Annotated in this window: 100 protein-coding genes and 1 other annotated feature (1 of these 101 cut by a window edge); of the genes, 43 read left to right on the top strand and 57 right to left on the bottom strand. The window is 46.1% G+C overall.

Going from position 1 to position 115343, the window contains the following annotated elements; all coding sequences use genetic code 11:
* Positions 1 to 579, top strand: the 3' end of a protein-coding gene (locus FLM48_RS05670) for a TonB-dependent receptor (RefSeq protein WP_028773164.1). The gene continues 2406 nt to the left of window position 1, outside the view; only the last 579 of its 2985 coding nucleotides appear in the window; its start codon lies beyond the left edge, outside the window; its stop codon occupies positions 577 to 579.
* A gap of 294 nt (positions 580 to 873) precedes the next feature.
* Complete coding sequence (locus FLM48_RS05665; RefSeq protein ID WP_028773163.1) at positions 874 to 1752, top strand: NAD(P)-dependent oxidoreductase; 879 nt, start codon at positions 874 to 876, stop codon at positions 1750 to 1752.
* Positions 1753 to 1923: 171 nt separating this feature from the next.
* On the opposite strand, the gene yaaA is transcribed toward FLM48_RS05665, so the two are convergent.
* Complete coding sequence (yaaA, locus tag FLM48_RS05660; protein WP_179023988.1) at positions 1924 to 2697, bottom strand: peroxide stress protein YaaA; 774 nt, start codon at positions 2695 to 2697, stop codon at positions 1924 to 1926.
* A 123-nt stretch (positions 2698 to 2820) separates the two neighbouring features.
* Positions 2821 to 4299, bottom strand: coding sequence for a sodium:alanine symporter family protein (locus FLM48_RS05655; protein WP_179023987.1), 1479 nt, complete (start codon positions 4297 to 4299; stop codon positions 2821 to 2823).
* Positions 4300 to 4734: 435 nt separating this feature from the next.
* Between FLM48_RS05655 and FLM48_RS05650 the strand changes: the two genes are divergently transcribed.
* From FLM48_RS05650 to FLM48_RS05630, 5 genes are all read left to right on the top strand, one after another.
* Positions 4735 to 7101 (top strand): phosphoketolase family protein, encoded by a 2367-nt coding sequence (locus tag FLM48_RS05650; protein WP_179023986.1) that lies wholly within the window; start codon positions 4735 to 4737, stop codon positions 7099 to 7101.
* Between the two features lie 234 nt (positions 7102 to 7335).
* Complete coding sequence (locus FLM48_RS05645) at positions 7336 to 8430, top strand: OmpA family protein (RefSeq protein ID WP_179023985.1); 1095 nt, start codon at positions 7336 to 7338, stop codon at positions 8428 to 8430.
* Between the two features lie 274 nt (positions 8431 to 8704).
* On the top strand, positions 8705 to 9661 hold the full coding sequence (gene tal / locus FLM48_RS05640; RefSeq protein ID WP_179023984.1) for a transaldolase: 957 nt from the start codon (positions 8705 to 8707) through the stop codon (positions 9659 to 9661).
* 12 nt (positions 9662 to 9673) lie between these two features.
* Positions 9674 to 11311: a glucose-6-phosphate isomerase gene (gene pgi, locus FLM48_RS05635; RefSeq protein ID WP_179023983.1), complete on the top strand. Its 1638-nt coding sequence runs from the start codon at positions 9674 to 9676 to the stop codon at positions 11309 to 11311.
* A gap of 226 nt (positions 11312 to 11537) precedes the next feature.
* Positions 11538 to 11726 (top strand): DUF3545 family protein, encoded by a 189-nt coding sequence (locus tag FLM48_RS05630; RefSeq protein ID WP_028773158.1) that lies wholly within the window; start codon positions 11538 to 11540, stop codon positions 11724 to 11726.
* A gap of 53 nt (positions 11727 to 11779) precedes the next feature.
* Here FLM48_RS05630 and FLM48_RS05625 read toward each other — a convergent pair whose 3' ends face one another.
* The gene (locus tag FLM48_RS05625; protein ID WP_028773157.1) at positions 11780 to 12322 is read right to left on the bottom strand and encodes a hemerythrin domain-containing protein; all 543 of its coding nucleotides are present in this window, start codon (positions 12320 to 12322) and stop codon (positions 11780 to 11782) included.
* 309 nt (positions 12323 to 12631) lie between these two features.
* Here FLM48_RS05625 and nfo point away from each other — a divergent pair, with 309 nt between their 5' ends.
* The gene (nfo, locus tag FLM48_RS05620) at positions 12632 to 13486 is read left to right on the top strand and encodes a deoxyribonuclease IV (protein ID WP_179023982.1); all 855 of its coding nucleotides are present in this window, start codon (positions 12632 to 12634) and stop codon (positions 13484 to 13486) included.
* Positions 13487 to 13496: 10 nt separating this feature from the next.
* Here nfo and FLM48_RS05615 read toward each other — a convergent pair whose 3' ends face one another.
* The 4 genes from FLM48_RS05615 to thrA form a co-directional block, all read right to left on the bottom strand.
* Positions 13497 to 13793 carry a hypothetical protein gene (locus tag FLM48_RS05615; RefSeq protein ID WP_372847450.1) on the bottom strand — a complete coding sequence of 99 codons (297 nt, stop codon included), beginning with the start codon at positions 13791 to 13793 and terminating at the stop codon, positions 13497 to 13499.
* A 267-nt stretch (positions 13794 to 14060) separates the two neighbouring features.
* Entirely contained in the window at positions 14061 to 15341 is a 1281-nt protein-coding gene (thrC, locus tag FLM48_RS05610; protein WP_179023981.1) for a threonine synthase, read from the bottom strand.
* Between the two features lie 32 nt (positions 15342 to 15373).
* A complete protein-coding gene (gene thrB / locus FLM48_RS05605) occupies positions 15374 to 16306 on the bottom strand; it encodes a homoserine kinase (RefSeq protein ID WP_179023980.1) in 933 nt (310 codons plus the stop codon).
* Positions 16303 to 18771 (bottom strand): bifunctional aspartate kinase/homoserine dehydrogenase I, encoded by a 2469-nt coding sequence (thrA, locus tag FLM48_RS05600; protein ID WP_179023979.1) that lies wholly within the window; start codon positions 18769 to 18771, stop codon positions 16303 to 16305. The genes thrB and thrA overlap by 4 nt, the downstream gene beginning before the upstream one ends.
* Before the next feature lie 717 nt (positions 18772 to 19488).
* Here thrA and slyD point away from each other — a divergent pair.
* Together slyD and FLM48_RS05590 are read left to right on the top strand one after the other, a co-directional pair.
* Positions 19489 to 20106 (top strand): peptidylprolyl isomerase, encoded by a 618-nt coding sequence (slyD, locus tag FLM48_RS05595; protein WP_028773150.1) that lies wholly within the window; start codon positions 19489 to 19491, stop codon positions 20104 to 20106.
* Positions 20107 to 20263: 157 nt separating this feature from the next.
* On the top strand, positions 20264 to 20644 hold the full coding sequence (locus FLM48_RS05590) for a hypothetical protein (protein ID WP_028773149.1): 381 nt from the start codon (positions 20264 to 20266) through the stop codon (positions 20642 to 20644).
* A gap of 15 nt (positions 20645 to 20659) precedes the next feature.
* Here FLM48_RS05590 and trpR read toward each other — a convergent pair whose 3' ends face one another.
* Positions 20660 to 20935: a trp operon repressor gene (gene trpR, locus FLM48_RS05585; protein ID WP_028773148.1), complete on the bottom strand. Its 276-nt coding sequence runs from the start codon at positions 20933 to 20935 to the stop codon at positions 20660 to 20662.
* Positions 20936 to 21267: 332 nt separating this feature from the next.
* Between trpR and FLM48_RS05580 the strand changes: the two genes are divergently transcribed.
* Positions 21268 to 21729: a cytochrome c gene (locus FLM48_RS05580; RefSeq protein WP_157577523.1), complete on the top strand. Its 462-nt coding sequence runs from the start codon at positions 21268 to 21270 to the stop codon at positions 21727 to 21729.
* A gap of 44 nt (positions 21730 to 21773) precedes the next feature.
* Here the strand turns inward: FLM48_RS05580 and FLM48_RS05575 are convergent, their stop codons facing one another.
* Complete coding sequence (locus FLM48_RS05575; protein WP_256871061.1) at positions 21774 to 22466, bottom strand: cytochrome b/b6 domain-containing protein; 693 nt, start codon at positions 22464 to 22466, stop codon at positions 21774 to 21776.
* Positions 22467 to 22808: 342 nt separating this feature from the next.
* Here FLM48_RS05575 and hpf point away from each other — a divergent pair, with 342 nt between their 5' ends.
* Together hpf and FLM48_RS05565 are read left to right on the top strand one after the other, a co-directional pair.
* Positions 22809 to 23162, top strand: a complete 354-nt coding sequence (hpf, locus tag FLM48_RS05570; protein ID WP_028773145.1) for a ribosome hibernation-promoting factor, HPF/YfiA family — start codon at positions 22809 to 22811, stop codon at positions 23160 to 23162.
* A gap of 1098 nt (positions 23163 to 24260) precedes the next feature.
* Positions 24261 to 24377: a sequence feature (Phe leader region), on the top strand.
* A gap of 39 nt (positions 24378 to 24416) precedes the next feature.
* Positions 24417 to 26399 carry a chorismate mutase gene (locus tag FLM48_RS05565; protein ID WP_179023978.1) on the top strand — a complete coding sequence of 661 codons (1983 nt, stop codon included), beginning with the start codon at positions 24417 to 24419 and terminating at the stop codon, positions 26397 to 26399.
* A gap of 327 nt (positions 26400 to 26726) precedes the next feature.
* Here FLM48_RS05565 and FLM48_RS05560 read toward each other — a convergent pair whose 3' ends face one another.
* The 10 genes from FLM48_RS05560 to FLM48_RS05515 all read right to left on the bottom strand — a co-directional run bounded on the left by FLM48_RS05560 (position 26727) and on the right by FLM48_RS05515 (position 36168).
* Positions 26727 to 27062 (bottom strand): hypothetical protein, encoded by a 336-nt coding sequence (locus FLM48_RS05560; RefSeq protein WP_028773143.1) that lies wholly within the window; start codon positions 27060 to 27062, stop codon positions 26727 to 26729.
* Between the two features lie 74 nt (positions 27063 to 27136).
* The gene (locus FLM48_RS05555; RefSeq protein ID WP_179023977.1) at positions 27137 to 28186 is read right to left on the bottom strand and encodes a hybrid-cluster NAD(P)-dependent oxidoreductase; all 1050 of its coding nucleotides are present in this window, start codon (positions 28184 to 28186) and stop codon (positions 27137 to 27139) included.
* Between the two features lie 59 nt (positions 28187 to 28245).
* Positions 28246 to 29910 carry a hydroxylamine reductase gene (gene hcp / locus FLM48_RS05550; RefSeq protein ID WP_028773141.1) on the bottom strand — a complete coding sequence of 555 codons (1665 nt, stop codon included), beginning with the start codon at positions 29908 to 29910 and terminating at the stop codon, positions 28246 to 28248.
* A 241-nt stretch (positions 29911 to 30151) separates the two neighbouring features.
* The gene (tyrA, locus tag FLM48_RS05545) at positions 30152 to 31291 is read right to left on the bottom strand and encodes a bifunctional chorismate mutase/prephenate dehydrogenase (protein ID WP_179023976.1); all 1140 of its coding nucleotides are present in this window, start codon (positions 31289 to 31291) and stop codon (positions 30152 to 30154) included.
* Positions 31292 to 31305: 14 nt separating this feature from the next.
* Complete coding sequence (locus FLM48_RS05540) at positions 31306 to 32397, bottom strand: 3-deoxy-7-phosphoheptulonate synthase (protein ID WP_179023975.1); 1092 nt, start codon at positions 32395 to 32397, stop codon at positions 31306 to 31308.
* 279 nt (positions 32398 to 32676) lie between these two features.
* Positions 32677 to 33027 (bottom strand): 50S ribosomal protein L19, encoded by a 351-nt coding sequence (gene rplS, locus FLM48_RS05535; protein WP_028773138.1) that lies wholly within the window; start codon positions 33025 to 33027, stop codon positions 32677 to 32679.
* A gap of 29 nt (positions 33028 to 33056) precedes the next feature.
* Positions 33057 to 33809: a tRNA (guanosine(37)-N1)-methyltransferase TrmD gene (trmD, locus tag FLM48_RS05530; RefSeq protein ID WP_028773137.1), complete on the bottom strand. Its 753-nt coding sequence runs from the start codon at positions 33807 to 33809 to the stop codon at positions 33057 to 33059.
* 15 nt (positions 33810 to 33824) lie between these two features.
* The gene (gene rimM / locus FLM48_RS05525; protein WP_028773136.1) at positions 33825 to 34355 is read right to left on the bottom strand and encodes a ribosome maturation factor RimM; all 531 of its coding nucleotides are present in this window, start codon (positions 34353 to 34355) and stop codon (positions 33825 to 33827) included.
* Between the two features lie 20 nt (positions 34356 to 34375).
* Complete coding sequence (gene rpsP, locus FLM48_RS05520; RefSeq protein WP_028773135.1) at positions 34376 to 34624, bottom strand: 30S ribosomal protein S16; 249 nt, start codon at positions 34622 to 34624, stop codon at positions 34376 to 34378.
* Between the two features lie 383 nt (positions 34625 to 35007).
* Entirely contained in the window at positions 35008 to 36168 is a 1161-nt protein-coding gene (locus FLM48_RS05515) for a patatin-like phospholipase family protein (protein WP_179023974.1), read from the bottom strand.
* Between the two features lie 520 nt (positions 36169 to 36688).
* Between FLM48_RS05515 and FLM48_RS05510 the strand changes: the two genes are divergently transcribed.
* The 4 genes from FLM48_RS05510 to FLM48_RS05495 all read left to right on the top strand — a co-directional run bounded on the left by FLM48_RS05510 (position 36689) and on the right by FLM48_RS05495 (position 42784).
* Positions 36689 to 38350 (top strand): hypothetical protein, encoded by a 1662-nt coding sequence (locus tag FLM48_RS05510; protein ID WP_179023973.1) that lies wholly within the window; start codon positions 36689 to 36691, stop codon positions 38348 to 38350.
* Positions 38351 to 38540: 190 nt separating this feature from the next.
* Positions 38541 to 40643, top strand: coding sequence for a carboxylesterase family protein (locus tag FLM48_RS05505; RefSeq protein WP_179023972.1), 2103 nt, complete (start codon positions 38541 to 38543; stop codon positions 40641 to 40643).
* 75 nt (positions 40644 to 40718) lie between these two features.
* Positions 40719 to 42173, top strand: a complete 1455-nt coding sequence (locus FLM48_RS05500; RefSeq protein ID WP_179023971.1) for a phospholipase D family protein — start codon at positions 40719 to 40721, stop codon at positions 42171 to 42173.
* Between the two features lie 179 nt (positions 42174 to 42352).
* Complete coding sequence (locus FLM48_RS05495) at positions 42353 to 42784, top strand: hypothetical protein (RefSeq protein WP_179023970.1); 432 nt, start codon at positions 42353 to 42355, stop codon at positions 42782 to 42784.
* Positions 42785 to 42903: 119 nt separating this feature from the next.
* Here FLM48_RS05495 and FLM48_RS05490 read toward each other — a convergent pair whose 3' ends face one another.
* The 4 genes from FLM48_RS05490 to ffh form a co-directional block, all read right to left on the bottom strand.
* Positions 42904 to 44328: an efflux transporter outer membrane subunit gene (locus FLM48_RS05490; RefSeq protein WP_372847471.1), complete on the bottom strand. Its 1425-nt coding sequence runs from the start codon at positions 44326 to 44328 to the stop codon at positions 42904 to 42906.
* A 94-nt stretch (positions 44329 to 44422) separates the two neighbouring features.
* Positions 44423 to 47569: an efflux RND transporter permease subunit gene (locus FLM48_RS05485; RefSeq protein ID WP_179023968.1), complete on the bottom strand. Its 3147-nt coding sequence runs from the start codon at positions 47567 to 47569 to the stop codon at positions 44423 to 44425.
* Between the two features lie 2 nt (positions 47570 to 47571).
* Entirely contained in the window at positions 47572 to 48792 is a 1221-nt protein-coding gene (locus tag FLM48_RS05480; RefSeq protein ID WP_179023967.1) for an efflux RND transporter periplasmic adaptor subunit, read from the bottom strand.
* A gap of 288 nt (positions 48793 to 49080) precedes the next feature.
* Positions 49081 to 50454 carry a signal recognition particle protein gene (gene ffh, locus FLM48_RS05475; protein WP_028773127.1) on the bottom strand — a complete coding sequence of 458 codons (1374 nt, stop codon included), beginning with the start codon at positions 50452 to 50454 and terminating at the stop codon, positions 49081 to 49083.
* 306 nt (positions 50455 to 50760) lie between these two features.
* Here ffh and FLM48_RS05470 point away from each other — a divergent pair, with 306 nt between their 5' ends.
* The gene (locus FLM48_RS05470; RefSeq protein ID WP_028773126.1) at positions 50761 to 51549 is read left to right on the top strand and encodes an inner membrane protein YpjD; all 789 of its coding nucleotides are present in this window, start codon (positions 50761 to 50763) and stop codon (positions 51547 to 51549) included.
* A gap of 126 nt (positions 51550 to 51675) precedes the next feature.
* Entirely contained in the window at positions 51676 to 52959 is a 1284-nt protein-coding gene (locus FLM48_RS05465; protein WP_179023966.1) for an HlyC/CorC family transporter, read from the top strand.
* Positions 52960 to 52996: 37 nt separating this feature from the next.
* On the opposite strand, the gene FLM48_RS05460 is transcribed toward FLM48_RS05465, so the two are convergent.
* The 15 genes from FLM48_RS05460 to rpoE all read right to left on the bottom strand — a co-directional run bounded on the left by FLM48_RS05460 (position 52997) and on the right by rpoE (position 65439).
* A complete protein-coding gene (locus FLM48_RS05460; RefSeq protein ID WP_179023965.1) occupies positions 52997 to 53536 on the bottom strand; it encodes a DUF962 domain-containing protein in 540 nt (179 codons plus the stop codon).
* A 197-nt stretch (positions 53537 to 53733) separates the two neighbouring features.
* Positions 53734 to 54150 carry a MarR family winged helix-turn-helix transcriptional regulator gene (locus tag FLM48_RS05455; protein ID WP_028773123.1) on the bottom strand — a complete coding sequence of 139 codons (417 nt, stop codon included), beginning with the start codon at positions 54148 to 54150 and terminating at the stop codon, positions 53734 to 53736.
* A gap of 3 nt (positions 54151 to 54153) precedes the next feature.
* Positions 54154 to 55128: a CDF family Co(II)/Ni(II) efflux transporter DmeF gene (dmeF, locus tag FLM48_RS05450; RefSeq protein ID WP_179023964.1), complete on the bottom strand. Its 975-nt coding sequence runs from the start codon at positions 55126 to 55128 to the stop codon at positions 54154 to 54156.
* Positions 55129 to 55252: 124 nt separating this feature from the next.
* On the bottom strand, positions 55253 to 55867 hold the full coding sequence (locus FLM48_RS05445) for an RraA family protein (RefSeq protein WP_179023963.1): 615 nt from the start codon (positions 55865 to 55867) through the stop codon (positions 55253 to 55255).
* A 114-nt stretch (positions 55868 to 55981) separates the two neighbouring features.
* Entirely contained in the window at positions 55982 to 56377 is a 396-nt protein-coding gene (gene acpS / locus FLM48_RS05440) for a holo-ACP synthase (protein WP_179023962.1), read from the bottom strand.
* Between the two features lie 41 nt (positions 56378 to 56418).
* Complete coding sequence (gene pdxJ / locus FLM48_RS05435) at positions 56419 to 57156, bottom strand: pyridoxine 5'-phosphate synthase (protein ID WP_179023961.1); 738 nt, start codon at positions 57154 to 57156, stop codon at positions 56419 to 56421.
* A 143-nt stretch (positions 57157 to 57299) separates the two neighbouring features.
* Positions 57300 to 57989: a DNA repair protein RecO gene (gene recO, locus FLM48_RS05430; protein WP_179023960.1), complete on the bottom strand. Its 690-nt coding sequence runs from the start codon at positions 57987 to 57989 to the stop codon at positions 57300 to 57302.
* A 126-nt stretch (positions 57990 to 58115) separates the two neighbouring features.
* Complete coding sequence (gene era, locus FLM48_RS05425; protein ID WP_179023959.1) at positions 58116 to 59111, bottom strand: GTPase Era; 996 nt, start codon at positions 59109 to 59111, stop codon at positions 58116 to 58118.
* On the bottom strand, positions 59108 to 59785 hold the full coding sequence (gene rnc, locus FLM48_RS05420; protein WP_028773116.1) for a ribonuclease III: 678 nt from the start codon (positions 59783 to 59785) through the stop codon (positions 59108 to 59110). Before rnc ends, era begins: the two co-directional genes overlap by 4 nt.
* Position 59786: 1 nt before the next feature.
* Entirely contained in the window at positions 59787 to 60704 is a 918-nt protein-coding gene (gene lepB, locus FLM48_RS05415; RefSeq protein WP_028773115.1) for a signal peptidase I, read from the bottom strand.
* Between the two features lie 128 nt (positions 60705 to 60832).
* Positions 60833 to 62623, bottom strand: a complete 1791-nt coding sequence (lepA, locus tag FLM48_RS05410) for a translation elongation factor 4 (RefSeq protein WP_028773114.1) — start codon at positions 62621 to 62623, stop codon at positions 60833 to 60835.
* Between the two features lie 104 nt (positions 62624 to 62727).
* Complete coding sequence (locus FLM48_RS05405) at positions 62728 to 63183, bottom strand: SoxR reducing system RseC family protein (RefSeq protein WP_028773113.1); 456 nt, start codon at positions 63181 to 63183, stop codon at positions 62728 to 62730.
* A gap of 11 nt (positions 63184 to 63194) precedes the next feature.
* On the bottom strand, positions 63195 to 64127 hold the full coding sequence (locus tag FLM48_RS05400; protein ID WP_028773112.1) for a MucB/RseB C-terminal domain-containing protein: 933 nt from the start codon (positions 64125 to 64127) through the stop codon (positions 63195 to 63197).
* A gap of 97 nt (positions 64128 to 64224) precedes the next feature.
* A complete protein-coding gene (locus tag FLM48_RS05395; protein WP_179023958.1) occupies positions 64225 to 64821 on the bottom strand; it encodes a sigma-E factor negative regulatory protein in 597 nt (198 codons plus the stop codon).
* Between the two features lie 39 nt (positions 64822 to 64860).
* Positions 64861 to 65439 carry an RNA polymerase sigma factor RpoE gene (rpoE, locus tag FLM48_RS05390; RefSeq protein WP_179023957.1) on the bottom strand — a complete coding sequence of 193 codons (579 nt, stop codon included), beginning with the start codon at positions 65437 to 65439 and terminating at the stop codon, positions 64861 to 64863.
* Positions 65440 to 65852: 413 nt separating this feature from the next.
* Here rpoE and nadB point away from each other — a divergent pair, with 413 nt between their 5' ends.
* On the top strand, positions 65853 to 67460 hold the full coding sequence (gene nadB, locus FLM48_RS05385) for an L-aspartate oxidase (RefSeq protein ID WP_179023956.1): 1608 nt from the start codon (positions 65853 to 65855) through the stop codon (positions 67458 to 67460).
* 48 nt (positions 67461 to 67508) lie between these two features.
* Here nadB and FLM48_RS05380 read toward each other — a convergent pair whose 3' ends face one another.
* The 10 genes from FLM48_RS05380 to rppH form a co-directional block, all read right to left on the bottom strand.
* Positions 67509 to 67865 carry a hypothetical protein gene (locus tag FLM48_RS05380; RefSeq protein WP_179023955.1) on the bottom strand — a complete coding sequence of 119 codons (357 nt, stop codon included), beginning with the start codon at positions 67863 to 67865 and terminating at the stop codon, positions 67509 to 67511.
* Positions 67866 to 67902: 37 nt separating this feature from the next.
* Positions 67903 to 68142 (bottom strand): succinate dehydrogenase assembly factor 2, encoded by a 240-nt coding sequence (locus tag FLM48_RS05375; RefSeq protein ID WP_028773107.1) that lies wholly within the window; start codon positions 68140 to 68142, stop codon positions 67903 to 67905.
* A gap of 65 nt (positions 68143 to 68207) precedes the next feature.
* Entirely contained in the window at positions 68208 to 69116 is a 909-nt protein-coding gene (gene nhaR / locus FLM48_RS05370) for a transcriptional activator NhaR (protein ID WP_028773106.1), read from the bottom strand.
* An 11-nt stretch (positions 69117 to 69127) separates the two neighbouring features.
* Positions 69128 to 69511, bottom strand: a complete 384-nt coding sequence (locus tag FLM48_RS05365; RefSeq protein ID WP_037470949.1) for a hypothetical protein — start codon at positions 69509 to 69511, stop codon at positions 69128 to 69130.
* Complete coding sequence (gene nhaA, locus FLM48_RS05360; RefSeq protein ID WP_179023954.1) at positions 69508 to 70683, bottom strand: Na+/H+ antiporter NhaA; 1176 nt, start codon at positions 70681 to 70683, stop codon at positions 69508 to 69510. Before nhaA (FLM48_RS05360) ends, FLM48_RS05365 begins: the two co-directional genes overlap by 4 nt.
* A 563-nt stretch (positions 70684 to 71246) precedes the next feature.
* Positions 71247 to 72428 carry a Na+/H+ antiporter NhaA gene (gene nhaA / locus FLM48_RS05355; RefSeq protein WP_179023953.1) on the bottom strand — a complete coding sequence of 394 codons (1182 nt, stop codon included), beginning with the start codon at positions 72426 to 72428 and terminating at the stop codon, positions 71247 to 71249.
* 314 nt (positions 72429 to 72742) lie between these two features.
* Positions 72743 to 73594 (bottom strand): thymidylate synthase, encoded by an 852-nt coding sequence (locus FLM48_RS05350; protein ID WP_028773102.1) that lies wholly within the window; start codon positions 73592 to 73594, stop codon positions 72743 to 72745.
* 90 nt (positions 73595 to 73684) lie between these two features.
* A complete protein-coding gene (locus FLM48_RS05345; RefSeq protein ID WP_179023952.1) occupies positions 73685 to 74488 on the bottom strand; it encodes a sulfite exporter TauE/SafE family protein in 804 nt (267 codons plus the stop codon).
* Positions 74489 to 74560: 72 nt separating this feature from the next.
* A complete protein-coding gene (gene ptsP / locus FLM48_RS05340; protein ID WP_179023951.1) occupies positions 74561 to 76798 on the bottom strand; it encodes a phosphoenolpyruvate--protein phosphotransferase in 2238 nt (745 codons plus the stop codon).
* Between the two features lie 28 nt (positions 76799 to 76826).
* Entirely contained in the window at positions 76827 to 77348 is a 522-nt protein-coding gene (gene rppH, locus FLM48_RS05335) for an RNA pyrophosphohydrolase (RefSeq protein WP_028773099.1), read from the bottom strand.
* A 690-nt stretch (positions 77349 to 78038) separates the two neighbouring features.
* Between rppH and mutH the strand changes: the two genes are divergently transcribed.
* Together mutH and FLM48_RS05325 are read left to right on the top strand one after the other, a co-directional pair.
* Positions 78039 to 78716, top strand: a complete 678-nt coding sequence (gene mutH / locus FLM48_RS05330; protein ID WP_179023950.1) for a DNA mismatch repair endonuclease MutH — start codon at positions 78039 to 78041, stop codon at positions 78714 to 78716.
* A 119-nt stretch (positions 78717 to 78835) separates the two neighbouring features.
* On the top strand, positions 78836 to 79909 hold the full coding sequence (locus FLM48_RS05325; protein ID WP_179023949.1) for an adenylate/guanylate cyclase domain-containing protein: 1074 nt from the start codon (positions 78836 to 78838) through the stop codon (positions 79907 to 79909).
* Positions 79910 to 79992: 83 nt separating this feature from the next.
* Here FLM48_RS05325 and oxyR read toward each other — a convergent pair whose 3' ends face one another.
* From oxyR to FLM48_RS05310, 3 genes are all read right to left on the bottom strand, one after another.
* Positions 79993 to 80898: a hydrogen peroxide-inducible genes transcriptional activator OxyR gene (oxyR, locus tag FLM48_RS05320; RefSeq protein WP_028773096.1), complete on the bottom strand. Its 906-nt coding sequence runs from the start codon at positions 80896 to 80898 to the stop codon at positions 79993 to 79995.
* Between the two features lie 222 nt (positions 80899 to 81120).
* Positions 81121 to 81486, bottom strand: coding sequence for an Hpt domain-containing protein (locus FLM48_RS05315; protein WP_028773095.1), 366 nt, complete (start codon positions 81484 to 81486; stop codon positions 81121 to 81123).
* A gap of 146 nt (positions 81487 to 81632) precedes the next feature.
* Positions 81633 to 82583 (bottom strand): TIGR01212 family radical SAM protein, encoded by a 951-nt coding sequence (locus tag FLM48_RS05310; RefSeq protein WP_179023948.1) that lies wholly within the window; start codon positions 82581 to 82583, stop codon positions 81633 to 81635.
* 498 nt (positions 82584 to 83081) lie between these two features.
* Here FLM48_RS05310 and gltB point away from each other — a divergent pair, with 498 nt between their 5' ends.
* From gltB to FLM48_RS05275, 7 genes are all read left to right on the top strand, one after another.
* Complete coding sequence (gene gltB, locus FLM48_RS05305; RefSeq protein WP_179023947.1) at positions 83082 to 87530, top strand: glutamate synthase large subunit; 4449 nt, start codon at positions 83082 to 83084, stop codon at positions 87528 to 87530.
* Positions 87531 to 87536: 6 nt separating this feature from the next.
* Positions 87537 to 88946, top strand: a complete 1410-nt coding sequence (locus FLM48_RS05300) for an FAD-dependent oxidoreductase (RefSeq protein ID WP_028773092.1) — start codon at positions 87537 to 87539, stop codon at positions 88944 to 88946.
* Between the two features lie 655 nt (positions 88947 to 89601).
* Positions 89602 to 90300 (top strand): 5'-methylthioadenosine/S-adenosylhomocysteine nucleosidase, encoded by a 699-nt coding sequence (gene mtnN / locus FLM48_RS05295; protein ID WP_028774058.1) that lies wholly within the window; start codon positions 89602 to 89604, stop codon positions 90298 to 90300.
* Positions 90301 to 90308: 8 nt separating this feature from the next.
* Positions 90309 to 91289, top strand: a complete 981-nt coding sequence (locus tag FLM48_RS05290) for a cobalamin biosynthesis protein (protein ID WP_179023946.1) — start codon at positions 90309 to 90311, stop codon at positions 91287 to 91289.
* Positions 91290 to 91324: 35 nt separating this feature from the next.
* Positions 91325 to 91753 carry a DUF2721 domain-containing protein gene (locus FLM48_RS05285; RefSeq protein WP_051484647.1) on the top strand — a complete coding sequence of 143 codons (429 nt, stop codon included), beginning with the start codon at positions 91325 to 91327 and terminating at the stop codon, positions 91751 to 91753.
* Positions 91750 to 92376 carry a trimeric intracellular cation channel family protein gene (locus tag FLM48_RS05280; protein WP_028774055.1) on the top strand — a complete coding sequence of 209 codons (627 nt, stop codon included), beginning with the start codon at positions 91750 to 91752 and terminating at the stop codon, positions 92374 to 92376. Before FLM48_RS05285 ends, FLM48_RS05280 begins: the two co-directional genes overlap by 4 nt.
* A gap of 3 nt (positions 92377 to 92379) precedes the next feature.
* Entirely contained in the window at positions 92380 to 92871 is a 492-nt protein-coding gene (locus FLM48_RS05275) for a nuclear transport factor 2 family protein (protein WP_179023945.1), read from the top strand.
* Positions 92872 to 92938: 67 nt separating this feature from the next.
* Here FLM48_RS05275 and tyrS read toward each other — a convergent pair whose 3' ends face one another.
* Entirely contained in the window at positions 92939 to 94135 is a 1197-nt protein-coding gene (gene tyrS / locus FLM48_RS05270; RefSeq protein WP_028774053.1) for a tyrosine--tRNA ligase, read from the bottom strand.
* Positions 94136 to 94261: 126 nt separating this feature from the next.
* Between tyrS and FLM48_RS05265 the strand changes: the two genes are divergently transcribed.
* Positions 94262 to 95698 carry a peptidoglycan DD-metalloendopeptidase family protein gene (locus FLM48_RS05265; RefSeq protein ID WP_179023944.1) on the top strand — a complete coding sequence of 479 codons (1437 nt, stop codon included), beginning with the start codon at positions 94262 to 94264 and terminating at the stop codon, positions 95696 to 95698.
* Positions 95699 to 95710: 12 nt separating this feature from the next.
* On the top strand, positions 95711 to 96820 hold the full coding sequence (locus tag FLM48_RS05260; RefSeq protein WP_179023943.1) for an anhydro-N-acetylmuramic acid kinase: 1110 nt from the start codon (positions 95711 to 95713) through the stop codon (positions 96818 to 96820).
* Between the two features lie 22 nt (positions 96821 to 96842).
* Here FLM48_RS05260 and FLM48_RS05255 read toward each other — a convergent pair whose 3' ends face one another.
* Positions 96843 to 98984: a winged helix-turn-helix domain-containing protein gene (locus tag FLM48_RS05255; RefSeq protein ID WP_179023942.1), complete on the bottom strand. Its 2142-nt coding sequence runs from the start codon at positions 98982 to 98984 to the stop codon at positions 96843 to 96845.
* A gap of 378 nt (positions 98985 to 99362) precedes the next feature.
* Here FLM48_RS05255 and FLM48_RS05250 point away from each other — a divergent pair, with 378 nt between their 5' ends.
* The 4 genes from FLM48_RS05250 to aqpZ all read left to right on the top strand — a co-directional run bounded on the left by FLM48_RS05250 (position 99363) and on the right by aqpZ (position 106952).
* Positions 99363 to 102110, top strand: a complete 2748-nt coding sequence (locus FLM48_RS05250) for a TonB-dependent siderophore receptor (RefSeq protein WP_256871060.1) — start codon at positions 99363 to 99365, stop codon at positions 102108 to 102110.
* 80 nt (positions 102111 to 102190) lie between these two features.
* Positions 102191 to 104620 (top strand): S9 family peptidase, encoded by a 2430-nt coding sequence (locus tag FLM48_RS05245; protein WP_179023940.1) that lies wholly within the window; start codon positions 102191 to 102193, stop codon positions 104618 to 104620.
* A 16-nt stretch (positions 104621 to 104636) separates the two neighbouring features.
* The gene (locus tag FLM48_RS05240) at positions 104637 to 105980 is read left to right on the top strand and encodes an alkaline phosphatase (protein WP_179023939.1); all 1344 of its coding nucleotides are present in this window, start codon (positions 104637 to 104639) and stop codon (positions 105978 to 105980) included.
* A gap of 270 nt (positions 105981 to 106250) precedes the next feature.
* Positions 106251 to 106952, top strand: coding sequence for an aquaporin Z (aqpZ, locus tag FLM48_RS05235; RefSeq protein ID WP_179023938.1), 702 nt, complete (start codon positions 106251 to 106253; stop codon positions 106950 to 106952).
* On the opposite strand, the gene FLM48_RS22720 is transcribed toward aqpZ, so the two are convergent.
* Positions 106949 to 107077 carry a hypothetical protein gene (locus tag FLM48_RS22720; RefSeq protein ID WP_256871059.1) on the bottom strand — a complete coding sequence of 43 codons (129 nt, stop codon included), beginning with the start codon at positions 107075 to 107077 and terminating at the stop codon, positions 106949 to 106951. The two genes, aqpZ and FLM48_RS22720, sit on opposite strands and share 4 nt — an antisense overlap.
* Positions 107078 to 107111: 34 nt before the next feature.
* On the opposite strand from FLM48_RS22720, the gene FLM48_RS05230 reads away from it, so the two are divergent.
* Together FLM48_RS05230 and FLM48_RS05225 are read left to right on the top strand one after the other, a co-directional pair.
* Entirely contained in the window at positions 107112 to 107483 is a 372-nt protein-coding gene (locus FLM48_RS05230; RefSeq protein WP_179023937.1) for a DUF2750 domain-containing protein, read from the top strand.
* Between the two features lie 17 nt (positions 107484 to 107500).
* On the top strand, positions 107501 to 107959 hold the full coding sequence (locus FLM48_RS05225; protein ID WP_372847449.1) for a hypothetical protein: 459 nt from the start codon (positions 107501 to 107503) through the stop codon (positions 107957 to 107959).
* Between the two features lie 78 nt (positions 107960 to 108037).
* Here the strand turns inward: FLM48_RS05225 and erpA are convergent, their stop codons facing one another.
* Positions 108038 to 108388: an iron-sulfur cluster insertion protein ErpA gene (gene erpA, locus FLM48_RS05220; RefSeq protein WP_028774044.1), complete on the bottom strand. Its 351-nt coding sequence runs from the start codon at positions 108386 to 108388 to the stop codon at positions 108038 to 108040.
* Positions 108389 to 108514: 126 nt separating this feature from the next.
* A complete protein-coding gene (locus FLM48_RS05215; protein WP_179023936.1) occupies positions 108515 to 109363 on the bottom strand; it encodes a DUF6776 family protein in 849 nt (282 codons plus the stop codon).
* A 73-nt stretch (positions 109364 to 109436) separates the two neighbouring features.
* On the opposite strand from FLM48_RS05215, the gene FLM48_RS05210 reads away from it, so the two are divergent.
* Positions 109437 to 111146, top strand: coding sequence for a chloride channel protein (locus FLM48_RS05210; RefSeq protein WP_179026277.1), 1710 nt, complete (start codon positions 109437 to 109439; stop codon positions 111144 to 111146).
* A 31-nt stretch (positions 111147 to 111177) separates the two neighbouring features.
* Here the strand turns inward: FLM48_RS05210 and FLM48_RS05205 are convergent, their stop codons facing one another.
* Positions 111178 to 111378 carry a hypothetical protein gene (locus FLM48_RS05205; RefSeq protein WP_179023935.1) on the bottom strand — a complete coding sequence of 67 codons (201 nt, stop codon included), beginning with the start codon at positions 111376 to 111378 and terminating at the stop codon, positions 111178 to 111180.
* Between the two features lie 391 nt (positions 111379 to 111769).
* Between FLM48_RS05205 and FLM48_RS05200 the strand changes: the two genes are divergently transcribed.
* The 5 genes from FLM48_RS05200 (at position 111770) to FLM48_RS05180 (ending at position 115337) form a co-directional block, all read left to right on the top strand.
* Positions 111770 to 112102 (top strand): c-type cytochrome, encoded by a 333-nt coding sequence (locus FLM48_RS05200; protein WP_179023934.1) that lies wholly within the window; start codon positions 111770 to 111772, stop codon positions 112100 to 112102.
* Entirely contained in the window at positions 112099 to 113319 is a 1221-nt protein-coding gene (locus FLM48_RS05195; protein WP_179023933.1) for a molybdopterin-dependent oxidoreductase, read from the top strand. Before FLM48_RS05200 ends, FLM48_RS05195 begins: the two co-directional genes overlap by 4 nt.
* Complete coding sequence (locus FLM48_RS05190) at positions 113319 to 113702, top strand: cytochrome C (protein ID WP_179023932.1); 384 nt, start codon at positions 113319 to 113321, stop codon at positions 113700 to 113702. The genes FLM48_RS05195 and FLM48_RS05190 overlap by 1 nt, the downstream gene beginning before the upstream one ends.
* On the top strand, positions 113699 to 114079 hold the full coding sequence (locus tag FLM48_RS05185) for a cytochrome c (RefSeq protein ID WP_179023931.1): 381 nt from the start codon (positions 113699 to 113701) through the stop codon (positions 114077 to 114079). Before FLM48_RS05190 ends, FLM48_RS05185 begins: the two co-directional genes overlap by 4 nt.
* A 238-nt stretch (positions 114080 to 114317) precedes the next feature.
* Positions 114318 to 115337: an aspartate carbamoyltransferase gene (locus FLM48_RS05180; RefSeq protein ID WP_028774037.1), complete on the top strand. Its 1020-nt coding sequence runs from the start codon at positions 114318 to 114320 to the stop codon at positions 115335 to 115337.
* Positions 115338 to 115343: the final 6 nt, after the last annotated feature.

Genomic DNA, 115343 nt, shown 5'->3' with positions numbered 1-115343 from the left:
GCTGAAAAATCAGCAGGTCGCACAGGTATTGTGGTAGACACCGACGTTAATGGTGGCAGTGGTGAGGTGAAAGGTTTAGAGCTTGCTTATCAACAGCAATTTACCTCTCTACCTGGATTCTGGGCAGGCTTTGGTGTAAACGCTAACTATACCTATGCCGACAGTGAGCAGCCAGATGGTAACCCGCTACTCAATATTTCTAAAAACACGGCCAATGGTCAGCTTTATTGGGAAAATGAGCAATTGCAATTCCGCTTAGCTTATAACTGGCGTGACCGTTACTTATATTCACAAGCAGAGAAGCGAGTCCAAACTGTGGGTGCATTAGGTTACAACGTATTTAACCAAAATGACCCTACAGCGGATAACTTTGATGCCACAGTAGGTAATAATTACCGCGAAGCCAGAGGTCAGTTTGATTTCTCGGCAAGCTGGGATATCAATGAGCATTTCACCCTGGTAGGTAACGTGGTTAACCTAACTGGAGAACCCATTGAATATACTACCGAACTCGGTTCAGTCTGGAAGTACAGTGAAGCAGACCGCCGCTACACATTAGGCGTTCGAGCTAAGTTCTAGCAACCCCACTAACAGAGCCTATCCCACAGATAGGCTCTGTGCTTTTCCTTAACATAACACTTAACCCCCTACTGTTAGTTTACTGTACCCCAAGCTATCGGTAGACAAAAACCAAACCAAAAATATTACCAAAAACCAGTATTGGTAATAATCATTGGTTGACAATAATTAAAAAGCTGTAATAAGATGGTTACCAATAGTTTAATAAGTTGGTCAGCAAGGCAAAACTGATTGCGAGTAACACCAACCTTCAGCTTAGAAAATTTGGTTTTCACATAATATTAGGAGTTAGATATGACAAAGCCTGTCATCGGTTTTATCGGACTTGGTCTCATGGGCGGCAACATGGTAGAGAACCTGCAAAAGCGTGGCTTTGAACTGCAGGTAATGGACCTCAATAAGGACGCGGTTGATGCCTGCATCGCCAGAGGCGCCACCGCTGCAAGCTCAGCAAAAGCATTAGCGGCTTCCAGTGATATCGTCATGCTTTGTCTTACAACTTCAGCAGTGGTAGAAAAGCTAGTTTATGGTGATGATGGTATTCTTGCAGGCATCAAACCAGGTGCTGTTTTGATTGACTTTGGTACCTCAATTCCTGCTTCTACCCGCAAAATTGGTGAGGACTTAGCCGCCAAAGGTGCCGGTATGATTGATGCACCACTAGGTCGCACCCCAGCTCACGCCAAAGACGGTTTGTTAAACATCATGGCTGCGGGTGATTTAGACACCTTTAACAAGGTAAAGCCTGTGCTTGAGCAACAAGGCGAAAACGTGTTCCACTTAGGTCAATTAGGTGCCGGCCATACCACTAAGTTGATCAACAACTTTATGGGTATGACCACCGTTTGCGCAATGTCCCAAGCATTTGCCGTTGCAGATCTTGCCGGTGTTGACCGCCAGCAACTGTTTGACATTATGTCGACAGGCCCCTCTAACTCACCCTTTATGCAATTTTGTAAAAACTATGCGGTAGATGGTGTCAGCGATCTTGGATTCTCTATCGCCAATGCCAATAAAGATTTAGGCTACTTCTTGAAAATGGTCGAGGATTTGGGCACGCAGTCTAAGATAGCAGAAGGGTCATCTGCTAACCTTAACGCGGCTTTTGATGCTGGTATGGGTAACGGAAATGTTCCGGAAATCTTTGATTACTTTCTCAAGCTTAGCAAGTAAATTTAACAGCTAGAATCACTACCGTTTAGTGCTCTCCCCACTAGACGGTAGTTTATCAACTTCAAATACTAGCAAGACACCTCACTAGCCTTTCATCCTTGCAGCGCACTAAACTAGCACACCACCATGACAACGCTGTGCATTATCGAGTGAATACCAATGCCCGACAGCTTATTGCTCTTCACGCAAAAATACTGGAGATAACGCTGTAGAGTCAGCCTCACTGTAATAATAACCCGCCATATCAAATTGCGTTAACTGCTCAATCGAATCCACATTGTTGTCCAACATGTAGCGCACCATCATGCCGCGGGCCTTTTTGGCATAAAAACTGATCACTTTATACTGGCCGGCTTTCTTATCTTTAAAGACTGGTGTGATAATCGTGCCATCAACCAGCTTAGGTTTTACCGCCTTGAAATATTCATTGGACGCTAGGTTAACCACAATATTATCTCCCTGCTCTGCCAAAGCTTGGTTAACACTGTTAGTTATTGTCTCACCCCAGAACTGATAGAGGTTGGTTCCTTTCGGGTTGGCTAGCTTAGTGCCCATCTCTAATCGGTATGCCTGCATTAAATCGAGTGGGCGTAACAAACCATATAGCCCCGATAGTATGCGTAAGTGCTTTTGTGCACGGTGTAGTGCTGCTACTGACAAGGTCTCTGCGTCTAGCCCAGTGTATACATCGCCTTTAAACGCAAACACAGCTTGCTTGGCATTTTCTGGTGTAAAAGCGGCGTCCCATGACTCGAATCGAGCCGCATTTAGCCCGGCAATTTTGTCACTCACTTTCATTAGCGATGCAATATCAGCAGGCGTCAACTGTCGGCAAACTTCAATGAGCTCGCTGCTATACTCAAGCAACGCTGGCACGGTATAGTCTTTCGTTGGTGCCGGGTTTTCATAATCGAGCGTTTTCGCTGGTGAAACTAAAATGAGCATTGTCAGTCCTTCAAAGTCTGCTTAACTGCGACTATCATAATCTGCAAGCTACAAAAAAACCACGCTAAATCAGCGTGGTTTTTTAGATGGTACTAATTCATTTTATCAATGATTAGTCGCTTACTAGGCTTTGGGCGCCTCAGTCACACTTGCGTTGTTTGCTTGCGTGTCTGTCGCGACAGGCTTACCTTTCCAAATACCGCCCTCTAAGCCCTGAATCTCAGGAAACTTAGCCGCATCAAATGTTGGGTTGATACCGGTTTTCATCTGCTTCTCGTAATCTTTAATTACCGCATAAGCAACTTTAGACAGCATCACAATCGCCGCAATATTCACCAATGCCATCAGACCCATAGATACATCGGCAAAGTTCCAAACTAGCTGCAACGATGCAACAGAGCCCGCCATTACCATGCCTAATACAAGTACACGGAAAGTATATAGTGCCTTTTTGCTCTTGGTTAAGAACATCACATTGCTTTCTGCATAGCTGTAGTTAGCAATAATTGAAGAGAAACAAAATAGAATAATAGCAAAAGCAATAAAGTACGCTGCCCAGCTGCCCATTTCATTGGTCAGTGCTAACTGTAGCAATCCAATGCCTTGTTGCTCACCAGGATTATCCAACACACCTGACAACAAAATAATTGCCGCTGACGCACTACAGATCACGATGGTATCAACAAATACACCGATCATCTGTACAAAACCTTGTGACGCAGGGTGATTTGGGTTTGGCGATGCAGACGCCGCAATGTTTGCTGCGCTACCCATACCCGCTTCGTTAGAGAACAATCCACGTGCAATACCGGCCATCATCGCGCCCATTGCGCCACCAGCGGCTTCTTCCCAGCCAAATGCACTCTTAACAATCAGGCTCAGTGCCGCTGGCACTTGGTCGATGTTCATCACCAATACAACCAACGCAATCGCCAAATAGGCAACCGCCATTACCGGTACAATGATTTCTGACGTTTTAGCGACTTTCTGTAAACCACCACAAATGATGTAAGCAGAAAAACCAACAATAACCAGACCAATTAGCGCTTTATCTAGTCCAAATGCATTGTTCAATGCATCTGTCATCGTATTGGCTTGGGCTGCATTGAAAGCAAAGCCAAACGCGATGATGAGTAGGATTGAGAAAACCGTTCCCATCCAACGTTTGCCTAGGCCGCGCTCCATATAATATGCAGGGCCACCTCGGAATTGACCTTCATCATCTTTAACTTTATAGACTTGCGCTAAGGTTGACTCGATAAAGGCGGTTGCCATACCGAGCAGGGCAATTAGCCACATCCAAAATATCGCGCCGGCACCACCCACTGTGATGGCTACCGCCACACCCGCCATGTTACCTGTGCCGACTCGGGCCGCCATTGAAGTACAAAAGACTTGAAATGAAGAGATGCCATTAATCTTTTCACGGCCTTGTATGACCAATTTAGCACCGTGACCAAACATCCTAAATTGAATAAAGCCTAACTTCAGGGTAAATAGCACACCTGCAGCGACCAACACATAAATAAGTACACTGCCCCACAGCATGCCATTGACCAAGTTAATAGCAGACTCTATGAGTGTAACAAATGATTCCAACATAATATTCTCAGTTCCCATAACAAAACCGGCCAAGCAGGTTCATCACCTATGGCCGGATCTGTTTAATTGATTTTCCTTCCCAAATTGCTTTAAAGAATAACGGCTCTTAATCTTTTAAAAGTTGTCCTTATCACTGCTTAAGTTGAGCGCAGCGTGCCGTATTCGATAATCCAAAATAGCATAGCATTAAAATTACCTCGCGTGATCCCGATCACAGATCTTCTTTTGCGTGACACTGCCCATACAGGGATTCACAAATGTAAATCACTGTATTAACACTAGCAACTTAGCATTTACCACCATAAAGTTAACATTTAGCCAATTTTCTTACTTTTAAAAAGTAAGAAGTAGCACACACTTTTGTAATAAAATTACAAATATAGTACCTACCAAGAGCTTTGATTAACTTTTTGCTTACTATAAATGGGGTTATTTATGTCACAACAGCAAGAGATCAGCGCACTGAAGAAATTTGTGAGAGCGAGCAACTTTTTAGCGACGTCACAAATTTACTTAAAACAAAACGTACTACACAAACGTCCACTTCAACATAGCGACATCAAACCTAGGCTACTAGGGCACTGGGGCACATGTCCTGGAATTAACTTTGTCTACGCTAATGTCAATCGCCTTATCAGTAAAACAAAACGTCCTTTCTTGTATTTGGTCGGCCCCGGTCACGGCTTTCCTGCAGTACAAGCGAACTTATTTATGGAAGGTTCGCTAAGTCATTTCTATCCGGAGACGATTCCGTACAACGAAACTGGCATCGAAGATATCTGTAAGAAATTTTCAGCGGCGTATGGTTACCCATCACATGCCAACCCTGAAGCACCAGGGCAAATTCTTGAAGGCGGTGAGCTAGGTTACTCGTTGTCTGTTGCTTGGGGCGCGGTGCTTGATAACCCAGACTTAATTGCCGCTTGCTTAATTGGTGATGGCGAGTCTGAAACTGGACCGCTTGCCGCATCTTGGTATGCAAACCGCCTTGTTTCTCCTAAAAATAATGGTGCGGTATTACCTATTGTGCATATCAATGGCTACAAGATTTCTGGTCCAACCCGTATGGGCCGTATGAGCCATGAAGAACTAGACTTAGAATTCCGCGGCTTGGGCTACCACCCAATTATCGTTGATGATCAGCACGAGCAAGACGTCTATGAACAGATGACCGCCGCAATGGATCTGTCCTATGAGATGATCAATGACATTCAAACTCGTGCCCGCGCCGGTGAGGATATTGTCAAACCACGCTGGCCCGTTATTTTGATGCGCACAGCGAAAGGCTGGACAGGCACAGCTGAATACGACGGCAAAAAACTAGAAGGCAACTGTGACTCTCACCAGGTCATCGTCAATAAATGTGCTACCGATAAGGGTCATCTCAGTGCACTTAATGATTGGCTCGCAAGCTACAAGTTCGATGAGTTATATCAAATCAATGAAGCCGGTGAGCTTGAGTTTGACGCCGATATTCAATCATTACTGCCACCTAAAGAACTGACCTGTGGCCGTCAGCACTTAAGTTATGGCGGCGAAGTCGTTCGCGCTCTAGCTAAGCCTGATCTTGAAAAGCTCGCTTACGGTGCTGAAACACCTCGTGGCCAACGTGGCTTATCTATGTACAAAATGGGCGAGTGGATGCGTGATGCGTTTAAACTAAACCGTGATCAACGCAACCTACGTATCTTCTGTCCAGATGAAACCTACTCAAACCAACTACAAGCGGTATTTGAAGAAACCGATCGTGCTTGGCAGTGGCCTATCGAAAGCTGGGATGAAGATATGTCTCGCGATGGCCGAGTGATTGAGTTGCTATCGGAAAACTTACTGTTTGGTATGCTTCATGGTTATACCGTGACAGGACGTCATGCGATGTTCCCTACCTACGAAGCGTTCTCGCAAGTGGTTTCATCTATGGCTGACCAATATTGTAAGTATGTCTACGCCAGCCAAGGCGTGCACTTCCGCAAACCCGTCCCCGCATGTAATGTGGTGTTATCTTCACTGCTAGAACGACAAGACCATAACGGTTATTCACATCAAAACCCCTCTTTCCTTGGGGCGATGCTAGAGAAACACCCTGAAATTATTTCAGCCTACTTGCCAGCAGACGGTAACAGTACCTTGGTCTATACCGAACGCGCTTATGAGGACAGAGATAAATTAAACATTCTGGTGGCAGGTAAGAAGTCTCTACCACAATGGCTAACTTTAGATGAAGCCCGTAAACAGGCGAAAGATGGCGTCATGGTTTGGGACTTTGCTTCAGACGAAAACCCAGATGTCGTGCTGGCGGGCTGTGGCGACTACGTGACCCAAGAGTGTTTGGCTTCATTGGTGCTGCTGCGTGAGTTACTGCCTAGAGTCAGAGTGCGCTTTGTTAGCGTGACAGAGCTTAACAGTAGTGGCTTAGGTAGCCGTAAGTTCCAATCTAAACCTTGGTTAATGGATGAAGTCTTTACTGAAGACAAGGGCGTCGTATTCAACTATCACGGCTACCCCAATACCATTAAGAAGCTAGTATTTGACTATAAGGGCAGCCATCGATTCCGTATCAAAGGTTATGAAGAAGAAGGCTCAACCACGACACCTTTTGATATGGGTGTCCGTAATGGTACGTCACGCTATCACTTAGTCATTGATATGGCCTACAAGCTATTCCAACAAGGTGTGATTGACGAAACTCAGCATGTGTCAATTACCACTGACATGTTGCAACGCTTGGTCGACCATAGAAACTACATTAAAGCCCATGGGGTCGATCCTAGCAGTATTGAAGACTGGGTTTGGACTCGCTAAGCGATTTTTAGAGTCTCAATACTAAAAGAGGGCGCCTGAGCGTCCTCTTTTTTTTGCATGAAAACCCAACAATTCAGCAATATGTCATCATTTTGTTTGGCAAATTTAACATTTAACGTAGATAATATTAGAGCTAGCGATAAAACCAAAGGATCCCCCATAAAGTGCTGGCATGTTTTTATCTGCCGTAGAGAAAACAGCCTCGGGGAAGACGAATAAATAAAGGACTTGAAAATGATGAACAACACATTGAAAGCAATTTTGCTGACTTCAATGCTCCCACTTGCAGCCAATGCAACTCAAGAACTTAGCCCATGGTATGTCGGTGGTGGTGTTGGTATTAATAATTACGAGCCCAACTGTGACCAAAAAACCATGAAGAGTTGCGGTACCGACGACCCCTATGCATGGGATCTTTTTGGTGGTTACCTGTTTAGTGACAACTTCGGCGTTGAACTAGGCTATCGCGACCTCGGCCGTGCCGAGTGGGTTGACTATGGCAACAAGCTTAACGATGTAGGCGCTAAAGGGATGACGCTTGGTGTGGTCGGTATTTGGCCATTTAGAGAGCGCTGGAGCATTTCTGCTGAAGCCGGTGCCATGAATTACACTATTTCAAACAATCGTCAATGGGGCACTGAGCATTACAGTGACAGTGGCGTTGCACCATATATTGGTGCAGGAGTTGGCTACAACATCACCGATAACCTCAAGTTGCAGGCGAAATATCGCCGCTATGAAAATCTTGATGAAAATGAATACAACACTTTAGAGATGCAAAGCAACTACTGGGGCCTAGAGCTAAGCTATCGCTTTGGTAGTGCTGCTCCGGCAACTGTTGCCGCTGTGGCAGTGATTGATTCTGATAATGACGGCGTAGAAGATAGCATGGACAAGTGCCCTGATACCCCGGCAAATCATAAAGTCGATGCCGCTGGCTGTACCATTTATAAAGAAGTTACTGAACAGCGCGATGTGGGTTCGATTTTATTCGATAACGACTCAGATACCGTTAAGCAGGTTTCCTATGAGCGTATCAAAAAGTTAGCCGATTATATGGCACAGCACCCCCGCTCAACCGTGCTAATTTCTGGTCATGCCTCTGATGTAGGTAAAGCGGACTACAACATGGATCTGTCTGAGCGTCGCGCCAAAGCTGTCGCAACGATTCTCGTTGAGACTTATGGTGTTGAGAGTAAGCGGGTGACCGCCAAAGGTTATGGCATCACTAAACCGGTGATCCAAGGTCGCAGTGCTGAGGCTAACAAAGCAAACCGCCGCATCGAAGCACACGTAACCGGCGTTCGCCAAGAAGCACTGATCAAATAATCTCTATTGATTGACGTGCAACCGCACAAAAACCAAACGCTGCCCTGTGCAGCGTTTTTTTTCACTTTACCATTGGCAAGTGAGCGCTATACTCTGGGTACAAATTTGATGGATTCATGGGTTGTTTTCAGCAATTAAGCGCCCTTTTACTGATATTTTACAACTTTACTGTAATTTTTTTTCAAATATGGTTGGAAATATCGGCAAGATCGCTTCTAATACCCGTTAGTAAACAACACAACTTCAGCTGCTTCTTAAGAAGGATGTAATTTTCATGGCTAATACTCTCGAGCAACTCAAAACCCTCACCACCATCGTCGCCGATACCGGAGACATAGAAGCCATTAAGCGTTATCAGCCACAAGACGCAACCACTAACCCCTCTTTAATATTAAAAGCAGCCCAAATTCCCGAATATGCACATCTAATTGACAATGCAATTGCTTGGGCTAAATCTCAAAGCAATGACATCAACCAGCAAATCGAAGATGCCGGTGACAAGTTAGCGGTCAATATCGGTTTAGAGATCCTAAAAATTGTACCAGGCCGCATCTCGACCGAAGTCGATGCACGTTTATCGTTCGATAAAGCGGGTTCAATTGAAAAAGCCCACAAGCTAATCAACTTGTACCAAGAAGCTGGGATTGATAAATCGCGTATTTTGATCAAACTTGCGTCAACTTGGGAAGGTATTTGTGCAGCCAAAGAGTTAGAACAGCAAGGCATTAACTGTAACCTAACCTTGTTATTCTCTTTTGCTCAAGCACGTGCATGTGCTGAAGCGGGAGTTTACCTGATTTCGCCATTTGTTGGCCGTATTCTTGACTGGTACAAAAAAGATACTGGCAAAGACTACTCTGCTGCTGAAGATCCAGGTGTCGTCTCTGTGACGAGTATCTACAACTACTACAAACAGCATGGCTTCGATACTGTGGTCATGGGAGCAAGTTTCCGTAACACCGGTGAGATTATTGAATTAGCAGGTTGCGATCGTTTAACCATTGGTCCTGCGCTACTAGAAGAAATGGCGAACTCAAACACGCCAGTGGTACAAAAACTGACTGCAACAACAGAAGTGGTCGCCGCTGAGGCCCCACTAACAGAGCAAGCATTCCGTTGGGAATTTAACCAAGATGCTATGGCAGTAGAGAAGTTAGCTGAAGGTATTCGTAACTTTGCTATTGATCAGGGCAAACTAGAAGAGATGCTAAAAGCACAACTTGAAGGCTAGGAGTCGCAGGACATGACACAACTAACTGAAATGGAGATTTGGCAAGAGTTGGCAGAGCAGGCCAAGCAGCTCCCACACATGCGCCAACTGTTCGCCGAAGACCAACAACGCTTCGACAATATGTCGATTAGTGCTTGCGATCTGTTACTTGATTACTCAAAAAACAGGGCTGATAACAACACATTAGCACTGCTATTCAAACTAGCTAAGCAAAGTCAGTTAAGTGACAAAATTAGCGCGATGTTTGCAGGTAAAATAATCAACAACACAGAACAGCGCGCGGTACTACATACTGCGCTGCGTGCCAATGCCGGACAGCAGATTTTTGTTGATGGTGTTGATATCGTGCCTGAAGTACAACAAACTCAGCAAAAAATGGCTGAATTTGTTGCATCAGTCACCAGCGGTGAATGGCGTGGTTACACCGGTAAAGCGATCACCGATATTGTTAGCATCGGGATTGGCGGTTCATTTCTCGGCCCCAAAATTGTCACCCAAGCCCTACGTCCCTATTGGAATCCAAATTTAAACTGCCACTTTGTTGCTAACGTTGATGGCACTTCTATCAGCGAGAAACTCAAACTAGTCGACCCAGAAACAACGTTATTTGTTATGTCGTCTAAATCGTTTGGCACCCAAGAAACCCTCACCAATACGCTAAGTGCTAAAGAGTGGTTTCTGCAAAGTGGTGCTAGCCAAACCGATATCGCCAAACACTTTGTTGCCGTGACATCTAATGTCGCCAAAGCAACTGAGTTCGGCATGGATGCGGCAAACATCTTCCCGATGTGGGATTGGGTTGGTGGCCGTTATTCTTTGTGGTCTGCCATTGGGTTGCCCATCGCCTTACTCGTTGGCATGGATAACTTTGCCGCTTTACTTGATGGCGCTAAAGCCATGGACACCCATTTTGAAACCGCAGAGCTTGAAGATAATATGCCAGTCATTATGGGCTTGCTATCAGTGCTTTATGGTAACTTCTACAATGCACAATCCCACGTTGTGCTCACCTATGATCACTACTTACGTGGCCTACCGGCATATTTTCAGCAGCTAGATATGGAAAGTAACGGTAAGTCAGTCACCTTAGCCGGTGAGCAAGTTGATCATAATACCGGCCCTATCATCTGGGGTGGAGAAGGTACCAATGGCCAGCATGCTTATCATCAGTTATTGCACCAAGGAACAGCACTCGTACCAGCAGATTTTATTATGCCGCTGCAAAGCCACAACCCATTAGGTGAACACCATGTGCAACTGGCATCTAACTGCTTTGGTCAAACCCAGGCATTAATGCAAGGGCGCACCTATGAAGAAGCAATGGCGGAGCTCGCCAATAGTAACTTGAATGCTGAGCAAAAATCTTTAATCGCAAAGCACAAGGTTATGGAAGGCAACAAGCCAAGCAATACCTTGCTTATGGACAAGCTGACACCTGCCACACTAGGTTCGCTCATCGCCCTCTATGAGCACCGGACCTTTGTTCAAGGTGCCATATGGGATATTAACTCTTTCGACCAATGGGGTGTTGAGCTTGGGAAAACCTTGGGCAATGATGTATTAGCCCGTCTCCAAGCTGATAATGGCAGCCATGAACTCGATGCATCAAGCAATGCATTAATCAATATATTCCGTCAGCAAAAGATATAGTGATAAGAGTCATCAATAAAAAAGCCAGTTTATGCTGGCTTTTTTATTAATTACAGCACAGAAACCTTTCATGACGGCACAATGACTGTCGTTATTATTTGTTGAACAATTTCCCCATCATAAATACTTCACCTCAATTTAACATTGCTGAAACATTTTTCTTGCACCATAAATTAAAAGTGTGGTATTTAATTGATGACAAAAAATACAACAATAGGAGGTTGCCATGAATCGCTTAGATTATGGTAGTGCGTTAGAAGACACCGTCGTTGAAAGACCAAGTCGAACCAGAAGCTCCAATAAGAAGCGCAAATGGCGTGAAATTGAGGCTCTGAAAGAAAAGCACCGCTTGCTAAAGGAATTGCAAGATATTGACAGTAGCTTTAATAGTGAACTTGATAATCTATTGATGTAAAAACGAACAAAAAAATAGCGCCCAAGTGGCGCTATTTTTATTTAGCTTAGTTTTTAATCACTGGCTTTAGCAATATACTCGCGTAGCTCTTCAAACACTTGGTTGTCATCGTCACTAAACAGTGGATCAACCATTAGCTTTTCTGCACATTGCGCCTCAATATTATCCCAATCATCTTGCCGCATATTACGCTTCCATACTGGAAATACATGTTTTTCTTCAAAACGAAGGTGTGCACCCTGCAGGGTAAAATAAGCGGCTAAGTCATCACACAACTGCTCTTTTTGTACCGGTACATCCGCTAAGATCAGATTCAAAGTCGACATAATGGTACAAGAAGACTCATTAAGCTTATCGTGTTCAGCTAATAACTCTTCGGTCTGAGTGTCATCGGGAAAGGCCTGTGCATGGTACTTATAAATCACATCTTCTAAAGGGTGATGACTATGTTCAGCGTAGCTTTGCATATACTCCACAATGTCACGGATAAGATTGTAATTTACCATTTCACCAGCAAGTAACCGCTGATGTTTGTCTGCCAATATTTGCAGCAATATCGCGATGTGCTGATGGTCTTTCTTCAATCGAGTGAGCATGAGCGTCTCCATTTGGTACAGCAGCCTATAGAATAATTATAGGATGTTGCTGAATTATTACCCAATACTACATTAAGCGACTGGCGACGATTTCTGACCAAGATCAATAACAAGTCAAATTAAAATAGCGGTTTATCACATTTTTTAAACAAAACTTTAAGGTTAGAACATGCGCACTATCACTAGTGCGCGTGCACACAAAGTCACTCCCAAGTTGATGTAAAAACCGGTTTCAGGCAGAATTTGCGCCTATGTCGCTTAACCCAAGCTGTATCACAACCTCAATATCGATAAACAATAAGGGATCATATGGATTCACCACTTTTGGTTGGTGCCCATGTCAGTGCAGCTGGCGGCGTCGCTAACGCGCCACTGAATGCGAAGAAAATTGGCGCGAGTGCATTTGCACTGTTTACGAAAAACCAACGACGTTGGCAAGCTGCGGCCCTAAGCACCGAGCAAATTGATGCTTTCCAGCTCAACTGTCAGCAAGGGGGCTATACGGCAGATGCAATCCTCCCCCATGATAGTTACCTGATTAACCTAGGCCATCCAGCCAAAGAGCAGCTTAGCCGCTCGCGTGAGGCCTTTATTGATGAAATGCAGCGCTGTGAACAACTTGGGTTAACCTTGCTGAACTTTCACCCTGGCAGTCACCTCAGACAGATTGACGTCGATGAGTGTTTAGGCAAGATTAGTGAATCGATTAATATGGCTTTAGATCAAACCCATCAAGTTTGCGCCGTGATCGAAAACACTGCTGGTCAAGGCTCAAACTTAGGCCATAGTTTTGAACAACTGGCGCAAATTATCGAGAAAGTAGAAGACAAGTCCCGCATCGGTGTCTGTATTGATACCTGCCATATGTTTGCCGCAGGTTATGATTTAACGAGTACTGAGGCGACACAAGCAAGCTTTGCTGAATTCGATCGCATTGTTGGCTATCAATACCTTAAAGGCATGCATCTGAACGACAGTAAAACCCCACTGGGTAGCCGAGTTGACCGGCACCATTCGTTGGGTGCAGGCTATATTGGTAAAGCAGCTTTTGAAGTGATTATGGCGTTACCAGCGGTAAGAGGCATTCCATTAATATTAGAGACAATTGAACCGGAGATATGGCCGCAAGAGATTAATTGGCTGCGCTCACTCGCAAAGGGTTAGTGTGAGCTTCTTATTGTAAGCACTTATAAACAACAGCAATCACCTTAACGCTGTCATCAATCTCATCCGTTTGTAGCCAGACAATATGCGTACCGCCGATCTCTTCACCATAACGGCGGGCGTTATCTTGCGCTTCTTGCAGTGCATGCTCGCCTCTGCCGACACCAGATGACATGGCAAAACTATCGCAGTGGGTGACTTCAAAATCGTAAGCATCGTTAATACGATGATAAAACTGCTGCTCTTCAACACTACTACAGGCCGATAACATCATCATCAACATGCTTACCCAAAACACTCTCAACACAACAATAACCACCCAACAAAAATACTGTTGCGCAAGATAATAAAATTCTGCTTTTATTTAGGTGATCTTGATCACACCAAATGCACCAGCGCAGATACATATAGCAACAGTTAAATCGCAATTTTTATCTAAACAATCAAAAACAACACAATGAAAACAACGCGTGAACAAATAGTGAGTGTAAACAAAGGCGCCACCCTAAAATTAACAACTTAAGCACAGACGAAAAAGGAGCCGTTATGGCCCCTTTTCAATAGCGATAAAATCTTACAGTATATCGAAAAGATGGCGCTTTAATTGCGCGAAATCAGCTTCAAGCTCCGCCGACAAAATCGGCTTATCTTTCACTGCTTCTAGCGCTGGCGGCAGCGGGATATCACGCTGCAACTGCACGTCGACTACATCCTTAAATTTGGCTGGATGTGCCGTACCTAAGAAGATGCCTTTTTCATCACTGTCCATCACAAAAGACAAAGCTTGCGCTGCAATCGCTGCGTGAGGCTCGCTTAAATACCCCAGTTGGTCAAGTTGCTTTAATGCAGCACTAGTATCGTCCTCATTAAGTGCGACACCGCTGATATCGCTAAGTGACCATCCCATTGCCTTCACAATGGCTTCAACACGAGGCCAGTTGCTTGGCTCTGACACATCCATAGCATTTGACATGGTGGCAACAGTTGCATGAGGTAACCAATCACCTTGCTCTAAATAACGCGGCACTGTGTCATTGCTGTTGGTTGCAGCAACAAAACGTTTAACTGGCAGCCCCATTGCCTGAGCAAACAAACCAGCGGTTAAATTGCCGAAGTTACCACTTGGTACAGATATAACCGGATCTTGATCATGTTGTGCCTTAAACTGGGCAACCGCTTCAAAGTAATAGCAAACTTGAGCCAACAAACGACTAATATTGATTGAATTCGCCGAATTCAAGTGCAGTCCATCTCTGACATCGCTATCTTCAAAAGCTTGTTTTACCATGTCTTGGCATGCATCAAAGTCTGAAGCAACCGCGACAGTGTGGATGTTGTCACCCAACGTGGTAAACATCTTCTCCTGCAATAGACTGATCTTACCTTTAGGATACAGTACCACCACTTGCACTTTATCGAGCCCATAAAAGGCATCAGCAACAGCTGCACCAGTATCACCCGATGTAGCAGTAAGAATAGTAATCTTACTGTCAGTCGCCAACTGGTTAAGGCACTGCGCCATAAAGCGAGCGCCGAAATCTTTAAATGCTAAAGTCGGACCGTGAAAAAGCTCTAGGCAGCTGCGCTTGTCATCTGCTTGCACTAGTGGCAAATCAAAGTTAAAGGCATTATCTACTAGGCTATCGACCATATCTTGACCAAGCTCATCAGCTAACCAAGCACCGAGTATTTTCTTACTTCTCTGCGCAAAAGGCAGTGCCAGTAAGCTATCAACGTCATCGAGCGTAGGAATACTGGTTGGGAAAAACAGCCCCCGGTCTTTACCTAAGCCCAGTCTTACCGCTTGTGAAAAACTGACTACTTGTTCAGGGTGTTTGAGGTTATAGAGTTCCATCTTAATGCCTTAAATTCTTATAGTGTTACGACTTAACAGCGGCGCGTGCCCTGCTCATCTAATTTACAAATATGGGAAAAGCCTTGCTCGTTGACTAAGTAGTGCGCATCTAACCATGCTTGAGCCTTTTGGGCAGTCGCTAGGTCATCGGTTACCGAAAATAACGTTGGGCCACTACCGGAAATACCCGTAGTGAGCATACCTAAATCAGCCAATGCGGCACGTGCATCGCTATAACCCGGAATACCTTCTGCACGATAAGGTTCTGCCAACACATCTTTCAGTACACTCAGCGCCAACTGGCTATCTTGCTGATATGAAGCATGCACAAAAGCGCTTAAATAACGGCCAAAGTCAATGGCCACAGCCTTATCATATTGCTCTGGCAGCAAGGCGCGCATTTTCGCAGTAGACAGCGAAATACCAGGATAAGCGACTACCCAATACCATTGTTTAAAATGAGGAATCGCATCACAAATTTTCCCCGGCGCATCTAACATCAGTTGCATGCCACCTAAGTAACAGGGCGCGACATTGTCATAATGCACTGAACCACTGATTTGTCCTTCAAAATCTCCCATCAATTTCAGCAGGGCTTGTTGATCATAAGGCTGCTCAAAGTATTCGTTAAGCGCATAAAGTGCAGCAACAACCGAGCTCGCACTTGAACCTAAGCCACTGCCTACCGGCAAGTTTTTCTGCAGGTGTAAATTCAATCCTTGTTGAGAGTTCAGTTTTTCGGCAAAAAACTGGGCACATTGATAGACAATGTTTTGCTGCGGATCAGAAGGTAATTTATCTGCCCAGCGGCCAGATGCTGTCAAGTTAATCCCTTGCGCTGCTGCCGATACACTGACCTTATCACCCAGTAATTGACCATCTAGCGGCGCTAAAGCTGCGCCAAGCAAATCAAAACCAACACCCACATTCCCCATCGACGCTGGTGCATAGACAGTTACGCTCATGCGCCCATCTCCCTTGTCCAATTTAATGTACGCAATATATCAGCAAATGCCCCAGCAGCTGTCACTTCGGTACCGGCGCCGTAACCCCGGAGTACAAAAGGAATGGGCTGATAATAACGGCTGTAGAATGCCAACGCATTTTCGCCGCCCTTAACGCTGTATAGCGGATCACTACTGTCTACTTCGGCAATTTTTACGCGGCAGCCCTGCTCGTCAATCTGACCAACATAACGAAGCACTTTGCCTTTTTCACGGGCGCTAGACACCCAATCAGCTATTTGACCGTCGAGTTCAGGTAACTTCGCCATGAATTGCTCCACATCGCCACTAGCATCAAACGATGCGGGTAAAACCGATTCAACCACCACATCATCAAGCTCAATATTGATGCCCACTTCGCGAGCGAGAATAAGCACTTTACGAGCAACATCCATACCGCTGAGATCATCACGCGGATCCGGCTCAGTAAAACACTTTTCACGCGCAATTGCGGTCGCCTCTGACAATGTCATCCCTTCATCAAGCATGCCAAAGATATATGACAGCGAACCTGAAAGAATACCGTTGAACTTAATTAATTTATCACCCGCAAACAGCAGTTTCTTCAAGTTGTCGATAACTGGCAGCCCTGCACCAACCGTTGTTTCATAGAGGAACTGACGGCGTTGTTGCAATGCAGTTTGACGTAGAGACTGATAATAAGCCAAGTCTCGTGTGTTAGCTTTTTTGTTCGGTGTGACAACGTGTAAGCCGGCTTTCATCACCTCAACATACTGGTCCGATACATACTCACTGGAAGTACAATCGACTAATACTGGATTGAGTAACTGCTGCTCTTTAGCCCAATCAAGCATTTTGGGCAGGTCGCATGGCGTTTGACAATCAGCAAGTAGTGCAGACCAATTGCTTAAATCAACACCTTGTGCGTCAAGCAACATATGTCGAGAGTTGGCAATACCACACACACGCACCGTAATATGCTGCTGTTTCAACATCTGCTCTTGCTGTTTAATCTGTGCTAATAAGCCAGCGCCAACATTGCCACTGCCCACTAAAAATACATCAAGATAGTGTTGCACATCAAAAAACTGTTGATGACAAGCAGCGATAGCATGTTTAGTTTTACGCAGCTCAATAACCGCAGAGATAGAACGCTCAGAAGATCCTTGTGCAATCGCGACAATATTAACGCTAGCTTGTGCCAATGCTTGGAAGAACTTGCCTGCTACGCCTTTATGGGTGCGCATACCATCACCAATCAAGGAAACAATCGCGAGGTTATGACGCATCTCAATTTGCTCTAACACATCATTCTTTAGCTCTAAGTCAAACTCGACCTCTAGGGCATCTTGTACTTTTGCCGCATCGGCAGTCGCAACACAAAAACTGATACTGTATTCAGAAGAGCTTTGAGTGATCAAACTAACAGAGACCCCGGCGCGAGAAATCGCGCCCAGTGTGCGACTGGCCATACCGACCATGCCTTTCATGCCTGGGCCTGCGATATCAAACATGGTTTGCTCATCAAGATTGGAGATAGCTTTTACATTTAGGCCTGTTTTGTCATCTTGATTGGAAACCAGCGTCCCCACTGCACTGGGGTTAAAGCTGTTACGGATATAGCAAGGGATATGATATTGCGCGATAGGTGCAATGGTTTTTGGATGCAGAACTTTCGCGCCGAAATAGGACAGCTCCATTGCTTCTTGGTAGCTTAACTGTGACAGCAGTTTCGCATCGGCAACAACACGTGGGTCAGTATTGTAAACGCCATCAACGTCCGTCCAAATCTCGCAGCAATCAGCATCAATACAAGCGGCAAGTACCGCGGCTGAATAATCAGAACCATTGCGGCCTAAAATGACTGTACGGCCCTCGGCATCACCGGCGGTAAAACCAGGCATCACCCACACCTGATGTTGATTAATATCAACTTGTGCGAAACGTTGACGACTTTGTTCGATATCTACCGAAGCCTCAAGTACTTCACCTTGACCGACAAACAAAGCTTGCGGCACCCATTTATCACTTGATAGCGACTTAGCGCGCATCAGTTCAACCATTAACGCTGCAGATAGACGTTCGCCACCAACAACCACTTCGGCTCTGACATAATCAGGGCACTCGCCCAATAAAGCGATGCCTTGGAGCTTTGCAGCCCACAAGCTCACCTGCTCTTCAAAAGCTTGAGTCAGTACATCGCTTTGCGCGGCGGTCAATACATGCTGTGCAGCATCAGCAAACAGGCGTTCAAATACCTGTTGAACTTGGCTGAACACAGTCTGAAAGTCTGCTCCTTGGGTCGCGGTATCAACCATCTCCAGCAAGCCGTTAGTTACCGTTGCGGGTGCGGATAGCACCACGGCTATACGCTCTTGCTTGGCGCTGGCGGCCACTATGTCTGCTGCAGAGCTAAAACGCTCCCAGTTGGCCAGCGAGGTACCACCAAATTTCATGACTTTCATACTTTCTCCTTGTACCACACGCCCTAAGAAACGAAAAAGCCCGCTCCTTGTTGAAGGGAGCGGGCTGTTAAATTCAAAATAATTTTGAGTATACCTAGCCCGCCCCCACGTGTGTAATCGTGGTGGTTGTAATAATCGTGGTAATTACAATATTTAAGCTAGACATAAAATAATTCGATGACATCCAATAAAGGTTGTTTATATGCCTACAGAATTGCTTTTTTTGCATACAACTGTCAACCCCCTATTTTAAAAAAGATGACCTTTCAGCCTCTTGATGACAAAAATTCATATAGACCGCCAGTGAGGCCACTCCTAATCATTTGCAATAGTCTATATTGACCTACAAACCACCAACATAACGTTTACGTAAAGTGAGCGTACCAATACTAAACAACTGTTTATTAATGACTAAAAATACCATCAGAGCAATAAAAACAAGAAAACCTTAGATTAGGGCGCAAATTGTCATTGCTGATTTCAAAACCTTCATAATGCACAGTTTTAACTTGATAACACTCAATTAACAACTTAAATAATAAGTCAAAATATATGAAATTATATTCAGAAAACTGTATTCGACATATTGCACCATGCAAGTCGAGGCTAAATTCAAACTGTGAAATAGTGCTATTTTGTTCGCAAATGCTGCGCCAAATCATCGCCAAGCCAGTAAAAGCAGGCTAGAATGCCGCCACATTTAGATTTGGAGTCATTATGAAAATCACTCAACATACTGCTGTTAGCATTCATTATCGTTTAACCAACGCTAAAGGCGAGCTTATTGAAAGCTCGTTTGAAGCAGAGCCTATGCTATATCTCCATGGCGCTGAGAATATGATCCCAGGTCTCGAAGCTGCATTAGAAGGCAAGTCAGCTGGCGATAAGCTCGATGTGAATGTTGATTCAGAGCAAGCGTACGGCCCTTACCACGATGGTCTCAAACAAGAAGTGCCAATCAGCGCTTTTGGTGATATCGAAGATATCGTACCGGGCATGCGTTTTATTGCGGAAACAGAAATGGGACAACGCCCAGTTCAAGTCACAGCAGTTAATGATGATACTGTCACTGTTGATGGTAATCACCCGCTTGCAGGACAATCGTTAGCCTTCAGTGTTGAAGTACTTGAAGTACGCGCTGCTACTGAAGAAGAGATTGCCCATGGCCATATCCATGCACCAGGTAGCAGCTGTGGTAGTCATGAGCACAGCCACGAAGGCGGATGCTGCGGTGGTGAAGGCCACGATCACCAAGGTGGTTGTTGCAGCGACAATAGCGATGAACCCGCTAAAGAAGGTTGCGATGGCAACGGTGGCTGCGGCTGCAAGCACTAACCCTGCTAACCGTTGTTATTAACGGCGGTATAAAAATTAACCAACTGATATAAGATATCAGTCTAAACCGATAGGCCTATTCACTAAGCTTATCGGTTTTTTTCTTTTATACTTAGTAGATCATTGTTGAAGGAATATACAACTAAGGAGCACAAGGATGATCGCTAAATCGATCTATGAAGTACTGCCCTATAGCTATCTCACACTAGGTGGCTCGAGCATGCTAGTGTTAGAAAACAGCTTTGCTGTCGCTGCATCGTTGGTGATATTTATTATGGGCGGGCGCGTTTACAGCCTTAGATCAAAAAACCGCCGCACCGACCCTGTGCGTAAACGCAAAGCTCGCGGACTGCCTGAGTCGATGTACGATTTATTGCCGTTTTTATACCTGTGCACCGCATTTTTGCTGTTTAGGTATTATCCACAAGGGTTGGGGCCGATCCTAGGGATCTGTCTGCTCACCTACTCACTGTATATCTTAATCAGGCGTATTAGCTACCGACAGCACCGCATCCCAGCCGAGAATAATATTATTTAAACAGCCTAAGCAGTATTAAAGAATGAGTGCCTGAATACTTTGCCGTTGCTGCGCACTCATATGTTTTAAATAATTTGAACAACGTGTAATTGTCGCAATACTGACTTGATACTGCGCCGCAATTTGACGTTGACTCAGCTCACCTTGCAGTAATAGCTGAAACACTTTCAAGCGCCCCGCGACTGCACTGCGTTCATCTTCGGTTAGCAACAATTCAAAGAGCTCTTGTAATGAATCTCGTGTTTGTTGCAGCTCAACTTTATCAACCACCTGCTGCCATTCAGCGCGCATAAAACCACTTCCGTACTATTACACCATGACAGTGAGTGTAACAAGGATTGCTAAGCTTGAGTACAAGCAAGCACACAGATTTCGACTCAGAAAGCGTAAATAGGCATTTATTGACGCAATTTGTTACTAACTAATCTCACCCTGATCAATTTACCCATGACAAGTTAAAGCCAGCACTGATGCGGCTTAGCTCCTACCTACAATGATATATCTATGAAACCGATGAAGATTTACCAAGTAAATCGTAAAAAAGCTGTGGAGTCGATGGGATATTTGCGCATAGAATAGCGGAGCAATGTCACATAACCATAAAAATCGTGAGAGTAATCAAGATGAAAAAGCAGATGAAAGTAGCCCTTATCGCGGCAGCTGGCGCATCGGTATTCGCCGCAGCAGTTCAAGCACACAATTTCAAAGAGCCTGAAGACGCTATCGACTATCGTCAATCAGCATTCAGCCTTATTGCTTATAACTTCGGTGATATGGGTGCGATGCTAAAAGGTAAAAAACCTTTTGATGCTGATGTTTTTGCTAGTCGAGCAACTAATGTTGCCGCATTGAGTGTTATTCCAGCTGAAGGCTTTATCGCCGGTTCAGATAAAGGCAATACGGAAGCGCTAGGTAAAGTTTGGTCTGATAAAGCCGACTTTGACGCAAAAATGAAAACTTTCCAAGAGAATGCCGCTAAATTAGCTGTTGTGGCGCAATCTGGCGACAAGAAAGCTATCAAACAAGCTTTTGGTAACACAGGTAAAAGCTGTAAAGGTTGCCACGACGTTTATAAGAAAGATTAATATCGATTTTACGAAAAAGGGCGTTCGCAATGAACGCCCTTTTTTTATATCAACTGCTGCCATACCGGCATAATCAACCAAGCCGTGATCGGCAGTGCCAAGGCGGCAAGTAATATTAGCGCCAGCACGACACTACGAAACGACAGCTCGACTTGATTATCGAGACGCTTATATCCAGTTATCATCGCCAGCACTAACTTTTCACCTTTGAGACGATGCAGTAACACCGCCAATACGTGCACACCACTTAGCACTAATATCAAGTCAAAATTTTTCTTGTGCAGCCAGGTCAGCCAACTGCTTACCTCTGAGGACACATAAGCATAAAGTGGTCCCTCAGTAAAAATATCATCTGTGGCAAATAGTCCCGATATCAACTGAATAGCGACGACACTAATTAACACCACCACCATATAACCACCGAGCGGGTTATGGCCCACAGCCATTGGCGCTTGTTTGCTCTTAACTTGCTGAGCATAGCTAATTACAGCCTTCGGAGAATGGACGAAATGCTTAAATTGCGCGGTTTCACTACCGATGAAACCCCAGACAATTCTAAAAGCTAATAGGATCATCAATCCATAGGCACAAATTTGATGCCACTCCATCTCACCTTCTGAGGCCGTCCAATAGAGCGCGGCTAATAAGGCTAACATGCCCCAATGAAATACACGGGTAGGAAGATCCCAGACTTTGGTTTTAACGGGGGGTTGAGTTGAATCAGAAGTTGCTTGCACACTATTTCTCACATCGAATATTGGCTACGCTACCGATGATATTTCAAGCATTTGTTTGGTGCAATCCAAATCACACTTTAAACACCTGTGGTAGCCGTACAATTACAATGTAAAGTAAATTTTGCCGGACAATTTTGATAGTGAAACCAGAGTTATTCAATCAAATATGAGCCTATTGGCAAACGATATCAAGGGTTTTTACTTAAGGTTTTAGCAAATTTGTCTAAGGGTTCAAATAAATAATCACAGTTTATCAAGCGCAGCTAAACTATGATCTGGATCACAAACTCTACGCGGGAAATTGGTAGTCTGAACTCAAGGAAACAACATAAGGTTCGACATATGATAAAGATTACCAGCAAAGATCTTGAAGTCACCACACCTATTCGTGAACGTATCGAAAGCCGCCTTCGTAAACTAAGCCGCCGAGACGTCCAGCTCATTAATCCACATGTGATTATTGTGCAAGAGAAGCAACAGTTCATGATTGAAGCTTCAGTTGGTATTCCGAATAACAAGCTATTTGCCCAGGCCAGAGACAAAGACCTCTATGCCGCCATTAATTCCATGGGGCAAAAATTAGAGAAGCAATTAAACCGCGTAGTACACAAGCCAGAAGCACAGCGCCATGAAAGACCCGTACTACAGCAAGAAGTAATTGATGACGATTTTGACGATGAGGAGTACGCTGCTTAATCAGTTTGTACCTAGGTTGTGATACTTAGATGACGCACTAGTCCTAAACCGATAGGGTCAACAGGCATTGCTTAATCAGCACCCGCGGCACGAGTATCACAACCCTATTTTGCAAATTGGTCTATACTCAATATAACTAACGTAACAATATGACAGATGGGTTTGAGCGTTCTCAATCCCTGATGACAGTAAGAGTTCAAGAAAAATAACCAAGAGAGGCTAACCAACATTTTTGCGTTTTTTAGGATAACAGCTTGTATCGTTTGGTGATATTAAAGCCCATTATGACGCTTTGTTAGCGCAACAGGGATAACCGCTACCTTGTAGCACATCACCACCTAGCCACTTGGCTTCGATTGCCACTAGGTCGCCTAGTCATAACAGTCGAGCACTAGCATTAGCGAGGTATTTACGATTTATTATCCATGTTACATAGTTAGGTTTACTCGGTAGGTGAACAACAGTGCCCTACATGAACCACAGTGTTTAAGGGATATTCGCTAGTAAACTAGTGCCACCACCTACCCTTATTGGTGAGGCTAATATCTGCAACAGGCAGTGACAGCCGCATTAGCTTGAGGGGGATAGAAACCGATTTGATCTCTAAAGCAAAAATAGCTTAATGCAACATCTCTAAGCGCACCACCTTGGTGCGCTTTTTCTATATTTACCGCTAAAAAATCCGTACTGCTGTCACATTATACCAATCAGTATAAGAATTTGATCTACTCAGCGCGCTTTGGGCAAACTAATTCAAGGCGAATGATTGAAACAATGGTTGTTCCCTTGTGAAATTATTCAACGCAGAAGTAGGCAGCCAAAAACGCGCCAGAATGGCGAGTTTTAGCGATTCTGATGCTGTGTTAACGAGCTTAACCGTAGAATAACTATGCTCTTTACTCGTTGCAAACCACATGGATGTGGTGAATGTCATTAATGCAGGAGCATTTAAGGACCTTACCTCAGAACCGCTAAACTCTCGCTGAGTGACTAAATGTTTATACTGATTGGTATTACATAATGAAACAGGAATAATTCTCTATATGCATAATTTTTCATTGACACTCAGCTGCCATCAATTTACTTTGATTGGATGAAAATGTTAAATCAGTTCTTTTTTACTTTCTTTTTTATTCCCCCCTATTAGGGAGGCGGATTTTCGGTGTAAAAACGAAAGTGAAAATTCCAAGCCTCCCCTACGGGAGGCTTTTTAGTATTTAGCGATCCATAACAAGATTTGTATTAGAGGCCAGTATGAGTAAAGCACAACCCCTAAATCACACCCGGGAACAGATCACCGCGCTTGATAACGAATTGCTGGCGCTGCTCGCCAAACGTCGTGATTTAAGTCTTGATGTCGCTAAAAGCAAAGAAGTAGACGTACGTCCAATCCGCGATACATTGCGAGAAAAAGAGCTACTTGCCCGCTTAGTCAAGCAAGGGCGAGAGCAAGGCCTAGATGCTCACTACGTCTTATCTTTGTACCAAAGCATTATTGAAGACTCGGTTCTCAATCAACAAGCTTACCTCCAAGGTCGAGCCAACCCTGATCTGCAAAAGCAGCAATATTGCATCGCCTACCTCGGTGCACGAGGCTCATATTCCTATTTAGCAGCAAATCGCTATTGCGACCGTCGCCAAATCAATATGCAAGACTTAGGCTGCAGTAGTTTTGATGAAATTGTACATGCTGTTGAATCGGGCCATGCCGACTATGGCTTCCTGCCCATAGAAAACACCTCCTCAGGCTCCATCAATGAGGTTTATGATGTGTTGCAACACACCAGTCTCGCCATTGTTGGTGAAACCACCATTGAAGTAGGCCACTGTTTATTAGCCAAGCCCGGATCACGACTCGCTGATATCACCACGGTTTATGCTCACCCGCAACCAATTAGCCAATGCTCGCGCTTTCTAGCTCAGTATCCCAACTTCAAGCTAGAGTATTGCTCGAGTAGCGCAGAAGCCATGGACAAGGTTATGCAAGCTGATAATGGCAGCGTGGCAGCGATTGGTAGTGCAGAAGGTGGCGCCTTATATCAACTTGAAGCCGTTGCCAAAGATTTAGCCAATCAGAAAATTAATCAAAGCCGCTTTATCGTGGTAGCCCGTAAAGCTATCGCTGTACCAGAACAACTATTGGCTAAAACCACCTTAATCATGGCGACAGGCCAAAAACCTGGAGCACTAGTTGAGGCGCTGTTGGTGCTAAAAGCCCACGATTTAAATATGAGTAAACTGGAGTCTCGTCCTATCCCTGGTACCCCATGGGAAGAGATGTTCTATTTAGATCTTGAGGCTAACTTAGCCAATGATGCTATGCAATCTGCCTTAAAAGAACTTGAGCGTATCACCCGGTTTATCAAGGTACTAGGCTGCTATCCGTGTGAAACCGTAGACCCCACACAATTGAGCAATAGCCAGTTAATGATTGAGCCAAATACAAGTCGCGAACAGCAAGTAAAACCAGCTAGCAGCGTCAGCGCTCAAGCCAGATACAGCAAAGCTTACAAACAAAGTGCAACCCAGATCATCAGTGGCCAACTGCAAATTGGTGAGCAACAATTCGGTGCTATTGCGCAATTATCTTTGCCACAATCTCCAGAGCTGTACAGCCAAAAAGCCAAGCAAATTAAAGAAGCCGGCTTCCAAGGCGTTGTCGTAGAAGGCTTAAGCCGCCAAAGTGATGTCACCCGTAATTTAGCTAGTCTAAAACGCGCCCTTGACCAGTTTGGTCTTGAAGCCATTATTGCCATTGAGCAAGAAAGTGAACTAAAGCTAGCCACTGAATTCGCAGCCCTCATCATGATCACTGGCAAACTTATGGTTAATGAGTCACTGCTCAAACAGGTGGGATCTTTACACATTCCAGTCATTCTGGAGCGCAATACTATGGCCAGCACAGAGGAGTTTCTTAATGCGGCGGACCTAATCCTTTCTCAAGGAAATCAACAATTGGTCTTGTGTGAGTCAGGGGTGCGAACCTTTAACGATGATGCCATGCCCGCGCTCGATCTTTCAGCCTTGGTAAGTATTAAAACACTGAGTCACTTACCCGTTATGGTTAACCCTTGTTACGCCACACCAACAGCACAAGTTGGCGCGGTGGCCGTTGCGGCAAAACAGTTACTTGCTGACGGGGTCATATTGAATCTTGCAGAGGAAGCGGAATCACTCGATAGCAGTTTAGCATTGAGCGCGCAAACCTTAACGGCCTTGTATAGTTATACCAATTAGTATAAGAATTTGATCTACTCAGCGCGCTTTGGGCAAACTAATTCAAGGCGAATGATTGAAACAATGGTTGTTCCCTTGTGAAATTATTCAACGCAGAAGTAGGCAGCCAAAAACGCGCCACAATGGCGAGTTTTAGCGATTCTGATGCTGTGTTAACGAGCTTAACCGTAGAATAACTATGCTCTTCACTCGTTGCCTTACCTCAGAACCGCTAAATTCTCGCTGAGTGACTAAATGTTTATACTGATTGGTATTAGTCACAACCCTTGTCCTCACGGCATAAAACGCAAAAAGGAGCCTAGTGGCTCCTTTTTATATGGTATGGGTTTAAACGCGCTTGCCTTCAACCAATAGCAGCCAACCTTTCAAAACCCGGTGGCAATACCAAAGCATTGCCACCGCGGCCATCGCGATACTCAGCCAGACTAACGGCACAATATAGCTTACAGCCAGCATGGCTAAGGTCGCTACAATAGACCAGCGCTGCCAGCGAATATGGGTATATAAAACCTCATCCATCAGGGCGGGTTTCTGGCCATAGTTGATGACGAGGCTAAGCAAAGGCGGTAAAAAAAATACCGGAAACGCCGCCATAAGCCCATATAGCAAGTGGCCAAGGCTCAAGTCATTTATTACCGCATTACCTGAAGAGGTTGATAGCATTGCAGCGCTCCATCAAAGAATCAGTTTTTACACTCTACTTTAACAATACTGCCAACCTGAGCAATGCGCAAATATTAAAGCTCAACTAATGCATCTGAGCGGATCTTGGTGGAACAAGCCAGCACGTAACCTTGCTCAATCTCATCGCTGGTTAACGCCATTTGGCTCGAAGATTCAACCTCGCCTTTTATGACCTTACATTTACATGCCCCACATACACCTGAGCGGCACGCTGCAATAATTGGCAAACCTAGCTTTTCAATGCCATCTAATAGGCTCTGATCTAGGCTCAATTCAATCTGCTTGTCGCTAATATGTAGCATGAAGGGCTTTGCATCATCACTTGGGCTGCTCGCTGTTGCAGTCGGCGCACCACCAAAGCTCTCTTGGTAAAAGCGGCTCATATCAAAACCTGCTTGTTGCAGCTGCGCTTTAACGGCATCCATATAAGGCGCTGGTCCGCAAACAAATATGGTTCGAGATTGAAAATCAGCCACTTGCTCTGTCAACCACTTAATACTAAAGCGACCCGCGGTGACCGAACTGCCATCTTGCAGCTCACCTTCTTCCAACGTATAAGCCAGATGGAAGTTTTGATTATGCTGTTCAAACTGCTTCAAATCACGGTGAAACACTAAATCTCTTGTCGATTTAGCGCTGTGCAGAAACGCGACATCACTGCCTTTTTGAGTATCCTCTAACCAACGAGACATCGAGTACATGGGGGTGATACCACTGCCAGCGCTCAAAAACAGGTACTTATCCGTTTCGATATCCACAAGGTTAAATACACCGTCTGGTCCAGTGGCCAGCACTCGGTGGCCGACTTGCAGATTATTCGCAAGGTAGTTCGATACGAGTCCATCAGCAATGGACTTGATGGTCACAACAATTGAATATGGTCGCGATGGTGAAGACGAGATAGTGTAGCTTCTGGCGACACGTTCTCCTTGGATATCCAACAACAGCGTAATAAATTGCCCAGGCTTAAATTGAAACTTTACTGGCTGCTCGGCTTGAAAGCGATAACTGACCACATCGTGGGTTTCGTGCCAACGCTCAACACAAACAAGCCTCACCTCACCATGTTGCCACGTGGCGGAATTCAACAACTGGCTATTCATAACCCTGACCCTTTAGAAATTGGAAAAAAACGCCCACCAGAACAGTGGGCGCTGACACACTATGCGACGTTCAAAATGTCATTGAGATCGGCTTCGACTGTGGTGGTCGTTTTCAAGCCAAATTTATCTTCTAGCGCCTTCACTAAGTTAGGCGTTAGGAAAGCCGGAGGTGTGGGTCCAGTACGGATGTTTTTCACCCCAAGCGACAGTAGCGTAAGCAAGATAACAATCGCCTTTTGCTCAAACCACGACAACACTAGGCTCAAAGGTAGCTCATTAATTTCGCACTCAAACACTTCAGATAGCGCAATAGCCAATTGAATCGCACTATAAGCATCATTGCATTGACCAATATCGAGTAAGCGTGGGATACCGTTGATATCACCGAAGGCCAGTTTGTTAAACTTATACTTACCACAGCCTAAGGTCATGATGATCGAGTCTTTAGGCGCAGACTTAGCGATATCAGTGAAGTAGCTACGCTCGTTCTTGTCGCCGTCACAGCCACCCACTAAGAAGAAGTGCTTGATTGAGCCGTTCTTAACGTTTTCCACTACGGCAGGCGCAGCTTCCATAAGCGCATTGCGGGCAAAGCCGATGGTGATCATATGGGGGATCTCATCATAGGCAAAGCCTTCTAATGCTAAGGCTTTATCTACCACAGCAGAGAAGTCTTCACCTTCAACGTGGGTCACTCCCGGCCAGCCCACAATGCTACGAGTAAAGATACGGTCGCCATAGTTACCCACATTAGGATCGATAATGCAGTTAGAGGTCATGACAATAGCGCCAGGGAAGTTAGCAAACTCTTTCTGCTGGTTTTGCCACGCGCTGCCGTAGTTGCCGACCAAATGGGGGTACTTCTTAAACGTTGGATACGCGAGGGCTGGCAGCATTTCACCGTGGGTGAATACGTTAACCCCTTTGCCTTCAGTTTGCTGCAGAATCAGTTCAAGATCTTTCATATCATGGCCAGACACCAAAATCGCTTTGCCTTTCACTGCCACAGTATTCACTTGTGTTGGCTCTGGATGACCAAATGCATCAGTTTCACCGGTATCTAACATCGCCATCACACGATAGTTTAACTGGCCAATGTCCATTGCAGTGGCAAACAGTTTGTCTGCATCCACAGAATCTGAGCCAAGAAACGCCATGATTTTATGGAACTCACCAGCGACTTCAGCATCAGTTTGATCTAACACCCGCGCATGCTCCATGTATGCTGCCGCGCCTTTTAGGCCATATAGGCAAAGTAAGCGTAAGCCAATGATATCTTCATGCACATCTTGATGACCACGGTTAGGCGCCGCATCAACAGCTTGAGTGAGCATTTCAGGTTTCGCTGTCGCTAACACCAAGTTAGCCGCAGCAATCATAGTGTCAGGTGTTTTACCTGCTGCTGTGCAAGCGGCTTCGTACTGGGCTTTTAAGCTATTACGGTACTGGTGAGCTTGTTGAGCGTATTCAACCAAACGTTCGTCATCAAAGTTTACGTTGGTCAATGTTGAGAAAAAGGCTTTTGGTACAAAGGTATCAACATCATGATCAATAATGCCAAATTCGCGGGCTTTTTCAGCATAAGCTGACACCCCTTGAAGTTGATAAATTAGCAGGTCTTGTAGATCTGAAGTATCGGCCAGCTTGCCGCACATACCTTGAGAATAACTACAGCCATCGCCAGCTGGGGTTCGGATTGTCTGCTCACACTGAATACAAAACATTTTACGGCTCCTGTTTTTAATCATGCTTTTCATTTGCATGTTTTAAAAACAGTGTACTGCGCCGATAACCTGACGCTAAGTGTTTTTTGTAATTGATCGACAAAACTATGAGTTAGATCAAATTAGCATTGTCGTAATTACAAGGCCGAATATGATAATTACATATAAATATTAATAACTTAATCTGATTTAACACAAAAAAAGGGAGCCAATGGCTCCCTTAGATGTCGATATCTAAATGCTAATTAGTCTTCATATCATTGACCGATTGCAGCATGGCCCGACTTTCACGTTGGAACTGCGGCGCGAAATCGCCAAACCAATTCGCCACTTCTTGGAACTGGTCGATAAACCCTTGCCTATCACCTTGCTTTAGCATCGACAGCGCTTGGCTGTAATTGTCTAAATAGTCACTGATTGCCACCATACTCTCTGACTGGGCAAAGATAATATCAGCGTACAATTCAGGGCTTTGGGCAAATAGCCGTCCCACCATGGCCAGTTCGAGGCGATAAATCGGCGAGCTAAACTGCAACAAGGCATCAATATCTGCTTCTTCGCGGTACAAATTAAGACCATAAACAAACGATGAAAAGTGGCGCATGGCCTGCACGAGCTGCATGGCTTTATCATGCTTATCCGCTTCAGCTTCTACTAAACGGGCGCCCCAAATCTTTATTTGCTCCAGTAGCCAAGCATATTGCTCGCTGCCGCGACCATGACACACCACCACCACCTGTTTTGCTAAGCTTCCCACATCAGGTCCAAACATGGGGTGAAGCCCCAGCACAGGACCTTGGTGTGCAGTTAACATCGCATCAAGTGGTGCTGACTTAATTGAAGTTAAATCGGCCAAAATACACGCTGGCGGTAAGTTGTTTAACTGATTTAGTATCACCTCACAGGTAATAGAGATTGGCACAGTGACAATCACTAACCCAGCACCATCAAAAATGGCATCTGCTTGTTGCCAGTCGTCTTTATCAAGGCTACGAACCTCATAACCGGACAGTGTCAGCATCTGTGAAAATAGGCCGCCTAATTTACCCTCGCCGCCAACAATAACTACCGGCCCCAGATCAGCTTTCACTTGCTTAAAGCCGACATCTTTCTCATTGAGATAAGATTCGCGCATCAAACGGCGTAAAATATCTTCAATCAGCTGCGGCGATACATCCATACCCGCAGCCTCTTCGCGACGCTTGGCCAACATTGCCGCTTCGCGTTGAGGGGCATAAATTGGTAACCCGGCACCATGTTTTACCGCGCCCACTTGCGCCACCAGATCGAGTCTTTTTCTTAATAGATGCAGTAACTGCTGATCCACGTTATCAATATGGCCACGCAACTTCTCTAATTCAGCTGTGGTTTTCTCATTCATTTACCGGCTTTCCTTCACGCGTTAACTGCTTTGAGCATATCAAATCTGCTGGGTAAAACCGATGCTAATTGTTGCGCGCCTTCACGTAAAAGGGTTTCGGTGTCTTGCCAATTAATGCAGGCGTCAGTAACTGACACACCATATGCAAGTTCGCTCATTGGCTGACTGCTGCTTTGATTACCTGCATTAAGGTGACTTTCCAACATGACCCCAATAATCGATTGATTACCATTGAGGATCTGTTCAAACACATCACGGCAAACTAGGGGCTGACGATTATGATCTTTATTCGAATTACCGTGACTACAATCTACAACCAAACGAGCATTTAGATTGGCACCATGCAGTTGACGCTCACATTCAGCAACACTAGCAGCATCGTAATTAGGCTGTTTACCACCCCGTAAAATCACATGACCGTCAGGGTTGCCGGCGGTTTGCAGTAAAGCCACCTGCCCTTGTTGGTTAATCCCCATGAAGCGATGGCCACTGGCCGCAGATTCAAGAGCATTAATTGCTACACCCAGTTTACCGTCAGTGCCATTTTTAAAGCCCACTGGCATAGAAAGACCAGACGCCATCTCGCGGTGCGTCTGTGACTCGGTGGTACGTGCACCAATGGCTGACCAAGTCACTAACTCTGACAAGTACTGAGGGCTAATTGGATCCAGCGCTTCGGTCGCCACTGGTAAGCCTAATTCCGCCAGCCATATCATTAGCTCTCGGGCTTGGCGTAAGCCCTTTTCAACATCGAACGACTCGTCCATATCCGGATCGTTGATCATGCCTTTCCAGCCAACCGTGGTACGTGGCTTTTCAAAGTACACCCGCATTAGGATGTAGAACTCATCGGCCAGTTCATCATGTAAGGTTTTTAGCTTAAGAGCGTACTCTTTCGCTGACTCAATGTCGTGAATCGAGCATGGACCGGTAACGATCAGCACGCGGTTATCGCGCTTGTGCACAATATCCGCCACCGTTTTACGCGCATTTAGCACGTAATGATAGGCAGAGTCCGATAGGGGCAATTGCTGCTTAAGTTCACTTGGCGTGACTAACACTTTCTCAGAACTAATATGGACGTTGTTGATTGTATCTTGTTGCATAATTGCCACCTAAACCTATTACTGCTTTGCTAATTCATCATTAAATAACTGTCTATTTTGAAATGGTGTAACGCTACACCATTACATCTTGAGGCTAACTATGCCTGTCACTGCAATGCAGATCAAGCGTTAATTGCTTATTCAAACAATATTCATCAAAAAAGCACTCACACTGGCTGGCGACGTTAAGCCAGGTTTATTGGCGACAGAAAACAAAAACCCGCCTTTCGGCGGGTTGTTGTGCGAACACTGCATCTGGTTTTACTAATAAGCGGTTGCTTACTTAGCAAGCTTCTCACGGATACGTGCAGACTTACCTGAACGCTCACGTAGATAGTAAAGCTTAGCACGACGAACACGGCCGCGACGCTTAACTTCGATGCTAGAGATGATTGGGCTGTGAGTCTGGAACGCACGCTCAACACCTTCACCATTAGAGATCTTACGTACTGTGAATGCAGAGTGCAAACCACGGTTACGCTTAGCGATTACAACGCCTTCAAACGCCTGTAGACGCTCTTTACCGCCTTCTACAACACGTACTTTAACTACAACTGTATCACCTGCACCAAACTCTGGTACATCTTGCTTCATTTGCTCATCGTTGAGCATTTTAATGATGTTATTCATGAAATAAACTCCATACTAGTGATAACTGATCAGTCTTTCTCACCGTCTTCGGTGGATTTAACAAACTCCGCTAAAAGCTTTGTTTGTTCGTCAGTCAGAGCTAGATTTTCAAGTAATTCTGGTCGTCTTAACAAAGTTCTTCCGAGACTTTGTTGCAAACGCCAGCGTCTAATATGTTCGTGGTTGCCACTTAACAACACTGCTGGTACATCAACACCATCTAAACTCTCAGGTCGAGTGTAGTGGGGACAATCCAATAATCCATCAGAGAAGGAATCCTGCTCTGCTGATGCTTGCTTACCAAGTACACCTGGCACCAAACGTGATACTGAATCAATCAAAGTCATCGCTGGAAGCTCACCGCCCGAAAGCACGTAATCTCCTATCGACCACTCCTCATCCACTTCAGCTTGAATTATGCGCTCGTCAATACCTTCGTAGCGACCACACACCAATATCAAGTTCTCTGATTGAGCTAACTCCTCAACGCCTTGCTGTGTCAGCTTGCGCCCTTGAGGTGAAAGATAAATCACCTTTGCGTCTTCTCCTGCAGCAGCTTTTGCTGCATGGATAGCGTCGCGTAACGGTTGCACCATCATTAACATTCCTGGACCACCGCCATAAGGTCGGTCATCAACAGTACGATGTTTATCATGGGTGAAATCACGAGGATTCCACGTTTGCAACTCAAGCAGGCCGTTTTTAACAGCCCGACCCGTTACCCCAAAGTCTGTCACGGCACGAAACATCTCTGGAAACAGGGTTACTACCCCTAACCACATCTGTTGTTCCTCGACTTAGAAGTCCGGATCCCAATCCACTAAAATCTGTTTTGCCGTTAGGTCCACCGATTGGATGAACTGCTCGGTAACAAAAGGAATCATTCGTTCCGTTTTGCCAAAGCCATCTTTCGCGTTAGCTTTAACTAAAAGCACGTCGTTCGATCCTGTTTCCACGATCTGTTCAACCTTGCCCATGTTATAGCCTTTGGTATTGACCACTTCACATCCGATAAGATCACGCCAGTAGAATTCATCTTCTGGTAAATCTTTCATCTGTTCAGCAGCAATGGCAATCTCACAGTTAGTGAGCATTTGCGCTTGGTCCCGCGTAGTCACACCCTCAAGTTCAGCAATTAAAGCCTTACCTTGAAAACGCCACTGCAGTACCTTAACCTCGCGCCACTCGCCTTGTTCTTTAATAAGCCAAGGAGAATAGTCAAAAATATCTTCTACAGAATTGGTATAGCTAGTGATTTTCAACCAACCCTTAATGCCGTGGCTAGAACCTAATTTGCCTAACACGACAGGTGCTTGCTGACTACTCATTAATCTATACCTTAACGCTATTAAGCAGCAGCTTTAGCGTCTTTGATCAATTTAGCTACACGCTCAGATGTAGCAGCACCTTGTGCAACCCAGTGCTCAACGCGATCAAGATCTAAACGCAAAGTTTCTTCTTGGCCACGAGCCAATGGGTTGAAGAAACCAACACGTTCGATGAAACGACCGTCACGAGACTTACGGCTATCAGCAACAACGATGTTATAAAATGGACGCTTTTTTGCGCCGCCACGAGCTAAACGAATGGTAACCATGCGTCTTTTATCCTCTAATGATTTGCTTCACATGAAGCAAAAATAAAAACTGGAACCCCGTGTTCGCGAAGAGTCCCAGATAGAAAGCCGGACGATTTTACCTGACTGACCAGCGAATGCAATGTTTTTTGACCACTAAATCGTTCAGCTACAATCAGACAAACTGCTGTTGTAACCCTGATTTAATCTATGCGCGCCACTATATAGACCCGCGCCCCTTACAGCAACAAATTCGCCCTACTCATTGGGGCAGATGTTAATCTGCCGCGATTAAAATCCTCTTGGACAATAAACACAGCTTGCTGGCATATCTGCAAGGTCTAAATAAGTACGGCCTGCAAGTAGCAATTGCCGCGAGCTGCAAACAATAGCCACCAGCAACATTATTGTTGCCACACTTGGCCTGTTGCGGCTTTATGGTAGCCATGGCGATAGATAGCCTGCATATAATTCACATCAAACATTTTCCCACTGAGCTTCTGTGCAGAAAAGTCTTCATCCAGATAAGTATAGTGTAGGTCTATCTGTTCTATTTCACTTAAGTAACGCATTCTAAATAGATCGCCTCTGGCCTGCAGCACGGTCAAACTGGTTAAACTGCGGGTGAGCAACTTAAGCCCTTTGTCTTCTGTCCGTTGATAAAGCGGCGCTAACAGCCCATTACGAACCACATGTAACTGTGGCTCGCGGCTCAAGCCCAAAGCCCGAGAAACCTGCTGGTAGTCAAAGTCGGCTGGATTAAAGAACATCTGTGCCGCCAAGCCTCCGTCGACATGCAGCTCCTCAAGTCGCTGCCCTTGATGTTCAACGGCAATAAACTGCGGTGGGAATACTCCTGGAATTGAGGCACTCGCCGCCAGCACTTGATGCACCAGTTGCACCCGATTGGGCATACTACTACTGGCAATCGCGCCCAAATTCCAGATCATTAGCTCCCCAGAATCGAAATGGGTAGTACCAATAAAGAGTCGCTTACCAGATCGATGACTCATCGCCATTTTATCAATCATAGTTTCAGGATAAGTTTTCGCGATAAACGCAAGCAAACTATCGCCGTCGGAGAAGCTGTCTTTAAATAGGGTATTAAGGAAGTTTTTACTGCCAAGCACCGCTTTATCATTGATCCCCAACATAGCTGATTTAAGCCGCGGTAATTCACTGTCGCCCGCAAACACAAAAGGCGCAAGCAATGCCCCAGCACTAACACCGGTAATAATGGTGTAGTGTGGCAAATCACCGTTATCATGTAAGCCCGTTAGCACGCCTGCCCCATAAGCGCCATTGGCCCCACCGCCCGATAAGGCCAAAATGTTAAGTTGCTCGCCCGTGGCCGTTAATGGAGTAGCGCCTGTATGCTTATTATAAAGAAAAGTTGGCTGCTCACTGGCCCAAAAGCGAATTGGCTCCGACGCCGCTTGTTGGTGCGGTAAAGTGACATCTTTATAATTAGATACGGTTACACGATTCTCTAGTGGATGGTGAGTACTGCAAGCTGCTAACACGAGCGACAAGAGTCCAATACCTACACGCTGTATACGTGTCATAAGTGCCTCGACTTCTATCAGAAATGAAAGAGTTCCAATGAACTATCACCACACTGGCAACATCATTGGCTGAATTTGCAGCTATGATATGCCAGCTGACTAATACAGCAGACTCACCTATGTAGGATCTGACCCACACTTTAACTCATGTCATGATTACCCGATAGCCATTGATGCTCAGCAAACCGTAGCCTCTCCCGTTAGACTGATGTTATTTATACATTCTCAGCGCTAATTGACTCTGCACATCTCAACGTTAGCCAGTTCCCCCCCCCTGCTATACCGATAATATCGGCTGATAACTTAACGTAGGGTCGCATCCTACATAAGAGATTCTAACAAATACGCAACTGCTCATATTATGCCCGCCATAGCAAGTTTGCGCATGCCGATAGTGATAACAGTCAGTAGTCATCAGCACCGTAGCAACCTTAATTTATCTCAGCTGAACAGGGGGTGTTCGCTGCAATATCAAACTCGGCCTATTCATAGGATTGAATCGCCGAAGAGTGAAATTGACATGACAGTTATTAACCCAGTGATAACGACAACGTTGGCAGGTAAGGCATCGACGATTGCTAGCGCCATGATGTTACTTTTTTCTGCCAGCACCGTTGCGGCAGCTTCTGATGACAACGAGCAACAAAAAATAGCCGCCGGCAAATCTATCTTTGCTCAATACGGTATAGATGATGATCTCCCTAAACTCGGCGTCAGCTCGCTGGTACAGGGTGAGCACTTAGTCGAGCATGTCACCCGCACGGTGACCTATCGCGACCAAGTACACCAATCGACGGTCTACTTGGTTAAAAACACCGATCGTAAAGGCAACATCGATTTACGGATCAAATACGATGAGAATGCCCTCGATGAGCAAGAAGATCTCATTGAGCAAATCGAAAATGCCACCCGTACCCAGTATCGCTTGCGTCACTGGGCACAAAGCTACGATCCCACTTCTGTCGAAGCAATCACCGATGCCAATGGTAATGTATCGGTATCGTTCAATTACTCGAAGTATGGATTACCACAAGATATCGCTTACTTTCGTTTTTTGAGCGTTAAGGTCGATATCGTCAATGGTAAGCCGCATAAGATGGTCATCAGTAATCGCCGTCCGTTTAAACTCGATGGCACCAACGTTGAACAATACAATCAACACATTTCCTTCGACACCTTAAGCAATGGCAAGCTGATCATCGATGAGAAATACATCGAAATGACCGGAACCAAGAAAGGCAAACCCATCAAGATAGTTGAAACGGTTGAGCCCGTGGCCTTCTATGATGACACTGCTGAAGTTGAAATCATTGATCATCAGCGTTTAACAGAAGTGTCAGATCCTCGTTTTCGTGAAGAGCAAGTAGAGGTCAACCGTACTTTTCCTTTACTTGGCGACATGGTGAGGCAACAAGGGATCGATCTGCCCTTACCTTTTGGCCTTTCTATGTCATACCGCAACCAAGACATGAGCCTACCGACCAACGATTTTATTATCGGTGGTGTGCGCCTTAATGACTTTTTTGACCCTAATGACACATTCGCCGATGTCACTGCAGAAGCAATGACGTTACGCGGCGACATTAACATTCTGCCATTTTGGAACATGTTCGGTTACATAGGCAAAATTAATGTCGATGCCAATGTTGACGCTTCCTATACCGGTGAAGCTGGGCAAATCATCAAAGATAAACTCAATGATGCCTTACCCGGTGTAGGGGATAAGTTTTGTGAAGGTGTATCAGTGCTCTGTAACAAGGCAAGACTTAATGTGCCGCTACAGCTGGAATACGATTTAGTGGGTGTCGGCACCACACTCTCGGTAGGTTACAAACAATTTTTCGCCTCAGTCACTGCCACCTATTCAATGACGCGTATGGAAGGCAATACGGATTGGGGAGATGGCCTCATTACCGTGCAACCTATGTTGGGTTATCAGTTAGCTGATTACCGCGCACAGATTTTTGTTGGCGCCGAATATCAAGGACTCGATAACCGAATGCAAGGCCATGTGGTAGCCGGAGATATCGAATTTGACTATGACGTTGGCGTCGATCTCAACAACTGGGCTTACCTCGTCGGTTTCAACAAGCAGTTTGGTAAAAACTACAACCTTACCGTGCTGTATAACAAAGGTGAAACTCGCAACGCCTTTACGCTGAACTTCGGTTATCGCTTCTAAACCTAACCGCTTTATTCGCACTAGTACAGATAGACAAGAAGGATTGCATCCTTCACAGGCGATTCTAAGTTTTCGAGACTGGCCACTACTATCACGCCACAACAACGCGAAATGGCTATGTTATGCATAGCCGCTACAACTGGCGTCTCGAAATTTGAACGCGATTTGATCAATAGACTTAGGCAATGATATGACTTATTTACAAACGACTTTAATCGCTGTCGCTATCGCGACATTTTTGACGGGCTGCAACACTGATGTTGAGCCCACTATTCCGCTACCCGAAATCCCAGATCCAAGTGAACCAATCGAAGATAAAGAGATTGTGTTAACCACAACCGATGCCACCATTACTGCGTTGCAGCAGGCAGTCAGCATCACCGACGCAAGTGGTGTAGAAAAACAGGTCGCGGTGGACAGCTTTAAAGGCATCCAATTCGCCAGCCAGTCACGCTTTAATCACAGCAGTTTATTGCCACTAGCAGGCGACATTGATGCAACGCAGTTTCAGGCGGTTTGTCCACAAAATAGACCGACTGCACAACAGCAAGCTGAAGACTGTCTCAACCTTAACATCTGGCGACCCGCCGATGCTGAGCAACATAAAGATCTGCCCGTATATGTGTATATTCACGGTGGTGACTTTGAATATGGTTCCGGCTCTGATGCGCTAATCAATGGCGACACTGTTGTGGCCCAAGGCAGTGATGACGGCAAGCCATTTATTTTTGTCTCAATCAACTACCGCTTAGGAATACTAGGTAGTCACTGGACAGATGGTAAAACATCTCCAAAAGGCGGCAACTTTGGGCTGGGTGACCAAAAGCAATCATTGCAGTGGGTCAACCAATACATTGAACAGTTCGGCGGCGACCCGCTTAATGTCACTATTATGGGGCAAGGTGCTGGCGCGATGTCTGTGGGCATCTTTCAGGATACTCAGCAGCAACAATCGATAGTCGGCACTCACTACCAGCGTGCAATCATGCAAAGCAACCCTTATGGCTTTGAATATACCAGCTATGATGTCGCCAAAGATAAAGCCGCTAACTTAGCTGCCAAATTTGACCAAGATATTAGCCAAGTATCTTGGCAAGATCTTTTACAACAACAAGCCAAAATGAGCAGCCCTCTTACGAGTACAGCCAACTGGGTCGCAGGCTCAGTAGCGACTAACTCAGGCTTAAAAACCGCTGTACAGCTAGCGCTTAAAGCACTCGGGATTGACGTCACATTCCCAAGCGTTGACGCAACGCCATTAGCCACCCTGATGCCTTTTGCTCCGTACATTGAATATAAGAAAAACGCTTTCTCTAGCGACATTGAAGGCTATCACTTTATCCAGCACCCAAGTCAAAATGATTGGACTGTGCCGACAGTCATTGGCGTGAATAAGCATGAAAGCAACAGCTTTGGCATGTTGCCAAGCCTGACTTTTTTAATCCCAACTATTCTCGGTAGCGATCTATTTGATAATCCTCAACAACTGGAATCTAACGACCCTGAACTCATTGCTAGCGAGCTGATGACTTGGTTAGATGATGCTAACAATCAAGCATGGCTGGTCAACCAGATCCAGCAGATGGCAAAGGATCCGCAAACACAAGCACAAGCAATGACCGCCTATAAAGCGGTAACCACTTTATTCTATGGTTTGGGCGATACCGCAAATAGTGGTGCGCTTATGCAGCTTACCGATTTCTACCCCAACCTTGAAGGGGACTTATCGGGTGCCGTCAGTAACATGCAGCAGTTCAAAACCCTGCTCAACGACACCCTGTTTAGCGGGCCAGCTCGACAAATGGCTGCTAGTGCTCCAGTAAACAAAGAAAATGCGGCGACATTCTATCATTTTGACTTTGTGCCAAGCTTCAACATGTGGAGTTACCGAACTGACAGTGAAACTGATTTACCCTATCTAGGCGACTTAATTAAAACCTTAGGTTGTGTTCGCGGTGCCTGTAACGGCTCAGAACTAGCGTTTGTTTTCAATAAAGCCGTTCGCTTCGATGGCAGCGACATTCACCCAACCTCCCAGGAGCGCGCATTAATGGGTAAGATATCTCGCCTGTGGTTTACCGACGCGTTATTCGATGCCTATCAATATGATGCAGAGCTAGATAGCACGCTAGTCATCGACGACGGTGGTGAGGTAAACCTTGTTAATGGTTGGGATGCGGTCAATAACATCGGTGCAGACCCAAGTCTTCGTGAAGGCAGATTAACTGGACTGCAGCAACAGCAACTCCTGCTTTGGTATATCGATGACTCCCAGTCGCAAGCAGAACACTAAATACTTCCAAGGCTAAACATACCAACACGGCCACCAAACGGCCGTGTTGGCAAACGAGCGACAAAGGCACAAATCATGTTAAACCCGCTATACACTATCGTTGCGATACTCGTTGTCGCGCTATCAACCGGCTGTGCGCAGCACTACCCCGAAGTTGAGCCCGATTTTGAACAAAATTGGCAATCGCAAACCTATCAATCTCAAGCCTATTTAATCCCAACGGCTGGAGAGGCATTTGCACGTCGTGTGTCTTTGGTAAGAAGCGCACAACAGCATATTGATATCACCTACTTTTCTTGGGACAAAGATACCTCAGGCCTGCTGTTACTGGAGGAGCTTAGACTCGCAGCTGATCGTGGTGTAAAAGTACGCCTAACCCTCGACGATCTTTTGCTATTCAATGAAAAGTGGCTAGCAGGACTTAATCAGCACCCCAATATTGCCATCAAAGTGTTCAACCCTTTCCACTCACGCAAACTCGGTTGGATCGGCCGCGCCGTTGATTTTGCAAGCCATCAACGCCAGCGAGATAACCGTCTCCATGAAAAGTATTTCAACATCGATGGGCAATGGCTGATCCTCGGCGGTCGTAACATCGGCGATGCCTATTTTGGTTTTAGCCAGCAAGCCAACTTTTTCGATATGGACACCCTATTTAAGGGCGACATTATTCGACCGTTTGCACGCAACTACGACACTCTTTGGCACAGTGAGCACCTGCAAGATATTAGCAGCCTCATCGCCCATGACCACCAGCAACCGCTGGAGGAATTTGAGCAAGCAATCAAAAAACACACGAATAAAGCCGTCATCGCTCATATTGAAGAGCAAGTTGAGCAAGTTGAGCAACTCAGCACAATTGATTTTATCGACGTCAAAGCCACGCCGGTGTTTGACTCATTAGCCAAGCTTAACGATAACAAGCCGTACTTCAGAACCCGTGCTGAGCACACGATTGACCAATACCTTAACAAGGCGAAATCAGCATTAATCTCCACGCCTTATATGGTTCCAAGCCAAGGAGAATTTACCGTTGTTGACAAGCTAGTCGCCAATCAAGCTCAAGTGACGCTGCTGACGAACTCGTCGGCATCAAATGACTCAGGGTTCATTCCTGCCTACTATGAGCAGCATCGCATCACATTGTTAAACAAAGGTGTCGATATCTTCGAGTACAAAGCCAACGCTAGCAACGATGATCACTTCTATCATGCTGATACTTACTATCACAACAAGACCCTCATCTTGGATAGCCAGCTGAGCTACATCGGCTCTTCCAACTTCGATCCACGTTCAGACTTTCTCAACATCGAGTTTGGTGTGTTTGTCGACTCTACGCAATTTGCCCAGCAGGTTGAACATTACTTATTGCGCCAACAAACAGTGTATTGGCATGTCAGCCTGGATGAGCAAGGTAAACCACAGTGGCAATCGGCAGATGAAATCCACCATGACAACCCAGACTATGGCAAGTGGCACGAGATCCCAAATTGGCTATTTCGCAAGATGCACGGTGAATTTGAGCTTTGATCGCCACTGTAACCAGCGGAAATAACCACCGGAAATAACCACCTGGCATTGGCGAGGTGGCTCAAGCAGATTTTGGCCATTAAGCCCAGCAGTGCTTCGCTTAATCAGCCAAAAATCGATTATTCAGACCCAAACGACGGAAATTCAATTAGCAGGACGCATTAACTAAGGTAATTATTATGACCAAAACCACACTCACCATCAGCTTTGTTGCACTGCTCTCCGGTTCAGTGTTAGCCGCAAGCCCAGAGCAGGCGCAAGAGCAAGCACAACTTAACCAACAGATGAGTCAATTACAGACTATCGCCGAAGAAGACGTACTGATTGAGGTCGACTTTGACGCGAGTTTTGAGAGAGTCAGCTATAGCGGCATGATTGTCGATAAGTTTGCAGAAATTTATATTAGCCGCGAACACGCTGTCGAGATGCAATTGCAACAAAAGAGCAAGTTTCATGTGTATGAGCAAGCAGACCTTACTCAGTTAGAAAGTAAAATCGCTGAGCGTATTATCCAAGATAAACCCCGCTACTTCTCAGTGGATTTATATCGCGATTACCACGGTTATGCCGGTGAGTTTACTTACGTCGCCAAAGTTATCGAATACCAATAAATACGGCAATCGCGACATATCACCGACCTAAAATTCACTACCAGCACGTGTCATTAACAACGCGTGCTGGTGCAACTGTGTGACTTCAGCCAACTTTCACTTTAAGGCGGGTATATATATTAAGGGGTTGGTGCAGTATTGGCAGCTTCATCTTCTTCAAAGACCTTGGCTAACTCTTGTTCGGTTAGCACCCCACCACCCAATGAGCGATACAGCTTGATCATTGCCAATAGCTTGTCCCGGCGCACCTCGCTTAACGTTAGCTCAGCATTGAACAAACTCCGCTGGGCATCCATCAGGTCAAGCGAGCTCGACACACCATTACGATACCTAAGCATCGCCAAGTGGGTGTATCCGCGTGACGCTTCCACCAGCTCTTGTTGCGCTTCAATCGCTAATTCTGAGCGACGGAAGCTATTCATGGCATCATTCACTTCAAAATAGGCAGCCAAAACGGTGCTTCGATAAGCCAGTAAAGCCTGCTTAGATGACTCTTGGGCAATATCATATTGCGCCGAAATGCTGCCAGCATTAAAAATTGGGGCGGTGATGCCGCCAAGCAGCGACCAAGTCACTCCCTCGCTATCAAAGATGCTACTTAAGTCATCGGTTTCGGTACCGTAACTGCCGCTAATGGTAAATTTAGGAAAAAAGGCGGTTTTAGCCACCCCCACATTAGCATTGGCGGCAATCATTGCCTGCTCAGCCATTTTCACATCCGGTCGCTGTGACAACATTTGTGACGGTATGCCAACTTTAAATGAACTGGGAAACAGGTCTGCCGAGGTCAGAGATTGCAGATCTTGCTGTTTCTTCAGCGTATAATCATATTCTCCAAGGAGGATTTTTAGCTGATTAGCTTTTTCTTGGCGTTCAAAGTCCAAATCAGGCAAGGTGACTTTTGCACTTTGATATTCCACTTCTGCCTGCTTGACCTGCAAGCCAGAAATCACCCCATTTTGTTTTCGTAGCCTAGCCAGATCGCGTTCTTTTTTACGCAGTTCCACGGTATTCATTGAAATTTGATAACGCTGCTCGATATCCAGCCATTCGTAGTATCGACTCGCCACATCGCTTATCAGGCTTATTACGGCTAAATTGAGCGACTCTTGTGCCGATAGAAAGTTGGCATATTCGGCTTCACTGCGACGGCGGTTTGCCCCCCATATATCTAACTCCCAAGAAACCGTACCGGCAATATCAAATTCATTACCATGGGTCGGATCGGTATTGGTAATCGCGCTATCAATGGAACGCTCAGCATTGGCCTCAACACCCAGCGATGGATACAAGGCTGCATCGGTCACAGTGATTTGAGATCGCGCCGCAATCAGCCTTGAGCGCACCGCCTCTAAGTCGAGGTTTTGTTTTAATGCATGCTCAATCAGCTCGCGCACATTGGGGTCAAGATAAAAAGACTGCCAAGCCACCTGACCACCATTTTCAACCGAGTCTTGGGCCAAATCTTGATGGTACTGCGGTGGTAACTCCACATTCGGACGCTGATAGTCTGGGCCCATGGCGCAACCTGCCAGCCCTATCATAGCGCCAACCAAGCCAATCACATTGATTGCCAGAGTTTTACGCTTTACAGCGCTGGTTAACGCTGTGCTGAATCTCGCACTATAGCGGTGTGAATTATCCATGAGCATTCTCCTTGGCTACAGAATGTTCATTGGCAGCTGACGGCGCGATTTTAGATTTCAACCACCCGGCAGTGGTGACGAAAAACAACGGCACCATCACTATGCCTATGGTGGTGGCGAACACCATGCCACACAAGATAGGAATTGAAATACTCTGTCGACTTACCGCACCGGGTCCCACCGACAATACCAAAGGTAATACCCCTAAAATAAACGCCATTGATGTCATCAAAATCGGTCTAAAGCGCATATTTGCCGCCTCTAACGCGGCATCAATGCGGCTTTTACCTTCTTTATGTAACTGGTTAGCAAATTCAACAATTAAAATGGAGTTCTTCGCCGCCATGCCTATCAAAGCGATAAACGCCACTTGGAAAAACAGGTTACTTTCCATACCACTCACCCAAGTACCCAGCGCCGCCCCCAACATGGCAATTGGCGCAATCAACAGCACCGCGATGGGGATCGTCCAGCTTTCATAGAGTGCAGCAAGAAATAGGAACACAAACAACATCGCTAGGGCAACCGCAATGCTGGTTTGGTTAGCAGACTGCACCTCTTGGTAGGTAATACCTGTCCATTCGTAACTAAATTCATTTGGCAACATAGGTTTGGCTACACGCTCAATTGCTTTAATCACATCACCCGAGGCATAACCGGCAGCAGGCGTGGCGTTAATTGATGCGCTACTAAACAAGTTGTAGTGGGTCACAGCAGCCGGGCCAACCGAGTAGTCATACTTAGCTAACACCCCAATTGGCACCATGGCGCCAGTGGAAGAGCGCACATAGTAATCTTTTATCTGCTCGGGGAATTGGCGATATTGCTCTTCGGCCTGCACTTTAACACGGTAAACACGGCCAAATAGGTTAAAGTCATTTACCGTCGAAGAATCTGTAAAGGTTTTAATGGTGCCATAGATATCGGCCACATTCACACCAATGGCCATCGCTTTGGCTTCATCTACACTCAGGTGCAGCTGTGGAATGGCACTTTGCAGCGATAACCCAGCAGTTGCAATCTCTGGTTGCAGTTTGAGTTTTTCCACCAACTCGTCAGCGGTTTCCATCAGGCCTTTAAAGTTAGTGCCAGAGGTGTCTTGTAATTCCATCTCCACCCCAGAGCCATTACCCAGCCCTGGCACTGCCGATGGTAAATACAGATTAAACTCAGCTTCTAATACATCATGAAGCGCCAAGTTGATCTCTTTCATCACTTTTTGCACGGTTGCATCGCTATCGACTCGCTCAGACCATGGCTTAAGAATAATCTCAAACTGACCATTGGCTTGATTGGAACCTGAACGGCGATTCTCACCTGCAAGCGTAAAGGAGTAGGCCACAGCGGGATGGGCTAGCACTTTCGCTTCGGCTTTCTTTAATACCGCTTGCGAGCGGTTAACGGTCGCGCCATCGGGTAGGGTCATGTCGATAAAGAATCGCCCTTGGTCTTCATCGGGCATAAAGCTAGAGGGCAGATTAGACATGATCAGATAAACACCGCCAACCATCATGGCAAAAACAAGATAGCTGCGGGCTGCTTGTCTTGTGGTTAATGCCACTATCGCGACATACTTACTGGTGCAAATATCGAGTTTGTCATTCATCCACTTGAAGAAGCCAGTACTGGCTTTATCACCGGGCTTAAGCAGCAATGCGCATAACGCTGGAGACAAGGTTAATGCAACCACGGTGGAAATGAGCACCGCAACAGTAATTGCAATAGCGAACTCTCGATACATGATACCGGTAATACCGGCTAAAAATGACACCGGTACAAACACTGCGGCGAGCACTAAACTGGTTGCCACCAACGCGCCAGATAACTCCTTCATCGCCACTCGTGTTGCTTCGACTGAGCTTAAGCCCTGCTCATGCATTAAGCGTTCTACGTTTTCGACCACCACAATGGCATCATCCACCACAATACCAATGGCCAATACTAAGGCCAATAGGCTGACGGTATTGATGGTAAATCCAAAGGCTAACATTGCCGCTAATGTGCCAATCAATGACACAGGTACTGCAATGGCGGGGATAAGCGTAGCCCGCACATTTTGCAAAAATAGATACACCACCAATATCACCAGTATCAGCGCTTCAACTAGCGTTTTAACCACTTCATCGATGGAGTTTTCAATAAAGATGGAGGCATCGAAAAACACTTCCCAATTCATACCTTGGGGGAACTTCTGCGCCAGCTTGGCCATCTCTTTTTTAACGTTTTTGGTCACCTCCAGCGCATTGGCGCCGGGCAGCAGATATACCTGCAAAATAGTGGCGTTGGCACCATTAAGCTGCGACTGTAACGTATAAGCCGATGAGCCCAACTCTACCCGCGCAATGTCACGTAGTCGCACAATAGAGCCATCGGTGTTAGCTCGAACGATAATCTCTTTAAACTGCGGCACGCTACTCATACGACCGGCGGCGGTGATTGGCAGTGTCATACTCAGCGATTCGGTGTTAGGTTGCGAGCCTATCGAACCTGCAGGAGACTCTTTGTTTTGCGCTTTTACCGCGTTAATCACATCACTAGTTGTTAGTCCATAGCCAGCCATAATATCGGGCTTTAACCACACCCGCATAGAATAACTACGCGCGCCGGTGTTACGCACTCGGCCCACACCGGGAATACGCTTCAGTGCGGCTTCAATGTTAATGGTGCCGTAGTTGCTGAGGTAAATCTCATCATAGCGATCGTCGGTTGAGGTTAACGCTAACTTTAGCAGCTCTACTGAAGCCTCTTTAGAAACAGAAACCCCTTCTGTTTGCACATCGATAGGCAAGCTACCAGTCGCTTGTTGGGTTGAGTTTTGCACATCGACCGCCGCCAAATCTGGGTTGGTGCCAACATCAAAAGTGATGGTCACATTCGCACTACCAGAATTGGTGCTTTTTGAACTCATGTAGATCATGTTTGGCAAGCCATTTAGCTCTTGCTCTAATGGCGTTGCTACGGACTCGGCTGCGGTCGTTGATGTGGCGCCAGGGTATGACGCTGACACCTTAACCTGCGGCGGCGTAATGTAAGGGTATTGATCAATCGGTAACTTGAACATGGCAATTAAGCCAAGCAGCACTATCACAATAGAGATAACACAAGCATAAACCGGTCGAGTTACAAAGAACTGTGCCATGGTTACTGCTCCTGCTCTTGTTCTAACGCTTGTTGTTTAAGCGCTTGTTCCTTTTGTATTTTATCTTCTCGTTGTTGATAGGCCTCTTGCGTTAATGGCTCAGCTAACTGACCATGGCGCACTCGGTGCATACCTTCAACAATAACCAGCTCACCGGCTCGCAATCCGCTTTTTACCACCACACCCATTTTGCCTTGGTGCTCTATCACGATAAACCGGCGCTCAACTTTGTTATCTGGCAGAACCACCATGACATAGACCCCGCCTTGCTCAACCTGAGTGGCTTTTTGTGGGATCACCACCGCATCGCTGATCTCATTAAGCTTAATGCGCACATTGGTGTATTGCCCCGGTAGCAGCTCTTTATTCGGGTTAGGCAACTCAGCTCTAACCTGAAAAGTGCCGGTTTCAGGATTGACCGAAGGGTCAGTAAAGCGCACGTCACCCAAATACGGATATTCGCTGTTATCGGGCAAGGTAATGGTCACAAAGCCTTCAACCGCTTTGCCTTCTGTCTCAGCTTCTTTCTTTTCTGAGTAGCTAGTCATGCGGCGACGGGCATTAAGGTAATCTAGCGCTGACATGTTAAACGTCACATAGATTGGGTCGACCTGTTTAACGCGGGTCAGTAGTGATTGGCCGCTACTGCCCACCAGCGCACCAATGTCGACTTCAGAACGGCTCACTAAACCTGAAATGGGCGATTTAATCTCGGTATAGCTAAGCTCAAGTTGCGCCTCATCAAGCTCGGCTTTGCTGGCAGCTAAACTCGATCTGGCCTGAGATAGCACAGACAATGCATTATCAAAATCAAGCTGGCTGGTAGCATCTTGCTCATATAAAGGTTTTAAACGTTCGACATCACGCTTCGCTTTATCTAATGCCGACTGCTGCGAATCCACATTTGCCTCTAAGCGATTAACAACGGCGAGATAAGGACGGTTATCAATGCGATAAAGCACAGCCCCCTCTTGTACGGCACTGCCCTCAATAAAGCTTTTATCTTCAACAAAGCCATTGATCCGCGCCCTAACTTCGACATCCAACGAAGCTTGAGTCACGCCGATGTAGTTACCATATAACGGTACAGTCGCTGAATTAACCTTTTCAACAACCACTAGTTTGGGGGTGATTTTAGGCTCTGGCTTATCGCAACCTAATAGAGAAGTCAGTGCCACAATGCCAAGTGCAAGGTGCTTTACCGGGAAAACCATTCTAACCATGAACATGCCCCAAAATAATTTGTCGTACCTGATGTACGCGGCTAACCGCTGTTGATCCAAGCGTGTTAGTTTGCAAGTGAATGCTGTATTGATGTGTAACAGAAGTGTAAACGCTAACTGACTAAAACAGCAAGAAAAAACCTTAATCATCTGTATTAGAAAATCAGCATAATTACTAGGTTAACGCCAATCGGCCCTGAAATAAACATCGACACTTAAAGCGGCCTCATTGACTAGGCAAAAAAAAGCTCAAGCACTAGGCTTGAGCTTTGATTTCGCAGGCAGTGCTTAACGGCCAGGCATTTTCATGCCAGGTGGTAACATGCCACTCATACCGCGCATCATTTTCTTCATGCCGCCTTTTGATGACATCTTTTTCATCATTTTCTGCATTTGAGTAAATTGCTTCAGCAGGCGGTTAACGTCTTGAATCTGTGTGCCTGAACCGGCAGCAATACGACGTTTGCGTGAGCCTTTAATAATATCTGGGCGTTTACGCTCGGCAGGCGTCATCGAATTGATGATGGCTTCCATTTGCCCGGTCATTTTACCCTCTTGTACTTGGGCTAAGGCTTCAGGCGGCAGTTGTCCTACACCAGGCAGCTTTTCGATCATGTTCATCATGCCGCCCATGTTCTTCATTTGTTGCAACTGCTCACGGAAATCTTCTAGATCGAAGCTGCCGCCTTTTTTAACTTTTGAAGCCAATTGCATGGCTTTGTCTTTATCAACACCACGTTCAACTTCTTCAATCAGTGATAAGACATCGCCCATACCTAAGATACGCGATGCCACGCGATCTGGATGGAATGCCTCTAACGCGTCGGTCTTTTCGCCGACACCTAAGAATTTAATGGGCTTGCCAGTAATATGGCGAATCGATAACGCTGCACCACCACGTGCATCACCATCAACCTTGGTCAGCACGACACCGGTGAGTGGCAATGCTTCATTAAACGCTTTGGCAGTATTCGCAGCATCTTGACCTGTCATGGCATCAACCACAAACAAGGTTTCTACTGGATTAACCGCAGCATGGAGATCTTTAATCTCATCCATCATGCTTTCGTCGACATGCAAACGACCTGCGGTATCGACAATCACAACATCAATGAATTTAAGCTTGGCGTGCGCCATAGCGGCATTGACGATATCAACCGGCTTTTGGCTTACGTCTGATGGGAAAAACTCAACTTCTACTTCGGCCGCTAAGGTTTCTAGCTGCTTGATCGCCGCAGGGCGATAAACATCGGCACTGACAACCAATACAGATTTCTTTGAGCGTTCACGGAGAAACTTAGACAGTTTCGCGACACTGGTGGTTTTACCCGCACCTTGCAAACCCGCCATCATAATCACTGCTGGCGGTTGGGCACTTAGGTCTAAGGCTTCATTAGCCTCGCCCATGGCATTTTCTAATTCGCTTTGAACAATCTTAATGAAAGCTTGGCCAGGACTGAGGCTTTTTGAAACCTCTTGTCCAACAGCGCGCTCTTTGACGCTGTTCACAAAGGCTCGAACAACAGGTAAAGCCACATCCGCTTCAAGCAGCGCCATACGGACTTCACGTAATGTCTCTTTAATATTGTCTTCAGTTAAGCGTCCGCGACCGCTAATGTTCTTTAGGGTGCGTGACAGTCTGTCGGTTAGGTTCTCAAACATTATCGCGTTCTTTACCGTTAGAATTTACATTAATGGGGCAGTATTATAGCGATGCCTAGATATTATGCTACTGCATCGCGGAACAATCCTTGCCTAGTCGGCCTATCATAGCACCTTGGGTGAACAAAGGATGAGCAACTATTTTCCAAAACTTAGCGCTACCGCTCACATTGCACTTATATTTGTCACTTTTGCTACTGCCCAAGAGCACTTTTGTCGTGCTATTCTAGCATGAGATTAAGATGCATACTCAGATCATCTCTTTGAGTATATGCAGAAAACTAACAAACAATAGGTTAATTTTCGATGGTCATTTTTTCCGCCTCAGCCATGTTTTTCTACTGTATTGCATTAATACTGGTAGTCAGCCGCCTGTTTCACGCGGACGGTCCAAATCGACGTGTCGTCGCCGGCTTTGCAGCCATTGCCGTGGTATTGCATGCCGCCGCATTGTCACAAGCCATTGTCACTGAGAATGGACAGAACTTTAGCTTGACCAATGTCATCTCTATGGTGAACTGGATCATCGCCTTTAGCTTCACCATATTGCTGTTTAGGCTAAAAATGATTGTGGTGGTGCCGGTGGTCTATGCCTGCTCGGTGATCTCCGTCGCCCTATTGTGGTTAGTGCCGCCTGAATATATTACCCACTTTGAAATTCACCCGGATGTATTAGTGCATGTGGTGCTGTCATTAATGGCTTACAGTGCCCTAATGATTGCCGCGCTGTACGCCATTCAGCTGGCGATTATTCAGAACAAACTTAAAAGTAAAAAGCTTATCATGAGCCCAGCAATGCCCCCATTGATGACAGTTGAAAAGCAGCTGTATCACTTGGTTATTGTTGGTGTGGTGCTATTGAGTCTTTCATTGGCCACGGGCTTTATCTTCCTCGACGATATGTTTGAAGAAGGCAAAGGTCATAAAGCGATATTATCCATTATGGCGTGGTTCACTTACATTGCCATGTTAGCGCAGCAGTACTGGATTGGTTGCCGAATCCGCAGCGCCGTGCTGTATACATTGACTGGTGCAACCTTGTTGTCTTTGGCCTATTTTGGCGCCCGTATCGTTAAAGAACTTATTCTGCGGTAATCCCTTCTTTTATCTAGGTATGGGCCAATGCTCATACCTAGGTTCACTTGACACACCCTTTAAATGACGGTAATTACTGTTATTCACAAAGATTTTCTTAGCACAACGCCATAGCGGGGCTATTTTTTGGACGCAATATCCACTAGCGTACTATTTATTGTTTTACTTATTCTGATCATCATTTCGGCCTATTTCTCTAGTTCAGAAACAGCGATGATGTCGCTTAATCGATACCGATTGCGCCACTTAGCAAACAGTGGTCATAAAGGGGCAAAACGGGCAACCAAACTGCTTGAGCGCCCCGATCGCCTAATTGGATTGATCCTTATCGGCAACAACCTAGTTAATATCCTAGCCTCTGCAATTGCCACCATTATTGGTATCCGCTTATTTGGCGATGTTGGTGTGGCCATTGCCACAGGCATATTAACCTTGGTGGTATTGGTATTTGCTGAAGTGACCCCAAAAACCGTCGCGGCATTGCACCCTGAGCGCATCGCCTTCCCGTCGAGCTTTTTGTTAAAGGGCCTATTAGTGGTGCTGTCACCCCTAGTAAAGGCGGTGAACTTCATTACCGGAAGCTTCTTACGTCTGCTGGGTATTCGCTCGGTAAAGGCTGATGATGCCCTTAGCCAAGAAGAGCTGCGTACAGTGGTTCATGAAGCCGGCGCACTCATTCCTCAGCGCCACCAAGAGATGCTTTTGTCCATTATGGATCTTGAAAAAGTCACCGTTGATGACATCATGATCCCCCGCAATGAACTGTACGCCATTAACGTTAATGATGACTTTAAAAGCATCAACAAGCAGGTTATCCAAAGCCCCCATACCCGCGTACTGCTCTATCGCGATAATATTGATGATGCGGTGGGGTTTGTGCATTTACGCGATGCGCTTAGGCTGCAATCGAAAGGGCAATTTAGTAAATCATCACTCCTGCGCGCAGTAAAAGAGCTGTACTTTGTACCGGAAGCGACACCGTTGAATGTGCAACTAGCTAACTTTCAACAAAACAAAGAACGCATCGGCTTAGTGGTGGACGAATACGGTGATATTCAAGGCTTAGTCACCTTAGAAGATATCCTTGAAGAGATTGTGGGTGACTTCACTACCTCAATGATCACCACCCCCAGCGAAGATATCAACCAACAGCAAGATGGCAGCTTCTTAATTGAAGCCAGTATCAACATCCGTGACTTAAACAAAGAGATGAACTGGCACTTCCCCATTGATGGCCCGAAAACCATCAACGGTCTCATTTTAGAGTACCTAGAAGAAATTCCTGAGCCCTACACCTCAATGCGATTATCCGGCTACCCATTAGAAGTGATTGATGTGGCAGATAACATGGTGAAAACCGTACGGGTGATACCGCAGCATTATCAAGCGCCAAAGAAAAAAGAAGATTAGTGATTAACCAATAAAGGGGCCAACAGGCCCCTTTTTGCTACGCCGATGCTGCTCTGCGCGCTGCTTCTAACTCGCGGCGCTTAGTGATGGCAAGTGGCGTGATGGCTTTATCTAACTCTTCAGCCCAGCCCAACATAAAATACACTTCCGCCATTAAGAAAAATGGCCCAATGAGAAGCTGGTTTAAGTCATCAATGAAAGCTGGCTTGGCCTTTTCATATTTGTGACCAATCAACTGAAAAATCCATGCAACCACAAAGACGGCTATCGCTATCCATAAGCCATACTGAGTTTGTGCCACCATATCTGAGGTGTATAGCACGGGGATGATAAACGCCACCATGCCCAAAGCGAGTTTAACGTTGAGCAAAAAATAGTACACCAGCACCCCAAGGGTAAACACATCGGCGACATTCACCTTAAACTCATTAACGGCAATAATGTTTATGGGGATCAGGTTTAATAGCACGAATAACGACCAGATAATGCCGGGAATACCGATAAAGTGGGTTTTGATATTCTTGGGGTTAAGGTGCACGCTCTTATACTGTGCTAATTGCTCCACGGCTGATTTCATTGGCTCGAGGCTCCTGGCTAGTCGTTATTATTGCCACGGCTTTTACCTCGGTATCTTCCACGACCTAATGACCGTGTCGCGGTTAAATGAGCTAAAAACGTGATCCTTATCCCATTTAACCTAATGCATTTTGGCAGATGTTTCTAGAGCTAATATTCAAGTCTGCTAAAAGTGCACTGCCTTATCCGATGAATGCGCTAAAACTCTCGATTAATTTTAGTCATGCTGGTGATTAACATCTGCTGCTCCTCGCTGCTCAGGTGACGGGTTAAATCCTCCACTAACGCCAAATGCAGTGCATTGTGGTGCTCATGTAATGCACGCCCCTCGGGGGTTAAATCCACCAAAATTGAGCGCCGGTCTGACTCCTGTGGTAAACGCACAATTAAACCCGCTTTAACCAGTTTATCGACCTGCACGGTTAAGGTACCTGTAGTGATACTCAAACGGTCAGCAAGCTCCTTCATACGCATTGGCCCGTGACTACCTAACACCTCAATCGTATGAACTTGCGCCAATGTATAGCCAGTCTCTTTTACCACCGACTGCTCCCACGACGATAGCTTGTCATAGAATTCAATAAGCAGATGATTGAGTTGTTTAAGCTTTTGCATCGATTAACCTTGATGTACCTCAACTGTAAGGTGGCTGATAGTAGCAAATTTTGCCAACTGCTGTTTATAAAACTCGACACTGTGTGGCTGTTGAGCAACGATCGTCATGGCCGCGCTGTAGTGACTGGCGGTCACTTTCCAAACATGTAGGTCTGCAACGATGCATCCGTGTTGTTCAAGCTCGGTGATCATCGCTTGCCGTATATTGGCAGACATACTTTCATCCAATAGGATCGGACTAGTTTGACGCATTAAACCCAGCGCCCATTTGCTGATAACGATCGCGCCGACAATCCCCATCAATGGGTCAAGCCATGTCCAACCTAAGAACTTACCAATAATCAGTGCGCTGATTGCCAACAAAGACGTCAAGGCATCAGCTAATACATGCATATAAGCTGCGCGCAAGTTATGGTCATGGCTGTGGCTATGTCCATGCTCATGGCTGTGACTATGCCCATCATTGTGACTATGTCCAGGCTCATGGCTGTGGCTATGACTGTGGTCATGGCCATGATCGTGGCCATCGGCGTGTAGTAACCACATACAAACCACATTCACCACCAAGCCAATAATTGCCACAATAATAGCTTCATTGAACTGAATCGCTTGGGGAGAAAACAGTCGATGCACCGACTCAACCACCATCAATAACGCCACAATACCTAAGGCGATTGCGCTGGTATAACCGCCTAATACACTGACCTTGCCACTACCAAAAGAAAACTTGTCACTGTTTGCATGCTTTCTGGCATAGCGATAAGCAAACAATGTAATGCCAAATGCGGCAGCATGGGTTCCCATATGCCAACCGTCCGCCAATAATGCCATTGACCCGTAGACTGTCCCCGCGACTATCTCCACTATCATAGTGACGATGGTGATCATTAGCACGATGAGTGTGCGGCGTTCACCTTGGTGGTTGTGTTGCTCAAACTGGTGATGATGGCTGTGTTTTTCGACTGCATGACTCAGCATGAATAGATACCTTGACAATCAAACTAAATAAAATTTATATTGTTTGATTATCAAAGTAAATAGGTAAAGCCCATGTTATTTGTAAGTTGCCAGATTAGTTAACTAAGTGTGATAGCGATCATATTTAATCGCCCTTAGCGGTTTTTAATGCCGCTTCAATACGTAACTGATGATTCGCTTGCCATTGAGAAAGGGTCATTGCCGCTTCTTTATCGGCTTTTGCCTTCGCAGCTTGGTAAACCTCAATGGCAGTCTCTTTAGGCAGCACTGCAATCCCTTCATTGTCAGCCACGATAATATCGCCGCTGTTGACCTTCACTCCACCGCAACAAATAGGCTGGGCGAGTTCACTGTAACAGTGCTTACTACCCGGTACGGGGAATACCCCTCTAGCAAATACGGGAAACTGCATCTCGGCCACTTCGTTCACATCACGGATCACACCATCAACAATGAAGCCTTTAATACCGCGTTGCTGCGCCACTGCACATACATTGCCTCCCGCAACCGCAAACCTATCATCAACCCCATCAACGACAATAATCGCACCTGCAGGCGCCTGATAGATAGCTGCATGCATCATAAGATGGTCACCTGCACTCAGCTGTACGGTAAAGGCTGGACCGCTAATAGCAGGCATTTTTGCCCATAGCGGATGAATACGATAATCGATGAAATGCTCACGGCCGAGCACATTGGCATAATCAGGTGTCGCAATCGCGCTAAAATCAACATCCATGGTCAGTAACCCTAAAACTGGTCTAATCAGTAATAGCAGTTATACCACGCTAGATTATTTTTCGCAGTTCGACTTAAGTGCGGTTGTCATATCTTGTTTGAGGGTTAGTAAATACTAACTTAAAATCACTGTTGCCGTCGCGTAGCGGGCTTCGTCTGCAATGCTAATGTGCGCTTGGCTCGCACCAAGCGCTTGCATCCGCTGAGCAGCACCATCGGTAAAGTTCACTTTAGGCGCGCCATTACTATCATTACTAATTTCAATATGCTGAAACGACACGCCGCGACCAATGCCTGTACCCAGCGCCTTAGCAGCGGCCTCTTTAGCGCAAAACCGTTTCGCTAGATAACGTGCCGGCTGCGCTGATTGGGTGAAAATGGCCAGTTCAGATTCCGTTAATACCCGCAAAGCTAAGCGGCACTTAGCTAAGCCCGTACCCGCAATAGCTTTGTCGACTACCGTTTCAATACGGTCTATCTCAACGATATCGGTACCTAAACCTACCACCATGAATCTTTCACCTACTAATTAACGCGATACACTTTTAATGGTTATTCGCCGTTGCGGCCTTCAACCATTAATTGCTTCATATCTCTTACTGCCATTTCCAAGCCATCAATGGCCGCTCGGGCGATAATCGCATGGCCAATATTTAACTCATACAGCTCAGAGATTGCAGCGATAGGCTTAACATTATGATAATGCAGTCCATGACCCGCATTAACCACTAGGCCTTTACTGTATGCATAAGTGGCCATTTCGGTGATTCTAGCTAATTCCTGCTGCGCTTCTTCATCGGTCTTGGCATCGGCGTAGCATCCAGTATGCAGTTCAATAACCGGCGCACCTACCGCAACCGTGGCATCAATTTGCGCCTTGTCCGCATCGATAAACAGCGACACTTTAATGCCTTGCGCGGCCAATTTCGCCACTGCCGCCGCCACTTTATCTTGTTGGCCGACAACATCTAGCCCACCTTCTGTGGTCAGTTCCTCACGCTTTTCTGGTACTAAACACGCATAAGCAGGCTTAACTTCACAGGCGATGTTCACCATTTCTTCAGTGACAGCCATCTCGAAGTTCATCCGTGTTTTAATGGTTTGTGCCAGTAGGTAAATATCACGGTCGGTAATATGACGGCGATCTTCGCGCAAATGCACCGTAATGCCTTCAGCACCGGCATGCTCAGCAACTGCGGCGGCATGAACTGGGTCTGGATAAGTGGTGCCCCGCGCCTGACGTAATGTCGCAATATGATCGATGTTAACACCAAGATGAATACGGCCCATGGCACTTCCTTACTGATTGACATAAGTGAATGTAGTTTGAATGCGCTATTGTACTGAGCCGACAAGCAAAAACCAATGGAAAAGCCTTCAGCTTGCTTAGCTCATTTACTTTGAGGTTATGCGCCAGCGCAATAACGTCAACATTAGCGCTCGATCGGTTTTACTTGTTGAGTAAATAGTGCGCGTGACTTCAGTGGCTTATCGCCAATACAGGCAACAAGTAACTGCCGCATTAACTGTTTGGCGGACTTAAAATCGGCGGCACATAGCTGCTTATTGGCCAAGTTAAGTAACATCGAACCTGCATAGTGACTTTGTTTCGGGCCTAGTGCACTGACAAAGCCCTCCTCTGGTAACAACCGATAATAGTAATCAGCCTCTATGGTATGCTCGCTAATATCCTCTAGCAGCGATGGCATTAAGCCTAACTCTTGCAAAAGTGCGACCTCAAAATAGCGCAATTGCGATTGCTCAAACCCTGCGGCCATTTTCATCAGTGTGTCGTGATAGGTGAAAAAGAACTGCTCTGCACCGTGGTCGACACTTAAACTGCGGACTAATATTTCATTGAGATAAAAGCCAGCAAAGCTCACTTCGCCACTTAAGGGAACGGCAGCGCTCGCCGCCTCGACTTGATAGAGGTTCTTTAAACTACTCTTGCCTGATAGTTGAAATATCAGCGGCTGGAATGGCTGTAGAATACTCTTGATTGAACGTTTTCCGCTGCCTAAGCGCGCTACACAGTCGACCCGGCCATGGCCATCAACTAGCATATTCACTAATACACTAGATTCTCGATATGGTCGTGTATGCAGTACATAACCCCGCAGCATGCTCTGTTCTCTCTTAACTTCGTTGTATCTACGTTAAAGGCCGAGACCACAAACTGCAACACTTGCTGCACCTTGCCATCTCGGCCTCATTAACTTTATCGACGACTAATTGGTTTAGGCGGCTAATTACTCTTCGCCGTAGCCTAAGCTGCGCAGTGCGCGCTCATCATCAGCCCAACCTGATTTGACTTTAACCCACATCTCTAAAAATACTTTGTTATCAAATAGCACTTCCATATCGACACGGGCGGCAGAGCTGATCTTCTTAATCCGCTCGCCTTTGTTACCAATCACCATGCGTTTTTGGGTTTCACGCTCTACAAGCACCAGCGCGTTGATTTGATAAACACCGTTTTCCATCATCTTAAATTGTTCGATTTCAACGGTCGCATCGTAGGGGAGTTCATCACCTAAGAAGCGCATCAATTTTTCACGTACAATTTCCGACGCCATAAATTTCTGAGATCGGTCAGTGACATAGTCCTCAGGGAAATAATGTGGCGACTGGGGTACCGACTCTATGGCCATATCCATGATGCGCTCAACGTTAGTCCCTTGAGTGGCGGAAATAGGTAAAATCTCATCGAAGCTAAACTTCTGTGCCAGTTGCTCTAAATGGGGGAACAGGGCTTCTTTATCTTTGATGTTGTCGACTTTATTGATAGCCAACACCGTTTTACGGCCATCATCACGGCTTTGAAGCTTTTTCAAAACCATTTCGTCATCGGCTGTCCAGCTAAGGCCATCAACCACGAACACCACCAAACTGACTTCCGCTAACGAACTTGAAGCCGCGCGATTCATCAATCGGTTGATCGCGCGCTTCTCTTCGATATGCAAACCAGGCGTATCAATAAACACCACCTGACGCGGGCCTTCGGTATGAATCCCCATAATACGATGGCGTGTTGTCTGAGGCTTTTTAGAGGTAATACTGATTTTTTGCCCAAGTAGCTTGTTGAGCAAAGTCGATTTACCCACATTGGGACGACCGACAATCGCAACCATACCGCAATAGGTCACATCATACTGTGCCGACGAGGTGCCCGAGTTCATCTGCGCTAACAGCTCATCTAAACTGGGTTCATTGGCCTCAGCATCATGTTCTGGTTTGTTGCTCATCGTTTAATTAACTCCAATACTTCTGCGGCAGCTATTTGCTCCGCTTTTCTGCGTGAATTAGCCACGCCAGTTACCGGCTTAGCGAGTTCTTCAACTTTACACTCAACGGTAAAAGTCTGGGCGTGCGCCTCACCAGTAATATTAACCACCTTGTATACGGGTAGCGGCTTCTTAAAGCCCTGCAGGTGTTCCTGAAGCAAGGTCTTAGGATCTTTTTGATTCACAGGTTTAATAGATGCTAGTCGAGATTGGTACCAATTTAGTACCAGCTGGCGACAAGTCTCAATATCCGAATCAAGATAGATAGCACCAATAATGGCCTCAACGGTATCCGCTAAGATAGATTCGCGGCGGAAACCACCACTTTTTAGCTCACCAGGGCCCAGCTTTAAATAATCGCCTAACTTAAACTCTAGGGCGATTTCGGCCAACATTTTACCGCACACAAGTGTGGCACGCATGCGGCTCATATCACCTTCGGTTGCCTTAGGAAACTGATGATACAAGGCATCTGAAATCACAATCGACAAAATCGAGTCGCCTAAAAACTCAAGACGCTCATTGTGTTTGCTCGACGCACTACGATGAGTCAATGCTTGATCAAGCAATGCCAAGGTAGAAAACTCGTAACCCAATACCCGACAAAGTCGTGGGATATTCTTAATTGGTTCCATATTAAACAATACCGCCTACACGGTTAAAACGCACACCAGTTGGTATCCAAGTCGGCAAAAAGTCCGCTGGCGAACGTTCAAACTCAAAGCTAATCCAGATAGCAACTGCTTTGCCCACTAATAGCTCTTCCGGCACAAAACCCCAAAAGCGTGAATCGGTACTGTTATCGCGGTTATCACCCATCACAAAGTACTGACCAGGTGGGACAACGAATTCACCTAATGGCAAATTGTTTCTATGATAATAATAGCCTACCGGCTCTGGGCGGCTTGGGTTTATCAAAATATCATGGCTAACTTCACCTAACTGCTCGGTGTAACGCATCAACGCCACGTTATTTTGGCTAAACTCACCAGTATTAACAGATTGGCGCGCCACCAACTGGGGCTCAGGGCATTCACTGGCCCCTTCTTCACAGGCGGCTTGGATATAAACCTGTTTGTTGCGGTACACCACGCGATCGCCTGGTAAACCGATAACCCGCTTAATGTAATCGATTTTAGGATTCTCTGGATACTTAAACACTGCCACATCGCCGCGCTCTGGCTTGCCAGTTTCGACTAATTGACTGCGCCAAACCGGATCTTTTAATCCATAGCTGAATTTCTCAACCAAGATAAAGTCTCCCACCAACAAGGTTGGCATCATTGAGCCCGATGGGATTTGGAATGGCTCATAGATAAACGAGCGCAAAATAAGCACAAACGCAATAACAGGAAAGATAGAGCGAGAGGTTTCTACCAATGCTGGCTCTCGGGTTATCTTTTCAGCGCTTTCTTCACTGATATCAGCCTGCGCACTTTGCGCTGCGGCTAACTTGGCTTGTCTCTTTGGTGCAAACACTAACGCATCGACCATCCAAATCAGGCCGCTACCTAGCGTTACCAGTACCAAAATAAGAGAGAAATAGGCTGCCATAGTTTAATTAACTCCTGCCTCTTTGAAGGCTTTGTGAGCGACAATTTGAACCAAAGTCCATTTATACTGCACTAACGAAAGCGCCGCAAACTGCGGCGCATATTATGAATAAATGTTAACCCAAACCATTATTCATTGAGCTTCAGTACCGCTAAGAACGCTTCTTGTGGGACTTCAACATTACCCACTTGCTTCATGCGTTTCTTACCTTCCTTCTGCTTCTGCAACAGTTTCTTCTTACGCGACACGTCACCACCATAACATTTAGCAGTAACATCTTTACGCAGTGCTTTAACCGAAGAACGTGCGATAATCTGGCTACCCACAGCGGCTTGAATTGCAATATCAAACATCTGTCTTGGGATAAGCTCTTTCATCTTATTCACTAACGCCAGACCTTGATAACGAATGTTATTGCGGTGAATAATCATCGCAAGTGCATCCACTCGGTCACCGTTAATCAATACATCGAGACGCACCATGTCGGCTGCTTCAAAACGCTTAAAGTTATACTCAAGCGATGCATAACCACGACTGGTGGATTTCAGTCTGTCAAAGAAGTCCATCACTACTTCTGCCATTGGCATGTCGTAGGTAATCGCCACTTGATTGCCGTGATAAACCATGTTGGTTTGCACGCCACGTTTTTCTACACACAAGGTGATCACGTTACCTAAGTACTCTTTAGGTACTAAGATATTGGTCTCTACAATCGGTTCACGCATCTCTTCGATGTTGTTGATTGCTGGCAGATCAGATGGGTTATCAACGTAAACCGTTTCACCTTTACTGGTGATAACTTCATAAACTACCGTCGGTGCCGTAGTGATCAAGTCAAGGTTATATTCACGCTCTAAACGCTCTTGGATAATCTCCATGTGGAGTAAGCCAAGATAACCAATACGGAAACCAAATCCGAGCGCCGACGAAGTCTCAGGCTCGAAGAACAGCGAAGCATCATTCAAGCTCAGCTTGTTTAGTGCATCACGAAAGTTTTCGTAATCATCGGTTGAGATTGGGAACACACCGGCATAAACCTGCGGTTTAACCTTTTTAAAACCAGGTAATGGTTGCTCAGCACCATGCTTGGCTAAGGTTAAGGTATCACCCACTGGCGCACCGTGGATCTCTTTAATACCCGCGATCACAAAGCCTACTTCACCGGTACTCAATTGATTAGTGTCAGTCTGCTTAGGTGTAAAAATACCTACGCGGTCAGCATTATGGGTTTGACCGGTCGACATCACTTTAAACTTGTCGCCTTTTTTCAACACACCATTTTTGATACGTACCAAAGACACAACGCCCAAATAGCTGTCAAACCATGAATCAATGATCAAAGCTTGCAGTGGCGCGTCTGGGTCACCTTCAGGTGGTGGAATTTGCGCAACGATGGTCTCGAGTACATCATTGATGCCAATGCCGGTTTTTGCAGAACAACGCACCGCGTCAGCCGCTTCAATACCAACAATGTCTTCAATCTCTTCTGCTACACGCTCAGGATCAGCTTGGGGTAAATCGATTTTGTTCAAAATCGGTACCACGTCTAAATCCATTTCAAGTGCGGTATAGCAGTTAGCTAAGGTTTGCGCTTCTACGCCCTGACCCGCATCAACCACCAATAAAGCACCTTCACACGCTGCAAGCGAACGAGAAACTTCATAAGAGAAATCCACATGGCCTGGGGTATCAATGAAGTTAAGCTGGTAGGTTTCACCGTCTTTGGCTTTGTAGTCCAAAGTTACGCTTTGCGCTTTAATGGTAATACCACGCTCGCGTTCAAGATCCATTGAATCAAGTACTTGAGCCGCCATCTCGCGGTCAGACAAGCCACCGCAATCTTGGATCAGACGGTCAGACAGAGTTGATTTGCCGTGGTCAATATGGGCAATAATCGAAAAGTTTCTAATATGCTTCATTATGCGAAATGACTAAACTCGAAGTTGAAAATTATCTAAAAGTGCCGAATTGTACCTGATCGGCACCTCAATACCAATTGGAATCGGTTAAAGTCGGCTAAAAATTAGATCCCACGACCTAGTTTAGCCAAGATTATCGGTTGGGCATCTTGTTCCATGCGTGCAGCGAGAGACTTCGCCCAGCGCCATGCCGCAAAGGCGAACAATAACGCCAAAGGAATAACCACAACATCACTGTGGCTTACGGCCAATAAAGGTAATAGCGTATGCGCGAATGCCGCCCCCACAAATAAACCAAACAAGGGCAGTAAATACACTAAGGCAGCCGCTTTTAGTAGCACGCTTTCTGGTAAGCCCAGCTTGAGCAGATCGCCGGGGTTGTACGATTCAGTCGCTTCAACAGAGAACTGCTGCACTTTAGGAGAGAAAGCTTTGGCAACCGCAGATGTGCCACAAGACTCATTGTTGTCACAATGATTACAGGCGTTCTTCACTTTCACTTCTACGGTTACCCAGCCAGTGTCATCTTGGGAGAGGACTTTGGCCACTTCTTCCATCATAAGAGCAGCTCCTATTCGATGGTGATGCTTTCAGCAATACGCGTTAATGTCTCTGCGGGCGCTTTACCCACCGCAACAATCTCGGCATTGCCCTTACGAATTGTCGATAAAGATAAACCATTACGGCCAACAATTTCTTCAGGAAGAACGGTTTCGCCAGCACGAGCCACATAAACCGATATTTGAGTTAAGCCGTCGCTCAGTGAAATATACTCCACCGCTTCATGGCTACCAATTAATCGGTGGCTGTCTTTTACGAGTACTTCAAAGCCTACAGGTAACCATTTAAATTGCCAGTTGTCAGCAGCAATACGATCGGATTGCTTGATGACCGGCGGCCACTCCTGCTTGTACGCTTCTTTCAGGATTTCTGGCGCGTCTTCTAGTACCAGCAGCTCAACCACCAGAATTTGCTCTAATAGCTGCTTGTCTTGACTGAGCATGTCATAGCGCAGCGGCAGATAAGTTTCCATATCGAGCCAAACCTGATAGCTATAACGCAGGTTATCTTTCGGGATAATACGAATTGACTGACTTGGACGCCCAGCTAGGCGGCTGCGACCGCCCAGTACAAACTGATAGCCGCTTTCCAAAGCGCTAATATCGCCGGCAAAGGCTGGCGGTACGATGCCTTGAATACGATCAGCATTGACGCTATAGGCGGGCTGATCATGTTCGATAAAGGTGACGGTATTACCCACTCTCACCGCATTTTTTGGCGGACCATTAAGATGTTCTAAAAAGGCCACCTCTTGATCTTCCACATGCCCATGGATATAGACCAGCGGCCGAATATGGTCGGCTTGTAGTTGGATAAGTGAAATTTTGAATTCTTGCTGACGTAGTGCTTGGCTCATGTTTTCTAGCCAAGCTTTAGGCGTCATGTCTTCCTGCGCCAAGGTAGGAAAAGTAATGGTTAACAACACCAATAGAAAAAGACGCAAGCTAACTCCTTAATGGATTGCCAATCGCACAAAATAATAGACCATTTTTAGTCACTAAAAATGGTCTCATACAACAACGGAATTGGCAAACAGAAGACTACTGATTAACGGGAATGGCGATCATATCGCTAGGTTGTTCCAGTTTAGCGCCATTATTCAGTCTCTGTTGCAACATATGGTCTTGAATATAGGTATTGACGCGGTGACGCTGCTCACGCACTTGTTCGTTAGCGCGGTTTTGCTGCGTGGGTCCGGTTTGTAAACTCACAGGTGTTGCACTACCCACTAATGGACGAGTGTTTAATACAGGCAATGGTGATGCATCAACCTCTGGGGTTTGGTTATAGTTTTGCACGCCAACAACGGCAACCAAGGCCACACTGGCAGCAATAGCGTATTGACCAAACTGCTTAAACATTGGAATGACATTTGCCAATTTAGCTGCAGGCTTAGCCGCTTGCTGAGTCACTTTCGGCGCGACAATCGCAGGCTCTTGCTCAATGGCAGCGGCAATGTTGGCGGTCAAATCTAAATTGATCTGCTGAGGCAATTCACCGCGCATCGCATCACCAATCATATGGTAATCCTGCCACAGTTCATGTGAATCAGTATCTGCGGCTAATTCTGCCAATGTCTGCGCGTCAGTTTCACCATCGACGGCAGCAGATACCCACTCTTGACCTAACTTATCCATTTATCACCTATCTGTTTAAAGGGTCTAAAACCTAAAATTCTATCTTTCCAGCAGCGGCTGAAGTTTCTTGTCTATGGCTTCACGGGCACGAAATATTCGTGAACGTACAGTGCCCACTGGGCAGTCCATGACATTAGCAATTTCTTCGTAACTCATACCATCAAGTTCACGCAATGAAATGGCCATTTTCAATTCTTCTGGCAATGTGTCTAAAGTGTCAAAAACCACTTTCTGAATTTCATCTGACAGCATCATACGTTCAGGAGATGCAAACTCTTTCAACGCATCGCTACCATCATAATATTCGGCCTCTTCGGCATCGACATCATTCGCTGGTGCGCGTCGCCCTAGGGCAACCAGATGATTCTTCGCGGTGTTTACCGCGATTCGGTACAACCAAGTATAGAACGCACTTTCACCTCTGAAATTAGGTAATGCACGATAAGCTTTAATAAAGGCTTCTTGTGCCACATCAGCCACGTCTGCTTGATTTTTTACATATCGAGCGATGAGGTTGATGACCTTATGCTGGTACTTCTGCACCAATAGGTTAAAAGCGTTTTTGTCCCCTTGCTGTACTCGTTCAACTAACTGTTGATCACTAATTTGTCCACTCATCCGAGCCGACTACTCCTAAATCTAAAATGCTGATTTCTCAGTCGCTCGAATCATATTCACATATGTAGACTAGCCTACGTCGAAAAAGTTCTGAAATATTTGCAAAAGTAACAAAATTTTTTCTGTTGCCAATTGAGAACTGCCTGCTAATGCGCGACAAAACTGCAATTGGTCAATCTAACATCAAAGCTTAAGCTATTGTTTGACATTAAATTTAGTTAATTTTTACACACTAGTGCTGCGGTTAGGCTAATGGCCTATAGTTTAGCTAATAAAAAGCCAAATATTATTACTAGGATCAAAAAGCTGACAGTTAATCGCCATACTCATGAGAAAGATCAAAGTCGCTAGTACCCAATAATAGCGACATGGTTTACCATTACCAGTCATTGCACAACATACCATGATACCCGATGAAACAAGTAGTTGAACACCAATCTGATGTTTTAGTTATTGGCAGCGGAGCTGCAGGTCTCACTTTGGCTTTGCATTTGGCCGAGAAATCTAAAGTTATTTTGCTCTCAAAAGGCCCCCTAAGCGAAGGGTCGACCTACTATGCCCAAGGCGGCATTGCATCCGTGTTTGATGAAGGCGATACCATCGAGTCTCATGTTTCAGACACTTTAGTGGCTGGCGCAGACCTATGCGATGAAGAAGTGGTGACTTACACGGCAAAAAATGCCCGTGGCGCCATGGAGTGGTTAATTCGCTGTGGAGTGGCATTTGATAAAGAAGAAACAGATGGTGATGCCAGTAACGCGCCCTATCATTTAACTCGCGAAGGCGGCCATAGCCATCGCCGTATTCTGCATGCAGCAGATGCGACCGGTAAAGAAGTGCAGGTCACCTTAGAAGAGCAAGCCAAGCAGCATCCCAACATCACTGTGCTCGAGCGCTACAATGCGGTGGATCTTATCACCAGCCGTAAACTAAACCGCCCTGGTAATCGCGTCCTTGGGGCTTATGTATGGAACCGCAATCAAGAACAAGTCGAAACCATTAAGGCCCGCTTTGTTGCGCTGGCAACTGGCGGCTGTTCAAAAGTTTATCAATATACGTCCAACCCTGATATCGCCTCGGGCGATGGTATTGCGATGGCATGGCGTTCAGGCTGCCGTATCGCCAACATGGAATTTAATCAGTTTCACCCAACATGCTTATACCACGCTGATGCTCGTAACTTTTTGCTTACCGAAGCCTTGCGTGGCGAAGGCGCCTACTTGCGCCGCCCTGATGGCAGCCGCTTTATGCCAGAATTCGACGAACGTGCCGAGCTGGCGCCACGGGATATTGTCGCCCGCGCTATCGACTTTGAAATGAAACGTCTTGGTGCAGACTGCGTTTACTTAGATATTACCCATAAGCCAGCAGATTTCGTTATTAAGCATTTCCCAACTATCTATAAGCGCTGTCTATCTTTGGGCATTGATATCACTAAAAACCCCATTCCAGTGGTTCCTGCAGCCCACTATACTTGTGGCGGCGTGATGACCGACCTCCACGGGCAAACCGACTTAAATGGCCTGTATGCCATTGGTGAAGTGGCCTACACCGGATTACACGGAGCAAACCGTTTAGCCAGTAACTCGCTACTTGAGTGTTTAGTATTTGCCAGAGCGGCTGCTGAAGATATTGAAAGCCAGCTGAAGAAAATTCCCTTTCCTGGCGACCTGCCCGCTTGGGATGAAAGTAAGGTTTCTAACTCAGATGAAGAAGTCGTCATTGCCCACAACTGGCATGAGCTACGTCTATTTATGTGGGATTACGTTGGCATTGTTCGTTCTGATAAACGCTTAGAGCGAGCACTGAGACGCTGCCAATTGCTGCAAGGTGAGATCCAAGAGTATTACAGCAACTTCCATGTCAGTAACAACTTACTCGAGTTGCGTAACTTGGTACAAGTGGCCGAGTTGATTATTCGCTGCGCCATGGAACGTAAAGAAAGCCGCGGCTTGCATTACAATATTGATCATCCGCAGCGGTTGGCCAACCCGACGCCGACGATTCTCATTCCAGACTAGCAGTCTACCGCGATGCTCAGCACGCTGCTAAGCCGTTAATCTCGTCGTTTAACCCACGCTAGATTGACGGCTTTTTAATAATATGCGACACATAGTACGATATTGCCCATCATCACACATATCACGCCAGACAATAATCAAATTTGCACCAACGTAGAAAGCAGACAAATAACTGCCAACAACTAGATTTTTCACCGGTAGGGATTGCCCATTGCCATGCCAAGTTAGCTGACCCGCTTCATCAAGCCAAAAACGTAGCTGCCATTGATGTAGTCGCAGAAACTGATAGCCAAAAAAGCCGATCCACAAAGCGATGCTCAAGTATTTAAGTGCCAGTATTAAAGGCGGGATTTGGCTAGGCCAAGCGAGGAAGCTACAGCCACACACTGCTGCGAGAACAGCCAACGAGAGCCGTTGGCTGAAGCTAGATTTAAGGCTAAAGTTATGGCGCTGGACGACCACGGACTTGAACTATCATTTTAGCCAGAGCCGCATCAGTGCATTGCTCATGCCCCATAAACCAGGCAAATAACTCCGGGTCTTCACACTCAAGCAGGCGCACAAAAGTGGCTTTATCACTATCGGTTAAGCTTTCATACTGTGTTTCAACAAAGGGCTGAAACAACACATCTAACTCTAACATACCGCGACGACAGGCCCATTTAACACGAGCAATATTCATTGGTTCTGACACAGTAAGACTCCATATAATCAGTTGCTGCTAGTGTATCAGTTACTTAGTGGCATTTATAGCCGCTGTACTTGCGCATCTTTACCAGCAAATAGGTCGTCAAAATCAGTGGCAAGCAAGCGTTTAACTGCGGGATGTTGGATCATGCGCTCGGCAAACATCACATGGTATACCTCTTTGACATCGGTGGTTTCACCAAGTAGATGCATGCCATGAGATAAAATATCTTGCTTATACACAGACGGTGCAACAAATATGCCCTGCTTGAAATAGCCAAAGGCTTTCATCATCGCCGCGTCATCAAATTCACCGAGAATATTGATATTGAGGCCATTCTCATCAAACCAGTGGTGTAATTGCTGCCCCAATGAGGTTCGCTTACCTGGGATGAGTAATTTGCCTTGCTCTAAACATTCAGGAAACGGCTTGTCATAAGTTTCCGCAGAGAAAAAGGCAATGCCGCATTCACCCAGTTTCTTAGACATGATCTCAGGATACTTTAATGATTCACCGGCACAATCTGACAAAATCATATCGAGTTTGTGTTCGCGCAACCGCTCAATCAAGCTTTCGTGGGTGGCTTCAAAACACGCTAAGTGCATCGAGCCATCACTGGGCACAACCGAAAGTAGAACTCGGCTAGCAAGCGCTTTAGACAGGGCGTCGGCAATCCCAACTTCAAACAGAATGTTTTCATCTTTTTGGTAGTTGAGCAGATCAAGCATTTCGTAGCTAAGACTAAACATCTTGTCGGCGTAACGAAACACAATCTCACCGAGATCGGTTGGCTCTAAAGAGCGGCCAACCCGCTTAAAAAGGCTGCCTTTAAGACGATTCTCGAGCACACGTATCTGACCGGTAACCGTTTGCGGAGTTAAACATAACGCCTCGGCCGCTTTTGCTACCGAGCCTTTTTTATGGACCATCCAAAAATAGTAAAGATGGTTATAGTTCAGATGGGACATGCTACCTGTATTTACTTTAAACGTTGACAGTCCATTAGACTGTACATGGCATTGTTCAGGTCGTCGACCGTTTTTACTGCCCCCGACCCAAACGCTTCAGCTAATCCCGTCACTAATACCTCACGATCGGGGATTCGGCTTTGGCAGTATGTTCGGTTGGCCTCTTCAAAGCGCTTGCCACCACGGTACTTTAGCGCCCGTGACTCATAACTATCGCTTTGAAGACGTACACCTGTTGCATCAGACTTATACATCAGCGCACCATCAACCACCCCCTCTAGATAGTGATGACATACCTCACTATCTAGGTTCTGGTTACATGCCGTAAGCTGAGATGCATTCACTGATGAGCTCAGGGCAGCGCCAACCATTAACACTGCCAAGGCTAGCTTCATGCTTTAGTTTCCTTAGCAGGGAAGACTTTTGCTAACCAGAAGTAACCAATCAGTGCCGATGCAATTGAACCGGTTAAGATACCCAATCTAGCTACATCGCCATACATGTCACCGTCACCAATGAATGCTAGAGACGAGATAAACATCGACATAGTGAAACCAATACCACACATCACTGATACCGGAGCAACATGTCGCCAACCTAGCCCTTCAGGTAACACGGCCAACTTAGCTTTGACTGCAATCCAGCTAAATAGTAATACCCCGAGTGGTTTACCCAGTAGCAAGCCCAATGCAATACCCACTGGCACTGGCGATAATAAGTCACCAAAGCTCATTGGACTTAAATCAACCCCGGCGTTAGCAAACGCAAAGATAGGCAGGATAATGAAAGTACTCCATGGGTGTAAGCTATGCTCTAAACTCTCAGATGGCGAACTGCCATCTTTTGCACGCAATGGAATACAGAATGCGATAATCACACCCGCTAACGTGGCGTGTACACCGGATTTCAGCACGGCAATCCACAGAATCAAACCGACAACACCGTAAGGGCCTAATGCGGTTACCCCTTTACGATTTAAGCCAATAAGTCCTGCAATCGCCACGGCGGCAACAATCAGACTGATAGTTGACAGGTCGCTGCTATAGAACAGCGCAATAATGACAACAACCCCTAAGTCATCAATGATAGCCAATGCTAACAAGAAGACTTTTAATGCCACAGGTACACGGCTACCTAACAGCGCCATAATACCGAGCGCGAAGGCAATATCAGTGGCAGCAGGAATCGCCCAACCTACCTGAGTAATCGGGTCTGAGTAGTTGAAAATTAGATAAACTGCGGCAGGGAAAACCATACCACCAATCGCCGCAAACGTAGGCAATGATGCTTGGGCACGGCTCGACAATGCGCCTTCTAGCAGTTCACGCTTAACTTCAAGGCCAATGAGCATGAAGAACAATGCCATTAAGCCATCATTGATCCAGTGGATCAGGGTTTTATCTATATCTAAGGTACCGACACGGATTTGCATCTCGGTGTCTAAAAATCCTTGGTACATGCCTGATAGTGGCGAGTTTGCCATCAGCATCGCTAAGATGACAGCTGCCATTAGCAAGATGCCACCAGCCGACTCTTGGCTTAAAAAGTTCCTAATAGCCCGTTCCATTATTTTACGCTCCGAAAAATCTCAATGGATTGAGTGTAGCGGAATGCTTTCAAACTGAATAATCGAAAGCTTCAGCACCAAACATCGAAAAAACCGATGTATCGAGTGTAAACTCAGGCTGGGTAGTTATCAACAAAGATTTTCGCTATCTGAATAGATCACGCATTAGATCAAGGATTGAGAGCAAGATCACACTACGGCATGGCTAGCACAGTGCAAACTTATGCACTTTTTGCGAAAAATCGCTGATTAATTGCACAAAACAAGATTGGTGCTCAACTCAGTATTTTCGACCAATCAGCATATTATGCTGATAAAACGCGCTAACTAGCAGATATTACACTCACCGACTGCGCGCTGCGATGTCTCAATCAATCCAGCATAAAAACACTAAGCAATCGACTTACTTGAGCGCCGCAATTACGCTCTGGCTTCGCAACCATTTCTATTTTGGCTTGGGTGTTTGGCATAGATACAAAAAAGCTTCGATAACCTAGATTATCGAAGCTTTATACGTCAGCTTTTACTGCAACTGACTCAGGTTAACTGGCGCTGCTTTATGGTTAACCTACAGCAGGTGACTTTTGCACTGGGAACAACTTAGCTAACCAGAAGTAACCGATCAACGCAGATGCAATTGAGCCCATTAAGATCCCCAATCGAGATACGTCACCATAAATCAAGCCATCGCCTACAAAGGCTAACGATGAGATGAACATCGACATAGTGAAGCCGATACCACACATGATAGATACAGGTGCAATATGACGCCAGCCAATGCCATCAGGCAATACCGCAAGCTTAAGTTTAACGGCAGCCCAGCTAAACAGTAGTACCCCTAACGGCTTACCGATCAACAAGCCTAGCGCAATCCCTACAGGCACTGGCGATAGGATGTCACTGAAGCTCATCGGGCTAAAGTCAACGCCAGCGTTGGCAAACGCAAATATTGGCAGAATAATAAATGTGCTCCATGGATGCAGGCTATGCTCTAAGCTTTCAGAAGGCGAGCTGCCATCTTTTGCACGTAGTGGAATACAGAACGCGATAATCACGCCGGCTAGTGTTGCATGAACACCAGATTTAAGCACTGCGACCCACAAAATTAATCCAAGCACACCATAAGGACCTAACGCGGTTACCCCTTTGCGGTTCAAACCGATAAGGCCTGCAATCGCAACAGCGGCTACTGCTAAGCTTAAAGTTGACAGGTCACTGCTGTAGAACAAGGCAATGATAAGGACCACAGCAAGATCATCGATAATAGCAAGGGCCAATAAGAATATTTTCAGCGCTACCGGTACTCGGCTGCCAAGTAATGCCATCACACCCAGAGCAAAAGCAATGTCGGTGGCTGCTGGAATCGCCCACCCTACCTGTGCTAATGGATCGGCATAGTTAAATATCAAATAGATGGCCGCAGGGAATATTACGCCACCAATCGCTGCAAAAGTCGGCAATGATGCCTGTGCGCGACTAGACAATGCGCCTTCTAGCAGTTCACGCTTCACCTCAAGACCAATCAACATAAAAAACAATGCCATTAAGCCATCATTAATCCAGTAGATCATCGGCTTGTCGATATCTAACGCGCCGACTCTTACCTGTACTCCTGTATCTAAGAAACCTAAATACATTCCAGACAAGGGTGAGTTGGCCACAATCATCGCCAACACTACAGCCCCCATAAGCAGGATCCCACCCGCTGATTCTTGGCTTAGAAAATTCCTAATCGCCTTTTCCATTGTCACACTCCCAATTCACATTAATGCCGCGCAGTCTATAGCAATAGATAAACTCCGAAAAATCGAACATTCAAGCCATATAACTCGATAAAACCGAGTTAACAAAGTAAAATTCAATCTGGTTAATGACTTACTGATGAATGATTTGAGTGCTTAGATAGATAGCAAGATGAAAAAATGTGAGCAAGATCAAAGCTCATCGGCAGATGAGCTTTGATCGAGGCTGAATTTGGCCGTTGCGACTTAGACCTTAGTGACTAGCGACTCAGTGATACCGCTACGCTGCGTCGGTCAAAAGATTGATAGACGAGCTATTAAACTGAGAATGGATACTTAATCGCATCATGATGTTGATAACCTGTCACCTCAAAATCATCCATCGTCACCCAAGTTTCTAGGTCTTCAAGTGATTTAATATCGGGATTTATGACTAACTTAGGCGAGTCAAAAGGCTCTCGGGTTAATTGCACATCGCGCATTAACTCAAGTTGATCTTCATAGATATGCGCATTAACGATTTTATGATACGCCGTACCAGCCTTATGACCAGTGATCTGCGCAATTAGTGCTAGCAAGGTAAATACTTGCACCTGATTGAAATTAAGCCCTAGCGGGACATCGCAGGAGCGCTGGAAACTATTGAGATATAAAGTATCACCAAGTAAGGAAAAGTTATGGGTATGCATACATGGGCGTAAACAGCCCATATGAAACTCACCGGGATTATAAAAACTTAAGATCTCGCCACGATCATCAATTCCTCGCGACAAGTTATCTACAATTTTACGTAGTTGATCTATGCTGCCGCCATCTGGTTTGCTCCACGCACGGCCCTGAACACCATAAACTCGCCCCATATCATCCACACCTTTACGGTGGGGGTTATTTAGCCATGATTCATTATCATTGGCATTGGCGTCCCAGGTCTTAGCGCCCAATTTGCGAAAATCAGCCGCATTATCGTAACCACGGATATACCCGAGCATCTCGGCGATGGCACCTTTCCAAAAACTTTTACGGGTAGTGATTAGCGGAAACTCATTGTTATCGACACGATAGACTAAGTCGGCATTAATTACAGTTAAGCAGCGTTTCTTGGTGCGCTCATTTTCCTGCCAAACCCCTTCTGTGATAATCCGGTTACACAGGTCTAAATATTGTTTCATGCCAATTTTCCTACAATACAGTTGCCATGTTGTCAGTACCTAAACGGCAGAACAACAATTAATCATTTTTATCATATCGCGAGTTTAACACTAAGCGAGTACTAGCTTCACGCCAGTAATTATCAATAGTACTGCGAATGCTTTTTTCAAATAAGTGGTCGGCCAATGACTCGCCGCTTTCGCCCCTACTGGCGCCATCAACATCGACGTTGACACTATGCCGAGTAAAGCGGGCAAATACACATAGCCAAGTGTCCATGGTGGAAGATCATCCACCTGCCAGCCGGCGACGACATAACTTAAACTGCCAAACAAGGCGATGAGAAAACCCGTCGCTGCCGAAAACCCTATCGATTGGCGCATCTGCAGTCCGCACCATGTTAAAAACGGGACCAACAAAATGCCGCCACCGATGCCCATTAAAGCTGCAATAATAGCGATAGCGGCAGCAACCACAAACAGTATTACGTTCGCTGGCATAGGCTTGTTGTTGCTCGTTGGTTTAAACGGAAACACCATTTGAATCGCCATCAAGATAACAAATAGTGCAAATGCTTGTCTTAACAGATCTGAGCTAATCTGCTGGGCAATAAACCCAGCTGAAACGGCACCAAGCGCAAAGCCCGGCAACATGACTTTAAACAAATGCCATGGAATATTACCGCGGCGGTGATGGGCTCGGGCGGAAGAGATAGAAGTTAAAATAATTGCTGCCAGTGAGGTCGCAATTGCCACATGGGTAAGATGTGCGCCGTCAACGCCTACGCTTGGCAATAAATATAGCAGAAACGGTACAGCGATAATGCCGCCACCAATGCCCAATAACCCCGCCATAAAACCGATAAAGGCGCCTAAAGCTAAGCAGGAGATAACTAGATAAACAAGGGCATCCACGGCGGTCTAACTCGTATTGGGGTTCACTAAGATGGCCATAGCTTAAAGCAATTGGCCACTAATACCAACGCATCAACTCACTAAAAAAGAATCTAATCCTTTATCAGCAAAATATTGCGTCACTAGCTGTTTAACTTGGCCACCATTACTTAAACTCAAAGCAATGCTGAGTAGCTCAGTTAAATCAGTGGTAGAGACTCGGCGCAGCAAATAGTTAATCTTCGCTAAGCTACCTTGGTTCATACTCAATTGATCGTAGCCCATGGCCACCAGCAATATGACCCCAATGGGCTCCCCCGCGAGTTCCCCACACACACTGATAGGTAAATCATAGGTGTGACAATCTTGCCGCGCCCGTTGCAGTGCTCGCAATATGCCCGGGTGATAACAGTCATACAAGGTACTCACCCGCGGGTTATTACGGTCGACCGCCAATAAATATTGAGTTAAATCGTTGGAGCCTACTGACACATAATCAACTTTAGCTGCCACTTGAGCTAGTTGATAAAGTAGCGCTGGCACCTCAAGCATAATGCCAACTTTCGGCCGCTGAATATCTAAGCCTAAGTCAAGCCGCAACTCTTGATAGGCTTGCTCTAGATAAGCTAATGCCTGATCTATCTCATCAAGGCTACTGACCATAGGGAGCAGTATGTGTAGTTGGTCGCTCGACTGCGATGCCTGTAACATCGCCCGTAACTGCACTAAGAAAAGCTCAGGATGGTCAAGGGATAATCGGATACCGCGCCAGCCTAAAAAGGGGTTCTCTTCAGAAATAGGGAAGTAAGGTAGTGGTTTATCGCCACCCACATCTAAGGTACGCATCACCACAGGTCGGCTTTCAGCGGCTTGTAATACTTGACGATAAACATCAACTTGCTCCGCCTCACTGGGGAAGCGCGATTGCAGCATAAACGGAATTTCGGTGCGATATAAACCAATACCGTCAGCGCCCTCAGCAATCTCCGACGACAGTGAGCTTAACAACCCTGCATTGAGGTACAAATGAATACGTTTACCATCGCAGGTCTGTGCTGGTAAGGGTAACTCTTTAGCAAACTCATCGGCTAGAGCTCGCTGAGCTGAAATCAGACTACGGTACTCACCCACCATGGTCTCAGTCGGAGACACCAGTAGCTGACCACGATCGGCATTGACAATAACTTGTTTGCCATCAAGGCCGACGTTCAATACGCCTTCAACGCCAATTACTGCAGGCACCCCCATTGCGCGTGCCAAGATTGCCGCATGGGAATTTACCCCACCGGTTTCGGTCACAATGCCGACTAATTTATGCCGAGGAAATTCAGCTAACATGGTTGCAGTGGCTTCTTTGGTTACCAATACTACCGGTACATCGAGCTGCAAATTTATCCGTTGCGGTTCAATCAGCTCGCGTAATACACGCTGGCCGAGCTCGCGGATATCACTGGCGCGCTCTTTAAGGTAAGCGTCATCCATCTGCATGAACTGATTTATATACTTTAATGAGACTTGGCTAACTGCCGAGACCGCCGTCCAGCCTTGCAGCACCTCTTGGCGATACTCTCCCCCCAAACTACTGTCTTCGAGCAGCAACAATAAGGCAGAGAATATCGACTGAACTTCCACCTCCTGTTCCCGATCGAAGCGTTGCGATATCGAGCTAATGGTTTCTTTACAGCTTTTTAGAGCTTTTGCCAGTAACGCCAACTCACCATCTGTATCTTCACTACGCTTAGAGGGTTGAACAATGTCAATTTCACCACCTAGCACCAAGGCATGGCCAATAACCACACCACTGGCAGCTTTGGTGCCGTGATACAACATCTGTGCTTGAGTTTGACTGACGACTTTCTTTTTTCGCTGAGCCCTTACCGCCATTGCTAATTGCGCGGCTAAGGTCATTAAGAAGGCTTCTTCTGACTCACTAAATTGGCGTTGCTGGATTTGCTGGACCACCAACACACCCAAGATCTGTTTCTGATGAATAATCGGCACCGCAAGAAAAGAGCAGTAGGACTCTTCACTGGCTTCTTCAAAAATTTTGAAACGCGGATGCTGATGGGCGTCAGCTAGATTGATTGGTTCTTCTCGCTGGGCAACTAATCCTACTAGGCCTTGAGTGAGGGGCATTTTAACTTTGCCGACAGCCTGCGGTGCAAGACCATCGGTTGCCGACAATACTAGCTGTTGTTCTTCGAGCAGATAGAGTGAACAACACTGAGTTTGCATGGCTTTTTTGGTTTGCGACACCAATAAGGAAAGCGCGGTAGCAAAATCATCAGCTGCGGCCACGGCCATAGTGATATCTCTCAGTATCGTTAACACCTGTCACTCCCTTAATCTTTGTGTCAAATTACCTGCGACGGCCGCGCTTGCGTCCTCCATGTGACTCTTTGTTTTGCAGTGCCAAAGTTACTGGCGCAAACTCTTTCATTACCTTACGGTATACATCGCGTTTAAACGACACAACTTGCCGCACAGGATACCAATAACTGACCCAACGCCAATCATCAAATTCTGGATGACCGCACGCATTTAAGTCAACGGCACTTTCATCACTCTTTAATTGTAATAAAAACCACTTTTGTTTTTGCCCAATACAAAGGGGTTTACTGTCTTGCCGAATTAATCTTTTGGGCAATCTATAACGCAACCAGGAACGAGTAGAAGTTAACACCTTAACATGCTCAGGCTTCAATCCTACCTCTTCATACAACTCCCGAAACATGGCTTGTTCAGGTGATTCACCGTCATCTACGCCACCTTGTGGAAACTGCCAGGAATGCTGACCAAATCTTCTAGCCCACATAACCTGCCCAAAGCGATTACAGATAATGATGCCTACATTTGCACGAAAGCCGTCACTATCAATCACATGGACTCCAATATGAAATTTTTTATATACATCGATTGTTTCACAAAGCGGGATCGGAGGCAATTCCCTCTTACCAGATAATCGTTGGATAAAAAACACCTTTATTTATATTTATACACAACACAAGGGCTGATTAAGCAATGATATCCACAAAATCTGTGGATATCTCTGTTTGAAACTTTGTTAAACCTCAATTAAGACGATTAATTAATCTAAAAAAGATCTAGCTGCCACGACACAAACAAACCATAAAGCACTGTATTAAAACAATTTAAAATTAAAACCTTGTTAACATCTACCTCGAACCTGTTAGATCGAACAAAAATCAACCAAGATAAACTTGTTCATCAGAAATAATAAAAACCCCAAATGTTATTCACACCTCAAGCTATATATTGGACGTTTTTTTATTCTCAGCGGTAATTTATTGCGTTGACAAACACTTTGGGTCGTGGTTATCAGTACAAAAATGATAGTTATCCAATAAAACTGTGGATAACTATGTTGGCAAAGCTGGGGAAATCGGCGAGTAAGTCGATCAAATTGCCATACACTTAAACACAGATGAGGATTAAGCAATTTAAAAACAGAGAGTTAAGCAATAGAGGTTCAGTGAATAACTCGTCCATTTATCACTGTTCAATTTTTACTCTCGTTGGCTAATACAGTAAAAATCGCTATGATTCGGCTATGAAAACCAAACCCCAACCCCCAAAAGATCTACACGAGCTGATGCAGCGCGCCACAGATATGGCCGGATTGTCTTTAGGTCAAATTAGTCAGCTGCATGGCATCACGGTGCCTGAGAACCTGAAAAGAGACAAAGGCTGGGTGGGCCAATTAATCGAACACGAGCTTGGTGCTGTTGCTGGCTCCAAACCCGAACAAGATTTTCTGCATTTAGGTGTTGAGCTAAAAACCATTCCGATTGATCGCAATGGCAAGCCCATTGAGACAACCTATGTGACAGTTGCGCCTTTGGTCGATATTCAAGGTTTGCGCTGGCAAGATAGCTTAGTGTTTCACAAGCTACAGCGGGTGTTATGGATTCCCATCGAAGGTGAACGCAGTATTGCCGTAGGCGATCGCCGCATAGGCATGCCAATTTTATGGACGCCATCTGCTGAGGAGTTTGCCCAGATTAAACAGGACTGGGAAGAGATCATGGAACTGATAGCAATGGGGCAAGTTGAGCACATCACAGCCAGGCACGGTGAAGTACTGCAACTGCGTCCTAAAGGTGCCAATAGCCAGTCTGTTACCGCCAGTATTGCCAGCGACGGCCAGACTAAGCTCACTAACCCAAGGGGCTTTTATTTGAAGATTCCTTTTACGCAAAACATCCTTGCGCGTCATTTTGGTCATTAAGCGCAAAAGATCCGCCGATCATTTGACCAAGATCACAAATACTACTGGTAATCATAGGGGTATATTCTATAAACTAGCGCATCCTGAAATTTTTGCAGTATTAGGTTGAAATTCCTGTCGTGAGAGCGCGTATACAAGTCAAAAAGCTAATATTTGCGATTTTTGCTTGGACAATTGCCATGGTGGCTTTTGTCTTCTTCCGCTATGCTCAAGCGCCCGAACTTCCACAGTGGGCTGTGGGTAGTGCCGATCTGGCAACGCTGGCTATCTATATGGGGATTATTTTTGGCAGCCTGCATTGGATGTCGAACCTGATTGCCGACTTCAGCGCCATTAACCGTTTACCCTATCTGTTCTCTGTTATTTTTAAAGGGCTATTTTTACTCTTAGGTGCAACGACCTTAGCCTACATCACCCAATTCCTTAATATGTGGGCGATTGAAAATCACATGACAACATTGCGGCAAATGCTCACCGCACATGTGCTCTACAGTCCTTCATTTCAAGCGCTTATCATCTATTTAGTCGTGGTTCGTGTCGGTTTAGCTTTTATTGAACAAATGGCACTATTGGTTGGCCCGCGGGTCCTGTTTAATATCGGCCTGGGTAAATATCACAAACCCCGATATGAGCAACGTTTATTCTTGTATTTAGACATGGTCGCTTCAACCACTCACGCTGAATCTTTAGGTGATTACCGTTTTAGCCGACTCATTCAAGACTGCTTTAGTCTGCTATCGGATACGGTGGTCAACAATGAAGCCGAGATCTATCGCTATATGGGCGATGCAGTTTTAATCCATTGGCCGTTAGATGAAGGGATTGTCAAAGACAGAAGCTTTAATATTTACTATGAATTCAGTCAGCAGCTCAATTGGCAACGCCAGTATTTTGAAGAACAATACGGCTTTGTGCCTAAGTTCAAAGCTGCGGCACATTGTGGCCAAGTGGTTGCGGCAGTGGTCGGTGTACAAAAGCAAGAAATTAGCTTCTTTAGTGACGTACTCAACACCCTAGCCCGCCTGCAGGATCAATGTAATCCGCTTGGACAACGTATGTTGATTTCAGGATCACTAGAGTCGCGTCTCGACAATACCAACAGTCAATATAAGTTGGAAAGTCTTGGGCCAATGAAGCTCAAAGGCAAACAACATTCTATTGAAGTATTTGGCGTTAAGCCCAAAGAAAACTAACACACGCAACGCCATACTCAGCCAAGGCGTTTATGCTCATTTAGTCCGCTAAAAATAGCGGCGTAGATACGCCGCTTGTCTGATTAGTCCCGCGCCAACAATGACTGGATATCTAATCCCAACGTTCTGAAAGTCAAAATTCGGCTCGACGTTTGACGCCATACCAGCCCAATATCACGATAAGGTGCTTCACCGGGTGGGTGTTTCGCCACTAAGTCAGTGTCAGTTAAAATGCCTGCATCGATGGCCATTTGTGGCAAGAAGGTCGTCCCTAATTTGCTGTTTACCATCTGCACTAAGGTGTGCAAACTGGTTGCAGCAAACGGATTGATTTTCTCACTGTCACCAAGGCTACAAGCACTAATGGCATGGCCGGTAATACAATGCTCAGCCTGTAATAAGAAAATGCTTTCATCTGGCAGTGCGTGATAATCTAATGGCTCGTGAATATCATCAGACATCTCTTCATGCACCACGAGCTTAAATGGGTCGATACCCACCTTCATACTATGGTAACCCGCAGTATCAACAGGCAACGCTAATAGCAGCAGATCTAACTCACCTTTGCCTAATGCATCGAGCAAGCGCTCAGTGGTATCTTCTTTTAATAGCAAGGTTAAATCCGGATAAGCTTGGTGACAATGCTTAACAACGCGGCTTAACAAAAACGGCGCAATCGTAGGGATGCACCCTAAACGAATGTCGCCTGTCATTGGCTCACCTTGATGCTTGACCAGTTCAACGAGGTCGTCAACATCAGTGAGTAACTTGCGTGCCCGCTGCACCACTTCCTCACCAATAGCGGTGAAAATAAACGATTTATGGTCGCGTTCAATTAACTGATGGCCAAGCTGCTCTTCTAAGTTTTGAATACCACTTGATAGCGTCGACTGACTAACAAAACAGACTTTAGCCGCTCTATTGAAGTTTTGCTCGTGGTGAAGATTGACCAGATAAAATAGATTTTTCAAACTCGGTAAATGTTTCATAAAATCGATTACCAGCCTCAAGGTTTATTTGTAAATTCTATCCAACTGTAACACAGCTTGATCAATTGCATCATATACCTAATGTTGGTTTTGTGACTACTATCGGAGTTGTTACCACTCGCTCAGCGAAGTTGAGCGCTAAACTATGTCTCAGTCAATTTTGGGTAAAAAAAAACCTTCACATTGACAATGCGAAGGTTTTCTTATCTCTAGCGCGAGTATTTACGCTTTAGATTCCAAATACTGTTTTAGCTCAGCTAAATCAGCATTAGCGTGGTCAACAATCTCTTGTAGCCATTCGCTATGCTTTTCTGCCCAGTTTGCTTCTTCGCCATGTTGAAGTAACTGTGCGAACTGCTGAATTCGTTTTAAACCGACAGAACCTGCAGCGCCTTTAAACTTATGTGCTTCTGAACATAAGGTATCTTTGTCTTGCGCTTCTTTAGCATTAACTAGATTACCTACATATTCTGGCATTAGCTGCTCGAATAAAACGACACTTTTTAGCAAAGTGCCAGCGCCAATCGCACTGCAATATTGCTCTAAGGTGTTAAGATCTAGAATTGATTCTAACTCAGCTGTTGCCATATCAAGGCACCTCTCGAAATAATACTGTCTGTATAAAAAACTATTTACCACATCATACCCGCAATAATTGCATGTGCAACTAAATGCAGCGATTGGCGATAAATTCACTAAAAATTTAACTTCTTATTAACTAAAATTTAATTAAATTATTGATTTGCAACCATCCGTACACTTTTCGAACAACAATCAGATTGCAGGTAGTGACCCTGTCCGCCGTGCTTTTCAAGGTCGTCAACAATCGCCACTAATCCATCCCATCGAAACCCACACCAATCCGGTGCCAACAGAACCGGTTTTTTGGCATAGGCTGTAACTCGATGAAAAATGACTTCTTTTGGTGTGTGTCTAATCAGCTCACCCACACTAGCGGCATAATCATCTTTGCTTAATAGCGTTAACTTATCGGCGCGCCATGCCTTAGCTAAGGTACTGCCCTCAACAATATGCAACGGATGAATTTTAAGACCATCCACGCCGTGCGCTAACACCAGCTCTAAGGTATTGAGGTAGTCACTGTGGGTTTCGCCTGGCAACCCAAGGATCATATGAGTGCAGACTTTCAGCCCAGCAGCGCGTGCACGGGTCACGGTATCTTTATACTCAGCAAAACCATGACCGCGGTTAATCCGTTTCAATGTTGCTTCGTTGGCGGTTTGCAAACCCAGTTCAAGCCAGACTTCTAAGCCCTTGGCTTGGTAACCTGCCAATAATTCAATCACCTCATCGGGAACACAATCAGGCCGAGTGCCAACAAATAAACCGATAATGTCAGGATCTTGAATCGCTTCATCATACTTAGCTTTAAGTACCCGATATTCATCATAAGTACTGGTATACGCTTGGAAATAGGCAAAATACTTGCTCGACTTACCCTGAAGCCTCGCCCTACCCTCTGCAAGTTGCTCCACAATCGATTTTTCTGTGCCATGTTCGTGACTAAAAGAGGCCACATTACAAAAGGTGCAACCACCTTTACCCAGCGAACCATCTCGATTTGGGCAAGTAAACTTAGCGTCTATGGTCAATTTGCGCAGGCGTTCGCCATGCTTATGCTTACATATCGCGCCAAAGGTATTGACGAAACTATCCAGCCCCACCGCTATTCCTCAATGATGTATAAGATAGCGATCCTACTCCAATATGAGTAGAAAAACTTAGCGGTATATCAAAGATCTTTACATTAGCATTTAACTATCAACACCTTGTCTGAGTGACCTAACTCACTAAATTGGCAAACTTGAATAGTTAGTCACATAAAACACTTGTATCAAAACCACTGTGCGTGCAATAAAAATCATTTTTTTGAAATAAAAAACAATAGGTCAGTTTGTTACAATTTGGTAAACAAAGCATCCGGCAGTTTTCAAAATTCTTTTTATTCATAAGGTTATACACATTAATTTTCAGTTAACGTTAACGTAAAGCAGCTATAACAAGCGTATGAATTGCACATTTCTAGTCATGTTTTATGCATTTAATATGTTTGACCTTTGCTACATGAAAAGTTAATTTGGGTGGTTCGGGTGCATATCTATAAGAACTAAATTATTAAATTTCCCCGAGTTGTATTTGGAATGTTTTAGGGAGGTTTGTGTATGAGCTTGTATCACCCCAGTTTCGAGAGAGACAACTGTGGCTTTGGCTTGATAGCCCAAATGGACGGTGAACCTAGTCACCGTATTGTTAGAACGGCTATTCATGGTTTAGATCGCATGAAACATCGCGGCGGTATTGCTGCCGATGGTCGCACAGGTGATGGCTGCGGTTTGCTTATGCAACTTCCAATTAAGTTCTTTGAGGCCATTGCCGAAGAGAATGATTGGCATTTAAGTCGCAAATTTGCTGTCGGTATGCTGTTTCTAAGTCAAGATGATGAACTTGCAGAACAAGCACAACAACTACTAGAACGAGAACTAGAAAAAGAAACATTAAGTGTTGCCGGATGGCGCAAGGTACCCGTCGATGCTGACGTACTGGGTCCGATTGGTAAAGCAAGCCTACCGCAGATTTATCAAGTATTGATTAACGCCCCTATTGGTTGGCGAGAAAAAGATTTAGAGCGACGCCTCTATATGGCCAGACGTCGCCTTGAGCAGCAGCTCACCCATGATAAAGATTTTTACGTTGCCAGCTTGTCTGGTCAGGTTATTGTGTATAAGGGCCTAATGATGCCCGCAGACCTGCCAGCCTTTTACGCTGACTTAGCGGATATCCGCCTACAAAGCTCAATTTGTTTATTCCATCAACGTTTCTCAACGAATACCTCGCCTAAGTGGCCATTAGCACAACCTTTCCGTTACTTAGCCCACAACGGCGAAATTAATACCATTACCGGTAATAGACAATGGGCCCGCGCCCGTGCGTATAAGTTTAATGCGCCGCTACTTGCCGATTTACAACAAGCAGCGCCGTTTGTTAACGAAACCGGTTCTGACTCCTCATCGCTAGATAACATGCTAGAAATGCTGTTAGCCGGTGGTATGGATTTGTACCGTGCTATGCGCCTGTTGATTCCACCTGCGTGGCAGAGTAATCCAGAAATGGATGAAGAGCTGAAAGCCTTTTATGATTTCAACTCGATGCACATGGAACCTTGGGATGGACCAGCTGGTATTGTGATGACCAACGGCCGCCATGTTGCGTGTGCGGTTGACCGTAATGGTCTGCGTCCATCACGCTATGTGATCACCAAAGATCGTATCCTGACATTGGCTTCAGAAATTGGTATCTGGGACTACGCGCCAGACGAAGTAGTCGAAAAAGGTCGCGTTGGACCTGGTGAATTATTAGTACTCGATACACTAAACGGCCAACTATATTCGTCATTTGAAATTGATAACGACCTTAAGCGCCGCCACCCGTATAAAGAGTGGATGAAGAAAAATAGTCGCCAACTCACCGCAGCTGAAGATATGCCGGCAGAGGCGCAAGGTGTCAGTGATTTTTCTAAAGAAACCTTACTGCAGTACCAAAAACAATTTGGTTATTCCCGTGAAGAGCTAGAGCAAGTGCTGTGGGTACTGGCGCAAAAAGGCGAAGAAGCCACAGGCTCCATGGGTGATGATACCCCTATGGCGGTGCTGTCGAAGAAGTCTCGTACCATTTATGACTACTTCCGCCAGAAGTTTGCCCAAGTCACTAACCCACCAATTGATCCATTACGTGAAAAGCACGTAATGTCATTAGCGACCTGTGTGGGCCGTGAGCAGAACCTCTTTAATGAAACGACAGGCCATGCCTATCGCGTCATGTTTAACTCACCTATTTTGTTATTTAGCGATTTCAATCAGCTACTGGCACTGGATTCAACTTATTATCGCGCCAACACACTAGATCTTAATTATGATCTATCAGAGGGCTTAGAAGCCGCTATCGTCCGTCTATGTGATGAAGCTGAGCGTTTAGCCCGTACTGGCACCACGCTATTGATATTATCTGACCGCGCCACCTGTAAAAACAAGCAAGTGGTACCGGCAGCTATGGCAGTTGGCGCCGTACAGCGCACCTTAGTCGATAAGAGCTTGCGCTGCGATACCAACATCATTGTTGAAACCGCTTCGGCCCGCGATCCGCACCACTTTGCCGTACTATTAGGATTTGGCGCAACCGCCATCTACCCTTATTTGGCTTACGAAAGCATCTCGGGCATGGCGAAAAGCCAAGGCATAGAGCAAACCCAAAAACTGATGCTTAACTTCCGCCAAGGTATCGATAAAGGTCTGCGCAAAATCATGTCTAAAATGGGCATCAGTACCGTCGGCTCCTACCGTTGTAGCCAACAGTTTGAAGCTATTGGTTTGGCAGACGAAGTGGTCGACTTGTGCTTTAAAGGGGTCATTAGCCGTATAGCAGGCGCAAACTTTGATTTGCTAGAGCAAGATCAGCAAGTGCTGCATAAGCATGCTTTCCGCGCCCACCAGCCATTGTCGCAAGGCGGCCTGTTAAAATATGTTGAAGGCGGTGAATACCATTGCTTCAACCCAGATGTCGTCAACACCCTACAGCAAAGCCTCGCAAGCAAAGATTATCCAAGCTACAAGCGCTTTACTCAATTGGTTGATGACCGCCCTGTGGCTACGCTACGTGACTTAATTAAGGTCAATGCCGAGCAAGATGCCATTGACATCAACGATGTCGAATCTGCGCAATCGCTCTATCCACGCTTCGATAGTGCGGCAATGAGTATCGGTGCCCTCAGCCCAGAAGCTCATGAAGCGCTGGCAGTGGCCATGAACCGCCTCGGCGGTCGCTCAAACTCAGGTGAAGGCGGAGAAGATCCTAAGCGTTTTAACTCTGAGCGTAACTCAGCAATTAAACAGATCGCCTCAGGCCGATTTGGTGTCACTGCACACTACCTTGTTAATGCCGAAGTATTGCAAATTAAAGTGGCGCAAGGCGCGAAACCCGGTGAAGGTGGTCAACTGCCTGGCCATAAAGTCAGTGTCGAGATTGCAGCGCTGCGTAACGCTCGCCCAGGTGTCACCCTGATTTCACCGCCGCCGCATCATGATATCTACTCGATTGAAGATTTAGCCCAGCTGATCTTCGATTTAAAACAAATTAACCCGAAAGCCTTAGTGTCAGTCAAACTGGTTTCCGAGCCAGGTGTCGGCACTATCGCCACCGGCGTAGCCAAAGCTTACGCTGATATGATCACCGTCTCTGGTTATGATGGCGGTACCGGTGCTAGCCCAATTACCTCAGTGAAATATGCTGGTAGTCCATGGGAGCTTGGTTTAGCCGAAGTGCACCAATCGCTGGTTGCCAATGGCCTACGCCATAAAATTCGCTTGCAGGTCGACGGTGGGCTAAAAACCGGTACCGACGTGATAAAAGCAGCACTACTTGGCGCAGAAAGCTTTGGTTTTGGTACAGTGCCAATGATTGCACTTGGCTGTAAGTATCTGCGTATTTGTCACCTCAACAACTGTGCCACTGGCGTAGCGACACAAAACAAGACCTTACGTGACAATCACTATCACGGTTTGCCTGAGCGCGTGATGACCTATTTCGAGTTTGTCGCCCAAGAGATCCGTGAATGGATGGCCACGTTAGGTGTGTCTAAATTTGAAGATTTAGTCGGCCGTAGCGAATGGCTATCTGCCATCGAAGGTGAAACTGATAAGCAACGTCAACTGGATTTATCAGCCATTTTGTACAAGCCAACAGTACCTGCCGGCTCGTCGCATATATGGCAAGAGATCAATCCGCCATCAGATAAAGGTGAGCTAAACCAAAAGGTTGTTGCTGCGGCTAAATCTGCGATTGATGCCGGTGAAGGCTATCAAGGCCGCTTCGAAATTAATAATACCGACCGTTCAGTAGGTGCCAGCCTATCTGGCTACATTGCCACCCATGTTGGTCGCGATGGCGCTAAACAACCTATTGAAGTCAACTTTAGCGGCAGCGCCGGACAAAGTTTCGGGGTTTGGAATAGCCCTGGAGTTGAGCTTAACCTGCGCGGTGACGCCAACGACTATGTCGGTAAAGGCATGGCCGGCGGTAAGATCACTATCTTCCCTCCACTTGGCAGTACTTTCCAAAGTGAACGCTCAGCGATTGTGGGTAACACCTGCCTTTATGGTGCCTCAGGCGGTAAGTTCTTTGCTGCAGGTCAAGCTGGCGAGCGTTTTGGGGTACGTAACTCTGGCGCTATCGCGGTAGTGGAAGGACTAGGTGATAACGGTTGTGAATACATGACCGGTGGTATCGTGGTGGTGCTAGGCAAAACTGGGGTGAACTTCGGTGCCGGGATGACTGGCGGCTTTGCCTATGTATTTGACCGCTTTGGCCGCTTTGGTCGTCGCGTTAATACTGAACTCGTTGATACCCAAAAAGTGTCATCGCCTGTTCACCAGCAGCACTTACGCGGCTTAATTGAAGAGCACGCCCGTGAAACGGGCAGCGAACATGCCAAGATGTTACTGCAAGATTTTGAAAACTGGCTCGATTGTTTTGTACTAGTTAAGCCAAAAAGTGTCGAAGTATCTGACTTATTGAAGTTAGAACGTTCAGAACCAGAACTGACTGTGGTAGCGGGGTAACTTCAGATGAGTAATGATTTCCAGTTTATTGAAGTGGGACGTAAAGACCCAACGAAACACCCAGTGCAGCAACGTGCTACTCAGTTCATTGAAATTTATCAACCGTTTGCACAGCCACAAGTTAAAGAGCAAGCCGATCGCTGCCTGGACTGTGGTAACCCGTATTGTGAATGGAAGTGCCCACTGCACAACTACATTCCTAACTGGCTAAACTTGGCTAAACAAGGACGTATCCTTGAAGCGGCTGATCTCGTACATGAGACCAATACACTGCCAGAGATTTGTGGTCGCGTATGCCCACAAGATCGCCTGTGTGAAGGTGCTTGTACCCTTAATGATGAATTTGGTGCCGTGACCATTGGTAATGTTGAAAAATACATTACCGATACCGCCATCGCCCAAGGTTGGCGCCCAGATATGAGCAAGGTCACCGCCCGTACCGAGCGCGTTGCGATTATTGGTGCTGGCCCTGCAGGTCTTGGCTGTGCGGATATTTTGGCAAGAAACGGCATTAAAGCGGTCGTTTATGACAAGCACCCGCAAATTGGTGGCTTGCTTACCTATGGTATTCCATCATTTAAGCTCGATAAGGCCGTTATGGCGACCCGTCGCAGCGTGATGGAAGGTATGGGTATCGAATTTAAGCTAGGGGTCACTATCGGCGAAGATATCGACTTCCAAACCTTAGTCGATGAATACGACGCCGTCTTTTTGGGAATGGGAACCTATACGCCAATGCAGGCTCGCCTAGAAGGTGAAGATGCTCAAGGCGTTCACCAAGCCCTGCCTTATCTCATTGGCAACACCCACCATGTAATGGGCACCCAAAGTGATGATGCGCCTTATCTAAACTTAGCCGGTAAGCAAGTTGTGGTGCTAGGTGGCGGTGATACCGCCATGGACTGTGTGCGCACCGCGGTACGCCAAGGTGCAAGCAAAGTAACTTGTGTCTATCGTCGCGATGAAGAAAACATGCCGGGTTCGCGCCGTGAAGTACAAAACGCTAAAGAGGAAGGGGTTGAATTCCTATTCAATCGCCAGCCTACATCGATTAAGACCGAAGATGGTGTAGTGACCGCCATTGAGTGCATTGAGACTGCACTGGGTGAGCCCGATGATAGCGGCCGTCGTCGTCCACAACCGATTGCCGGTAGTGAACAGCTGATAGCCACTGATGCGTTGGTAATTGCTTTTGGTTTCCAACCTAGTCCCGCCAAATGGTTAGGCGACTTTGGTATTGAGCTTAACGAATGGGGATTAGTCACTGCCCCTAAAGTAGCCGATAACCCATTCCAAACCACTAACGCCAAAGTCTTTGCCGGTGGTGACATGGTACGCGGCTCTGACTTAGTAGTCACCGCGATCGCCGAAGGTCGTGATGCAGCAATGGGCATTTTGAACTATTTATCTGAATAATAAAGTTTGCTTGTGAGTTTGCGCTTCACGCTGGATAAGCTGAAGCGCTTTTTTTTACCCTTTCAAAAGCACAGCAGCCCAGCCCAAAGCCAGCCTTAACCGGTGCATTGAGCCATTAATATGGCCTCTGAGTTACACAAATCTCTGCACACTAGACTATTATGCCAATCAGTATAAACATTTAGTCACTCAGCGAGAATTTAGCGGTTCTGAGGTAAGGTCCTTAAATGCTCCTCGGTAACTGCTCCTGCGTTACCCTACCTCCTATATCCCTATAGTCGTGCATTAATGACATTCACCACATCCATGTGGTTTGCAACGAGTGAAGAGCATAGTTATTCTACGGTTAAGCTCGTTAACACAGCATCAGAATCGCTAAAACTCGCCATTCTGGCGCGTTTTAGGCTGCCTATTTCTGCGTTGAATAATTTCACAAGGGAACAACCATTGTTTCAATCATTCGCCTTGAATTAGTTTGCCCAAAGCGCGCTGAGTAGATCAAATTCTTATACTGATTGGTATTAGAGATAATCTCACACTGTTGCCGTTCATTGTTGCGACAGTGGATCTCGCCAGTTGCTGCGTTTATTGCTATATTAGCGCCCATTCGTCATAGGGTTATTCACACGACAGCCCACAGTCAAAAGGTCAGTAAATGAAAATTGGTATTATTGGTGCAATGGAGCCTGAAGTTGCTCACCTAATCGAGTCAATGGAAGCGCCGCAATCCGTCACTATCGCCGGCATTGAGCTGGTCTCGGGGACATTAGAAGGCAAGCAAGTGATTGTCACTCGCTCAGGTATCGGTAAAGTCACTGCCAGCGTTGCCACCACCTTACTCATTGAAAAGTTTGCCCCAGACTATGTGATTAACACGGGCTCTGCCGGTGGATTTGTCGATAGCCTTAACATTGGTGACATCGTTATTTCTTCTGAAGTGCGTCATCACGATGTTGATGTCACAGCTTTTGGCTATGAAATTGGCCAAATGGCGCAACAGCCTGCTGCATTTATTCCTGATGCTAAGCTCAAAGCAGCAGCCAACAAAGCCGTTGCAGATCTTGGTGAAGTGAAGGCTATTGAAGGCCTAATTTGTACGGGCGATAGCTTTATATGCGACCCTAAACGTACCGAGCAGATGCTAGCCAACTTCCCGACAATGGCGGCTTGCGAAATGGAAGGTGCGGCAATTGCGCAGGTTTGCCATCAGTTTAACGTGCCTTTTGTGGTGATTCGCTCATTGTCTGATAACGCCAATAACGACTCTCCAGTGGATTTCGACAGTTACATTGTTAAAGCGGGCCATCACTCAGCGCTAATGGTAATGTCACTGCTTCGTCAACTGGACGCGTAATTGACCTGATGATCCCAGACTTTGCCCAACAAGTGTTAAATGACAGCAGTTTTTATCAAGATGCCTTGATACTGCTGGTTGCTATTGTGCTCGCTAAAGCGGCCCCGCTGCCACGAGAAGCACAAGCCTTAGTCTGGTTTAGTCACTTAGCTAAGCAATTAGCCCAAAAAGTTAATCATCCTCAGCGCTCTGCTCAGCAACAATCCATTGCAGGCTTTATGGCGCTGCTGCTGATTATCTTGCCCTTCTGGCTGATCATCAGCTTCTTGTTGGAATTAGCAGCTTTCCCTTGGTTTTTTGAGATTGTCATCTTATATCTCTGTCTATGCGATGAGCACTTTAACCGAGTTGCAGAAGAGGTTCAGCACGCACTTGAAGATGATGATAAAGCCCGAGCGAGAAAAATTTTAGCGCCGTGGTCTTACCGCGACACCACAGAGCTGTCATCCATTGGTTTGGCCAAAGCCACAATCGAGAAAATGATGTCCACACCTATCTATGGTTCGGTGGCAACCATTTTGTTTTTCTCCGTTGGCGGCGCAGCGCTGGTGCTAGGTGCACGCATGGTTAAACAAGTGGAGTATTGTTGGCCGAAAGTTAACCCTCAGTATCAGCACTTTGGCAAAGCCAGCTACTTCTTAAGCTCAGTGCTGTATTTTATACCAACAGCGCTGTGGAACTTTACCCTAGCAATTCAGGGTGGCCCCAAAGCTATCCGTCTACTTTATCAGCTAAAACCTAGCCGTCACCCCATCAATAATCACCTCAAAACCTGTCAGCTGTTTGCGCAAATTCTCAATTTAGAGCTTGCAGGGCCGATGAAATTCAATGGCAATAAGGTGACACTTGAACGGGTAGGCAGCGGCAGATTGCCCACCCCAGAAGATATCAATAGGGCAATTAAGCTAACCCGCTTTACCACCTTAATCTGGATTAGTACCTTAGTGACCTTCCCTGCAATATGGGCGCTACTGCGGTATTTCACCTAAGCTGGTGACTAGACATAGTGACACTGCTTGGTATCATGCCAGCTACCACCACAGATTTTATTGAGATAGCTAACTTGTTTGACAATCTACACGTATCGCTAACGACACCAGCTCTGCTGTTTCCAGCGATTTCACTATTGCTGTTAGCCTACACCAACCGTTTTTTCTCATTGGCGGCACTCATTCGCAATTTGAGTACCGAGGGCAAACCGGTACACAGTGCTCAGTTAGCCAATCTAAAGAAACGCATAGTCATTATTCGCCGTATGCAAGAAGCCGGGGTTTCAAGTTTTGCCTTGTGCGTCCTGTGTATGATTTTTATCTATATTGGCTTTAACCAAACTGGCTCGATTATTTTTGGCTGTAGTTTGTTGCTGTTATTGTATTCACTGTTGTTGTCAGTGATTGAAATTCGTATCTCTGTGGTCGCACTCAATCATCACTTAGAAGAGCTAGATCAATGAGCCATTGGATCTATTTCTTTGACTTATGCGGCACCGCCGTTTTTGCTTTGTCAGGCGCACTAGCGGCTGGCCGTCACCGCATGGACCCATTTGGCGTAATCGTACTGGCTTCAGTCACGGCGGTGGGCGGCGGCAGTATTCGCGATGCCCTGCTCGGCACCACTCCCGTTTTCTGGATAAAAGATCCCAATTACATCATCGTCATTCTGACCACCGTGCTGCTAACGTTAATCTTTGTGCGTAAGCCCAAACGGGTGCCGCAATACACTTTGCCGGTTGCCGATGCACTCGGATTAGCACTGTTTACTGTTATCGGTGCAGAAAAAGCACTGGGTTTAGGCTTAACAGGCATGGTTGCGGTGATTATGGGCTTGATAACTGGTGTCGGAGGAGGCATTATTCGAGACTTACTTTGTCGCCAAGTGCCAATGATTTTACGAACCGAAATCTACGCCACAGCTTCGATTATGGGCGGGATCTGTTATACCTTGTCTATCTATTGGGGCGCAGCAGATAAAGTGGCGCTGTTGTTAGCGCTAAGTACCGCATTAACCATAAGGTTAGCGGCCATAAAATGGCATTTATCCTTGCCCGCTTTTGACTTAAAAAAGAAAGTTTCATGATTTATGATTGCTAAATATCTACGCCTAATATTGACCTTATTTGCTGCTTGTAGCTGCGTGCCAGCGCTGGCTAACTCAGGCGAAATGCCAAAAGAGCAGCAAATGGCCGTGCGTTATATTAAAGCATTAACCGATCATGATTATCGATTGCTGAGCACCTTTTATAATCGCGAGAGTGTATTTAGCGACCGCACAGCCAGTAAGACCTATACCGGTAAGCGCAATATTCTGCAGTTCTTTGAGCGCGCCCATCGCGGTGTCATGGAATACGATTTCAATATTGAACACATGTACAACTCAGGCTCGTTAGTGGTCATGATAGGCAACTACCATTACCGTGGTCCCGGTGCACAATTTGGCAAACCTGGAAAAATCATCGAATTGGCCATCCCAGGGGTCACAACGGTTAAACTTGATATGAGCAATCATAGAGTCACTGAGCATGAAGATCTTATGGACTATCAAACCATGGCCGATCAGTTATCCACGCAGTAAGCGCATTTAGCCAATTTTGAACACAAAAAACCCGCTTATCGCGGGTTTTTGTTTATGCAGTGTATCGCTACACTAAGGTAATCTTAGCAAACTTACGTTTGCCTACTTGGAATACCCCGGTGGTGCCAGCAGACAGTTGTAACTTAGTGTCTTCAATTTTAGCACCATCAATCTTAGCCGCGCCTTGCTTAATCATACGCATGGCATCTGAAGTTGAGTTCACCAGCCCAGCCTGTTTAAGCAAGTTGGCAATTGCGATACCTTCGCCAGCAGCAATCTCTAGCTCTTCAATATCATCCGGAATCGCCCCTTTTTGGAAACGATTGATAAACTCTTGATGCGCTGCTTCTGCCGCTGCATCATCGTGGAAACGCGCAATGATCTCTTTCGCTAGTGCAATTTTGATATCACGTGGGTTAGCACCGGCTTCTACATCAGCTTTAAACTGCTCGATTTCAGTCAGTGGACGGAATGAAAGCAGCTCAAAGTAACGCCACATCAGTTCATCTGAAATTGACATGATTTTACCGAACATTTCACCAGCAGGCTCACTCACGCCAATGTAGTTATGTGCCGATTTAGACATCTTCTTCACGCCGTCTAAACCTTCAAGCAAAGGCATCATAATCACGGTTTGTGGCTTTTGCCCTTCAGCCTTTTGCAGCTCACGGCCCATCAGTAAGTTAAACTTCTGATCGGTACCACCTAGCTCAACATCAGCTTTAAGTGCCACTGAGTCATAGCCTTGCAATAATGGGTACATAAATTCGTGGATCGCAATCGCCTGACCCGAGCCATAACGCTTTTTAAAGTCATCACGCTCCATCATACGTGCAACGGTCTGTTGCGAAGCAAGACGAATCATGCCTGCGGCCCCAAGCGGCTCTAGCCAGCTTGAGTTGAACTCGATGCGCGTTTTAGCTGGATCAAGAATTTTATAAACCTGCTCTTTATAGGTTTCCGCGTTAGCAAGTACTTGCTCTTTTGTCAGAGGTGGGCGAGTACTGTTTTTACCACTTGGATCACCAACCATACCGGTAAAGTCACCAATCAAGAAGATCACTTCATGACCTAACTCTTGGAAAGTTCTTAACTTATTAAGAATTACAGTGTGGCCAAGGTGAATATCGGGTGCGGTTGGATCTGCCCCGAGTTTAATCCGCAGTGGGCGGCCTTCTTTTAACTTTTCTAGCAGATCTGACTCAAGTAAAATTTCATCGGTTCCGCGTTTTATTTCTGCAAGTGCTTGGTCTAAATCAGCCATCTTGGCAACTACCCCTAAGAGCCTAGTGTAAAATTAAGGACAGTAATGTTACTTGTTAGCCAGCACAATTGAAAGGGTGTACACTAAGGGGATCAGCACGATTATGCAAAATTGGTATCGAGGTCAATGGGAAAGCTCATAACGTTATTAAAATTATTGCCTAGAATGCATCAAGTTCTACTGAGTGTATTGGTGGTAGTCACGTTAACTATACTGTTATTACCCGCAGACACTGCCCAGGCATCAAAAAACACCAATACCAGCTTATCTGGTCGCATTGAAGGCTTTAACGATGCAGCGCCCAGTGATGATGCTACTCAGCCGCAAGCGCGACGTCAGCAGGTACCTTTAGCTTTTCGCAAGCCCACGCCTCCATCACAAAATCAATCAGACGCGCCGCAAACTGCGTCGGCACCAACTCAGCCTAATGACTCATCAACAGAACCTGATACCGCAACGAGTCCAGCAGTCACCACCGCGTTACTGATTGATAAACGTTTTGAAGTGAAACGCGGTGATACCTTGGCAGCTTTATTTAAACGCGCCGGCTTAACCCCGCGAGATGTGCATGAAATCACTTTGCTGCCTAAGGCGAAAAAGAACTTACTGCGCATCATGCCCGGCGAAGAGATAGTGATCAGTAAAACTGACACCGGCGAGTTGGCCAAAGTAACCTATCATTTAGATGCAATTTCAACCTTAGTTATTGAACACAATGCTGATGGCTATCAAGAGTCGGTCATCGTCAAAGAGGTTGAAGTAAGAAAAGATTTCGCCAGTGCCACCATAAGCAGTAACTTTTGGAATGCAGGTGTCGGAGCTGGTTTAACCCCGAATCAAATTATGCAACTGGCCACCATATTCGGTTGGGATATCGATTTTGCACTCGACCTGCGTGAAGGCGATCAATTCTCTATCTTATTTGAGCAAGAATATGCCGATGGTGAGTTTCTGCAAAACGGCAATATCTTAGCTGCTGAGTTTACCAACCAAGGCGATCGCTATACTGCAGTACGCTACAGTGATGGTAACTATTATTCAGAAGAAGGCCGCAGTATGCGCAAAGCCTTTTTGCGCTCTCCTGTAGACTTTAAATATGTCAGCTCCAGCTTTAACCCTCGCCGCCTTCACCCAGTAACCGGCCAAGTTAGGGCCCACCGTGGTGTCGATTATGTCGCGGCGGTAGGCACTCCCATTAAAGCCGCAGGTAAAGGCCGCGTCATTAAGTCAGCCTATAACAAGTACAATGGTAATTACGTGTTTATTAAACATAATGACACCTATACCACCAAGTATTTGCACTTGAAAAAGCGTAACGTTAAACAGGGAGCCACCGTAAAACAGGGCCAGATCATCGGTACATTAGGTGCCACGGGTCGAGTCACCGGTGCACACTTGCATTACGAATTTATTGTCAATGGCGTACACCGCAATCCAAGAACGGTCAAACTTCCTAAGTCTATGCCGATTGCTGCAGATCAAAAACAGCAGTTTTTAGCCCTAAGCGAACAACTTATGGCTCAACTTGAGCAGAACAAACAGCTCAGACTCGCAGCACAATAGGATTGAAATCCAATGAGTAAATCATATTATATCGGCCTAATGTCAGGCACCAGCATGGATGGTGTAGATGCCGTGCTCGTTGAATTTGAACAGCAACAACCGCGACTCATCGCCAGCCACAGTGAGCCCATGCCACGCTCGCTGCTTAAAGGCTTAACCCGCTTATGCTTGCCCGGTAATGACGAAATAAACTTGCAGGGCAATTTAGATCGCGCCGTGGGGCAACTGTTTGCCCAAGCGGTAAATAATTTGTTAGCCAATAACGCCATACCCGCTGAGCAAATCACCGCCATCGGCAGCCACGGACAAACCATCCGTCATATGCCTAACTTAGATATGGGCTTTACCCTGCAGATTGGTGACCCCAATACCATTGCCGCGCTAACCGGCATCAATGTTATCGCCGATTTTCGCCGTAAAGATATCGCCTTAGGTGGCCAAGGTGCACCGCTGGTACCAGCATTCCACCAGCAATTATTTGCTCAGCCCGGCAGCGCTAGAATCATTGTCAATATTGGCGGCATTTCAAATATCACCTTCCTGCCTGGTGGTGCCGACGAGGTAGTGGGTTTTGATACGGGGCCGGGAAATACACTGATTGATGCTTGGATAAACCATGTGCACAACAAGCCCTATGATGAGCACGGCGCATGGGCGGCCACTGGCACCACCAACGAGCAATTACTTAATCATCTGCTGTCCCATTCATACTTTGCGTTAGCCGCGCCGAAAAGTACCGGCCGAGAGCTGTTTAATCAAGCGTGGTTAGAACAGCAGGTGGCCAACTTTGGCTACTTAAGCGAAGCCGATATTCAATCAACCTTACTCGATTTGACCTGCCATAGTATTGCCAATGACTGCAAGAAGCTGTCAGATAATGCTGAATTATTTATCTGTGGCGGCGGCGCGTTCAACGATGAACTTATGCTGCGTTTAGCTAACTTGCTGCCTAATCATAAGATATTGACCACCAAAGATATTGGCATTGCCCCACAGTGGGTTGAGGGCATTGCTTTTGCGTGGCTAGCTATGCGTCATCACCATGGACTAAGTGGTAACCTCCCTGCGGTAACCGGCGCGAGCCGCGAAGCCATTTTAGGTGGCTTATTTCCCGCACAGTAAATCGATTTCGACGCAACAGCGCTTATTGCAGTAAGCTGTGTTGCAAGCGAATCACATCGCGTTTGTAATTCTCAGACTCTGTTAGCAACAAGCTTTCATTATCGGCCACATAACTAATGGCTCCGTGGCGCGGAAGGCTGGAGGGTGGAAGCTTTAAAATAGGCGTAACCAGTTGCGTACTGAAACGCCAAAATGCAATGAGCTGATGGCTGCTGCCATTTTGACGAAAGTACACGCCTTTGTCGGTCACATCCCAATTGTATCGCTCAAAAAATTGCTCTGCAGCAATCACCTCTTCAATGATTAAAGGCTTATTAATATCCATCGACCACAGACCCAATTTATCCGCCCGTGAAAACAGTAAGATATTGGCGTTAACCATCTTGCCCAACCGCATATCGACACCACTGATGACTTCAGGAAGGCGATTATCCAGATAAAAGCGAGTAATGCCGTCGTAGGTATTTGCCACTATAAAACTGTCATCCCAGCCCCAGCTAGGGCGTTGATGGTCGAGATAAGCGGTGGCCAATACGGTAATATTCCCTGATGCCACATCTAACACATGGATTTTATTGCCTTCACTCTTATCATCAGGGGCAAGAAACGCCACTTTCTTGCCATCGTGGGACCAGCTCGGATAAGCGACTCGACGTTTTAAAGCAGTATGTTGCTTACGTTCATTCCCGTCGATGTTCGCTGACCAAATTTCATTAAAGCCCGTTTCATTGGAAACATAGATAATTCTTTTTGATATGGTTGAATAATCGGGATTACGATAGCTGTATTCTACTCTCAGCAAGGGAAATGGCGTTGTGGGTACATGTTGGGCTAAATCTAAGCGGCTAAGTCGATGGTCGCGCATATAATTGGCATAAACAATATCGTGGCTAAGGGGCACAAACCTGGGATAACTCAGTCCCTCCACATGCAATGGTTCAACCTTTTTGCTGGCCACAGTCACAATAAATCCGTTGCGCACGCCGGAATTTTCACTACTAAACACTAAACGCTTGCCGTCTGGGTGCCAACTTAAGCCCCGCATATCCTCAAACCCGCGGGTCAACCTATGTTCAATACCGCTAGCCCATTCGCGCATAAACAGATCCTCGGAGATGTTGCCAAATCGACGAGCGATAGCTAACCAGCGTCCATCTGGGCTAAAGGCTAAATCGCGATCACGGTAGCTACATTCAGTATCGCAAGAGATGCGCACAGCCTGCGGCGTTTGCTCCGATAAGTCGAGCTGGTATAACCCGGAGGCAGGTACTTGCTCATCAGCAGAAACAAACACTAAATAGCGGCCATCTGGAGACACATCAAGCCCAGCGCTGTAGGTATCACACGCGGCGAGAGTGTTGGTCTGATTGCTATCAAGTTCTAACCGAGAAATGAAACACTGCTTATTGGCACGCAGCTCAGAGGCAAAATATAAAGCACTGCCATCGGGGCTCCACACTGCGCGAATCTCTTTACTGTTACTCGACGTCAATTGCTTGGGGGTATCACTCGGGGTATGCAAGTCCTTAAGATATAGACTGGCATAACCATCAACGCCACGCGCACCATAGACTAACCAGCGCCCATCTGGCGAGACCACCGGATACAGCTCCGAGCCTGCATCAGATGTCAGCCGCGTCTGCAATTTAGGGGTGTAGCGCACGCTATCTAAATACAGGTGCGTCAGTACAAAGCCAATGATAACAACCAATAATGCACCAAATATGCCTATGATTCGACGATTAAGCTGACTAAGGTGGGCGATTCTATTATCGGCTTTTTCTAGCAAGTCAGGTTCATCAACTAAGTCCGCGGCATCGAACTCTGGTGCAATCAGTAATCGGTAACCGGTTTTGCGCACGGTATCAATCGCCGCTTCATCACCCGCGACCCCTTTCAATTGCTGACGCAGATGCCAAATAGCATTGGTTAAGGCTTTCGATCCCACATAATGATTACCTTCCCAAATATCTTCTATTAGCTCCTCTCTGGTCACCACTTTTGGATGGTGACGTGCAAGGTAACTGAGCACTTCGATAAATTTAGGCTGTAAAGAGACGCTCTGCAAAGCTTGATTTGTGCCGGTAGCAAAATAGAGACTGTTATCAGCAGGAGACACTCTGCAGCCATTTAGCACAAAGCTTGCATGCTTAGAAATCTTCATAAATTGCCCCTTAACACCCTCAAGACCAGCCAGGTCCATCACTACAATTAAGACAGATAATACGTTTTTAACCTAAGCTTCACAAGCATCAAGAAGAGATCTAAAAGATATTTAAGTTGCTGATAAAAATAATAATAGATATTTAATAGATAAATAAACTACTAATAAACGACCCCACCTTGATTGCCTCACGATAACAAAATAGTTACATGTTTAAGCCAGCAACAACGTGGCAATATTCATTGGCGTTAATTCAGGCGTTAGCCCCTAAGTGTCTGCCACTAGAACCTATGACCCAAGCGTTAATCCAGGCGTTAAAGGGACACAAATAGGTCACTAACTACAAAAACTAAGGACTGTATCGAGATGAGATCAACAATGAAATTATCAGCACTCTCCGTAGCCATCACGCTTGCTTCGCTAGGCACTACTCACGTTCAAGCTGCAGAGCAAACCGGCGCGGATGAAAAAATCGAAAAAATTGCTGTCACCGGCTCACGCATTAAACGGGCAGACTTTGAAGGCGTTGCCCCAGTTACTGTCATTACGGCTGATGACATAGCCAGTAGCGGCCTAAGCTCGATCTCCGAAGTCTTACAATCATCGGTAGCTAACACCGGCGGCTCGCTCAATGGCGAAAGCGATGGTTTTACCGATAGCGCTAGCTCAGTCAACTTACGTGGCATGGGAGCGAACCGCACTTTAGTCCTCATCAACGGCCGTCGCCAAGCTGCATTTCCTTCTGCAGCAGGTGGTACATCAAATTTTGTTGATGTATCAGATATTCCTAGCGCCGCAGTTGAAAGAATTGAAATCCTTACCGGCGGCGCGTCGGCAATTTATGGTTCAGACGCCGTTGGTGGTGTCGTCAACATTATTCTTAAACAGCAATATGACGGCGCGAAAGTAGAAGCTAAGTACTCAGATACCACCCAAGGCGGCGGTGAGCAGCTGGATCTATCCTATCTACAAGGGTTCAATACAGAAAACAGCCAAACTTTGGTTATGCTTGAATACCGTAAAGTTGAAGAGATTAAAACCTCAGACCGCGACGGCCTTTATAGTCCCCGTTATTATGAAAATGACGACGGCGAACTCACCTGGGGAGCAGGCCCATTTGGCGATGCTGCGCCGTCAAGCTGGTCATCAAGAATCACCGATTACAGTAAAATCTATCATGATGACAAATATGTCAACCTTGATCAGCAACAGTGTAGCGACCTGTTTGGCGACAAAGGCATTTACCGACCTGATTATAAGTACGGTTGTTACTACGACAAGTATGCAGATCGCGGCCTTCAGTCAGCTTATGATCGCTTAAACTTAGTCGTTAACACCACCTACGATTTAAACGATGATTGGCAACTGTATGCCATGCTTAACGCCTCATACAAAGAAAGTACCAAATACAAAGATGAAAAAGGCTTTGGCACCTACCTCTATGAAGACGAAGTCAGCGGGGCCTACAGCTATGATAGATACGAATTTGATGACTATAACCGCTACTATCTCGCCCGCCGCATGGAAGAGTTTCCAGGGCCACGAACCTATGACACCCAAAATACCAAAGCCTCGTTAGCGTTTGGCGCCAACGGTACCTTAGGTGACTACGAGCTAGATATCTCATGGTCTAGCGGCTATGCCCTTTATGAAAAACAGAATCACCACATGGTCAATGGTGCCAAGATGTTAGATATCGTCACCATGGACCCCAGCCAAGGTGGCACTGAGAAATGGTACCCCAATCAAGCAATGACAGCCGAGCAAGCTGATTATCTTATGGGCGATTCAACCAAAGAGTCAGACTCGACTATGCATCAACTGCAAGCCGTTTTCTCTGGTGATTTAATGGAAGTTTCAGCTGGGACAATTGGATTTGCGACCACAGCTGAGTGGGCCCGTGAAAGCTATGAAGATACCTTAGATCAAATCACGATGGACGGCGGCTACATAGGTATGGGCGGCACAGGCGGTGAAGGCGACCGTGACCGTGTGGCCATTGCTGGTGAGATCCAGTGGCCATTGCTTGCTAATATGCCAGGCGTACGTTCACTGGAGTTATCAGCCGCATTGCGATATGACCATTACCTAGATGACTCTGATGTTGGCGGCGCGACTACTCCGCAAGTAGGTTTGAGTTACCGTCCAATTGATGAAGTCATGGTGCGCGCAAATTGGGGACGCAGTTTCCGCGCTCCAGACATGCATCGTTTATATGCTGGTCAAACTCGTGGATATAGCAGTATCGACGTACCACACCCAAGTGATCCAAATGACATTTATGAAGATGATTACGTTTCATATAACTCAGGTAACCTAAACCTTGAAGAAGAAAAAGGTGAGTTTTGGAATGTTGGCTTAGTGGCGAATGTAACTGACAATGCTGATTTGACCATCGACTGGTGGAACATTGAATTAGAAGGCGCAGTGAAAACCATCTCTAGCTACGATGTGATTAACGATCCTAAATATAACAAAACGGGTCAATACAACGACTGCACTGAGATGACAGAAGTTGGCTACCTCAATGAGTTTGACGATGACGGCATTGAAAATATCGCCTGTATGCGTAAAGGCCCGATCAACAGCGCCTATGAAGCCTCAGAAGGTATCGATGCTAGTTTCAACTATAACTTCCCAGAAACCGCAGCGGGCGAGTTCAAACTGAAACTTGCCGCCTCTTACCTGATTAAGAAAGAGTATTTAGAGCAGGCTGACGGAGAAGTTGAAGAACAAACTGAAACTGACTACTTCCCTAAATGGAAGGGTAATGCCAGCTTCAATTGGAGTTATGAAGATTTTCGCGCCACTATCGCCTATTACTACACAGGCGAAGCAAAGGGAACGGACACATTTACTCTTATAGATAATAATGGTGAAGAGTATAAAGAAGATGACTACACCGATACACTTAGTGCCTATCAAACCATTAACCTGACGCTCAGTTACTCAGCCCCATGGAAAGGTAAGTTCACCGCCGGCGTGAGAAACCTAACCGATGAAATGCCGCCACTGTATGACGTACGCAACGACAAGCATAACGACTGGCCTTTCTATGAAGATGACAACAGCGGCTATTCTGCAAAGGGTCGTAGTTACTTTGTCGGCTACTCACAGAAGTTCTAACTGCTAGCGCAGCCCTTCCCTTGGCGCCCATCTTGGGCGCCTCTTTTTACAGCTGTCGCACTCTCTATCAGGAGAAACCCATGCAATTTATTTTCACCTTGTTCACTGCCCTGATCTGGTTTTGCAGTGCCCAAGTCATGAGTGGCGAATATCAACACCCAAGCCCTGCCATCGAGCAGGTGCTCAATCAATCCAAATCGGTCACAACACGCTTATCTGCAGATAACCAATATATGGTGGTGCTTAAACCCATCTCTCAGGTTGATATCAAACAGCTGGCACAACCGGAATTAAAGCTAGCTGGATTAAGAATAAATCCCACATCGCTCGCCCCTTCACGCAGTAAGTATCAATACAATGCGCTGGAGATAATCAAACTGGCTGATCAATCTCGGCATATCATTAAAGCGGCACAAGGCCTAAGTTATCATGCCATCAAATTCTCGCCCGATAGCCAATATTTGAGTTATATCGTGAGCAATCAGCAAGCAGCCTATATCGAACTGTTTGATCTACAGAAAAAGACCAGTTTTCGACTGACTAATCAGCGTTTAAACGCAACACTCGGGTTTAACTATCGCTGGCAATACGATAGCCAAGCCATCATCACTAACTTAGCCATCAGCACGAAAACCCATGAAAATAGCCCTACTGTATTGAGTCCAAATATCAGTGCTACAAACGGTAAAAAAGCCCCTAGAAGAACTTATCAAGACCTGATTAAAAACCACCAAGATGAGATAACTTTTGCCAATATAACCACAGCTCAACTCAGCAAAATTGCCCTCAATGGCCAAATCACTGCCATTGGCAAACCGGGTATTAACATCAGTTATCAAGTCTCTCCTAGCAATCAATATATTTTGGTTAAGCAAATTGATAGGCCTTTTTCTCGCATTGTTAAATATCAAGATTTCGCCCAAACAGTCAGCCTGTTTGACCATTTAGGTCACCAGGTCATCGCCTTTGGCCAACTTGAAAGCGGTGAATTTAGGCCCAGTGGTAGCGACTCTGTTCGCCGAGGACCACGTCTTATCCATTGGCGCAAAGACCAGCCACACACCATCGCTTTTGTCACACCACTTGATAACGGTGATGGCAACAGTCAGCCGCAATATCGAGATGAAATAAGCACCCTCAGCGCACCTTTTACCGGTCAAGCTCAGCCTCTAGTCAAAACCCCTTGGCGGATCAGTAAGCTCGCTTGGGGCGAGGACAATACACTTTTCATTACCGAAAAAAACAGCAAGCAGAAACAGCTCAGGGTGAGTTTTTATCAAGATAATCATAGCGCCAAGCCGACTCTGTGGTACCAGAAGTCCCAGCGCGATACCTATAACGACCCAGGGAAATTGCTCTATAACAGGCAAATTGCAGCGCCATTAGTCAACATCGAGTCTGGTCATTTTGTGCATGCTGGGCTCGGCGCATCGCCACAGGGTTATCGTCCCTTTGCTAAACAAACCAATATGGCGGATTTATCCAGCAGCATCATTTGGCAAAGCCAGCCGAATAAGCTCGAAAAACTGATCCACCTTATTAGTCGCTCGCCGCTGACTATGGTCATTAGTCGCGAAGATAGTGCCACTGCCAAACAGTACTGGCTAGTTAAGGGTGAAAAGCAGACGCTGTTATACCAAACCCAAAACGCATTAAGCCAGTATGACGGGGTAAGCAGGCAACTGGTTCATTATCAGCGTCAAGATGGCACACCACTTTCGGGTATGCTTTATCTGCCTAAAGGTTATCATCCAAGTCAAGGGCGGCTACCAGTGCTGATGTGGGCTTACCCCCGTGAATACAAAGATGCCCAAGTCGCTAGTCAGGTCAATTTCTCTAAACATCAGTATCAAAAAATCAGCGCCAAAGGGCCGGTAGCAATGGTCGCTCATGGCTTTGCAGTGTTTGATAAGGTCGCAATGCCAATCATAGGCGAAGGTAAAAAACGCCCCAACGACAGCTTCAGGCAGCAGTTGGTCAGCAATGCCCAAGCCGCCATTGATGTGTTAGTAGATATGGGAGTGGCAGACCCTGAGCGTGTTGCCATTGGCGGCCACTCTTATGGCGCTTTTATGGTGGCAAACCTTTTGGCCCATTCAGATCTTTTCAGTGCTGGTATCGCCCGCAGTGGTGCCTACAACCGTTCACTTACGCCATTTGGTTTTCAGTACGAGAAACGTAACTACTGGGAAGCGCCGGACTTGTACCAACAAATGTCCCCTTTTACCCATGCCGACAAGATTGATGAACCGCTGTTATTGATCCATGGCGAAATGGACGCGAACTCCGGCACCTACCCCATGCAGTCAGAACGACTTTTCAAAGCTATACGTGGACTCGGGGGCACCGCGAGATTAGTCACCCTCCCCTATGAAAGCCATAGCTATGTTGCCCGACAATCGTTAGCCCATATGTGGTGGGAGCAAGAAAACTGGTTGCTGCGATACCTAGGCAAGGCTGACAGCCATAGCGTGCAGACATCTAGCCAATATCAATCACTAGTGCGTTGATTTAAAGGAATATGCAATGAAGTTAGCTCGAATCTCCCTCACCATGACACTAGTGCTAGGGCTTGGTACCTCACTCGGTTTAGCCCAGGCTAGCACACCGCGCAATATCATCTACCTAATAGGCGATGGCATGGGACCCGCCTATACCACAGCTTATCGATACTACCGCGATGACCCCAGTACCAAAGCGGTTGAAAACACCATTTTCGACCAGCTGTTAGTCGGGTTGTCGAGTACTTATCCCGATGACGATACCTATGTCACCGACTCTGCGGCAGCGGCCACAGCCCTGGCAACCGGCCATAAAAGTTACAATGGGGCGATAGCGGTCGATCATCAACATAGTCCACTTGTTACCATGATGGATCAAGCCAACGAAGCAGGCTATAACACCGGTGTTGTGGTCACCTCTCAAGTGAATCACGCAACACCCGCGAGCTTTTTAGCACACAACAAAAGCCGGCGAAACTACAATCAAATTGCCGATAACTATGCCGACAATTTGCTCAAGGGACTTGGTAGCGCAGATATTCTCCTCGGCGGTGGCACTGAGTATTTTCAACGCCAAGACCGCAATCTAGTCGAAGAGTTTATCAACTACGGCTATCAATACGTTGATGACTTGAATCAGTTAACGCAACTGACTGAGTTGCCCGCACTGGGCTTATTTGCCCCCTCCGGACTGCCACCAGCATTGGGCTCGACTAACCCCAAAAGGTTGCAAATGATGACCGATAAAGCCTTGAACTTACTCGACAAGCAGCCACAACCCTTTGTGTTAATGGTCGAGGCAAGTCAAATAGATTGGTGCGGACATAGCAACGATATTGCCTGTGCCATGGCCGAGATGCATGACTTTGCCCTCGCCCTTGCCAGCGCTAAAGCGTACGTTGATAAGCATCCAGATACTTTGCTGGTCGCCACCGCAGACCACTCTACCGGTGGGCTCACATTAGGGCGCAAAGGTGATTATCAATGGCGAGGTAAACAGCTACAGCAGATCAGTACTTTACCTAAAGCTTATGCCAAAATACTGTTAGAAAACCCCAATACTCTCCGCAACATAAAGCAGTTTAGCGCCAGTTGGGTTAAGCATATTAACTTGTCATTAAGCGATAACCAGCTCGCTATTTTGCAACAAACGCTACTGGATGCGAGTCAGTCTAAAACCGCAGTGAAGAAAATGGCATCGGCAATTAAACGTCGTATCGATGCGCTGAGCTACACTGGCTGGACGACCACAGGACACGATGGCATTGATGTACCAATATTGGCTTATGGTACTGGCGCTAACCAGTTTGCTGGCCACTTAGATAATACCGAAATAGCCAATAAAATTATCAACTTCATCGTCAAATAATAGCAACTACAATAAAACCGACTATGCTCAAAGCACCCACAGTTATTTCATTGCTGTGGGTGCTTATACCATAGGTTTATCTGCGCGAATAAACCTAGGCAGTGTCAGTACACCCTGAACTATCTACTGCCAAAAACACAATTAATCACTCGGTATACGGCCGGTTGTACCATATGAAAGCAACATGTTGTTTCGCTAATAGCTTGGTTTTAGTGGCATTAAAGCCTATATGGATAAGTCTGTGTGCGACCTAGCATAAGGAAAAAGACAATGAAAATGACACAAAAAATGACAGCAGAATTTCTGGGAACCCTGTGGCTCGTGCTCGGCGGCTGTGGCAGTGCGGTGTTGGCAGCAGCTTTCCCAGAAGTTGGCATTGGTTTACTCGGCGTCGCTTTGGCTTTTGGTTTAACTGTGCTGACCATGGCCTATGCCATCGGCCACATTTCAGGCTGCCACTTAAATCCGGCGGTATCAATTGGCCTATGGGCAGGGGGTCGCTTTCCGGCTAATGAGTTGCTGCCTTACATCATCGCCCAGGTCGCAGGTGGCATCACAGGTGCGGCCATTTTGTTTGTGATCGCCTCCGGTAATGCCGACTTTAGCTTAATGGATGGCTTTGCATCAAATGGATATGGACAGCACTCACCCGGCGGCTACTCGATGAGTTCAGCATTGGTTACTGAAGTCGTTATGACATTGTTCTTCTTATTGATTATTCTCGGCGCGACTGACAGCCGAGCCCCCGCAGGATTCGCCCCTATCGCTATCGGCTTTGGCTTAACCTTAATCCACCTTATCAGCATTCCTGTTACTAACACCTCAGTTAACCCAGCACGCAGTACCGGACCAGCGCTGTTTGTTGGCGATTGGGCGTTATCTCAATTGTGGCTATTTTGGGTCGCGCCTATTGCCGGAGCCATACTAGCGGGCCTTATCTATAAAACCTTTAACTCTGCTGAAAAAAGCTAATGCGCCACTAACACGGGCCAACTCAGGGCAATTGCGCTGAGTTGGCGGCTTAAGTTATCGACTTTATTGACGACAATAATCAAATGCACTTTGTCAGCCCCGACACTGATGGTATTATCTGCCACCAGTAAATCTAAGCCTATTTAATGAGTATTCGCCATGAGCACAAGCGCCAAAGATCCAAGTCAAATGACCCCAGAAGCACGTTATGACTTTTTAGTTGAACAAGCGAAATCCGAAGATGTGTTATGGACCCTTCAGGATGCTGATGGCTGCGTCATGCTAACCACCGAAGAGGAAGATTGTATTCCTATGTGGCCAACAGCTGAAAGCGCACAAGCATGGGCAATTGATGATTGGAAAGACTGCACGGTTTTGGCGATTCCTTTAGGCGAATGGTTAGAGCGTTGGGTACCAGGTATGCAAGATGATGATCTCTTCGTTGCTGTTTTCCCTGTCCATGATGACCTTGGTGTCGTGATCCCGCCTTATGAGCTTGAGCAACGCTTAGCACCAAAAAAGCGCCACTAAAGCTAAAGGGATAAACTGTGAAGCAACCAAGTTCAGCGCCACAACCTACTGTAGAGGCGGAGCCGAAACAAAACGTTAAGCAAGCCATGCCTAAACGTTTAATTGCCTTATTGTTATTCTTAGCCGTAGCTTCAATCAGTGGTTTGATTGCTAATCAAGGCGTGCTGTTTTGCGTACTGACCCTATTTATTGTGGTTGCGGTTGCCGGTAAGCAAAAAACCGGTTTACTGATGCTGCGACTGTACACCGTTTTGCAGCTCATGTTAGTCAGCATGCTACCAGTGATGTTGCATGATCCTGACAATCTGGCCAGCGGTCCATCAAGTTTCGACTTGGGTGCCTGGCAGGGTAAACTACCCGATTGGTTAGTGTTCTCAGTGCTAATCGTCATTGCAGTAGTGCAAGTATGGATTGCGTTTACGCCTAAGGTCAGTGCTTATTGCAGCACCAAAGTAAACATGAACATTATGAGCTAGCGCCAACCAAGCCAAATAACAAAAAAACCAGCATAATGCTGGTTTTTTATGGGTAACACTAAGTTTAAAACTTAAGCTTTACACTGAGAAGCTAGCACCACAACCACATGTTGTCGTGGCATTAGGGTTCTTAACAAAGAAACGCGAACCTTCAAGGCCAGAGGTGTAATCTACTTCACCGCCAACTAAGTACTGTAAGCTCATCGGATCAACCACCAGTTGCACACCTTGCTTTTCAACGGTGAAGTCACCTTCATTCACTTTCTCATCGAATGTAAAACCGTACTGAAAACCAGAGCAGCCTCCACCAGTTACATAGACTCGTAACTTAAGCGCATCATTTTGCTCTTCATCAAGCAGTGTTTTTACCTTTGAAGCAGCTTCGTCGGTAAACTTGATTGGCATTGTATCTTCAGCTTGTTCTGTCATTACTACCTCTAAACATCGGTTTGCTGAGCGGAATTATCCGATACCTGACCAATTTGTTCAAGTAATATGCGCAGCTATCGAATAATCTGTGAACTCTATGAGTATAAATGTGCCACCTGGCACGCATTACGGCTGTGGTTCTTCAGTTACCGCGCTCTCAGGATCGGCTGACTGCACAGGCACCAGCTTGCTAAGCTCATCATCTTCAGCCAACTCGCCACTACCAATATCAACATGACTGACATCAATCGATTCTAAATCAATGGGGAGAATGTCATCTCGCTCAAAAGTCTGCTCAGTTTGAGCCCGTTTAGTCCATCTCGTCGCGGGGACGGTCACATCTACCGTGACCCGGTTTAGTTCAAAGCCCGCCGGTAAAATCACCTCGGTCTCTAACACCTGAAAGTAGCGAAACTGAAAAGCAAACGATTGCTCACTGAGTTCCGTCAGCGGTATATTAACCACCTCGCCCTCTTGCAAGCCGGTAAACACCAACTTAGCCTGACCTTTCAATGACTGTTTACGTTTTTGCAGCTGAGTAAGAATAAGTTTGAGACGATATTTATTATCCAACTGACTAGGAATAAGCTCAAGCCCATGTATCGCAACGCCTTCAGCATTATTCTCTGGCGCCATGATACTGCGGTAAAATGCTAATTCACGCTCCAATTGTTGCTGCTTGTTGTGTTGTTCAGCGAACAGCTGCTGCATATTCTTATTGGCTTCTTGCTCGAGTGTTAAAGCTAGATTACGCGCCGCCAAAACTTCCGCTTGTTGCTGCAATTGCCCACGAAGTTGCACTTCGCGGCTGTCATCGACTTCAACTTGGGCTGCTTGATACTCTTGCCAAGTTTGCCATACCAAGCCCCCTAATAGGAAAGCCACCATAACCAGTAACAAAAGATAAACACTGGATGGGCGAATTTTTCGCTCATTAGCTTGCATGCGATTCGCCCAGCGATGATAATTTGGCATTAAGTTAAAGCCCCTTATACTCTTTTTAGTCCAGCATCAAAATTAACTTACATGGAATTTGTCGACAGTGACTGTGCAGCACCTTGTTAAGAAAACTTATCTACAAAGCTGTAAATATCTCCGAACAACTCTCAGAGATAAACTGTCACAGGCAAAAATCAGTGGCCAACTGTGCTTAATTGCACTGCTATTTGCCCTTGCTGCCACCAGCGTCATTCTACTATTTCGCCTATTACTGCAGTGGATGACGGCCTACACCCAAACCCAAAGTCTGAATACTACTGAGTTCATTGATGACTGGCGAGTGTTACTACCACTATTTGGTGCAATTTTAATCTGGCTCGTGGCACAAATGGGATCTTCACGCTATAAACGGATGGGAATTGCCTACGTAATGCACCGCATCAAGATGCATTATGGAAAAATTCCGCTCCCTTCAGCACCGGCGCAATTTTTTCAGGCACTGTTTGCCTTAGCAAGTAATTTTTCGGTGGGTAAGGAAGGCCCTGCCATTCATTTAGGCGCAGTCAGTGCTAGTTATTTGGCCGAAAAATTTAATCTTCCCGACAACAGTGTCCGCATCATGTGTGCCAGCGGTATCGCTGCGGGTATTGCTGCAATTTTTAATTCGCCATTGGCTGCGGTGATATTTGTGTTTGAAGTGTTCCTTAGGGAATATAAGGTGCACTACTTCTTCCCAATAATGATTTCTGCTATTTGTGGCGCGCTCTCTAGCCAACTGGTATTTGGCAACATTCATGAATATGAGCATATTGGTGTTTTGCATATTCCACTGTCGCAATACCCTATTTTAGCGGTATGTGGTATCGCCATTGGCTTTGTTGCTGCCATTTTTAATCGCACCTTACTCGCAGTTACCGATACAGGCCAGCGGTGGCCACTGATATACCGACTCGGCCTAGCCGGCATCGTCACTTGCATTATAGGTATGCTATTGCCACAAGCATTAGGCAGTGGCGAACTGGCCATTGCCGCCAGTATTACTGAGCATCCATCAATGCTATTACTGTTTGGCCTGCTAGTGGGTAAAATCATTGCCACTGTAGCAGCGCTCGGACTGGGTATTCCAGGAGGGATAATTGGGCCACTGTATGGTATTGGCGCGGTATTAGGCACATTACTGGCCATGCTCGCAACTAGCCTATTTCCAGATGTGGCACCTTATATCGGTTTGTACACCATTATCGGCATGAGTGCGATGATGGGGGTTTGCCTTAATGCACCGCTAGCCGCTTTGGTGGGGATGCTAGAGCTGACTAACAATGCGTCGATTATTTTGCCTTCAATGGTCGTGGTCATTCCCGCTTTTCTGATTAGCCACCAAGTGCTGCGAACCAAGTCTATCTTTTACCGGCAGATGGAAATCATGGGACTCGACTACAAAGTCTCCCCCATAAAGCTCGGCTTACAAAAGCTTGGTGTTAGAGCGATTATGGATCGGCGTTTTGTCATTGTCGGTCACAATGATGAATTACTACTCGAAGTACTAAAACGTGCTGAAGGGCGTTCGGTGCTGAGCCGCGACCACCAGGGCAATATGCAGATGTTGCAACTTGAATTGCAAGTTAGCAACGAAGTGAGCACCTTAACCCGCCACCCTATTCAAGGGGTCGCAGATACTGCCACATTAAAGGAAGTCTACGATATTCTCTCAAGAGAGCGGCGTGGGGAAGTCTTTATCTATCAAAATAACATCAGCGAAATTGTCGGCGTGATCAGCTGGGCAAGCTTACAAAAACAGATCCGCTCTGGTCAGGTATAGGCAAGCCAACTGATATTCGCAACGTTGTAGATTAGTTAAGCTTCTCTTGGCGTGCTCGTTCAGCCTCTTCAGCTTCACGTATTTTTTGGTCAATTTGTTGCGACTGACCACCATTAGCATTAGCCATGACATCTTCATCTGAACTGGCGCTCACATGATAGCTGGCACCCGACCCACATCCTACCGCACCCCAAACGAATAATATCATCGCCGATAACTTGATTAACTTCATCACAAAAGTCCCTGTTGTTAATATTATTGTGCCAATCATTGGCCATGAAAACAGCCACCAAGATGCCTAAATCTAAATCAAAACTCAAATCAAATGGCATCTTTATCAAAGCTATCATTTGACAAACTGTACACTTCTCCAACTCAAGCACCCACAAACCTTAGCATCCACAAATATTAATAAACGATTAATTTAAAAAGAAATAATCTGAGTTTTTATATCTTTTCACAACTTTTTACATGTCTTTGGTCACAGTTATCCGTAAATTGCCACCTACAGCAAGGTTAGCCACAAAACCTTGACCTGAATCAACAACAATAAGATTGACACAATCTGTCGCTATTCAATACCCAGTGAATTTTCTGACTGGGTTGTAACGAAGGAAATCGCTATGTCCGCTTGGAACGCCAGCGCCATACCACCAAGGAAATCTTGGCTGCTTTTATTGCTATTACCCTTAGGTATTGGCCATGCCAATGACCAGCCCGAACCTCAGCTGCTTAACATGTGCAAAGCCTGCCACGGTGAGCAAGGTCTAAGCCAATTTGCCACAATCCCCAACCTACAAGGCCAAAGTGCGCAGTATTTAATTGAGCAACTCAAGCAGTTTAAGAGTGCGCAGCGACAAGACCCCACCATGACCAAAGTAGCCAAGCTACTCAATGAGCAACAAATTAATGCGATTGCTCACTATTTTGCCAATACAGAGGATGAATCCAAATGAGCCTAGACAGACGTAGTTTTCTTAAAGGTGCTGCCGCCACTTCAGTTGCTGCCATGCTGCCAGTCAATTGGGTATTTGCCCGTCCTACAAGTGTAGAACCATTAGATCTCAGCGCAGTAAAATGGTCAAAAGTAGAACACTTACCAGCGCATTTCAAAGTGCTTAACAGCAGCCCATTGAATGCTTTCCCGCCAGAGCATCTGCTCGACCCTGCCACTACGCCATCGGATATCGCCTTTATTCGCTGGAATGGTCAAATGCCAGACTTTGACAACATTGATGCAGATACTTGGGAGTTTACCGTAGACGGAGAATCAATCGAGACCCCAAAGACCTATACCATTGCCGAGCTAAAAAACAAATTCAAAACCCACACACAACAGCTGGTACTAGAGTGTGGTGGTAATAGCCGCGAGAACTTTTACCCCAATGCCAAAGGGAATCAGTGGAGTAATTCCGCAGTATTTTGCGCAGAATGGACCGGCGTGTTAGTGAAAGATGTATTGGCTGACTGTGGCGTTAAATCTGATGCGGTATATACCGCACATTATGGGGCTGATAAGCATATTAGCGGCAAAGGCGCGGCCATTTCTCGCGGCGTACCCATTGCCGCTGCTATGAACGAAAACGCAATGATTGCATGGGCAATGAACGGCGAAGATATTCCTTATATGCATGGCTACCCGCTACGCATTGTCTTTGGAGGTCGTCCGGGTTCAGTCTCGCAAAAATGCGCAACCGGTATCGGTGTCAGGGATCGCGTTCACGACGGTAAGAAAATGGCTGCCCCCGCATACCAAGTGCCAAAGAATCCAGTTGCACCGGGTGAAAAGGTAGCCAACAAAGACTTTAAGATCATTGAAGAGATGATCGTCAAATCACTGATCACCGCCCCTGCCACTGGCGGTGAAATTAGCCTAGGTGAAGAGATTGAAGTGCGCGGTCATGCTTGGGCAGGAACCCGCGATGTGGCAAAAGTAGAAGTCAGTTATGACTACGGCACCACCTGGCAAACAGCATCGCTAAGCAAACCTGTAAATCCAATGGCATGGCAACAATGGCAGCTTAAAGTGAAACTGCCACAGGTGGGTTACTATGAGATTTGGGCGCGCGCAACGGATAGCAAGGGCGATAGCCAGCCCATGGTACAACCGCAATGGAACCCTAAAGGTTACCTATTTAACGGCTGTCATCGCATTGCGGTTAGGGTGGCTTAATGAGCATACGCAATCTCGTTATCGCCCTCGGTTTTAGCACCGCTGTTAGCGTGAGTGCTGCCGAGCCGCAATATCCAATCGATCCTGTATCAGGGCTTATTATGGCACCGGGCTGGCAAGTGGTTAACCAGCAATGTAATGCCTGCCATACCAGCCATATTATTCCGCAAAATCCGGGCAGCAGAGCCGTTTGGAAAGACACTATCGACTGGATGATTGACACCCAAGGCTTATGGGACCTCTCAGAAACTTGGGATCCGGTATTGGATTATCTATCGACATACTACAACGAATCAGGCATCGATATGCGCATCTTCCGTCGTAAACCCTTGTCAGAATCGCAAATGCCACCGATGCCAAGTACCAATAAGGAGCCACTATGATCCGAGCAAGCATGTTGATCCTCATCGGTTGGGGCTTACTCAGCGGACAAGTCGCCGCCACGCCAGCCCAGTTTAATCAAGACCTAGGTAAACTAGCGATATCAATCACTGATGAAGCGACCGGTGATCAAGCCGATATCGCCAAAGGTGAACAACTGGCGAACACGCGCTGCGTTGCCTGCCACGGTGAAGCGATGCTAAAAATGATGCCAGCCTATCCAAATCTGCAGGGACAAAAAGCGGCCTATTTGTTTAAGCAATTGTTGGACTTCAAACAGGGCCGGCGACAAAACCCCTTGATGCAAGGGCAAGCTGCCATGCTGAGCGAGCTTGAGATGAAAGATGTGGCCTATTACTACTCAACACTCACCCCTTAATCATCCATTTTTGCTGTTTTTACTAGGCTAAAAGCTAGGCTTTTAGCCTAGCTTTTCCTATCTCTCCAAGTTGCTAACACGAGAATGCTAACTGTGTCGCTATTTCTCTATACTAGGATTTCCCTAATATAGTGTTTCGGGTATAATGCCGCCTCAGCCACCCTACATAATATCTGGGCCTGTATAACACCTAAAACGGTTGTGCAGTTTGCCCCATAGCAATTGGAAATAAAGGCTGATGACTCAGTTTCAAGGTTCTCACATCCTGTCAGTAAACCAGCTCAACTTAGATGCTGTTCAACAAATCTTTAGTGTTGCCACTCGTATGACGCCCTATGCCCTGCGTCAGAAGCGCACCACTGTGCTTGATGGCGCCATTTTAGGTAGCTTATTCTTTGAGCCAAGTACCCGCACACGCATCAGTTTTGGCTGTGCCTTCAACTTGCTTGGCGGTAAAGTAAATGAAACCGTAGGTATGGGATCATCTTCACTATCAAAAGGTGAATCGCTTTACGATACTGCGCGCGTGCTCTCAAGCTATTCCGATGTGATTGCCATGAGACACCCTGATGCCTTTTCGGTAAAAGAGTTTGCCGAAGGCAGCCGAGTGCCAGTGATTAATGGTGGCGATGGCTCCAACGAGCACCCAACCCAAGCACTACTAGATCTATTTACCATTCAAAAAGAGTTGGCAGCAGGCGGTCGAGATATTAGTGGTATGCACATTGCCATGGTGGGTGATTTGAAGTTTGGACGTACCGTACATTCTTTATCACGTCTATTATGCATGTACCAAAATGTCAGTTTCACTTTAGTCTCACCAAAAGAGCTAGCAATGCCTGACTATGTGATCAGCGACATTGAAAATGCTGGGCATAAGATCACAATAACAGACCAACTTGAAGGAAATTTAGATCAGGCTGATATACTCTATCTAACTCGAATTCAAGAAGAACGCTTCCCATCACAAGACGAAGCGAATAAGTATCGTGGCAAATTTAGATTGAACCACAATATTTATACACAACATTGTAAATCGAACACAGTGATCATGCACCCACTGCCACGCGACTCACGCGAGCAAGCGAACGAGTTAGACAATGACCTAAATAGTCATCCTAACTTAGCCATTTTTAGGCAAGCAGATAATGGGTTATTGATCCGTATGGCACTATTTGCACTGACATTAGGTGTTGACTCACAACTTGAGCAATACGAATGCCCAGTGAACTGGTATTCACGCAAAGCCGATTTTTAATTTGGC

The sequence above is a fragment of the Shewanella sp. Scap07 genome (assembly GCF_013394145.1).
Classification (GTDB): domain Bacteria; phylum Pseudomonadota; class Gammaproteobacteria; order Enterobacterales; family Shewanellaceae; genus Shewanella; species Shewanella waksmanii.
This window is presented reverse-complemented; position numbering and strand designations above follow the sequence as displayed.

Excerpts from the sequence above, each read along its gene's own strand:
- FLM48_RS05375 (WP_028773107.1), bottom strand. The coding sequence starts at position 68,142 with ATGAATATTGCTCGTGTTAAATGGGCCTGTCGTCGCGGTATGTTAGAG.
- FLM48_RS05300 (WP_028773092.1), top strand. The coding sequence starts at position 87,537 with ATGAGTAATGATTTCCAGTTTATTGAAGTGGGACGTAAAGACCCAACG.
- FLM48_RS05590 (WP_028773149.1), top strand. The coding sequence starts at position 20,264 with ATGATCGCTAAATCGATCTATGAAGTACTGCCCTATAGCTATCTCACA.
- thrC (WP_179023981.1), bottom strand. The coding sequence starts at position 15,341 with ATGGAACTCTATAACCTCAAACACCCTGAACAAGTAGTCAGTTTTTCA.
- FLM48_RS05315 (WP_028773095.1), bottom strand. The coding sequence starts at position 81,486 with ATGGCAACAGCTGAGTTAGAATCAATTCTAGATCTTAACACCTTAGAG.
- FLM48_RS05185 (WP_179023931.1), top strand. The coding sequence starts at position 113,699 with ATGATCCGAGCAAGCATGTTGATCCTCATCGGTTGGGGCTTACTCAGC.
- mtnN (WP_028774058.1), top strand. The coding sequence starts at position 89,602 with ATGAAAATTGGTATTATTGGTGCAATGGAGCCTGAAGTTGCTCACCTA.
- FLM48_RS05215 (WP_179023936.1), bottom strand. The coding sequence starts at position 109,363 with ATGCCAAATTATCATCGCTGGGCGAATCGCATGCAAGCTAATGAGCGA.
- era (WP_179023959.1), bottom strand. The coding sequence starts at position 59,111 with ATGAGCAACAAACCAGAACATGATGCTGAGGCCAATGAACCCAGTTTA.
- nhaR (WP_028773106.1), bottom strand. The coding sequence starts at position 69,116 with ATGTCCCATCTGAACTATAACCATCTTTACTATTTTTGGATGGTCCAT.
- FLM48_RS05395 (WP_179023958.1), bottom strand. The coding sequence starts at position 64,821 with ATGGATAAGTTAGGTCAAGAGTGGGTATCTGCTGCCGTCGATGGTGAA.
- FLM48_RS05515 (WP_179023974.1), bottom strand. The coding sequence starts at position 36,168 with ATGACACGTATACAGCGTGTAGGTATTGGACTCTTGTCGCTCGTGTTA.
- aqpZ (WP_179023938.1), top strand. The coding sequence starts at position 106,251 with ATGAAAATGACACAAAAAATGACAGCAGAATTTCTGGGAACCCTGTGG.
- lepA (WP_028773114.1), bottom strand. The coding sequence starts at position 62,623 with ATGAAGCATATTAGAAACTTTTCGATTATTGCCCATATTGACCACGGC.
- rplS (WP_028773138.1), bottom strand. The coding sequence starts at position 33,027 with ATGAATAACATCATTAAAATGCTCAACGATGAGCAAATGAAGCAAGAT.
- FLM48_RS05280 (WP_028774055.1), top strand. The coding sequence starts at position 91,750 with ATGAGCCATTGGATCTATTTCTTTGACTTATGCGGCACCGCCGTTTTT.
- nhaA (WP_179023953.1), bottom strand. The coding sequence starts at position 72,428 with ATGGAAAAGGCGATTAGGAATTTTCTAAGCCAAGAATCAGCGGGTGGG.
- tal (WP_179023984.1), top strand. The coding sequence starts at position 8,705 with ATGGCTAATACTCTCGAGCAACTCAAAACCCTCACCACCATCGTCGCC.
- trpR (WP_028773148.1), bottom strand. The coding sequence starts at position 20,935 with ATGCGCGCTGAATGGCAGCAGGTGGTTGATAAAGTTGAGCTGCAACAA.
- FLM48_RS05485 (WP_179023968.1), bottom strand. The coding sequence starts at position 47,569 with ATGGCACAGTTCTTTGTAACTCGACCGGTTTATGCTTGTGTTATCTCT.
- FLM48_RS05510 (WP_179023973.1), top strand. The coding sequence starts at position 36,689 with ATGACAGTTATTAACCCAGTGATAACGACAACGTTGGCAGGTAAGGCA.
- rnc (WP_028773116.1), bottom strand. The coding sequence starts at position 59,785 with ATGGAACCAATTAAGAATATCCCACGACTTTGTCGGGTATTGGGTTAC.
- FLM48_RS05255 (WP_179023942.1), bottom strand. The coding sequence starts at position 98,984 with ATGAAGATTTCTAAGCATGCAAGCTTTGTGCTAAATGGCTGCAGAGTG.
- rimM (WP_028773136.1), bottom strand. The coding sequence starts at position 34,355 with ATGAGTAGTCAGCAAGCACCTGTCGTGTTAGGCAAATTAGGTTCTAGC.
- FLM48_RS05205 (WP_179023935.1), bottom strand. The coding sequence starts at position 111,378 with ATGAAGTTAATCAAGTTATCGGCGATGATATTATTCGTTTGGGGTGCG.
- FLM48_RS05480 (WP_179023967.1), bottom strand. The coding sequence starts at position 48,792 with ATGGTTAGAATGGTTTTCCCGGTAAAGCACCTTGCACTTGGCATTGTG.
- FLM48_RS05625 (WP_028773157.1), bottom strand. The coding sequence starts at position 12,322 with ATGCTCACTCGATTGAAGAAAGACCATCAGCACATCGCGATATTGCTG.
- FLM48_RS05260 (WP_179023943.1), top strand. The coding sequence starts at position 95,711 with ATGAGTAAATCATATTATATCGGCCTAATGTCAGGCACCAGCATGGAT.
- FLM48_RS05560 (WP_028773143.1), bottom strand. The coding sequence starts at position 27,062 with ATGCTATCAACCTCTTCAGGTAATGCGGTAATAAATGACTTGAGCCTT.
- FLM48_RS05470 (WP_028773126.1), top strand. The coding sequence starts at position 50,761 with ATGGTCATTTTTTCCGCCTCAGCCATGTTTTTCTACTGTATTGCATTA.
- FLM48_RS05230 (WP_179023937.1), top strand. The coding sequence starts at position 107,112 with ATGAGCACAAGCGCCAAAGATCCAAGTCAAATGACCCCAGAAGCACGT.
- oxyR (WP_028773096.1), bottom strand. The coding sequence starts at position 80,898 with ATGAAACATTTACCGAGTTTGAAAAATCTATTTTATCTGGTCAATCTT.
- FLM48_RS05350 (WP_028773102.1), bottom strand. The coding sequence starts at position 73,594 with ATGAAACAATATTTAGACCTGTGTAACCGGATTATCACAGAAGGGGTT.
- pgi (WP_179023983.1), top strand. The coding sequence starts at position 9,674 with ATGACACAACTAACTGAAATGGAGATTTGGCAAGAGTTGGCAGAGCAG.
- acpS (WP_179023962.1), bottom strand. The coding sequence starts at position 56,377 with ATGGTGGTAGGTTTAGGTACCGATATCGTTGAGATAGACCGTATTGAA.
- hpf (WP_028773145.1), top strand. The coding sequence starts at position 22,809 with ATGATAAAGATTACCAGCAAAGATCTTGAAGTCACCACACCTATTCGT.
- FLM48_RS05250 (WP_256871060.1), top strand. The coding sequence starts at position 99,363 with ATGAAATTATCAGCACTCTCCGTAGCCATCACGCTTGCTTCGCTAGGC.
- tyrA (WP_179023976.1), bottom strand. The coding sequence starts at position 31,291 with ATGAATGAGAAAACCACAGCTGAATTAGAGAAGTTGCGTGGCCATATT.
- FLM48_RS05650 (WP_179023986.1), top strand. The coding sequence starts at position 4,735 with ATGTCACAACAGCAAGAGATCAGCGCACTGAAGAAATTTGTGAGAGCG.
- FLM48_RS05285 (WP_051484647.1), top strand. The coding sequence starts at position 91,325 with ATGCCAGCTACCACCACAGATTTTATTGAGATAGCTAACTTGTTTGAC.
- FLM48_RS05240 (WP_179023939.1), top strand. The coding sequence starts at position 104,637 with ATGAAGTTAGCTCGAATCTCCCTCACCATGACACTAGTGCTAGGGCTT.
- FLM48_RS05505 (WP_179023972.1), top strand. The coding sequence starts at position 38,541 with ATGACTTATTTACAAACGACTTTAATCGCTGTCGCTATCGCGACATTT.
- pdxJ (WP_179023961.1), bottom strand. The coding sequence starts at position 57,156 with ATGGGCCGTATTCATCTTGGTGTTAACATCGATCATATTGCGACATTA.
- rpsP (WP_028773135.1), bottom strand. The coding sequence starts at position 34,624 with ATGGTTACCATTCGTTTAGCTCGTGGCGGCGCAAAAAAGCGTCCATTT.
- FLM48_RS05655 (WP_179023987.1), bottom strand. The coding sequence starts at position 4,299 with ATGTTGGAATCATTTGTTACACTCATAGAGTCTGCTATTAACTTGGTC.
- FLM48_RS05540 (WP_179023975.1), bottom strand. The coding sequence starts at position 32,397 with ATGCAACAAGATACAATCAACAACGTCCATATTAGTTCTGAGAAAGTG.
- FLM48_RS05365 (WP_037470949.1), bottom strand. The coding sequence starts at position 69,511 with ATGAAGCTAGCCTTGGCAGTGTTAATGGTTGGCGCTGCCCTGAGCTCA.
- FLM48_RS05490 (WP_372847471.1), bottom strand. The coding sequence starts at position 44,328 with ATGATAGGGCTGGCAGGTTGCGCCATGGGCCCAGACTATCAGCGTCCG.
- FLM48_RS05245 (WP_179023940.1), top strand. The coding sequence starts at position 102,191 with ATGCAATTTATTTTCACCTTGTTCACTGCCCTGATCTGGTTTTGCAGT.
- FLM48_RS05200 (WP_179023934.1), top strand. The coding sequence starts at position 111,770 with ATGTCCGCTTGGAACGCCAGCGCCATACCACCAAGGAAATCTTGGCTG.
- FLM48_RS05460 (WP_179023965.1), bottom strand. The coding sequence starts at position 53,536 with ATGAAATCAGCCGTGGAGCAATTAGCACAGTATAAGAGCGTGCACCTT.
- FLM48_RS05455 (WP_028773123.1), bottom strand. The coding sequence starts at position 54,150 with ATGCAAAAGCTTAAACAACTCAATCATCTGCTTATTGAATTCTATGAC.
- trmD (WP_028773137.1), bottom strand. The coding sequence starts at position 33,809 with ATGTGGTTAGGGGTAGTAACCCTGTTTCCAGAGATGTTTCGTGCCGTG.
- nfo (WP_179023982.1), top strand. The coding sequence starts at position 12,632 with ATGGATTCACCACTTTTGGTTGGTGCCCATGTCAGTGCAGCTGGCGGC.
- FLM48_RS05190 (WP_179023932.1), top strand. The coding sequence starts at position 113,319 with ATGAGCATACGCAATCTCGTTATCGCCCTCGGTTTTAGCACCGCTGTT.
- FLM48_RS05405 (WP_028773113.1), bottom strand. The coding sequence starts at position 63,183 with ATGATGGAAGAAGTGGCCAAAGTCCTCTCCCAAGATGACACTGGCTGG.
- lepB (WP_028773115.1), bottom strand. The coding sequence starts at position 60,704 with ATGGCAGCCTATTTCTCTCTTATTTTGGTACTGGTAACGCTAGGTAGC.
- nadB (WP_179023956.1), top strand. The coding sequence starts at position 65,853 with ATGAAACAAGTAGTTGAACACCAATCTGATGTTTTAGTTATTGGCAGC.
- slyD (WP_028773150.1), top strand. The coding sequence starts at position 19,489 with ATGAAAATCACTCAACATACTGCTGTTAGCATTCATTATCGTTTAACC.
- FLM48_RS05565 (WP_179023978.1), top strand. The coding sequence starts at position 24,417 with ATGAGTAAAGCACAACCCCTAAATCACACCCGGGAACAGATCACCGCG.
- FLM48_RS05555 (WP_179023977.1), bottom strand. The coding sequence starts at position 28,186 with ATGAATAGCCAGTTGTTGAATTCCGCCACGTGGCAACATGGTGAGGTG.
- FLM48_RS05445 (WP_179023963.1), bottom strand. The coding sequence starts at position 55,867 with ATGGATGTTGATTTTAGCGCGATTGCGACACCTGATTATGCCAATGTG.
- FLM48_RS05265 (WP_179023944.1), top strand. The coding sequence starts at position 94,262 with ATGGGAAAGCTCATAACGTTATTAAAATTATTGCCTAGAATGCATCAA.
- FLM48_RS05290 (WP_179023946.1), top strand. The coding sequence starts at position 90,309 with ATGATCCCAGACTTTGCCCAACAAGTGTTAAATGACAGCAGTTTTTAT.
- FLM48_RS05275 (WP_179023945.1), top strand. The coding sequence starts at position 92,380 with ATGATTGCTAAATATCTACGCCTAATATTGACCTTATTTGCTGCTTGT.
- yaaA (WP_179023988.1), bottom strand. The coding sequence starts at position 2,697 with ATGCTCATTTTAGTTTCACCAGCGAAAACGCTCGATTATGAAAACCCG.
- FLM48_RS05665 (WP_028773163.1), top strand. The coding sequence starts at position 874 with ATGACAAAGCCTGTCATCGGTTTTATCGGACTTGGTCTCATGGGCGGC.
- dmeF (WP_179023964.1), bottom strand. The coding sequence starts at position 55,128 with ATGCTGAGTCATGCAGTCGAAAAACACAGCCATCATCACCAGTTTGAG.
- mutH (WP_179023950.1), top strand. The coding sequence starts at position 78,039 with ATGAAAACCAAACCCCAACCCCCAAAAGATCTACACGAGCTGATGCAG.
- FLM48_RS05580 (WP_157577523.1), top strand. The coding sequence starts at position 21,268 with ATGAAAAAGCAGATGAAAGTAGCCCTTATCGCGGCAGCTGGCGCATCG.
- FLM48_RS05500 (WP_179023971.1), top strand. The coding sequence starts at position 40,719 with ATGTTAAACCCGCTATACACTATCGTTGCGATACTCGTTGTCGCGCTA.
- thrA (WP_179023979.1), bottom strand. The coding sequence starts at position 18,771 with ATGAAAGTCATGAAATTTGGTGGTACCTCGCTGGCCAACTGGGAGCGT.
- nhaA (WP_179023954.1), bottom strand. The coding sequence starts at position 70,683 with ATGGAACGGGCTATTAGGAACTTTTTAAGCCAAGAGTCGGCTGGTGGC.
- gltB (WP_179023947.1), top strand. The coding sequence starts at position 83,082 with ATGAGCTTGTATCACCCCAGTTTCGAGAGAGACAACTGTGGCTTTGGC.
- FLM48_RS05195 (WP_179023933.1), top strand. The coding sequence starts at position 112,099 with ATGAGCCTAGACAGACGTAGTTTTCTTAAAGGTGCTGCCGCCACTTCA.
- ffh (WP_028773127.1), bottom strand. The coding sequence starts at position 50,454 with ATGTTTGAGAACCTAACCGACAGACTGTCACGCACCCTAAAGAACATT.
- thrB (WP_179023980.1), bottom strand. The coding sequence starts at position 16,306 with ATGAGCGTAACTGTCTATGCACCAGCGTCGATGGGGAATGTGGGTGTT.
- rpoE (WP_179023957.1), bottom strand. The coding sequence starts at position 65,439 with ATGAGTGGACAAATTAGTGATCAACAGTTAGTTGAACGAGTACAGCAA.
- recO (WP_179023960.1), bottom strand. The coding sequence starts at position 57,989 with ATGCTGCGGGGTTATGTACTGCATACACGACCATATCGAGAATCTAGT.
- tyrS (WP_028774053.1), bottom strand. The coding sequence starts at position 94,135 with ATGGCTGATTTAGACCAAGCACTTGCAGAAATAAAACGCGGAACCGAT.
- FLM48_RS05630 (WP_028773158.1), top strand. The coding sequence starts at position 11,538 with ATGAATCGCTTAGATTATGGTAGTGCGTTAGAAGACACCGTCGTTGAA.
- FLM48_RS05495 (WP_179023970.1), top strand. The coding sequence starts at position 42,353 with ATGACCAAAACCACACTCACCATCAGCTTTGTTGCACTGCTCTCCGGT.
- hcp (WP_028773141.1), bottom strand. The coding sequence starts at position 29,910 with ATGTTTTGTATTCAGTGTGAGCAGACAATCCGAACCCCAGCTGGCGAT.
- FLM48_RS05645 (WP_179023985.1), top strand. The coding sequence starts at position 7,336 with ATGATGAACAACACATTGAAAGCAATTTTGCTGACTTCAATGCTCCCA.
- erpA (WP_028774044.1), bottom strand. The coding sequence starts at position 108,388 with ATGACAGAACAAGCTGAAGATACAATGCCAATCAAGTTTACCGACGAA.
- FLM48_RS05180 (WP_028774037.1), top strand. The coding sequence starts at position 114,318 with ATGACTCAGTTTCAAGGTTCTCACATCCTGTCAGTAAACCAGCTCAAC.